Source organism: Phenylobacterium sp. (assembly GCF_030680185.1).
Taxonomy (GTDB): domain Bacteria; phylum Pseudomonadota; class Alphaproteobacteria; order Caulobacterales; family Caulobacteraceae; genus Phenylobacterium.
Window position 1 is genome coordinate 1 of the sequence record NZ_JAUXVZ010000053.1, and the last position, 112,824, is coordinate 112,824.

Here is a 112,824-nt window from a genome sequence, read left to right on the forward strand (position 1 = left end):
GGCCTGGAGCAAGCAGCACGACTTCGTCGCCTCCACCATCGTCGGCGCCACCCACGAAGACCAGCTCCCCGACATCCTGGCCGCCATGGACCTGACCCTGAGCGACGAGGTGATGAAGGCCATCGACAAGGTGTCGAAGGAAATCTTGTATCCGATGGGGTGAGGGGGCTGAGGTGAGCGCTGACCTGCGACCAGGCCTGCTCGAAGAGCGCGTGGGGGCGCTCTATCGCACGGATGCCGATGGCCGCCTCCTCGGCTCCAACGAATGGGACAGCCGGCCCGCGCCCCGGTTTCACCTGATGCGAACCGCCGCTGGCCCGATCTTGCGGGGCCGCGCGGACCTTCCGGCCGATCTCCTTCAGAGGCTTCAGGCCCTCTCTCTGCAGGAGCCGGCCGAGCAGGCCTTCACCCGGCTTCCGGCCCAGTATGACCAATACCTGGCGGCGTTGGCCGAGCAGGCGCCAGTCGAGAAGATATGGGCGGGGCCGGCCTATGTGCTGCCGCCGCAGCAGACGCCGGGCCTGGAGGTCGTGAACATCGACGCCGGCGCCCGTGATGTCCTGCGCGGGCGGTTCGACGACTGGCTTGAAGACGTCGCCCATCGGTGGCCCTTCGTCGCCGTGATCGCCGAGGGCGCCGCCGCCGCCATCTGCGCCAGTGTCCGCATCTCGCCCACGGTCCATTGCGCCGGGGTGGAGACCCATCCCGGCTTCCGGCGACGGGGCTATGCCCTGGCCGCCGTCACCGGCTGGGCGAGCGCGGTTCGCGCCTGTGGCGCGACGCCCTTCTACAGCACCTCATGGGACAACCTGGCGTCCCAGCGGGTCGCCCGGCGCCTGGGCGCGCAGCTGGTCGGCGTGGACTTTCACGTCACCTAAAGCCTGGACCTCGGCTCAGCCCCGGCGGAGCGCCTCGCCCCAGATGGCCAGATTGCAGGCGAACTGGCCGGGCTCTGTGGCCTCCAGCCTGATGGCGATTGGCACCATGCAGGGTCCGACATGCTCAGGGGTGGCGGTGTATTCAGTGGCCATGCCATCCAGGATCAAGGGGCGGATGATGTTCATGTCGGTGCGGTGCTTCATCTCCTCCACGAAGGGCGGAACATAGACGATGTTCTCCGGCACGCGGGGGCCGCCGAACTCTTCCGGCAGCAGCAGGAGCTCGACCAGCACGCCCTCCTCCACCAGCGCCTTGGCCTTCTCCGGTGAGTCCACATACGACCAGTCTGGGCCGATGGGCTGTCCCGGACTGGGCTCATAGCCAGCCTCTTGGAGCAGCTGACCGCCGTCGAACGCCTCGGCGGCGCCGCCCCCCGATGCGCCCCGGCCGAACCATCGGCGGAGGCTTGTCATGATACCGCTCACGGCTCTTCCCCCCATGCCGCTGGATCATAGCCGCCGCGCCAAGCGAGGCACGACCTAGCTTGCCTTCACTATGGTCAAGACGCACGCAAAAGCCAGCCGGCCGCCCAAGGGTAGGTGCGGCGCTAAGCTAAATATGGAGACCCTGGACTGCGATCTGACCGGCTTTCTCGCCGGCGTCGCCACCCGCCACATCCAGCCCAAGGACTTCCTGCGTCTGACGCCGGAAGACGCCCTGTTCGACCCGTGGCTCAGCCTTGGGGACGCCGGGGCGGAGGCGGTGGAAGGCTGGACGCGATCGGCCGGCTACGGACGGACGACGCTGCGGTCTCTCACCCTGACGGCGCAGCTCAAGCCGCCGAAGGCCTGAGGACGTCCACGTCCACCTGAGAACCGAAGGCGCCCAGGCAACTTCCAGACGGCGCAGCCGTTCTAGAGGTGAAGCTTATTCCCAGGAGCGCTTGATGCCCTCGATTCGGACCCTGTCCGCCGCCACCCTCGCCCTATCCCTGACCGTGGCGCCTGCGGCGCTGGCGCAAACCAGTTCCCAGGGCTCGACCCAGCAGCAGGAGCGCATCGGCGCGATCCTGGGCGCCCTGTTTGGTGACCGCCTCGGCGTCACCACTTCGGTCGAGTCGCAATGGGCCGTGGGGCAAACCCCGCTGCGGACGCAACAGAGCCAGTTCAACACCCGCGTGGACGCCGACATCCGCGCCCGCGCCCTGGACCAGGACACGGGCCTGCGCCTGAAGCGTGACTACGCCGCCCTGGTCGAGCTTGAGACCCGCTACGGCGCCGACCGGCGCTTCACGCCCCAGGAGCAGGCCGAACTCGCCGAACGCTATGGCGCCCTCACCCAGGCCCTGACCAATGGTCAGTACACCGATGGCGGCTACAACACGGCCATGGTGGCCGACGGTCGCACGGCGTTCGACCGCCGTGTGGACACCGCCGTCGCCGCGCGACGCCTGCCCCGCACCGAGGGGACCCGCCTGAAGTCCGACTATGCCCAGCTGGTCCAGATCGAGCAGGGCTATCTGCGCGACGGCCAGCTTACGGCCAATGAAAGGGCCGACCTGGAGGCCCGCCTCGACCAGCTGGACGCCCGCGTGGGCGATGTCAGCTATGGGAACGGCGCCGTTCAGACGCCGCGCGCGCGCCTCGACACCATCCTGCGCGCCCTGCCCAGTTCCGGATTGTCGGCCAGCGCCCAGGCCCAGCTCCGCGTCGAGCATGAGGACCTGAACCGCCTCGCCGCGGCCTATGAGCGTGTGAGCGCGACGGCCGAGGAACGCGCCTATCTGGACCGGCGGATCGGCCAGCTGGAAACCACCGCCCGCGTCCGGCGCTGAGCCCCGTAGACGCAACCCGTTCCATGCCCCTAACGTCGCCGGACAACGGCAGACGTTAGGGGAAACACGTGTTCAATCACATCATGGTCGGATCGAACGATATCGCGCGGTCCAAGGCCTTCTATGACGCCGTGCTGGCGACGTTGGGCGCCGGTCAGCCGATGGAGAACGCCGCGCCCACCGGGCACAAGCGGCTGTTCTACATCCACAATGGCTCGGTCTTCTGCGTCAGCGAGCCGATCAATGGCGAGCCGGCCAGCTTCGGCAATGGCGGCACCATCGGCTTCAAGTGCGACTCAGCCGAACAGGTGAAGACCTTCCACGACGTGGCCGTGGCCCATGGCGGGGTCTCCATCGAGGACCCGCCGGGCCTGCGCGATGGCGGCATGGGGGCGCTGCACCTGTCCTATGTGCGCGATCCCGACGGCAACAAGCTGTGCGCGCTCTATCGGCCGTAAGACCTCGACCGCCTGGCCGCGTCCCTCAGGGCGGGGCCAGGATGGCGACTGGCGCGCGGCTTAGAATTCTTCCCAGGACTCGTCTGGCCGGCTCGAGGCCGGCTTGGGCGCAGCCCCGCCACGCCCAACGGTGCGCAGGGCTGCGACCGGTCCTGACCGCGTCTGCGGCAGGGATTTCGTCGCCTGGTCGATCGGGTGGCCCGCGCCAATCTGAAAACGTGACACCGAGGACGCCAGGGTCTGGGCCTCCTGCGACAGGGCGTGCGATGCGGCGGTCGACTGCTCGACCATGGCCGCGTTCTGCTGTGTGACCTGATCCATCTGGTTGACCGCCGTATTGACCTCCTGAAGGCCAGTGGCCTGCTCCTGGGCCGAGGTGGCGATCTCCGACACCAGGTGATCGATCTCGGCCACCTGGACGACGATCCGCTGCAGGGCCTCACCGGTCTGGTCGACCAGCTTGACGCCGGTGTTGACCTGGTTGGTCGAGGACGAGATCAGCTGTTTGATCTCCTTGGCCGCGTCGGCCGAACGCTGGGCCAGGGCCCGCACCTCCTGGGCCACCACCGCAAAGCCGCGGCCGGCGTCGCCCGCCCGCGCGGCCTCGACCCCGGCGTTCAGGGCCAGCAGGTTGGTCTGGAAGGCGATTTCGTCGATCACGCCGATGATCTGACTGATCTCCTGAGCCGACTTCTCGATCGCGCCCATGGCGTCCACCGCGTCGCGGACGACCTGGCCGCCGGTCTCGGCGTCGCTCTTGGCCGCCTGAACCGTATCTGCGGCCTGGCGGGCGCCTGAGGCCGTGCGGTTGACCGTGGCGGTGATCTCATCCAGCGCCGCGGCGGTCTCTTCCAGGCTGGCGGCCTGCTGCTCGGTGCGACGCGACAGGTCATCGGCCGCCTGGCTGATCTCGCCGGAGCCGGAGCGGATGTTCGAGACATTGGCCACCACCGTGGTGATGGTTTCCCTCAACTGGCCGATGGCGGTGTTGAAGTCGTCCTTCAGCTTCTCATACTCGCCGGGGAAGGCCTGGGTCAGGCTGTAGGTCAGATCGCCCCGGGTCAGGTGGTCCAGCCCCTCGGCGAGGGCGCCGACGACGATGGCCTGCTCCCGCGCGGCGATGTCTGCGGCTTCCTGAGACTTGGCGCGCCGCGCATCGTCGTCGTCGCGCCGCCGCTCGGCCTCCGCGGCCTCTTCGCGGGCCCGTTCGGCGAGCAGGGTCTGCAGGTCCCCCACCGCCTTTCCCACGGTCCCGATCTCGTCGTGACGGTGGGCGCTGGTCAGATCGACATCGGTTCGCCCCGAGGCCAGGGCGCGCATCTCGCTGGCCAGCGTGCGGATCGGCCGGACGATGATGCCAAGCGAAGCAGCGATGAGACCCAGGCTGAACAGAAGGCTGAACACGAGGGCGCCGATCATCAAGGTCCGCGACAGGCGGGCGCCCTGATCGGCGCGCGCCTTCTCCTCGGCGGCCGAGGTTTCGATATCGTCGGACACCGCCTCCATCCGGCCTTCGAGGTCGGTGAAGGACTGCTTGAAGGACCCTAGCGCGGCGCGGGCGGCCTCCGGGTCCTGGGCGGCGAGCGCAACAATCTGCTGCGCCGAAAGGATGTAGGCCTCCAATGGCTGTTCCACCGCATCGAGGGATTCGCGGATGCGGCCGTCGCTGGCCAGGCTCCGGTTGGCGGCCATGGCCTGCTTGAAGGAGCCGACGTGTTCGGCGGTTTCGGCGCTGACACTGTCGAGATCGACGCCCGCCGACGGGTCGCCCGCGAGAATGGCCGAGAGCACATCGGCCCGCAGCGCGTCGTGCATCATATCGGCCTGCATGTGATTGCGCAGGATTTCAGCCGATCGGCTCGACCCGCCCAGGGCGTCGGTGAGGTCCGTCGTGGTCCAGAGGCCCAGGCCGGAATTGGCGCCGCTCAACACCAGAACGGCAAGCCCGGCGACGACCACTTTCGACCGAATAGTTTTCAGCACGCGCAATCCCCCTAGAGACGCCAAAAGGTACCGCGACCATGGTTAAGAAAGACTTCGCCTGAAACCTCGCGCCGAGGATCGACCAGGAACACCCGCTTAGGGTGTACTCTATATGAACCCGAAGACCTCAACTACGTTCAATTCACCAGAGGACAGGACTCCCGCCCGGACCGCGTGGAACGCCGCTTTATTGATTATTATTCTCAGCCGGTTTTCAACCGTAGATCGCGCAGACGTGGCGTCCCATCTAACCTGAACATGGACACTGTGTCGCAGGTCAATGACTGGACCTTAACTGCAACTTCAGCGCCTATCGGTATCGTTCCCTTCACAATACATGGGGGACATTCGATGACGTCAGCCAAGACAAAAGCCGCAACGGCGGCGATGTTGGCGGCCCTGGCGCTTTCGGCTTGCTGGGCCGGAGCCGCAGCGGCCCAATCGGAGCCCGCCTGGCGCAGCAGCATCGTCTATACGGCGGACGTGACGGGGGTTGTGGACGGCGCGGCCAGCCAGGCCGGTCGCTACCTGGACAATCTCGACGTCGTCGTGGACGGCGATCTGGCTCGGATCGCGGGGTGGCGGGACGCCCGAGTTCATGTGGCCATCCTGGCGAATGGCGGCGGCCGCCCCAATGATCTGGCAGGGACCCTGCAGGGCGTTGACAATATCGAGGTCGCCGACCCCGGCGTGAGGCTTTTCGAGGCCTGGATCGAGCAGAGTTTCGCCGACGGCCACGCCTCGGTCCTGGCCGGGCTCTATGACGTGAACAGCGAGTTCTATGCGACGGAGGCGTCCGGCCTGCTCATCGCCCCGGCCTTCGGCATCGGCTCCGAATTCGCCGCCACAGGGCGCAACGGTCCCTCCATCTTTCCCTCGACCGCCTTGGCGACACGAGTCCGGATCGGCGACCCGGACGGCCTCCATGTTCAGGCCGCAGCCGTGAACGCCAGGGCCAGCACCTTCGGTGATCCCGACGGGGTGGACACCGGCTTCGACGACGGCGTGCTCTGGCTGGCCGAGGGAGGCTGGACCGGCCCCGCCCGGCTGGCGCTCGGCGCCTGGCGCTATGACAAAAAGCAGGAGGATATTCGCGCGTTCGGACCAACGGGGGATCCACGCCTGGCCACGTCCCAGGGCGTCTATGTCCTGGGCGAAGCCGATATCCACCGGGGCGCGCACAGCGTGACGTCGGCCTTCGTCCGGTCTGGCCTGTCGGACGGCGATACGAGCGACTTCAAGGGCGGCTGGCAGGCGGGACTGCTGGTCCTGCGCCCCTTCGCCGCCCGCCCCGACAGCGCCTTCTCCGTGGGCGTCCACCAAGGCCTGCTGTCCGACAAGGCGCGCCTCAACGCCTGGGACGCCGGGATGGACCCGGCGACGCGGGAGGACGGTCTGGAGATCACCTATTCAGACACGGTCGGCCGATTCACCCTTCAACCGGATCTGCAGATCATCAGATATCCAGGGGGCGATCGCGCCGCCGACACGGTCATCGTCGCCGCCTTCCGGCTCATCATCCCCATCTTCGCAAACTAGACGCTCCGGCCGAGCGCATGCGCCTGCGTTCGAACCGGTCTTAGGCGCCAAGCCTAACCCGCCTCGCGCAGGACAGCAGCGGGGCGGCGCGAGAGGGCGGCGAAGGCGGCGAAGGCGCCGCCGATGACGCCGAGCGCCGTCGTGCCGCCGAGGATGCCGAGGATCACCGGCCAGTCGATGCTCCAGGTCGCGTTGAAGACCTGCGTCACCACCGGCCAGGCGCCGGCCGCGCCGAGGGCAGCGCCGGCCAGGCCTGCGATCACGCCCACCAGGCCGTATTCCACCAGATAGGCGGTGACGATCTGGGCTCGGGTTCCGCCCAGAACTTTCAAAGTCGCCGCCTCCCGGGCGCGGAAGCGGGCGCCAGCGGCGATGGCGCCCACCAGCACCAGGACGCCGGCCGCGCCGGCCACGGCGGCGGCCCCGCGGATGGCGAGCGCCAAGCGGTCGAACAGGGTGGCGGCCTGCTCCAGCTGGTCGCGAATGCTGATCACATTGACCCCTGAGAACGCGGCGGCGAGGCCTTGGGTGACGGCGGCCTCTTCGGCGCGGCTGGCCATGGCGATGGCCACGTGGCGGGGCTTGGCGCCCTCGATGGCGCCTGAGTTCAGGATGACGGCGAAGTTGGCGCCGAAGCCGCCCCAGTCCACCTTCCGCAACACCGCGATCTGGGCGTCGATCTCGCGGCCCAGGACCTGGAGGGTGACGGTGTCGCCGACCTTGAGCCCTGCGCCGCGAGCGGCGTCCTGCTCGAAGGCCACCAGGGGCGGGCCGGCATAGCCCGCGGGCCACCAGGCGCCGGCGGTGACCTCGGACACCTCTGGCGGGCCGTCGAGGGCCGACATGGTCAGGTCCTCGTCAAAAGCCCAGCGTTCGCCGCGGTCGATGGTCTCGATGTCCACCGGCTGGCCTTTCAGGCGGGTGATGCGGCCGGTGATCAGGGGCAGGCGTACGTAGCGGTCGGGGCCGGGGTCGTTCAGGGCCTGTTCGATCACCGCGTCGAAGGCGTCTGCCCGGTCGGGGGGGATTTCGGTGAAGACCAGCGAGGGCGCGGTGCGGGGCGCCACCTCGCTCACCTGGGCCAGCAGGCTCGACTGGATCAGCACGATGGCTGAGAGCAGGGCGACGCCGAGGCCGATGGCGGGTGTCGCGGTGCGGGCGGCCGAGCGGGGGCCGGCCAGATTGGCGAGGCCCAGGCGGACCGCGCCCCGTGCCAGGCGGCGTACGCGGCCTGCGCCCCAGGCTGCGGCCAAGCCCAGCAGGCTCAGCGCCAGGAAGGCGCCCGCCGCCCCACCGATCAGACCCGCGGCCGCCCAGCGGCTGGGCGCGGTGAGGATGGCGAGGCCCGCCAGGCCAAGGGCGGCGGCGACCGCCAGCACGGTCTCCAGCCCAAGCGTCGGGCGGCCCGCCATCTCCTTGCGGAACAGGGACGAGGGCGGCGTGGTCCGGGCCTGCGCCAGGGGCCAGAGGGAAAAGGCGCTCGCGGCCAGGAGCCCAAAGGCGCCGGCGCGGATCAGGGGCTGCGGATAGACGGCGAACAGGGCCGGGATCGGAAGTTGGTCGGCGGCGAGCGCGCCGATCACCAGCGGCGTCACCGCGCCGATCACCAGACCGATGGCCACGCCCAGCAGGGCCAGCACGCCGATCTGGATCAGATAGATGTCGCGGATCAGGGTCCCTTCGGCGCCCAGGGCCTTGAGCGTGGCGATGGAGGCCTTGCGACCCTCCAGATAGGACGAGACCGCCCCGCCGACGCCCAGGCCGCCGGCCACCAGGGAGGCCAGGCCGATAAAGCCCAGGAAGTATTCCAGCTGGTCGATCAGCCGTCCGGCGCCGGCGGCGGCCTCGGATCGGTCGCGGGCCTCGAACACCGCATCGGGAAAGGCTTCACGCACATCCTCGATCGCCGCCTTGGGGTCGGCGCTCGCGGGCAGAACGACCCGCACCGCCTCGCCGAACAGGCCGCCGGCGCCCAGCAGGCCTGCGGCCTCCACCGTCCCGACATCGGTCAGCACCCGAGGGCCCAGCGCAAAGCCGCGGCCGATCCGGTCCGGCTCGGAGATCAGCACCGCGCCGACCCGCAGAGTCGTCTGGCCGACGGTGAAGGTGTCGCCGAGGGTCAGGTCCAGCCGGTCGAGCAGGGCCTGCTCCACCGCCGCCCCGGCCACGCCGTCCGTCGGGGCCAGGGCCGCCTCCAGGCTGGCGGCGCCCTCCAGCTGAACCGCGCCCACCAGGGGATAGCCCTCGGCCACCCCGCGCACGTCCACCAGCCGCCGCTCGCCGCCAGGCGTCTGCGCCATGGCGTTGGCGCGGACGGAATAGACGCTGGGGCCCAGGTCGGCGAAGGCGGCGCGCTCCTCGTCGGTGAAGCGGCGTTGATCGACGCTGAACACCACATCGCCGCCCAGGATTTCCCGAGACTGGCTGGCCAGCCCCTGGCGGAAGGCCTCGGCCGTGGAGCCGGCCGCCGCGATGGCCGCCACCCCCAGGGCCAGGCAGGCGAGGAAGATGCGGAACCCCGCGACCCCGCTCCTCAGCTCCCGCCCGGCGAACCGTAGGGCGAGCCTCACGCGTGGGCCTCGTCGCCCACAGGGACAACCAGGCCGTCGGCCATACGCACGATGCGGTCGGCGCGGGCGGCCAGGGTCTCGTCATGGGTGACCAGCACCAGCGCCGCCTCGGCCTGCGCCAGCAGGTCAAACATCAGATCGGCGACCATGGCGCCGTTGGCCCCGTCCAGATTGCCGGTGGGCTCGTCGGCGAACAGGAGCTCGGGCCGCACGGCGAGCGCGCGAGCCAGCGCCACGCGCTGCTGCTCTCCGCCGGACAGCTGGTGCGGATAGTGGGTCAGCCGCGCCGCCAGTCCCACCCGGCCGAGCCAGGCGTCAGCTTCGGCCATGGCGTCGCGCCGCCCGGCCAGCTCCAGGGGGGCGGCGACATTCTCCCGGGCGGTCATGTTGGGCAGCAGGTGGAAGCTCTGGAAGACCAGCCCCACCCGGCCGCGACGCAGGCGGGCGCGGCCGTCCTCGTCCAGGGCGCCGAGATCCTGACCGAACAGGCGCACGGTTCCGCTGGTAGGCGTTTCCAGCCCCGCGGCCACCGAAATCAGCGACGACTTGCCCGAGCCCGACGGGCCGATGATGGCCACGGTCTCGCCCGGGGAAACCGTAAGGTCCACGCCCCGGAGAATCTTCACCGGACCCGCCGCGGAGGGCAGGCTGAGCGTCAGGGCCGAGAGGGTGAGCGGCGGCGGCGCAGGCGGGTTTTCGGTCATGAGGCTCCCGATGGCGGGCTTAAGCGTTTCCTGCCCGCCCGGCCGACCTATATGGGGGACCACAGCCATGACCGCACGCCGAACCTTGCTCTCCCGTCGAACCCTCCTGCTGGGCGCCCTGGCGCTTGGCGCCGCGTCGTGCGGGCGCGAGACTAATCCGCCCGCCCCGCAGGACGCGCCCGCAGGCGAGCCGCCGCCCCCACCCGGGGCCAGCGCGGACCTACCCGTGGTCGCCATTCTCGGGGACTCCATCACCGCGGGCTATGGCCTGCCGGCGAGCGAAGCCCTGCCCGCCCAGCTGGAGGCGGCCCTGGCGGCGGCCGGAACGCCGGTGCGGGTGCGGGCCGCTGGCGTGTCGGGCGACACCACCGCCGGCGCCCTGGCCCGGCTGGGCTTCAGCATCCAGAACGACACCGACCTGTGCGTCGTGGCCGTGGGCGGCAACGATCTTTTGCAGGGGATCGAGCCGGCGCGGATGCGCGCAAATCTGGAGGCCATCATCACCGGACTCCAGGCCCGCAACATCTCGGTCCTGCTGGCCGGCATGCAGGCGCCGCCCAGCTATGGCGCCTACGCGACCGACTTCGCCGCTGTGTTCACAGAGCTCGCCCGGACCTACGACATCCCCCTCTATCCCTTCCTGCTGGACGGCGTCGCCCTCGACCCCGCCCTGAACCAGGACGACGGCATCCACCCCAATGCGGCCGGCGTAAAGATCATCGCCCAGCGCCTGGCCCCGGCGGTCGCAGGGGCGTTGGCCGGGGGTTAGGGGCGGGGACTTCCGCCCGAGCTGACCCAACCCCTTTGTTCACTTTTTGTTCTTTACGCAACACGTGCCTCATGAGAAAGTCACGAAGTGGTGGTGGCGGGCCGAGCGGCGCGCTCTTGGCGTTCAACGAATTAGTGGGGCGACATGGTCAGATTTCAGCTGGCGCGCGATGGCGTGCTCAGGACAATCGACGCATTGAGCGATCAAGCCAGGCGGGAGATCGCCCGCACGCGCAGGGAGGCTCAAGCGGCCGCCGAGCGGGCGTTCCGTCGTACTCAGCAGAACGCGGCAGAGGCGACCGCTCGGTTGCAAAAGGAGGCTGCCCACGTCCAGGCGCAACTCGCTCAAGCCACTCAGCCGGCCGTGCGACGGCAGCAGTCCGGCGGGTCGCCACGGCCCACGGCCCAGTCTGTTCTGTCCCGCATAGAGGCTAATCTGGATGGCAACCCCACCGCGAAAGCGCTGGCGGGTCATCTGGTACAACAAGGCGCCATTCCGATCGGCCTCCTGCGAGGTGGCGCTAAGGCAATTGAAGGATTAGCCGACGCCGCCTTGTTCGTTGCCCGGGTTCAGAACCCTGTACTGGATAGATTATTGAGCCCTGCCGGTGAGACTGCAGGCGAGCAATTTGGCAGCGCCGTGGAGCGGGGCCTTGAGTACGTCGTGGAGGGAGCCAGGAATCCGCGGGTATTGATCGAGGATGCTCGGAGCTTCGGCCATCAGATGCGATTGGATTTGGATCCGAGTGCGACGCCCGTGGCGCCGACGTTCAAAGGAGAACTCCAACGTCGGCTCGACATTGGAATGAACCAGGGCGAGCTAGCTTTCGACGTGGGTTCGCTCGCTTTTGGCGGCCCGCTTGCCAAAAGCACCAAGGTCTTTGGGGCGGTTAGAGCTTCCCCTGTCGAGAAGTATCTGGCGCAGGGGTTCACGAAAGCCCAGGCCGCCCACTTGGCGAAGCCATACCCAAAGCAAAACATGGGCCACCACGCCGTCGCACGGCGGTGGGGGCTCCCCAAGATATTTTCCGAGAGCGAATTCAATATCCTGAGACCCATCGGCATAACGCGGGGGGACTTCTATGAGCGCCATTTTCAGGTTGACCCTCACTTCCATGGGACGAAGCTGCTCAACAGCGGTTGGAGCGGGAAGAAGCTTGGTTTGAAGCGGCATGGAGCCCTTGGCCGCATCTGGTACGGAACTCCGGAACCCCTAAAGGCGCGGGTGGGCGGACTTAGCGCGGCGGCGGGATCGACTATAGAGTCAGGTCAAGGCGAGGAGGACGTTCGGTGAAGATCAGGCCGTTTGCAGAGTTCGAAACGGAACTGCCCTATGATGGCGTCGAGGGCGACGAGAGTGTTGATTTCGAGGAGATTGTGCCGGCCGGCCAGAACATTGCCGAAGCCTGGGCGATAATCCTGAGGCCGCTCGGATATGAGGCCTCAGAGCCTATTCAGGACGATCATGGTTGGCGGCTTAACGTAAGGGACCGTCGATACACGTATGAGCTTTTTATCGCCCGTGTATTTGAGAACGAATGCCATCTCCACGCCAAGGAAGCGTTCGGACTTTTTAGAAGTAAGAATTTCCCCTCGTTTTTGACACAGCTGAACTCGGCGTTGAACGCCGATCCTCGCTTTAGGAACATAGGTTGGTCCGGCTCCCTCGATGACAGGACCACGACCGATACGCCCATAGTGGAATGAGCTGCCGGTCAAGCTGCCCAGCTTGCCAAGGCGCAGATTGGCCGCCCTACTGTCTCCATGAGCCAAGACAGCATCCGAGACCGATCCCGCCGCACCCTTGAGCGCGCCCAGGCCCGTTATGAGGCCGATCCCTCCCTGGCCAACACCGTCTGGTATGGGCGGGTGCTGGGGTTCCGCTACCGGATCGAGGAGGCCATCGCGGTGTTCAGCGAGGGCCTGGAGCGGTTTCCCGACTCCTTCGAACTGCTCCGCCAGCGGGGCCATCGCTATCTGTCGACGCGGCGGTTCGCTGAGGGCAAGGCCGACCTGGTCCGGGCCGCAGAGCTGATCGAGGGCATGGCCGAATGGATCGAACCCGACGGGCCGGACAACGAGTTGCCCGTGCCGCCCACCAGCATCCAGTTCAACACCTGGTACCACCTGGCGCTCGCCCACTATCTGCTGCGGGAGTGGGACGAGGCCGAGGCCGCCTATCGCCAGTGCCTCAACTGGGTGCGCCAGGACGACTATGACGGGCTGACCGCCTGCAATGACTGGCTCTACGTGACCCTGCGCCGCAGGGGCGACGAGGCCGCCGCCGAGGCGGTGCTGGCGGCCATTCCCGAAGGGTTGGCCGATGAGGCCTTCGTCGAGGGGCCGTCCTATTATCGGCGCCTGCGGATGTACCACGGCGAGCTCGCGCCCGAGGACCTGCTGAGCCCCGACAAGGGGTCCCAGGTGATCCACGACCTGGAGACCATCTACGCCACCCAGGGCTACGGCGTCGGCAATTGGTATCTCTACAATGGCGAGACCGACCGCGCCCGGGCGGTGTTCGAGCAGATTCTGCAGGGCCGCAGCCGCTTCGCCTTCGGCTACATCGCCGCCGAGCTTGACCTGCGCGAGATGGCTGGCGCCTGAGGCCTGGGCCAAGGATCGCCCGCCTTGACCCGGGCGGCCCATTTCGTATCTATTGAAGATACATGAAATGTGGCGCGCCATGACGAAAAGCCAAAGCCCCTTCGCCGACCCGGCCCTGGTCTCGACCTATGCCGACGATACGCCCCTCAAGGTCCCCGGCCTGGCTGACCTCCATCGCATGGCGATGCTGCTCCTCAGCGAACAGGGGCCGGACGCCGCCGACATTCTCGTGATCGGCGCCGGCGGAGGCCTGGAACTGAAGGCGATGGCGGAGGTCCGGCGCGACTGGACCTTCACCGGCGTCGATCCATCCCGCGCCATGCTGGACCTCGCCCGTCGCCACATCCAGCCCTTCGGCGACCGGATCACTTGGGTGGAGGGCGTGGCGGAAGATGCGCCTCCGGGCCCCTTTGATGGGGCGACCTGTCTGCTCACCCTTCATTTTCTTGAGGCGGCCGAGCGGCGGCGGACCCTGGCGGCCATCCACGATCGCCTGAAGCCGGGCGGCCGCCTGATCGTCGCCCATCACGCTGCGCCAGGCGGCGACGCCGAACGCTGGCTGGCGCGCTCAGCCGCCTTCGCCAACCGCGGCGCGCTCGACTGGGAGAAGGCCAGAGCCTCGGCCAAGGCGATGGCGGAGCGGCTGCCGCTCAGCTCGTGCGCAGACGAAGAGCGGCTGCTCCGGGAGGCGGGATTTATCGAGGTGACGCTCTTCTACGCCGCCTTCTCATTCCGCGGCTGGGTGGCGACGGCCGCGCCGGCCGCGAGGTCGCGGTCGTCGGAGGACAGGTAAGTCTCCGACACGCCCTCCTAAGCCAGGGGGATCAGCTTGGTCCGGATGAAATCGACGCGGCCACTCACGCCGTCGCGAAGCGTCAGGTTTCGGAAGAGCGACGAACGCCAAGCAGGGTGGCGGTGGACGCAGTGCGAGGAGCAGAATTCTCAGCTTTTCCCTGTTTCTTCATTTCGGCCGCGCCTCCAACTACGCCCGCGCCGCTCTACTCTGAGATAAGGCCCGGAGAATGCTTCACTTTTCGGCTCCCAGCTCTTGAGCATCCGAAATTCGCCGGCCGTGGAACAGGGAAATCAGTCCAGGCGAACAGCGATCGGGTCGCCTCATAACAGGGAGAGCTTCGCCTTGTCAGAACACCCTTGCGATTAGCGCGCCTGACGCTGGCGCCTGAGCGGCACGAGGATGTCGTCTATGAGCCGGGCGTGATCCAGGCGCAGCGCAGCGCGCGGACGGCTGAGCGAGACCGGCGGTCGATCATCACCATAGTTCATAGCCATCGACACGGAATTGGGGCTGGCAGCATGCTCGGCCTGAGTACGCCACGAGAGGTGCTCGGCGCCCTCGATGCGAGCTGCGATACCAACATGCGTCATCCGCTGCGTTGGGTCGATGCGCTCCAGAAGCGAGCCGCTGTAGGACATCGCGGTCCCGATGGCCGCGTGAATGTTTTCTTCGAGGATCACGGTTAATCCTCCCCGCCCCCATTGATCTTCCGAGGAGGACGCCGCCGGAACCCGGATCCCAATAGAACCTTGCTCATCCACCAAAACGGCGGCGCCGCGTTCCTGCATTACGACGAGAGCCGCTTCTTCGATCGTGGACGTCACCCCTTTCGCCCGATCGAAGAAGCGGCTCTCGCCGAACATCGCGCTTTGGTGGATCGCGTCAACGAAATCAGGGGACTCGATTTCGACGGGCCGCAGGATCGATTGTAACGGTCCACCGACAACGGCGACGCTTAGCGTCGTAGCCTCGGAGTAGCTGTTACGGCGCTCCCCCGGTACCATTGCGATCGCCTTCGCGATCAGTGCTTGCGGGTCCAGAGGTCCGACGGCGTTGGCCAGCTCGAAATCATGAAGGGCGCGGGTGATCCCGATCTGCAAGGCGCCAGCGTCGCGGAAACTTCCACGGAACAGACCGCCTTCCCATCCCTGGACCTCAGCAATGAACGCCGCCTGCTGTTCGCCGGGTGCAATCCCTTCTTGGACGAAGGCGATGACCGGCTTCCTTCCGCAGGCCTCCCGGTATTCTTCATGTGTCGCGGACAACCCCGAGGTTGGCTGCACGGCGCCGTATTCCTCCCCGAGCACCAGCACGACCACGTCGGAGTCTCTCAATCCCTGTAAGCAGGCCACCTGAGGGGAGTTTGGCTGTGCGCCGAAATCCTCGGCCATGATGGGTCGATGGCGAAGCGTTTCGATTGCCGCTTTGCCGGCTCCGCGCATGTCAGAGAACCCAGCGATAAGCGAGCTAAGAAAGACCTTCATCTAAGCGCTCCAATCCAGCTCCCGAGATCATTCCTAATCCGGATGGAGTGCTGCGGCTCCAATGTCATGCCGCCTCTCACACCTGGCTGAGAATTTTGGCAGCCATCGCCGCCTTATCCTGGGGCAAGAAGCGTCCGTAGTGCTTGGCGACCATGTCTGGTGTGTCTTGGATCGCGTAGCTCGCTTGTTCGTATGAGCCGGCTTTTTTGAGGATGTGGGTGGCGAGTACGTCGCGCACAGCGGCAGCGACCTGCCCGTGTGAGCCCCGCTCAAAAGACCCCGAGAAAATATGATTCTACTATTCCCGTAGAATTTATATTCTTTCCGTGCGGCGAGAGCCGTTCGGGATGAAAACGGGGTTTCCAGTGAGTTTGATCAGCACATTAACAGCCACCGCGGTCACGGCGGCCGCGCTCCAAGCCACCGGGGTGGAGCCAAGCGCCTCCCTGCGGCAGATCGAACTTCAGGAGGTGGTCATTACCGCGCGGCGGCGCGAAGAGCGCTTGCAGGATACGCCGATCAGCGTCTCTGCGGTGGCAGGCCAGGTTCTGACGCTTGAACGCCTGGATCGTGTGGCGGACTACTCCGCCAAAATCTCCAACTTCAACGCCCTGCAGCAAAATACCCGCGTCTCAACCTTGACCATCCGCGGGGTCGGCGGCAACGCCAACAGCGATGGTTCGGAGGCCGGCGTCGGCCTCATCGTCGACAATGTCTTCTTCACGCACCCTGGCTTCAGCTGGCTCGACTTCGTCGATCTCGCGAGCGTTGAAGTGGCCCGCGGGCCCCAGGGGACGCTGCTCGGTAAGAACACCACGATCGGGGCGGTGATCGTCACGACGCAACGCCCGAGCTTCACGCCGGAAGCCACGGTTTCGGCCACGATCGCCAACCATCAGCGCTATCAGCTGCGCGCGAACCTGTCTGGGCCACTGAGCGACCAAGCTGCCGGCCGACTGACCCTCTATGGCGACACCTCAGACGGCTGGATCACCAACAGGCCGACGGGCGACGGCTATCTCGACACCGGCCGCTGGGCTGTGCGGGGCCAACTGCTTTACGAGGGCGGCGCCCTTTCCAACCGTCTGATCGCCGAACAATACGCCACCCGCGAGTTCAACAACTTCTATCCGCCGGTGGGCGATCCCCTCACCTATGTGAACGGGGCGCCGCGCAACGGTTGGGCGCGCAGGCTCCAGTCGGCCTTCGGCTACAGTCCCAGCTACGATCTGGAAGACGCCAACCTCGACACCCAGGAAGAGCTGGTCTCGCGGACCACAGGGCTCTCCAACCAAGCCGACTGGCGGTTGGGCGAGCACACGATCACCTCCATCACGGCGTGGCGGAAGCTCTATTTCCGCCCCCGCAATGACGGGGACAATTCACCGTTTCCCATTTTCCACGCCGGCTATGATGTCGATGTCGATCAGTATTCTCAGGAGTTAAGGCTCGCCTCCGCGAGCGGCGGCGCCTTGGATTATCAGGCCGGCATCTTCCTGTTGCGACAGGACGTCACCAGCAATTTCCGGACGCTGTTCTACGCCGACGCGACCGCCTTCTTCCTGAGCCCCGCCCTGCCCGCCTTGATCCTCGACGGAGTCGAGGCGAGCCAACTGGGCAAGGCCAAGACCTTCAGCGGCGCGGTTTTTGGCCAGGCGACCTGGAGGCCGACGGAGCGTGCCGCCCTCACCCTCGGCGCGCGCTACACACAGGAGCGCAAGGCGGCGTCAAATGCCGCGACGTCCTTTGGCGGCGTCCCTCTGACCGGAACGCTCACCCCCCTTCAATCCTATCGGGTCGCGGTCGCCAGCCCCCCCTTTCTCGTTTCCGAGGAGAGCGAGGACGGGAGCGTGTCCTGGCTGATCAACCCGTCCTACAAGATCAGTCAGGATCTCCTCGCCTATGCCTCGATCGGCTACGGGGAGAAGTCCGGCGCCGCCAATCTAGGGGCCAAGCCCGGCGACCGGGTGATCATCGACCCTGAAAAATCCACCGACTTCGAACTCGGCCTGAAGACGACCTGGCTGGACGGCCGCGCGATCCTCAACGGCAACCTCTACTGGAATGACATTGAGGACTATCAGGCGACCCTGTCGGACACCCGAGGCGCCACCAGCCGCTCGTATCTGGCCAATGTGGGCAAGGTGCGGATGCGGGGGCTCGAACTGGAGGGGCAGCTCCAGGCGACGCCGGAACTCAACCTGTCCTTCAGCGCCGCCCTCAACGACGCGCGATACGTCTCCTACCCCAGCGCCCCTGTGCCGCAGGAATACGCCTATCCGGGTGGGCCGGGGTCGCTGGACCTTTCGGACACCCGCGTGCCAAACGCGCCACGCTTCACAGGTCAGGTCAGCGCCCGCTACGAGCAGCCCTTGATCCGTGGTGGGACGGTGTTCGCCTACGGCAACCAGACCTGGCGCAGCGACACCTTCACCCATGCGATCTCCGACCATGGCCGCCAGGACGCCTATGGCCTGACCAACATCGGCCTCGGCTATCGGACGATGGGCGACCGCTACGCCGTGCAGGTCTGGGCGCGAAATCTGTTCGACGAGCGCTATGCCGCGGCCTTCGGACAGGCCGGGGGATCAACCCCCTACATCGCCATCCTCGGCGAGCCGCGCACCTTTGGCGTGACGCTTACCGCCAAACCCTTCTGACCTGGCGGGGGCCCAGCGCCCTCGCCCCTGCGGAGGCTCACATGCCCGTCACCGCCCCTTCACCGCCCACCTGGCGCATTGCCGCCTTCGCATCCCTGGGCCTGCCCATGGCGGCGGCCGGGCTGCCTCTGGCTGCCTATCTCCCGCCTTTCTATGCGCAGGAACTGGGCCTCGGGCTTGGCTTGGTTGGCGCGATCTTCATGCTCAGCCGCATCTGGGACGCCGCAAGTGATCCGCTGATCGGAGTCCTGTCGGATCGGACCCGAAGCCGCTTTGGCCGTCGAAAGCCGTGGATCGCCGCGGGCGCTCCGATCTTCGCCTTGGCCATCGCGGCGATCTTCATGCCCGGCGCCTTCGGGGTCAGCCCGGGCGCGGCGTGGCTGGCCGTCTGGCTCGGCATTCTCTACCTCGGCTGGACGGCGGTGCAGATCCCCATGCTGGCCTGGGCGGGTGAGTTGGCCGGCCACTATCACGCACGTAGCCGCATCCAGACCTTTATCCAGGTCGCTCACGCGCTTGGCCTGCTACTCGTCCTCGTGCTGCCCGCGGGACTAGACGCCCTGGCCGCCCGCAACGGCGCGACGGCCTCCGGGGCGGCCAAGCTGGCGGCCATGGGCGGCTTCGTCCTGGTCCTGCTGGGGCCCACGCTCTTGGCTGCACTTCTGCTGAACCGGGAACCGCCGGCGCCGGCGACGCCCCTCGGCCGCCCCGTCCTGGCTCAGCTTCACTCAGCCCTTCGCGACCGGCTGATCCTCAAGGTGCTCGCCTCGGACTTCGCCGTAACCTTGGGACAGCTTATCCGCAGCTCGCTCTTCGTCTTCTTTGTCTCAGCCTATATGGGCCGCCCTGATCTCGCGGCGGGTCTCTTCCTGCTGCAGTTCGTCTTCGGCGTCTTCGCTGGTCCGATCTGGCTGAAGATCGGCTACCGCCTGGGCAAGCACCGCACCGCCGTCGCCGGCGAGCTGGCCCAGGTGGTCATCAACCTGCTGCTGATCCTGGTGACGCCCGAGACCCTGCCCCTGCTGCTGGGGCTGACCATCGCCCAGGGGCTCGCCCAGGGCTCAGGAAATCTGATGTTGCGGGCGATCGTCTCGGACATCGCCGACAAGCAGAAACTGGAGACCGGCGAGGACCGCGCCGGCCTGCTGTTCTCCGCATTCAGTCTGGCCGGCAAGGCCGCCACCGCTGTCGCCGTCGGCGTCGCCCTGCCGCTGGTCGGCGCCTTGGGCTTCAGGCCGGGTGCCGAGAACACCTTCGAAGCCCTGCTGGGATTGAAGCTTGTCTTCGCCATCGGACCGGCCATGGCCCACGCCGCCTCGGCCGCGCTGATCGCGCGCTTCCCACTCGACGAGACCCGCCACAGCGAGATCCGCGAGGCCCTGGCGCTGCGCGCCGTGGCTCAACCTGCCGAATAACCCTCGAACCCAAAGGAGAAACCCCCATGAGCGACATCAACACCCTGCCCAAACTGGCCATCCGCCCCGTCGGCGGAGCCATCGGCGCCAAGATCGCCAATATCTACCTCACCCCCGACCTGGACGACGCCTCCGTTCAGGCCGTCGAGGCTGCGTTGAGCGAGCACAAGGTTCTCTTCTTCCGAGGCCAGCATCACTTGGACGACGCAACTCAGGAGGCGTTCGCGGCCCGCTTGGGCAAGCCCGTGCCGCATCCTACCGTGCCGGTCCGCGACGGCTCTAGCTACCTGCTGGAGCTGGATTCGAGCCGCGGCGGGCGCGCCAACGCCTGGCACACGGACGTCACCTTCGTCGCCGCCTATCCGAAGGCCTCGATCCTTCGCGCCGTGGTTTCGCCCGACGCCGGCGGCGACACCGTCTGGGCCAATACAGCGGCGGCCTACGAGGCTCTGCCCGAGCCACTGAAACTCCTCGCTAACAGCCTCAGAGCCATCCACACCAACGCCTACGACTATGCCGCCACGCGATCCAACGTCCGCGAAGCCGACGTCGCCCGTCACCGGGAGGTCTTCGCCTCGACGGTCTATGAGACCGAACATCCGGTGGTTCGGGTCCACCCGGTCACGGGCGAGCGACACCTTCTTCTCGGGCAATTCGTGAAGAGCTTCGTGGACCTGTCCAGCAGCGACTCCCGGCGGTTGCTGGAGCTCTTCCAGGAACATGTGACCCGGTTGGAGAATACGGTCCGCTGGCGCTGGCAGGCTGGCGACGTCGCCATCTGGGACAACCGCGCGACCCAGCACTACGCCGTGAACGACTATGGCGACCGCCATCGCGTCATGCGTCGGGTCACCCTCGAAGGCGACGTGCCCGTCGGCGCCGATGGCCGCCCCAGCCGCCCCCTTTCCCCGCCCGCCGCCGCCGTGGCTGCGGAATGACATCAGCATCAGGAGAAACGTGATGAATGCGATCGTTCATCCTTCGGCACCCGCCGCCGAATTCCAGAACGGATTGACCTTCACCCCGGCCGGCCCCCTGCTGGGGGCCGAAGTCGGCGGGGTCGATCTGACCCGCCCGCTGGATCCGTATGTCGTGGCCGTCCTCCGCGGCGCACTAAACCGCCACAAGGTGCTGTTCTTCCACGACCAGGACATCACGCACGAAGACCACGTGCGCTTCGGGCGCTATTTCGGGGATCTGGAAGGCCATCCGGTGACCACCACCGTTCCAGGCTTTCCGGAAATCTTGCATATCGAGGCCGCAGATGGCCTGAAGATCACCGAAGAGACCTGGCATCTCGCCCGACCGGCCAACAAGTGGCACACCGATGTCACCTTCCGGGAGAAACCCTCCTTCGCGGGCATTCTCCGGGCACGAAAGCTGCCGCCCTCCGGCGGCGACACGATCTTCGCAGACACCGCGGCGGTCTATGCCGATCTCCCCACCGAGGTGAAGACGAGGATCGAGCGTCTGCGGGCCGAGCACGACATCATCCAGAGCTTTGGCTGGCGGGTGGACGAGACCAAGCGCGCTCAGTTGCGGGCGGAACATCCGCCGCAGTCGCACCCCGTGGTCCGCACTCATCCGGAGACGGGTGAGAAGCACCTGTTCGTAAATCACGTCTTCACAACGCGGATCCTCGGCATTTCAGAAGGCGAGAGCCGCGAGTTGCTGGCCTATCTGACCGACCGTGTGAAGGCGCCGGAGTATCAGGTGCGCTTCCGCTGGAGCCCCAACGCGGTCGTCCTCTGGGACAATCGGGCTACGCAACACTACGCCGTCCTGGACTACGTTCCTCACGAGCGCATCGTGGAACGGGTTACGGTGAGCGGGGAGGACATCCCCTTCTGAGCCCCACGCGCCCGGCCGCCTGCGACGGCCGGGCGCAGCCTGATGACTGGCTGGACGGCGTCTTTGCTACTATGTACCCCTTCGAACTAGGAATTTCGAACGGGCCTCACGGCAGGCCGTTGCGGCGGAACATAGATGATCTCCAAGAAGGCGCTCTACGCGATCCGCGCCCTCATGAGCCTGGCGCGGGTGGCGCCGGAGGCGATGAACACGGGCGAGATTGTGCTCGCCAATGATCTGCCACGAAAGTTCCTCGAAGCCATACTGCTGGATCTCAAGCGCGCCAGGATCACGGTCAGCGAGCGCGGTCGTGAGGGTGGCCATCGCCTCGCCCGCGCGCCGGGAGAGATCAATCTGGCCGATATCATCCGCGCCATCGATGGACCGCTGGCCATGCTGCCCTGCGCCTCGGTGACCAGCTATCGGCCATGCGACGACTGTCCCGACGTGGAGAACTGCCAGATCCGACGAGCGCTCGCCAAAGGTCGAGACGCATTGGCCGAGGTGCTGGAGAGCACCACGCTCGCCGACCTCGTTGAGCGGCCTGACATGGCGCCGGCCGGCGTCTTCGTCTGAGCGCCGGCCCTCTCCTGACTACCCCCCCGCCGGGAAAGTGGTGAAGCGCTCCGGCGCAAGACGGATCTGAGCGCCTCGGGCCACTCCGTCTGGCAGACGACCGCGGGCCCAGTCGATCTCCATCATCTGATCGCCGCGCATACACTCCAGCCGCGTGGCCGGGCCTCTGGCGATAACGCCGACCACCTCAGCCAGGAAGCCGCGGCCGTCGGCAGGATTGATCTCGACCTCGTGCGGACGAAAGAAGGCTTTCACCTCGCCGGCCGCGGCGTCGGCCAGCGGGAACCTGGCGTCATACAGATGAAGCTCACCATCGCTGACGAGGCCCCGCGCTTCGTTGGCGGCCCCTAGGAAGTCAAAGACAAACGGGGTGGCGGGCGAGGCGTAGATATCATTCGGCGCGCCCACCTGTTCGATCTTTCCGCTGTTGAGGATGGCGACCCGATCTGCCAGATCCATCGCTTCCTCCTGGTCGTGCGTGACGAAGATGGTGGTGACTCCCGTCTCGTCATGCACCCGTCGCAGCCAGTAGCGCAGCTCGCGTCTGACTTTGGCGTCCAGCGCACCGAACGGCTCGTCCAGCAGGAGCATGCGTGGCTCGATAGCGAGCGCCCGGGCCAGGGCGACCCGCTGTCGCTGACCGCCTGACAGCTGCGATGGGTAGCGGGCGCCATATCCTTCCAGCTGCACGAGGCTGAGCAACTCGTCGGTTCGCCGCTTGATGTCCTCGGCTGAAGGTCGGTCGCGACGGGGCCGGACACGAAGTCCGAAACCGATATTGGCCGCCACCGTCATGTGGCGGAAGAGCGCGTAGTGCTGGAAGACCATGCCGGCCTTCCGCTCGCGGGCGCTCAACGAGAGGAGATCGGCGCCGTCGAAGCTCACATCTCCGGTCGTCGGGCTGATGAGCCCCGCCAGGATACGGAGAAGGGTGGTCTTCCCCGAGCCTGAAGGCCCCAGAAGCGCCAGGAACTCTCGGTCACCGACCTCGAGGTCAAGGTTCTGCAGGGCATGGCCTTGGCCATAGGTCTTCGAAATGTCTTTGATGATCAGGGGCATGTGATTGTTCAGTGCCGTCGGCTGGCCGAAAGCTCGCCGGCGAAGCGCCATTCGAGTCCGGATTTGATGACAAGGGTGACGATCGCCAGTCCGGCGAGGATGGTGGCCGTCGCGAACGCCCCGACAAAGTTGTACTCGTTGTAGAGAATCTCGACGTGCAACGGCAGCGTATTGGTCTGACCTCGGATGTGTCCGGAAACCACCGAGACGGCGCCAAACTCACCCATGGCCCGCGCGTTACAAAGCAGGACGCCGTAAAGCAGCGCCCACTTGATATTGGGCAAGGTCACCATGAAGAAGGTGCGGAAGCCACCGGCCCCCAAGGTGATCGCAGCCTCCTCCTCATCGGCGCCCTGCTCCTGCATCAACGGGATGAGTTCCCGTGCGACGAAGGGCAAGGTGATGAACAGGGTCGCGAGGACAAGGCCAGGCACGGCGAACAGGATTTGAACATTCGCCGAGGTCATCGGCCCCGCCAGCCATCCGCTGGCGCCGAACAGCAGCACCCAGACCAGGCCAGAGATCACCGGAGACACCGAGAAGGGCAGATCGATCAGGGTGAGCAGCAAACCCTTCCCAGGGAAGTCAAACTTGGTCACCGCCCAGGCGGCCGCGACCCCGAACACCGCGTTAAGCGGCACGGCGATCGCCGCCACGAGCAGGGTCAGGCGGATGGCGGACCAGGTGTCGGAATGGGCGAAGATATCGAGATACTCCGCCGGCCCCCGTCGGAAGGCTTCGACGAAGACCATGCCCATGGGCAACAGGATGAGCACGGCGACATAGGCGACGCCAATGCCAAGCAGAATGGGCGACGGCCGCCCAATTGATTTCTCGCTCATCGGCCAGCCCCCGGGGTCGCCATCAGTCGCTGGAGGCCGTTGACCGCCAGCAGGATTAGGAACGAGAGGCTGAGCATCGCCAGCCCAACGGCTGCGGCGCCGGCATAGTCGTATTCCTCAAGGCGCACGACAATCAGCAGCGGCGCAATTTCGGTGCGCAGGGGCAGGTTGCCGGCGATGAAGATGACCGAACCGTACTCGCCAACAGCCCGGGCGAAGGCCAGGGACACCCCTGTGATCAGGGCGGGTCGGATGGCAGGCAGGACAACCATCCAGGTGCGCTGCCAGCTGTTGGCGCCGAGGGTGAACGCCGCTTCTTCAAGGCCTGCGTCCAGATCTTCAAGCACCGGCTGTACGGCCCGCACCACGAACGGAAAGCCGACGAAGGTCAGCGCAATCACCACCCCAAGGGGGGAATAGGCTGCGCGAATACCGAACTCCGCCAACCAGAGCCCAATCGGGCCATTGGGCGCGTAAAGCGCCGTCAGTGCGATGCCGGCGACGGCGGTTGGCAGGGCGAAGGGCAGATCGATGATGGCGTCGAGAAGCCGGCGGCCAGGAAACTGCATGCGGACCAACACCCAAGCCACGATCAACCCCATCACGGCATTGATCGCCGCGGCGATCGCCGAGGCCCCAAAGCTCAGCTTCAGCGCCGCCACGACCCGCGGAGAGGTGACCACGCCCCAGACCCCGGCCACGCCCAGTTCCCAGGGACGCAGAATGAGCGCGGTGAGCGGGATCAGGACGATCAGGCTCAGATAGATGACCGTGAAGCCGAGGGAGAGCCGAAAGCCCGGTAGCAGCCTGGTGCTGCGTCTCCGGGGGGGCGACGAGACGGCGATGCTCATCGGGCGGCCGGTTGGTAAATCTTGTCGAAAACCCCGCCCTCGGCGAAGTGCTTTGCCTGGGTCGCAGGCCAGCCGCCAAAGTCGGCGATCGTCACCAGCTCCAGTTGTCTGAACTTCTCGGCGTACCGGGCGGCGACCTCGGGGCTGCGCGGCCGATAGTGATGCTTCGCCGCCAGCTCCTGCGCCTTTGGCGCGTACAGGCCCTCAAGATAGGCCTGAGCGATGGCGCGGGTCCCGCGGCGGTCAACGACGGTGTCGACGATAGCCACGGGGGGCTCCGCCAGGACCGAGAGGCTCGGGGTGACGATCTCGACCATTCCTTCGCCAAGTTCCTCGATGGCCAGGAAGGCTTCATTCTCCCAAGCCAGCAGGACATCGCCGATGCCCCGCTGGACGAATGTCGTTGTTGAGCCGCGCGCGCCGGTATCCAGCACGGGCACATTTCGGAACAGCGCGCCGACAAAGCGTTCCGCCGCCGCCTCGTTCCCTTCGGCCTTCAAGGCATAGGCCCATGCCGCCAGGTAGTTCCAGCGGGCGCCGCCGGAAGTCTTCGGGTTGGGGGTGATGACCTCCACGCCTGGACGAACCAGGTCGGCCCAGTCACCGATCGCCTTTGGGTTACCCTTCCGAACAAGGAAGACGATGGTGGACGTATATGGGCAGCTATTCTCCGGCAGTCGGCTTTCCCAACCTGATTGGATCAAGCCCCGCTCGGCGATCGCATCAATGTCCGCCGCGAGCGCCAGCGTTACGACATCGGCGGCGAGGCCGTCGATCACCGAGCGCGCCTGCTTGCCTGAGCCACCATGCGACTGTTCCAGCGCCAGAGGCGGGTTGCCGGCCCCAGCCCAGTCGCTGGAGAACATCTCATTGTATTCCTTGTAGAACTCACGCGTCGGATCGTAGCTGACGTTGAGAAGGGTTTGGGCGCTGGCCTGGCTACCGCAGGCCGAAAGGGCCAGGGCGCTGCCTCCCAGCAGCAAGGCGCGGCGATCAATGGCGAAGCTCATGGTGTGGCTCTCCCTCGTGACGCCCGAAGCCAAGACGATTTAAACCTATCTGTCTAGTAGATTTAGTAGGGTTGGCTCTCATCGCCGCAGCGCCGCCAAAACCTAGGCGCCCAAAAAAGGGATTGATCATCCTTACCCTTTAATTCCTATTGGAATGACATACTATAGATTGCGGAGGCGAAATTGTTCGGGAGCCGCGCGCGCTATGCGCTGAGATCGTTGGTCTATCTCGCTCAACAGGCGCCCGCCGCTCGCAGCTCTCATTGTGTCGCGGCGGCGCTCGACGCCTCACCCAAGTTCATTGAATCGATCCTTACCGACCTGGCGCAGCGGGGCTTTCTGCAAAGCCGCCGGGGCCGGTATGGCGGCTACAAGCTGGCAAGCCCGGCAGCCGCCATCACGGTTCTGGAAATCCTTTCAGCGATAGGGGTCCGCATCGGAGGTCCCGATTGTTCATCGGATAACCCAGCGTGCCATGGCTGCGCCGCCGACGCGGTCTGCCCAGTCCGCGATCTCCTCCAGCGGAGCCGGGCCGAGGTCGAGGCGCTCTTGACCACCCAATCCTTGTTCGACCTCGCTGCGGGCGCAGCGTCATCCCCAAGCTGCGCCGAGCGCCCCTGAGCTTTTCCCGAAGCTAGACCAGAAAAACTATATATTCTTTCTCGATAGGTTTTGTAGGGTTAGTGGGAATTAAAGCTGGAGGGATTCATGAACCTGTATCGCTTGTCACTGTTCGCAGCCGCGGCCACCGCCCTGAGCGGGGCGCCCGCGGCCTATGCTCAGTCTCCTGCAGCGCCGGCTGTGGATGTCGATGAGATCACCGTCACGGCGCGTCGTCGGGTTGAACTGCTGCAGGATGTGCCCATCCCGGTCACTGTGCTGAGTTCAAGCATGGCGGCCGACACCGGGACCTACAATGTCACGCGCCTGAAGGAGGTCGTGCCGTCGGTTCAGTTCTATTCGACGAACCCGAGGAACTCCGCCATCAACATCCGCGGCCTGGGCTCGCCCTATGGGCTTATCAATGACGGTATCGAGCCGGGCGTCGGGCTTTACATTGATGGCGTCTTCCATGCCCGGCCCGCTGCAGCGACGCTCGACTTTGTCGATGTTGATCAGATTGAGGTGCTGCGGGGCCCGCAGGGTACGCTTTATGGCAAGAACACCACCGCCGGCGCCATCAATGTCACCAGCAAACGGCCACAGTTCACGCCCCGCGCCGACGTGGAGCTCAGCCTCGGTGATCTGAACTATCAACAGGTCAAGGCTTCCATCACCGGCCCGCTCAGCGAGCGGCTGGCTGGCCGCCTCTCGTTCTCGGGCACCCGGCGGGACGGCGTGCTCTACAACACCGCCACCCAGGATGATCTGAACGATCTGAACAACCTCGGCGTCAAAGGCCAGCTGCTCTTTGTCATCTCCGACTCGCTGGAAGTAACGCTCGCCGCCGACCACACCCGGCAGCGACCGGAGGGATATGCCCAGGTGGTCGCCGGGGTGGCGCCAACCCTTCGGGCGGCCAACCGTCGCTACGAAGGCATCGCCGCTGATCTCGGCTATGCACCCCCAAGCTTCAACGCCTTCGACAGGGTCACCGACGCCGACACCCCTCACCGCTCCTATCAGGACGTCGGCGGCGCCGCCCTGACCATCGACTGGGACGTGGGCCCCGGATCCCTCACCTCCATCACGGCCTGGCGCTATTGGGACTGGAATCCCTCGAACGATCGCGACTTCCTCGGGCTGCCCATCACCACAATCTCGGCCAACCCGTCGGAGCAAAGGCAGTTTTCACAGGAGCTGCGCTATTCAGGAGACCTGTCGGACCGTCTCAACTTCGTGCTCGGCGCCTTCGTGTTCAGCCAGACGATCGACTCGACCGGCAAGCAGGAGCAGGGCTCAGCCGCCGCCCGCTTCCTTCTGGCGCCGAGCGCCGCTGCAGCAACGCCGGGCTTGCTGGACGGCTACGGCCAAACCTCCGACATCTCGTCCACCTTCCTGAGCGCGGCCTTGTTCGGCCAGGTCGAGTGGGCGGTGACAGAGCGCCTTCGCCTGCTTCCAGGTCTCCGGATCAACTACGACCAGAAGGAAGTCGACTATCTCAGCACCATCTACGGCGGCCTGCAGACCACCGATGCGGCGTTGATCGCGCTCCAGCGCTCAATCCTGGCTCCCCAGACCTATTCGGCGAAGACAGACGACACCAACATCTCCGGCCAGCTCACCATCGCCTATGAGGTGTCCGATCGCGTCAACGCCTATGCGACCTATGCCACCAGCTTCAAGTCGGTGGGCCTGAATCTCGGTGGCGTGCCGAACAAAGCGGCCGGCGCCCCCGCCCTCGATGCAGCCACCGTCCGGCCAGAAGAGGTCACCCACTACGAAATTGGTCTGAAAACCCGGCCCTTGCCCGGGGTCACAGCGAATTTCAGCGCATATCAGACCGACGTGGACGACTTTCAGGCTCAAGTCGTGAACGCATCGGTCGGTGTTTTGCGGGGCTACCTGGCGAACGCCCAGAAGGTCCAGGTGCGTGGGGTGGAGTTTGATGGTCAGGCCCGGGTGGGCGACGGGCTTAGCCTGTACACTGCGGTGTCCTACACGGACGCGATCTATGCGTCCTTCACCGACGCGCCCCCCCCGCTGGAACTGACCGGCGGCCCGCAGGTGGTCGACATCTCGGGCTCGCGGCTGCCAGGGGTGTCCAAATGGGCCGGCTCCGTGGGCGGCGAGTACGCCCTGCCACTTAGCTTCGTCGGGCGCGAGGGCGAGGCGTTCGCGGGCGTCGATGTCAGCTACCGCTCGTCCTTCTCCTCAAGTCCGTCGCCGTCGCAGTACCTCAACATCGACGGCTACAGCCTGACGAATGCGCGCCTGGGCTTCCGCGCCGACGATGGATGGGCGGCCTTCGTCTGGGCCCGCAATGTTTTCGACGAGAACTACTACGAACTTCTGTCCGCCGCCCCCGGCGGATCGGGACTCGTCGTTGGGCTCCCGGGAGACGGGCGCACGTTCGGCGTGACCCTTCGCGGCAGCTTCTAGCGATCTTGGGACGGTTGGTGTTTGCGCTGACCGTCCCGCCATCTCCGCCAGCCCACATAGGAGCAGATCATGAGCTCACGTCCCACGGTCGCCATCATCGGCGCCGGTTTCAGTGGCCTGTTGACGGCGCTGCACCTGCTTGCCGATCCTGAAGGACCTCAGGTGCGGCTGGTCGAGAAGGCCGGCGCGTTCGCCCGCGGCACGGCATATTCCACGGGCAATGCGCGCCACATCCTGAACGTGCGCGTCGCCAATATGAGCGCCTTCCCGGCTGACCCGCAGCACTTCCAGCACTGGCTGGATCGCCGTCCGGGGTGGCAGGCCCGGGCCGGCTTCGTGACCCGCGGCTGCTATGGCGACTATCTGCAGGACATGTTGTGGCAGGCCGCGGAATCCCCCGCCGCCGCCGGACGGCTGCTGCTCGAGGCTGATGAAGTCACCGATCTGCGCCGCGAAGGCGCCGGATGGCGTCTGACCCTGGCCATGGGACGAGAGTTCAGCGCCGACGCCGTCGTCCTGGCCTTGGGGGTGACGCCCCCCGCCCTGCCGACCGGAGCCACTGAAGACCTCGAAGCCTGCTCCCGCTACATCGCTGATCCCTGGGGAGCGTCCAGCACCTTGCCTGAGGGCGACGGACCGGTCCTGCTTCTCGGTTCCGGTCTGACCATGATCGACGTAGCCCTGAGCCTCGAAGAGCAGGGCCGACGCATGGTGGCGATCTCCCGTCGAGGTCTCTCGCCTATGCCGCATGCCGAGGGCGACGTCACACCCGTTACGGCGGAATATGCCGGGTCTCCGGCGAAGGTGCTTCGCCAGGCGCAACGTCGTCGCGCAGATGGCGACTGGCGCCAGGTGATCGACGGCATGAGGCCGCACGTGGCTGGCCTCTGGCGGCAGTGGGGTCCCGCGGATCGTCGCCGTTTCCTGCGTCACCTGCGGCCCTGGTGGGAAGCCGGGCGGCATCGCATGGCGCCCTCGGTCGCGCGCGGGATCGATCAGATGATCGCGCGGGGTCAGCTGACAATCCACGCAGGCCGGACTATCGCCATTGATCCAGGATTTGAGCAGGTCCACGTCACTTGGCGGGCCAAGGGCGAGAAGTTGACCCGCAGGCGGGCGTTTGACGCCCTGATCAACTGCACTGGCCCGGGCGCCGATCTGCAGCGCAGCGGCTCCCCACTGATCCTGAGCCTGCTGGCCCAGGGCGTCATCCGCCCCGACCCCTGCCAGGTGGGCATTGACGTCGATTCTGAAGGTCGGGTGCTCGATCTGACCGACTTGCCGCTCGACCACCTCCGCGTCGTCGGCGCCCTAAGCCGCGCCGCCCGATGGGAAATCACCTCGGTTCCAGACATTCGAGTCCAGGCGGCGGCCACAGCTTACAGCTTGATTGCCGCCCTGCGCGAACCAGCACCAGCGCCGGCGATCGATCCTGCTTTCCGGGTGTCGCCCGTGACGGCCCGTCTGCATTGATCACGTCGCCCACCCGTTAGATCAGCCAATAGATCGCAAGCGACGAGGCAAGACCGACAACGATATTCATCGGAATGCCGATTTTAAGAAAGTCGGTGAACCGGTAGTCCGCCGCCGCATAGACAAGCGTGTTGGTCTGATAGCCGATCGGCGTCGCGAAACTGGCCGAAGCCGCCATCATGACGGCGACAATAAGTGGGCGAGGATCCAGTCCAAGCTCATGGCCCAGACCAATGACGATCGGCGTCATGAGCACGGCCACCGCGTTGTTGGTCACCGCCTCGGTCAGCAGGGAGGTCAGGGCGTACACCGTCAGGATAAGCAGCAGCATCGGCGCCAGCCCGAGCCAGGGCGCGACCCACCCCACGATCAGGTCGACACTGCCGGCGTTCTGAAAGCCGATCCCGATGGCCAGCATCGAGAAGATCAGGACCAGCAGACTGCCGTCAACGGAGGCCCAGGCCTCCCCCGGATCGATCGTGCGCGTGAGCAGGACGACCGCCACGCCGCAACCAGCCTTTCAGCGGAGCAGATGGCTCGGCTAGAGCGCGAGAGGGCCGCCATCAGCGAGGACTATAAGGAACTCGAGAGCGCCTACGGCAGGCCTAATCAACGCGCAATCGAACTTCTAAAGCGGGCCGGGAAACCCTGGCGCCAAGAAGGCGTGGCAGCCGCGGCTATCTGACGGGATCGTACGGCCCGCTACCAGCGTCTCTACGATCGCCGCAGGAGCGTGGTCCCCGAATCACTGCCCGGAACGGCTGGTGGCGCCGTGCATATGACGCTTCGGTCACACGGAGCGCCGCCGCCTTGGCCCAAAAAACACGCCCCTCTCCCCGCGCTTCCCCGAAAACCGCCTGGAGCGCTCCAACAAGTTGATTAGTAGTCACTATTTAAGTTGACCCCTAGGTCATAGTAATTTGGCCGCATGTTTGTGACGACGCCGTCACCGCGAGGGGTATTGACGGGCACAATTACTTTCGATCCCATGAACTCATGAACGCCACCGACCCCGCCCAGAACTACTCCGTTGAGTTCCGCTCTCCCGCAGCTCTGCGCCCGTACGCAAGGAATGCGCGCCGGCACTCGAAAGCGCAGGTCAAGCAGATCGCCGCGAGCATCCAGCGCTTTGGCTTCACCAACCCCGTACTGATTGGCGACGATGATGAGATCATCGCCGGCCACGGTCGGGTCGAAGCTGCCAAGGCGCTCGGCTTGGCGTCAGTGCCGACGGTGAGGCTTTCGCACCTGACGGCTGACGAGCGGCGCGCCTACCTTCTTGCGGACAATAAGCTGGCGTTGAACGCAGGCTGGGACACCGAGCTACTGGCGATCGAGCTTCAGGCCCTGATCGATCTCGATTTCGACGTCGCGCTCGCTGGTTTCAGCGTCGCAGAAATCGACTTCACGCTTGATGCGGCCCGCGATGGCGCGCCAGAGCGCACACGGCCGCCAGAGGACGAGATTGTTGTCGCCGCTGGCGCGCCTGTCACCCTGCCCGGCGACGTCTGGATCCTGGGGCGCCACAGGCTGGTGTGCGGCGATGCTCGCGATCCATCCGCCTATGCCGCGGTGATGCCTGGAGAGCGTGCCGGCATGTTATTCACAGACCCGCCCTACAACGTCCCCATCGATGGCCACGTCACCGGTCTGGGCAAGCAGCGCCATCGCGAGTTCGCCATGGCGAGCGGCGAGATGTCCAAGGCCGCCTTCACCACCTTCCTGATCGAGACGCTCGCCTGCTCCGCTGGGGTCTGTCGCAATGGAGCGATCGCCTTTGTCTGCATGGGCTGGCGTCATATGGGCGAGCTGCTGGATGCTGGCCAGGCGGTCTTCTCCGAGTTGAAGAACCTATGCGTCTGGAACAAGACCAACGGCGGCATGGGCACCTTCTATCGCTCCAAGCATGAGCTCATCTTCGTCTTCAAGGTCGGTGACGCGCCCCATATCAACAACTTCGGCTTGGGCGATGGCGGCCGGTACCGGACCAACGTCTGGGACTATCCAGGCGTCAGCAGTATGGGCGCCTCGCGCAAGGCTGCACTGGAGATGCACCCCACGGTGAAGCCCACCGCGCTGGTGGCCGACGCCATTCGCGACTGCTCAGCCCGCGGCGATATTGTTCTCGATGCCTTTGCCGGTTCCGGCACCACCCTGATCGCCGCTGAGACCTGCGGACGGCTGGCGCGCTTGATCGAGTTCGACCCGATCTACTGTGACACCATTGTCCGGCGGTTCGAAAACTACACCGGAAAGTCGGCGCGACTGCTGGGCGCCGATCAGTCGTTCGAAGACATCCGAACAATCCGCGCATCGAAGAGCGGCGATACCCCTCTGGCACAATCCGCGTTTCAAACCCCTGCCCGCCAGCAACCCCAACCAGTGTTCGCCGTAGCTCAAATCACGTCCCCGTCTGGAGTTGAGACATGACAGATGATGAGACCGAGGATCGTGGAGGCTACAAGCGTCCCCCGAAGCATGCGCAGTTCAAGCCTGGGCAATCCGGCAACCCGAAAGGGCGCCCGAGGAAAAGGGCGGTTTCCTCAGATGCCGACGCTGATCGAATCTTCCTGGAGGAGGCGCTGAAGCTGGTTCCAATCGTGGAGAATGGTAAGCGCAAGAAGGTCCCTGCGCTGCAGGCTATCTACAAGCGCTGCATTCAGCTTGCGATGCAGGGGGACCATCGGGCCATCAATAACTTCAACAAATCCCTCGCGAAAGCCGTAGCAAACCCCCTGGTCCAGCAGGCTTATCAGAAGGCGCCGGAGATACCGTCGGATCCAAATGAGGCCGCTCGTGTCTACCAGGACTTTATTGCCGGGCGCATACGCTAGTCGCCTTGTGCGTCAGCCAATACCAAGCGCTTCATATCTCAGAGGCCTGGCGGTTGGCGCGATAGGCGCAGGTCCATCGAAACGGGCTCCGTTAAACTGTCTGTATGAAAGTCGCCGGCTCGGAAGAGCCAGCGACTTGCTGGGCGCGCGCAGCGCCCGACATTATCCAGCCGCAGCGGCAGCCCCTCCCGGCTAGCGGGTCGGCCATCCTGCCGTGGCCGCCTCGATCCGGCTATAGGCCGCAACAAGGCAAGCTCGGTCCCGGCAGGCGAACAGCTCTTCTGAGAGGCGCGCGATTTCAGCCATCTCGTCGTCGGGAAAGAGCTGCTCGTGACGCGTGATCTTTGCGCCGAGGATCTCGTCGCGTCGCTGCAAATCCGGGTTCTCGCAGATCACGCGCTCTGCCCCTTCGGCATAGGCTGAGCAGTCCCCCCAGTCGCGGTTTGCCACATCCGGATGCTCATCTGTCTGGAGGCTGACGCGCAGACGATTTCCCGCGCCCAAGCCCAGCAGCCAGGTGCTGCGATCGAATCTCGACTTGGAGACCTCGAAGACGACCGCGTTCCTCACGCGGATGCCGGGGTTGAGGTCACTGAAAGCCTTGCTGTCGAACTCGCCCTCAGCGGCATAGGCCGCGGTCTTGCCGATATCCTTTTCGTAGACGACGCCGTTGGGCCCGATGAGACGCGGCTCAGGCAGCTGGAAAGCTCCCTTGGGTCGCTCAGAGATATTCTCGATCGTATAGTCGACCACCACCAGGACGCCGCCGTCGGCAGCCTGCTCGCGAACAACCGATGCGCCGACCGCGTCGCGCTCACTGACGCTCGAGATCGTAACGCGAAAATCACCGATCTCCACCGGCTGGCCGATGCTCAGGGCCGCAGGCGTTGTCCCTTGCAGGGCCGTCTCACTCATCCTCGCTTCAACTGAGGCGGGCTCTGACTGTGGCGGCGCCATCGTGCCCACGCCCGCCAGAACAACCAAGGCTGCAATGATCAGTCCGCCGGCACGCGGGCGCGTTGTCAGCTTGAGCTTTGGAATAGGCCGCACCAGGGCGATGACGCCCATGATCAAGGCGGCCAGAGCCACCAGGGCAATCAGTCCTAGAAGTGCTGTCATTTTTCCCTCTCGACAGATGCGCAGAGGGGTACGGGCGCTTGTCCTGTGTCACGCGTCCTGATTGGCTGCGGCTGCCACATGCTCTCGCCCCCTCGCTCTGGGGGCGGTCAGTTGAATGAAGCCGCCCCCGACTGGTGATCGGGGAGTTGGAAAGCCCTCGTCAGAGGAGCCGCGACAGTCTTTAGGCTTGCGCCCTGGACATACACTGCCGCCTCCCCGACCGCATGGTCGAGGAGTGCTGGTAACGGCCGCACACGAGCCGCTGACGAAGGGGTTTCCACGCCCCAGGGAGCCTGCTGGCTCGCCCGCCGGCACCATGGCTCGAACCGCCGGAGCGCTCAAGTTGAAGAGAGATTGTGGGCGTACTCTTTCAGGAGGCCGGCGCGCTTGGAGCAAAACCGCGGGCAGCACAGCGAAGAGCGCGCGTTGCAAATGGCGGTTTGCGCCCCTGCGCCAAAGGCTGGGAAATGCCTCCAGCTTCCATTCGACTTCGTCCGCAAAGGAAGCGTTCGTCCCCACCGCGCCGCTCCGGCGCTGAAGGAGACGATGATGAGCAAAAGCCGTAAAGCCACAGGGCCTGGGGTCCCGGCGCCCCAGGACATGCAAGCCGCGCCCGCGACGCCATGCGCCGAAGATCCCCAGGCATCACCGCCGCAGGCGCCGGCGGGCGAGATTCCCCCTGCCCCGCCCAGCCGCAGCACCAAGATTGATACGGTGATCCGTATGATGCGGCAGGCGGACGGCGTCGATGTCACAGCACTGAGCAAGGCCACCGGCTGGCAGGTTCACTCGGTGCGCGGCGCGATCGCCGGGCACATCAAGAAGAAGCTCGGACTGACGGTGACGACACAGAAGGTGGAGGGGCGCACCCTCTACCGGATCGAGGGCTGAGCATGGCGAGGCCCCATGCTCGCAAACGCGCGATCCTAAGCGCCACCCTTCAGACCGACCTCCAGCAGGTAGAGCAGGCCCGTCTGCCGGAGCTCAGGCAAATCTGGACGGAGCGGCTCGATGAGCCGCTCCCACCCCTGCGTAGTCCGGAGATCGTTCGGCGGATGCTGGCCTATCGCCTTCAAGCCGCCGTGGATGGCGGTCTCTCGACCGCCGCAAGGCGCAAGCTTGCCGCCATAGAAGCCCGCCGCACCGGCCCTGCGCCGAAGAAGCGGGCCGGCGCCCCCCTACGCCTGGGCGTGGGCGCCGTGCTCCGCCGCGAATGGCGGGGCATCCCCCATGAGGTTCAGGTGACAGCGTCCGGCTTTGCGCATCAGGGCAAGGCTTACCGCTCACTTTCGGAGGTGGCCCGCGCGATCACGGGCTCCCGCTGGAACGGGCCGCTCTTCTTCGGCCTGCGCGACAAGACCAGGGCCGCGGGGCGATGAGCCGCAAGTCGCTGCGTTGCGCCATCTACACCCGCAAGTCCTCCGAAGAGGGGCTCGAGCAGGGTTTCAACTCCCTCCACGCCCAGCGGGAGGCATGTGAAGCCTACATCCTCTCCCAAGTCGGCGAGGGCTGGGTCGCCTTGCCGGCCGTCTATGATGATGGCGGCTATTCCGGCGGAAGCATGGAGAGGCCAGCGCTGACCCGCCTGCTTGCCGACATCGCGGCGGGGAGGATCGACGTCGTGGTCGTTTACAAGGTCGACCGCCTCACCCGCTCGCTGTCGGACTTCGCGCGCATCGTGGAGATCTTCGACGAGCGGCAGGTCTCCTTCGTCTCGGTCACCCAGGCGTTCAACACCACCTCCAGCATGGGACGGCTGACCCTCAACGTACTGCTGTCCTTCGCCCAGTTCGAGCGCGAGGTCACTGGAGAGCGGATCCGGGACAAGATCGCCGCATCCAAGGCTAAGGGCCTCTGGATGGGTGGATCGGTGCCGCTCGGCTACGACCTGCCCACCGAGGACAAAAACCGGGTGCTGGTGGTCAACGAGGCCGAAGCCAAGACCGTTCGGCACATCTTTCAGCGCTACCTCGACCTGGGCTCCGTGCGCGAGCTGGCCGAGGATCTCCGGGTCAGTGGAGTTATTTCAAAGCGTCGGGTGACGCTGGCCGGCAAGGTGATCGGCGGTCTGCCCTTTCGGGATGGAGCCCTCTACTACCTCCTACGCAACCGGACCTATCGCGGCGAAATTCCGCATAAGGACAAGGTCTACCCGGGCCAACATCCGGCAATCGTTCCAGAGGACCTCTTTGCACAGGTCCAGGCGGGGCTTGAGGAGGGTAATCGTCGTCGAAGTCGATCGAGCGATGAGACTGTATCGGCCGCCCTGGCAGGGAAACTGTTCGACGATCGCGGCCATGCCATGAGCCCGCTGCGCGCTCGCCGCGGCGGACGGACCTATCGCTACTATGTCAGTCAGGCCGCCCTGCGCCGGGATCGAGGCGAGCCGGGATCGCTTCGCCGGGCGCCGGCCTACGCCGTCGAGGCCCTGGTCGCGCAGCAGCTGGCGGCACGAGGAGATGGTACTGAAATCAGCCGTGTCACGCTGTCGGCGAACTGGGTGGAGCTGCGGTTTCTTGGTTCTGCACCACATGACGCGGAGGCGGAAGGCGAGGTTTTTCGTCTGCCGGTGAACCTTGTCAGCCGCGGAGGCGCCAAGCAGATCGTCTCGGCCGACGGAGCTTCCGTCACGCCCGTGGAGCCTGACGAGGCTCTTCTGCGTGCTATCGCGCGCGCCCGGCGCTGGGAGGCGCAACTGATCTCCGGCGAGCGGGCCGGCGCCGACGACATCGCTGCGGCTGAGGGGATCCAGGGGAGCTTCGTGGCCAAGGTGTTGAAGCTTGCCTGGATGGCGCCGGATCTTGTTGAAGCCCTGCTCGATGGTTGTCGGCCGCGGAACGTAGCGCTCGGTGACCTGTTGCTACGCGGGCTGCCAACCGGATGGGAGGCGCAGCGAACGGCCCTAAGGATCGAGTGAAGTTCGGCCGGATTGCGCCATGAGCGGACGCTGCAACTCGGCCCGCAAACGGACCTTGGTCCGTCGGCCAAAACTCGGACGTGCGGCGGGGACGAACCCGCAATACGAACGACGTGCATGGTCGAGGCCAATCCCGAATTCAGCCCTCAGACCCGTGAACGCCCTTGCTGCGGCCGGGTCTGCCGACCTATGCCGGTTTGATGCCAAGCAGCCGTCGCCCAATCGGGGAATACACGTCGATCGCACAGTGGATCGACGGACAGAGCTCGAGCACGCCATTCTACGGGAATGACCCTTCCGAGATCGACTACGACCATATGGGCTTCGTAGGCATCGACCATCGGGTTCCGGTCCACGAGGTCGGCGCCCTGAAAGCGCAAAGCCTGGCCGCCGCTTGGCACCGGGCGCGCGAATATGTCTATGAGGCTTGCGAGATCGTGCGCGCGCCCGATGGACCTCCGCTCCTGGACCGGGAGGAAACCGACATGATCGTGGATCAGCTCGGCCCTCCTCCGCCCCACTGCTATCCGCTCTACTTCCTCGCCGTGCGTGACCGCCAGACCAATGTCGAGACGGTCGTCTACGTAGGCAAAACGTCATCGAACAAGAACCGCTTCGCGGGAGGCCACGGTGCGTTCACCAAGCTTCATCATCCGGACTACGAAGGCATGGACAAGCTCGCCTATCTCGGAACCGTCATGCTGATCGACACCAAAGGCGACTACCTGCCCCTCGAAGCGGTTCGCCCACTGGAGCGTGCAGAACAGATGCTGCGCGCCATCGAGGCGCAGCTCATCTACGAACTCGATCCGCCGCTCAATGTGCAAGCGCGCCAGCGAAACCTGAGCTCTCTGCCGATCGACATTCACATCCAGAACACCGTGTCGACCTTGCTCCGGGACTATTTCATCTTCCGAGCTGCCTGATCGCCACTCGCCATGGGCACCAACCGGCAGCAGGGAAAATCCTTCAACGAGGACTGAACGCGCCGCGTCAGCCGCGATCGTTCTGATCCTCGTGATGCACTATCCGTTTCCCTATCGCTTGCTGATCATCGCAGGCGGCCTGTACGTGATTGGCCGCCACCATGCGAATGTCAGGCGGATCGCCCAGCGAACGGAGCCGCGCATTGGACAGACCTCCAGCCGCTAATTATCGCGATCCACCCTTCTCGGCGGCATAGGGCGTCTGCACTGTAGCGGCCCCCCTTGGCGATATGCGCTGCGGCAAGGATTCGCCAGCAGCGGTCCTTAGCTCGCCGCCGTAATGCGGACATTGGCGGCACCAAGCCGGGTCAAACGGCAGACATCTGCGCCGGCAGGAGCGGCTTCCGAGCGCCTAGCAGACAACACCCCCGCTCAACGAGGGCATTATTGGATCTTGGTCCACGCCCATCACGTGTCTAAGCTTTCTAGAAACAAGTCTGGGGAAGGCATGGCTAGGAAGGCAAAGCTCGCCGGCGGGCCGAGCACAACGACTCTGTCGATGCAGCTGCTTCGCTCCGGCAAAACAGTGGATGACGCATTCAGAGCGAAGAGCGACTTCAACGAGGAGGCCACTAAGTCTGGCCGGCTCTTCACCGATCAGTCCGGTAGCTCTCCGCCTGGCTGGCTTGGACTTGTGAATGAGTTTACGGCCGATGGTGAGCTGAAGTTGGAGAACAGGAGCTGTTCTGCAGTCCTGTTCCTCGATGTCACACTGGACGGGGCGGGCGCTAAGACCCGCACCTTCGCGTTTGCGTTCGGCGGTGGCCATCACGCACTCGACCCTGACGCCTTCGAGCGAAACTTCGGCCTGAAGATCGCGGTCAACTCCATTGCCCGCAGCAACCTCAAAAGCATCGATCTGGCGACGCTCGAATCCACCTCGTTCCAAAAGCGCATCCAGGCGAGCCGCAAGGCGGATCTGCAAGGCTTTGGCATTGATGTGCAGCGCGACCTGCTACGCCTTGCGGGTGGTGTTCCTACGGACACTAGCTTCGCGAGTTCGCTTGCCGGGAAAGACGCGCTCACCTTCACCAGCAAGCTCGCCGCGCCCGACATCGAAGACAAATGCAAGCGCGCTCTCAAGCTGTTCGTGGCTAAGGACTATGAGAAGGACTTCAAGTTCATCGACCTGATCGTGCCCGTGAAGGATCGCGGCCTACTGGACGAACTTGATGATCTGGTTTTCGCGGAGATCAAAGGAATGGTCGCGGGCAATCCGTCCGACCTGCACCTCACCCTGCCGGAGATCATCGACCCAGAGGCGATGCACGACATCGGCTATTTCGGCGTAGGCTTTCATTCTGGTGCAAAGACCGGGTACGGCGAACTCGCTATCGAGGACTACATTGCCGAACTCGCTGGCGGCAGGCCAGGCGATATCGCCGACATGGCTGAGCTCAGGGCCAGCCATGAAATCAGGGTTGTTGCAGACGGGCAGGGCGATAAGGAGCGGCGCAGGCGGCTCTACGACTGCTTTGTTTACGAGACCGTCCACAAGAAGAAGACCTACGTCCTCTTCTCGGGCGAGTGGTACTGCATCGAGGACAAGTTCTTCGCCGAGGTCGAGAAGGATTACCAGGCACTGCTCTCCACGACGCCCATCCGGGCGTCGACGACGGCGAAGAACGAACAGAAGCTGATCGAGGAGATGGACGCAGACATGAATCTGCTGAACCTCGATAAGGTCAAGGCGTCGCCTGCTGGGGCGGCTGGTGCGAACCTTGAGCCTTGCGACTTCCTCTCGCGCAATAAGGAATTCATCCACCTAAAGGACGGCCACGGTTCTGCACCAATAAGTCACTTGTGGAACCAAGGGGTTGTCGCGGCCGAAAGCTTCGTTCGCGACCAGACCTTTCGCAAATCAATGCGGGATGCCGCGATCAAGCGGCAGAAGCTGAAGGGCAAAACCGGTTTCGAAGCGCTCCTGCCGGACGGCCGGTCAAAGCCAGTGCCGAGCGACTACAAGGTCGTCTACGGCATCATGCGCCATCCATATCAGCGCTCGAAAAAGATGGGCTTGCCATTCTTCAGCAAAGTCAGCCTGCGCGCAGCGGCGAGCCGTATCCAATTGATGGGCTACGCCGTCGAAGTGCATCTCATCGAGAAAGCGAAGTAGGCATCTACGGCTGTAAACGCATTTCGTTGACGGATGATGGTTCGCAAGGGGACACTCCGCAGAGGACGGGAGCGGACGCAGAAGGCGGGATAGCAGCGGGCCGAACTAAGCCCCATGGCGCTCCACAATATCTTTCGCCACCTCAAGGACTTCCTTAGGCGCCTTGGGGACCGCGGAGCCGCAGGCGGTCGAGCTTCAGGATCCGTTTGAGGTGCGCAAACAGCATCTCGACCTTCTTACGCTCTCGCCTTGAGGTGACGTAGGCGTCGGTCTTGGCGATCTCGCGGGCGAGTTCTCGTGCACCCTCGTAGATGGAGCGGGTCACCTTGCGGGCCGGCGTGTTGGGCGAGCAGCGGCTCTTCAGATCGCAGGCGTCGCAGTCAGCCTTGCTGGCGCGGTAGCGATAGGTGTCGTCCGGCGGCGCATTGGGCCTGGGCGTGCGGAAGGCGCGGCGGTTGCGCTTCAGCGTCTTGCCGGTCGGGCAGCGATAGGTATCTGCCGCCGGGTCGTAGATGAAGTCGCTGCGAGCGAAGGTCCCATCGTCGCGGCCCGACCTGTCGATGACCGGGATGTGCGGCGCGATCTGCTGCTTGTTGACCAGCCAGTCGAGCATCTCGGCCGAGCCATAGGCGGTGTCGGCGGCCAGCCGTCCAGGCTGTAGATAATGCCGCTCGCGCACCCGCTCGATCATCGTCCTGACCGCGCCGACTTCGGCCTGGCGGACCGCCGTACTGGCTTCGACGTCGACGATCACTGCGTGCTGGAGATCGATCAGGTAGTTGGTGGCGTAGGCGAAGTAGGCCGGCCCCTTGTCAGCGCCGGTCCAGCGTGAGGCCGGATCGGCCGGCGAGATGAACTTCGGAACGACCGGCGTGGCTGCTCCGAAGGCGGCGTCGTCCAGCACCGCCAAGTACTCGTCGATGGCGCGGCTAGTGGCTTCGGCAGGAAGTCCCTCAGCGCCCGGGACGCACCGTTGCCGGTTGGCGTCGGCCTTGATCAGGCTGGCGTCAGCGGCGAAGCCCTCGCCGCCGACCAGACCTTCTGACATGCAGCGCTCAACGACCGTCTCGAACAAATGGCGCAGCAGATCGCTGTCGCGGAAGCGGCCGTGGCGGGTCTTGGAGAAGGTCGAGTGGTCGGGCACGTCGCCGTCGAGACCGAGCCGGCAGAACCAGCGATAGGCGAGGTTGAGATGCACTTCCTCGCACAGCCGCCGCTCCGAGCGGATTTCAAAGCAGTAGCCGACGATCAGCATCCGGATCAGCAGCTCCGGATCGATCGAAGGCCTACCGATTGGGCTGTAGAACGGCGCCAGGTGGGCCCGCACGCCCTCCAAATCGACGAACCTATCGATCGCCCGCAGCATGTGGTCGGCTGGCACGTGGCGCTCGAGCGAGAACTCGTAGAACAGCGCCGCCTGGTCGACTCGACGATCACCCATCATGGCCATCCCTCCCGTCGTCAGGAGAGTGAATCAGGCCCGAGTCACCGCTTCAACCGGCCTTTTTCAACACAATCAGCCCAGTTCGGTCACTGGGCGGCGTGGTCGCGCTGGAAAGACGCATCCGCAGAGTGGACATTCCTGAGCAGCTCCGACATCCCGCCTCATCGCAAAGCCCTTAGGTCGAATCGAAGGCTCTCATCGCGCGGGACGAGTCTGGCTGCTTGCCAGCCGAGATTCGCATTGCTCTCTGTGGGGTCGACGTAGCCAAAGGCGTACTGCCTCCCCTGCAGGCGGAGAACAGAACAACCACTCGTGCGCTGGAAGCGCCACAACTAGGCGACAGAGAAGACGCTCAGCGGTTCCTCTTCCTGCCTAGGGCGCGGAAGTCACGGTACAATTTCTCAGAGCAGCCTCCCCATGAAAACCATGGGGAAATGGGTGGCGGTGAGAGAGGGATTCGAACCCTCGATAGAGTTTCCCCTATACACGCGTTCCAGGCGTGCGCCTTCAACCACTCGGCCACCTCACCACACCGGTCGGGGGCGGGCCCCCGGCGGAAGGGCGTCTATATAGCGAGGTGGGCGGCCGGGGCAAGCGGCCCTGTTCGTCGGGCCTGCGGCGTCCTATCTTTAGGGCCAAGAGCCATCCCTAGCCGTCCGAGGTCGCCATGTTGTTCCGCAAGCCCGCTGAGATGCCCACGGCGCAGACCGCCCTGCCCGGCCGCGATCAGCCGATCCCCACCGCCAAGACCCATTTCGTCAACGGCCAGCCCCTGCAGGGTCCCTATCCTGAAGGCATGGAGACGGCGGTCTTCGCCATGGGCTGCTTCTGGGGGGTCGAGCGCCTGTTCTGGCAGATCCCCGGCGTGCATGTGACGGCGGCCGGCTATGTGAACGGCTTCACCCCCAATCCCACCTATGAAGAGGTGTGCAGCGGCCGTACCGGCCACACAGAAGCGGTGCTGGTGGTCTATGACCCCCGCGTGGTGACCTATGAGCAGCTGCTCAAGGTGTTCTGGGAGGGCCACGATCCCACCCAGGGCATGCGCCAGGGGGGCGATGTGGGCACCCAGTATCGCTCGGGAATCTATGTGGCCAACGAGGCTCAGGCTTCGGCCGCCGCCGCCAGCAAGGGCCTCTACCAGCAGGCCCTGTCGGCCAAGGGCCTGGGACCCATCACCAGCGAGATCGTCGAAGCCGGACCCTTCTATTTCGCCGAGGACTATCACCAGCAGGATCTGGCCAAGAACCCGGGCGGCTATTGCGGCATCGGCGGCACGGGCGTGACCTGCCCGATCGGGACCGGCGTCGCGGCGTGACGCCGCAGGCCCTGGAGGCCGCGGCCCTCTCCCTGCCAGCGGCGACGCTGAGCGTGCAGTGGGGCGCCGAACGGGTGTTCAAGGTCGGCGGGCGGATGTTCGCCGTGGCCAGTCCCGACGGCGGCCTGTCGTTCAAGGCCACCGACATCGCCTATGAGGCCCTGATCGAAAGCGGCGCGGCCCGGCCGGCCCCCTACCTCGCCCGGGCGCGATGGGTGCGCTTCGACGACCTGACCGCGCTCGACACAGACGAGGTCACGGCCTGGCTGGCCACGGCCCACGCCCTGGTGAGCGCCAAGCTGACCCGCGCACAGCGCCGCGAGCTTGGCCTCGCCTGAGCCTGGCGCTGGCATTCCCCTTGGGAGTTCGGGCGCGCCTTTCTACAAAGGGTCAGATTCGCTCAACGACTCCTGGGTGGTGGCTGGCCGTGCCTGAGCTTAGAGACCCCGTCCCGTGGACGCCGCCTTGGCCCTCTTGGCTGAACCTGTCGTGGCTGGGGGGGCTTGAGCCCTGGGTGCGGCTGCTGACCCGGCTGGTGGTTGGCGCCTATCTGCTGGCGAGCGTCTGGGATGCGGTCACGACGCCCGCCATCCTGGCGGCCCTCACCGAGACGGTGGCCGCGCAGGGAGCGCCTGCGGCCGGCTTCGCCGTGCGGGTCGCCGTCTACGCGCAGATCGCATGCGGCCTGGCCTTTATCGTCGGCATGGTGACCCGCTGGGCTGGACTGGTCTGCGCTGTCCTGTTCGGCGTCACCGCGGCGTCTGTCTATGGCGCCGCCGGGCTGGAGGCCGCCATGCCCGCAGTCCTGCTGGTCCTGATCGGCCTGGACATGCTGGTGCGGGGGCCAGGCCCGCTCAACCTGCGCACCCTGCTGGTCAAGGCTCGCTGACAGCGCTCAGGCCGAGGGCGTGTCCTCGACGGCCTTGGTGGAACCGCCGCTCGGGGTCGGCGCGGTTTCCAGCAACGTGCGGATATCGGCGATGGCGTGGGCGGCGGCCGAGCTGCGCTGGCGCCAGATCAGCAGGGCCACGGCGCTGAGGGTCGCGATGATGAAGGCCGTCGAGCCGAAGATCCAGCTGGCCGCGGCCAGGGCGAAATAATAGCCGCGGACCCCGGCGTTGAACGCCGATAGCGCCGGGTTCAGCAGCCGCCCCGCCGCCGAGCCATAGACGCCGGCCAGCCCCACCGCCTCATCCGGCGCCGCCCCGATCACCGCGATGGTGTAGTTGAGCTGGCGGATCGCCCAGATGAAGTCCAGCAGCCCCCGGGCCAGGGTGACCAGCACCAGCGCCACCTGCACCTCGAACAGCAGGCGGGTCGAGGTTTCGATGACCATCAGGCTGGACGCGCTGCGGAAGGCCGACTCGCCGCCAAACAGCACCCCGGACGCGCCAGCGATCAGGATCAGGTTGGATGAGGCGAAGAAGGAGGCCGAGTTGATCGTGTGTCCAAGCAGTTGGCTGTCCATCAGCCGGCTCTCGCGCCGGGCCATGTTGCCCATCCACGCCGATCGGATCACCGCCATGTCGAGATTGATCATGTGGCGACGGCCCAGCGCCGCCTTGACCAGCGGCTCATAGGCCAGCCAGGCGACCGCGAAGATCGCGAGCGCCACGGTGTCCAGGGTGGAGAGCTGCAGGCCAAACATCGGCGGGTTGTCCCTAGTCCTCCAGAATGCGGCTGTGACGGCGGCTGTCGCGCAGCAGCAGCGAGGTGATCAGCGCCACCCCCATGATCGCCGACACGTAGATATAGAAGGCGCTTTCTACCCCTTGCCCCTTGAAGCCCAGGGCCACCGCTTCAGCCGTGCCGCCGAATACGGCGTTGGCCATGGCGTAGGGCAGCGCCACCCCGAGCGCCCGCACATGGGCGGGGAAGAGCTCGGCCTTGGTCACGGCGCTGACCGAGGTGTAGCCGGCGATGATCACGATCAGCACCACCATCAGGGCGAAGGCGATCAGCGGCTCGGTGACCCCGGCCATGGTGGTCATGATCGGATAGGTCAGCAGCATCCCGGCCCCGAAGGTGAAAGCCAGGTTGGTGCGCCGCCCCCACTTGTCCGACAGCCAGCCAAACAGGGGCAGGATGAACAGATAGACCACCAGGGCGGCGGCCGTGATGTTGGTCGCCGTCTCCTTGCTGAAGCCCGTGGTGTTGACCAGGAACTTCTGCATGTAGGTCGTATAGGCATAGAAGGCGAGCGACCCGCCGGCCGTCAGCAGGAAGATGGCCGTGGTCTCCCACGGGTGGTGGGTGAACAGCATCATGGTCCGCGCCCGCTCGGCGCCGGACGCCTGGGCGTTCTTGAACGAGGCGCTCTCCTCCAGGCCCCGGCGAATCCAGAACACCACCACCGCCAGCAGGGCGCCGATGACGAAGGGGATACGCCAGCCCCAGGACTCCAGCGCCTCGGTCGGCATGATCCGCTGCAGGAGCATCAGTATGCCCAAGGCCAGCAGCTGACCGGAAATCAGGGTGACGAACTGGAAGCTGGACCAGAAGCCTCGGCGCTGCTTGCCGGCCATTTCCGAGAGATAGGTGGCGCTGGCGCCGTATTCGCCGCCCACAGACAGGCCTTGCAGCAGACGGGCGAACAGCAGGATCGCAGGCGCCGCCACGCCGATCATCTCGTAATCCGGGATGATGGCGATCACCAGCGAGCCCGCGCACATCATGGCGACGGCCAGGGTCAGCGCCGCCTTGCGCCCGGCCCGATCGGCATAGAGGCCCATCAGCCACGCCCCGACTGGACGCGCCAGGAAGCCGATGGCGAAGACCGCCGCGGCCTGCAGAAGCTGCGAGGTGGGATCGCCCGAAGGGAAGAAATGCGGCGCGAAATAGAGGGCGAAGGACGAATAGGCGAACCAGTCGTACCATTCGACGAGGTTGCCCGCCGATCCGCCGGCGATGGCCTTGAATCGCTGGATGGGGGTGAGGCCAGGAACCAGAAGTCCGGGCGGCGCCTGTGAGTCTGCGCCTGTTTCCGTCGCCGTCATGTCCGCCGCCCCCCGGTGCGTCTTATCGTTCGCGCGATGCTAGGGAGGTCCGCACGCCAGCGGAAGCCCTCAATCGAGCCTCCGCCAGCGGCGATATGGAGCGCGGGCTAGATTCGACCCATCAGAACCAGGATCAGCACGATCACCAGGATCAGGCCGAGGCCGCCCGACGGGAAGTAGCCCCAGCTGCGGCTGTGGCCCCAGGTGGGCAGGGCGCCGATCAGCGCCAGAATGAGGATGATCAGAAGGATTGTGCCAAGCGACATGGTTGCTCTCCCAAGGCGCGAACCCCGTGGTCCGCCCAGCCTTGACCACAGAACGAGCTCTAAAGGCGCAGGTTCCGGCGGCGGACCTTCTGGGGCGCCCAGGGAGGGCGGGCGCCGGGCTTCTGCCTAGTCTGCAGCGTCGGCGCTATGGAGGTGGGCGTCGGCCTCCTTCACCCCCAGCGCATAGAGTCCCCCGATGAAGGCGCCCTTGATCCGGGGCAGCAGCAGAAGGGTGAGACCCGCCAGGGGCAGAAGGGTCGCGGGGATCACCACCCAGAGCGGCGCCTGCCAGATGAAGGGGAACAAGAGGATCGGGGCCACGATCAGATGGCCCACGATCAGGATGGTGAAATAGGCCGGCCCATCGTCGGCCGGATACTGGGCCAGGTCATGGCCGCAGGCCGTGCAGGCGGGCTCGACCTTCAGATAGCGCCAGAAGAGGAGGCCATCGCCACAGGCGGGACAGCGGCCCTTCAGGCCACGCTTCAGGGCGGTGATGAAGCTGGGACGCGGGGCCTGGGTCATGAGCTCCATATGAGCCCTCCGCCAGCCCAGGGAAAGAGCGGCGCGCCGTCGCACGGAATTGAGCCGCGCCGCGCGCGCCGGCTTACCTCTAGCGCTTGATGTCTTCGGCCGTGCTCTTCACCGCCGAGCCTGCGGCTTCCATGTCGCGGCCGACGCCGGCCACGGTGTTGCAGGCCGACACCATCAGGGTGGCCGCCGCGGCGGCCAGGATCAGCACCTTGCGCATCAGATTCAGGTCTCCGGAGCGCTGGACCCCCTGGCCCAGCTTGCGACGCGATCTAAGCGACGCCGCAGGCCGGGATCAATGGAAATGGGGCAGGCTCAGCCCGCGCTGTCGTCCTGCACCTCGGCGTCAGGGGCGTTCTTCTTGATCGACTCGATCATGTTCTTGGCGCTCGCCTTGGACGCATAGCCCTCGGACGAGAACATGACCTCGCCGTTGGAGGCGCGGAAGCGCACGCGGAACTCGCCCGCCTTGTCCTTGAAGATCTCGAATTTGTAGGCCATCGCGCCCTCCCAGGATGGAATTGTCGGAAACCCGACTTTGCCCGCTTGGCCCGCGCCGGACAACCGCTTGGCCCAGATCCCCGGCGCGAGCATGCTGGCGCCAAGGGGCCGTCGCTGGGGCGCGGCAGGCCCTAAGGATCGCGGCCCCACCGGAAGGAAACCATGGTCGATCTGACCCATCTGCCGGCCGATGCGCCCACGGACGCCATCGCCACAGTCCTCGACCGCGACGGCGCGCTCATTCTCGACAACGCCATGGCGCCGGACATGCTGACCACGCTCAGGGCCGAGCTTGCGCCCTTTGTCGAGGCCACGCCCGTTGGCGGGGACGGATTCACCGGCGTGCGCACCACCCGCACCGGCGCCCTGGTGGCCCGCGCCCCGGCCTGCCGCCCCCTGGTGACGCACCCGCAGATCCAGGCGCTGTGCGCCCATCTGCTTAAGCCCAACTGTGAGCGCTGGCGTCTGCACCTCACCCAGCTCATCCGCATCATGGAGGGCCAGGGCGCCCAGCCGATCCACCGCGACCGCTGGGCCTGGGGCGCGCACCTCAAGGGGATCGAACCCCAGCTCAACACCATCTGGGCGCTGACCGACTTCACCGCCGAAAATGGCGCCACCCAGGTGGTTCCGGGCTCGCAGACCTGGCCGGACGACCGGCGGCCGCAGGGCCATGAGATCACCCGGGCCGTCATGCAGGCCGGTTCGGTGCTGGTCTATACGGGCAGCGTCTTCCATGGCGGCGGCGCGCATCTGGGCGGCGAGGACCGCTGGGGGCTTAACATCACCTACGCGCTCGGCTGGCTACGGCAGGAGGAGAACCAGTACCTGTCCTGTCCGCCGGAGATCGCCCGCACCCTGCCCCAGGATCTCCAGGACCTGCTGGGCTATGCGCTGGGCGGCTACGCCCTGGGCTATTACACCCCGCCGCTGCCGCCGGGCGAGGGGCCGGAAATGGTCCCGCCCAGCTACGCCCTGCGCGGCGAAGGCGAGGCGGCCGCCTTCGGGACGGCGGAGGATCTGGCGGCCATCGGCGCGCAGGTGCGGGGTAGCTAGGGAACGAGGGCGTTTCGGCTTCGTTCGGCAAGGGACAACAGCCCCAAACCCGAAGGAGCCCCGCCATGGCGGACCTCGCCGAACTCGAAGCCAAGTTCTGGAAAGCCCTCAAGTCCGATCGCACCCTCATGCTCGGCCTGACCGACGTCGAAGAGGGCCACAGCCAGCCGATGACCGCCCAGATCGAGGGCGACCGGGGCGGTCCCATCTGGATCTTCAGCGCCAAGGGCGTGGATCTGGTGCAGGCCACAGGGACTGGCCATCGGGCCATGGCCCACTTCGCATCCAAGGACCATGAGCTGTTCGCGACCGTCCACGGCCGGCTGATCCCCGACAATGACCGCGACACCATCGAGCGCCTGTGGAACCCCTTCGTCGCCGCCTGGTACGAGGGCGGCAAGGACGATCCGAAGCTGCAACTGCTGCGGTTCGAGCCGGAGCGCGCGCAGATCTGGCTGAACGAACACAGCCTGTTCGCTGGCATCAAGGTCATGCTGGGCCGTGATCCCAAGCAGGACTACGCCGACAAGGTCGGGGAAGTCCGACTGAGCTAGGCGGGACGACCGAAGCGGCCCCTGGCGCGTCTAGGGGCCGCAGTTCCACAGGCCGTTGAAGACGCGGCTGGCGCCGTCGGCGCGCTGATAGGTGAGCGTGGCCGGGTTGGGCGGAGATTCCCCGCTGCCGATGGGCGCGCCCGTCACCTCGATGAGGACGGTCTTGCCCTGGCCGGCGAAGCTCGCGCCGCGCAACATGCCGTCAAAGCCGCCGGGCGCACCGACGCGCTCCACATAGTCGCCGACCTTGACCACGCCCTGGGCGGGGTCGGAGGACGCCACCACGCCTGTGGCGTGCAGCAGGATCTGGTCTCCCTCGCCGACAAAGGCGCAGGCCAGTTCCCCCGACAGCCCGGCCGCGTCGATCTCGGCGCTTGTCAGCCCGTTGAGCACAATGGGCGAACCATCGCCGCCCACCGTCTCGCCTGCCCCAGCGCTCGGGGGCGACGCCGGCGGCATGTTTTCCGGCGCCACAGGCGCGGTGGGGGCCGGCGCCTCTGGCGGCTGCGCCTCTCCGGCGGGATCCGAGCAGGCGGCGAGGGCCAAGGCGGCGAAAAGGGGCGCAAGGGCCACGCTGGCGTAGCGGGCCCCGCGGGCGGGGCGAGTGTTGGGAAGCTGGGTCATACCGGCAATGACGCGAGGGAATCGATCTGGTTCCCTGTTCCAGCGCCAGGACTTGACCCGCCGCGTCTGGCGCCCTCGGCTGGCGGGGCCTCACCGCCCAGGAGAAACAGCCATGCCGCGCAAGCCCAACGTCATCGTCATCCTGGCCGACGATCTCGGCTACGGGGATATCGGCTGCGACGGCGGGACGCTGATCCGCACGCCGCAGCTCGACCGGATGGCCGCCGAGGGCGTGCGGCTGACCGACTTCTACGCCTCGGCCAATGTCTGCACCCCGTCACGGGCCGGCCTGCTCACCGGCGGCTACGCCATCCGCCACGGCCTGGCGCGCGAGGTGATCCAGCCGGCTGACACCAACGGCCTACCCCCGGAAGCGCCGACCATTCCGCGCCTGCTGAAGCCCGACTACGCCACGGCTCTCATCGGCAAGTGGCACCTGGGGCACGTCTCGCCCCATTGGCCACCGCAGCGGTTCGGCTTCGACCGCTTCATGGGCCTGCCCTACAGCCACGATATGCGCCCGCTCACCCTCTATGACGGCGAGGGGCAGACGCCGATGAGCGAGTCCAAGGCCGACTTCGCCAAGCTGACCCAGCACTTCTTCGAGGAGACCACAGCCTTCGTCGAGGCCCATCGGGAGGAGCCCTTCTTCATCCTGCTGGCCCTGACCGCGCCGCACGTGCCCCTGCGCCCCAATCCCGACGATCCGATGGGCTCCCCGGCCGGCGACTATGGCGAGGTGGTCGAGGAGGTCGACGCCCAGGTGGGCCGCCTGCTGCGCAGGCTGGAAGACCTCGGCCTGGCCGAGGACACGATGGTGGTCTTCACCTCCGACAACGGCCCGTGGTTCGAGGGCTCCACCGGCCCCTTCCGCGACCGCAAGGGCGGGGCGGCCTGGGAGGGCGGCTATCGCGTGCCCTTCATCGCCTGGCGGCCGGGCACGATCCCCGCCGGCACGGTGTCCGACGCCCTGGCCAGCAATCTCGACCTGCTGCCGACCATCGCGGCCATGGCGGGCCTTGAGGCGCCGACCGAGGGAATCGACGGCGCCGATCTCTCAGGCGTCCTGCTGAGGGGCGAAGCCTCGCCGCACGACCAGGTGATCCTGTTCGACAACCTGCACGTGGCGGCCGTGCGTACGCCCCGCTGGAAATATGTGGTGCGGTCCTACTACCGGACCATGGACATCCCGCTGGACCAGCACCGCTACCCGCTGCTGTTCGACCTCAGCGTCGATCCCGGCGAGACCTATTCTTTGCTATCGCGCCACCCCGACGTCGCCGAAGACATGGCCCGCCGCGTCGCCGAAGCCCGCGCCAAGTACGCTCCCTTCGCCGAGGCAAGGCCCCCGGCGAAAGCGCCGGAGAGCGCGGCGACTTGGAAGGATTGAAAGCGAAGCTGCTGCGCTCGGATCAGAACCGGTGGGTGGCGAGACTGCGGGCGTCCTCCACCTGCGCTGCCTGATGCAGCTCGCCTGTCCGCGCTGTCTCCCGCCAGCGCCGCGCGTGTCGCAAAGCGACCTGAAGTGCCTCGTCCATCCTGTCCAGATCAGCGATCACCAGCGATGCCTGGCCGTCCCCCGGCGCCTGGGAGATCCATCGCCCGTCTGGTCCGACCAAGCCGGCTGGCGCCGCGTCGCTGTACTGCGCCGGCACGGAGAACCCGAGCCAGAAGGCTCCGCAGGCCGCATGTCCCTGGGCCTGGATCGCGAACATCGGGTCCCGTGAAAAGGTCGACAGCAGGACGAGGTCCGCCCCGGCCCGCGCGCACTCGACGAAGAGTTCGGGAAACTGGATTTCGATGCAAAGAAGGCAGGCGAGGCGGAAGCCGTCCACCTCGAAGACCAGTGGCCGCAGCCCGGGCGCATACCACTCCGTCACCTCCGAATAAGACAGCAGGCGCTTGTCATAGCGGCCTGCGATCTCACCCCGGTCGGAGATCACATAGAGGCTGTTGTGCGGCCGGTGTGGCGGCGTGAGCCGATGGGCGGCCCCGATGATGGTCCAGAGTGAGAGGTCCGCCGCCAGGGCGGCCGTCTCCTCCAACTCGGCCCGCAACGCCGGCCAGTCAATATCCCATCCGGTCAGCGCCTGTTTTCCCGGCCCGGAAGGGTAGCCAGACATGGCGCCTTCGGTGAACTGGATGAGCCGTGCGCCAGCGGCGGCGGCCTCGCGCATCTGCGCGCGAATCCGGGGACCGTTCACCCGCGCGTCGAACGCCACCTCCGTCTGGGCGATGGCGATGCGCAGGCGTCCCGACGGCGCGGACTGAGAGGCGGAGGACGTCGGGCGCGACAGGTCGGTCATTCCGGTTCGCCCCCTAGAACAGGCCTAATCGGCGTCCATCTTCAGCGCGGCGATGAAGGCTTCCTGCGGGATCTCGACCTTGCCGAACTGACGCATGCGCTTCTTGCCGGCCTTCTGCTTGTCCAGAAGCTTGCGCTTGCGGCTGGCGTCGCCGCCGTAGCACTTGGCCGTAACGTCCTTGCGCAGGGCGCGGATGGTCTCGCGGGCGATGATCCGGCCGCCGATGGCCGCCTGGATCGGGATCTGGAACATGTGCGGCGGGATCAGATCCTTCATCCGCTCGACCATGGCCCGGCCGCGCATCTCGGCGCGGTTGCGGTGGACCAGCATGGAGAGCGCGTCCACCGGCTCGGCGTTGACCAGGATCGACATCTTCACCAGGTCGCCCACCCGATACTCCTCGATCGAATAGTCGAAGGAGGCGTAGCCCTTGGAGATGGACTTCAGCCGATCGTAGAAGTCGAACACCACCTCGTTCAGGGGCAGGTCGTAGACCACGAGCGCCCGGGAGCCGACATAGGACAGCTCGCGCTGCTCGCCGCGGCGGTCCTGGCAGAGCTTGATGATCGAGCCCAGATGCTCGTCGGGCGTCAGGATGGTGGCCTTGATCCAGGGCTCGGCGATGGTGTCGATGCGCACGGGATCGGGCAGGTCGGCGGGATTATGGAGCTCCATCTCCTCGCCATTGGTCAGCTGCACGCGATAGACCACGCTGGGCGCGGTGGCGATCAGGTCGAGGTCGAACTCGCGGCTCAGCCGCTCCTGGATGATCTCCAGATGCAGCAGACCTAAGAACCCGCAGCGGAAGCCGAAGCCGAGCGCGGCGCTGGTCTCCATCTCATAGGAGAAGCTGGCGTCGTTCAGGCGCAGGCGGCCGATGGCCGCGCGCAGGTCCTCGAAGTCGTTGGCGTCCACCGGGAAGAGGCCGCAGAACACCACCGGCTGGGCCTCGCGGAACCCGGTCAGGGCTTGGGCGGTGGGGCGCTTTTCGTCGGTGATGGTGTCGCCGACGGCGGCGTCGGCGACCTCCTTGATCTGGGCGGTGATGAAGCCGATCTCGCCGGGGCCAAGCTCATCGGTCTCGGTCTGTTTCGGCAGGAAGACGCCGATCCGGTCCACCTGATAGGTGGAGCCGTTCTGCATCATCTTCACCTTCTGGCCGGCCTTCAGCGTGCCGTCGATGACCCGCACCAGCACGATGACGCCCAGATAGGCGTCATACCAGGCGTCGACCAGCAGGGCCTTCAGCGGCGCCTCCCGGTCGCCCTTGGGCGCCGGCAGGCGGGTGACGATGGCCTCCAGCAGGTCACTGATGCCGACCCCGGTCTTGGCCGAGCAGAGGATGGCGTCGCTGGCGTCGATGCCGATGACGTCCTCGATCTGCTCGCGCACCCGCTCGGGCTCGGACGCCGGCAGGTCGATCTTGTTCAGGACCGGCACGATCTCGTGGTTGTTGTCGATGGCCTGGTAGACATTGGCCAGGGTCTGGGCCTCGACGCCCTGGCTTGAGTCCACCACCAGGATCGAGCCCTCGCAGGCGGCCAGCGAGCGGCTGACCTCATAGGCGAAGTCCACGTGGCCGGGGGTGTCCATCAGGTTCAGGACATAGGTCTCCCCGTCCTTGGCCTTGTAGTTCAGGCGCACGGTCTGGGCCTTGATGGTGATGCCGCGCTCGCGCTCGATCTCCATGGAGTCGAGCACCTGCTCTTTCATCTCACGCTGGGTGAGGCCGCCGGTCTCCTGGATGAGCCGGTCGGACAGGGTGGATTTGCCGTGGTCGATGTGAGCCACGATGGAAAAGTTGCGGATGCGCGAGAGCGGGGTCGACATGCGACGGGCTCTAGCACACCTGTGAAATTCCGCGAGGGGTCGAAGGGCCTCAGTCGCCCATGCCAAGCGTCTGGGCCCGGACGCTGACGCGGGCCACCACGTGTTCCTGATAGGCCGGCCGGGCGCAGAGGCGGCCGTACCAGGTTTCCATAGCCGGCAGGTCGGGCCGCTGCAGGGCCTCCGGGATACGGAACCAGCGATGGACGATGACGCCCAGGGCGAGGTCGGCGACGCTGAATTGGTCGCCCATGACGAAGGCCTTGTCCTTCAGCTGGTTGTCGAGGACAGCGAAGGTCTCCGCCGCCGTGGCGATGGTCTTCGTCATTTCGGCGGGGTCGGGGATGGGGCGGCGATAGGCGGTGCGGACCGGGCCGATCACGCGCCCCAGGGCGGCGGACCAGTCCATCCAGGCTTGCGCCTGCCAGCGCGCCGCCTCGTCGGCGGGCCAAAGCCCAGCCTCGGGGCAGGTGGTGGCCAGCCAGCGGATGATGGTGTTGGATTCCCACAGGCTGAAGCCGTCGTCGCGGGTGATGGCCGGGATGCGGCCGTGCGGGCTGAGCGCGCGGTAGGCGGGGTCATCCGTGCCCCCGAAACGTCCGCCCCAGTCGAGCCGCTTGCAGCTCAGGGCCGTCTCGCCGAGCGCCCACATGACCCGCGCCGTCGCCGATGAATCCGCCCGACCCCACACCGTCAGCATGCCGCTCTCTCCTCGTCGCCGCGCGAGCATAGGCGCCGCCTGCGACGGGGCCTTGTCGGCCTGGACCGACATGCGCCGACAAGCCGCCGTCCTGTCGCGCTGCGCGAAGAGGCTGGACGGAACCCGCAAAGCGAATGAATTTCGCCGAACCCTGGGGAGAAGCTTGGAAAATGAACGGCTTGCGGGACTCGATCGCCTACTTTTTCAATTCCAACGCCCTGAACCCCCACGGCATCTGCCTGATGTGGCGGCCTGAGCTGATCTGGACCCACGCCATCTCCGACATCCTCATCGGCGTGGCCTACTTCTCCATCCCGCTGGCCCTGGGGGTCTTCCTCTGGCATCGCCGCGATGTGAAGTTCAGCTGGGCGATCTGGATGTTCGTCGGCTTCATCATGCTGTGCGGCGTCACTCACTTCATGATGGTCTGGACCCTCTGGAATCCCGACTACGGGATCGAGGCCCTGATCAAGGCCAGCACGGCGGCGGTCTCGATCGTCACCGCCTTCGCCCTTTGGCCGCTTCTGCCACGGGTCATCGCCCTGCCCTCCCCCACCGAGCTTGAGCGCCGCATCGCCGAGCGCGACGCCGCGCTCGCCGACCTGCGGGCGGCGATGGACACCATGGTCGAGATGCGCGAGCACGAGGCCCGCCAGAAGCTGCTGCTGGACGAGCTGAACCACCGGGTGAAGAACACGCTGGCCTCGGTCCAGTCGATCGCGGTCCAGACCCTCAGTCGCGAGGCCGAGCCCGAGGCGGCCAGGGCCACCTTCGTCGAGCGGCTGATGGCGCTCTCCTCCACCCACAACCTGCTGGTCAAGCGCAGCTGGGAGGGCGCCTCGTTCCAGGATCTGGTCCAGGCCAGCCTCGACCATTATGGCCAGCCGTTCGCGCTGGAGGGGCCGGACCTGACCATGGCCCCCAACACCGCCGTCAGCCTCGGCATGGCCCTGCATGAACTGGCCACCAATGCGCTGAAATATGGCGCGTGGTCCAACGGGGGCCGGGTGGAGATCTCGACACGGGTCGATGTGGCCGCCGCCGCGATGAGGATCGTCTGGCGCGAGCGGGGCGGACCGGCGGTCGAGGCCCCCGGCCGGCGAGGCTTCGGTTCGCGCCTCCTGGAACAGGGGGTCGCCGGCGAGCTCGGCGGCGAGGTCAGCCTGGACTTCGGCGGCGAAGGCCTGACCTGCACCATCCAGACCCCCATCGGCCGCGCCCTCTATCCCGACGGATGGGTCTTCCCGACCGCCGCCCTGGCCTGAACCCCTTCAGCCGGTCTTCTGCGTCAAATCGCACCGTGGGGACGGTTCGACGAACGCCGTTAAGGATTGCCTATGGGGCGGCGGGTTAGGCCTCCGCGGGGAGGCTCAGCCGTCAAATGTACGCCGTCATCACCTGCCTGCGCGACGAGCATGATCTCTGGCTCGTCCTGATCGCAGCGGCGATCTGCATCGCCTCGGCCCTGGCCGGCTTCGCCAGCTATCACCGGGCTGTCGCGGCGCGCCGTCCAGCCGCCTGGATGATCGGGCCGGGGTTCGTGGCCGGCATGGGCGTGTGGGCCACTCATTTCATGGCCATGCTGGCCTATCAGCCGATGCTGGACATCGGTTACCGCCTCGACCTCACCCTGGCCTCGATGGTCGCCCCAGTGCTTGGCATGACCGCCGCCTTCATCCTCGTTCGCGGCCGGTCCAATCTGGCTGTGGCCCTGGGGGGCGGCGTGATCGCCGGGGCGTCGGTGGCCGTCATGCACTTCATGGGGGTCGCCGCCGTTCGTGTGCCCGCCGTCATGACCTGGGACTACGGCCTGGCGGGAATCGCCTGCGTCATCAGCATCACAGGGGCGAGCCTGGCCTTCTTCATCGATGAGGGACGAGCCCGCAGCCGGCACGCCGCCCCCCTCCTGGTGGCCGCGACCATCTGCAGTCTCCACTTTACGGCCATGGGCGCGGTGATCCTGCGCCCAGACGCCAGCCTGGTCCTGGATGGCGACCTGATCAGCCGTCAGGCCCTGGCCCTGGCCACCGGCGGCGCCGTGCTCCTGATCCTGAGCGCAGCCATCGCCATCCAGTTGGTGGAGCGCCTGACCCAGAGGGCGACCCTCGGGGCCCTGGCCGGCGCCCTGGACAGCGCGCCCTCGGCGCTGGCCTTTTTCAACACCGCCCAGCGGCTGACCTTCTGGAACGCCCCTTACGCCCAGGTGCTCGAGCTCTATGGCGTGAGGCCTCACGAGGGCCTGTCGCTCACACGGCTGGGTCAGCGCCTGGCGGCGTCAGAACCCCTTCAGAAGCGGCTCAAGGGCGCCGGCCTCTCCCGGTCGGCTCTGGATGATATCGTCGCCCAGGGCGTCTTTCCCACCCCTGACGGTCGCGTGTTTCGCATCGAGGTCGGCGACACGCCCGACGGCGGGTTCGTCCTGGTGATGCATGATGTCACCGAACAGACCCAGGCCGCCGAGGCCCTGGCGCGCGCCCGGGACGCGGCCGAGGCCGCCAGCCGGGCCAAGAGCGACTTCCTCGCCAATATGAGCCACGAGGTCCGCACGCCGCTCAACGGGGTGCTGGGCATGGCCCAGGTGATGGATCGCCATCCCCTCAGCGAGGATCAGCGCGAACGGTTGTCGATCATCCGCGAGTCGGGCGCGACCCTTCTGACCCTTCTGGACGACGTCCTGGACATCGCCAAGATCGAGGCCGGTCGGCTGGACCTGGAAACCCAGGACTTCGATCTCGCGGCCCGGGTCCAGGCCGCCTGCGCCCCCTTCCTCCCGGACGCCGACGTCAAGGGCGTGGCCTTCAGCGTCGAGATCGCCCCGGCGCTTCAAGGCCTCTGGCGCGGCGACGGCGCACGGATCGCGCAGATGATCAGCGCCCTGGCCTCCAACGGTCTGAAATTCACCGAGCGCGGCGAGGTCCGGGTCCGCCTTGAACCATCGCCGGGCGACGCCGGAATTGTCATTTCCGTTCAGGACACCGGCATCGGCATGGCCGCAGACCAGCTGGATCGCCTGTTCGACGCCTTCGCCCAGGCCGACGCCTCGGCGACCCGACGCTACGGGGGCGCGGGGCTTGGCCTGTCCATGGCCCATCACCTGGCCGGCCTGATGGGGGGCGACCTGCGGGCCGTCAGCCAGATCGGCGAGGGCTCGACCTTCACCCTCACCGTCCCCCTGGCCCGCAGCGAGACGCCCCCTGCCGAGGCTGCGATCGAACCGCTTCCGTTGCGCATTCTGGCCGCCGAGGACAATCCGACCAACCGGCAGGTGCTCGGCGCGCTGCTCGCGCCTTTGGGCGCCGAACTGGTGCTGGTGGAGGACGGTCGCGCAGCGGTGGAAGCCTTTAGGCTGGGCGGGTTCGACCTGGTGCTGATGGACATTCAGATGCCGCAGATGAACGGCGTCGAAGCGACGCGCGCCATCCGAACGCTGGAGCATGAACAGGGCCTGCGGCGCACGCCGATCCTGGCGGTTACGGCCAATGTCATGACCGACCAGCTTCAGGAGTACAGCCTGGCGGGGATGGACGGCGCCGTGGCCAAGCCCTTGCGGGTCGAGGTTCTGCTCGAAGCGGTGATGACCGTCCTGGACGCCTCTGAGACCGAAGGCGCCCTTTCGGCGGCATGAACCTGGGCGCCTTGGAGCCCTGGCTCCTGGCATTGCGTTTCCGGTGGGCCTTGGCGTCCAGGGCGTGCCACCATCGACGCCCGGCCGGAGATTCTTGATGTTCAGATCCCTTAGCGTCCTCGTGCTCGCCGCCCTGGTGAGCGGCCTCCTGGCCGGCGCGGCGATCCATGCGGTGGAAACGCCGGTTCTTGTCGCCAGCGCCGAGACGGTTCAGTCCGTCGGCGTGCTGTGGTTGAACGCCCTGCGCATGACCATCGTGCCCCTTGTCTTCTCCCTGCTGGTGACCGGGGTGGCTTCGGCCGCCGACGCCGCAGCGACCGGACGCCTGGCCGGACGGGCCTTCATGATCTTCGCCGCCGTCCTGCTGGTCGCCGCCCTCTATGGCGCCGGCGCCATCAGCGGCCTGCTGGCGCTCTGGCCCGTGGATCCCGCCAGCGGCGCAGCCCTGACCGGCGCAGTCCAGGGCGACTCTGTGCCGGCGGCGACGACCGGCTTTCGCGAATGGCTGCCGACGCTCGCGCCCGCCAACCCAATCCGCGCGGCCGCCGATGACGCCATCCTGCAGATCGTGGTCTTTGGCCTGGTCTTCGGCTTCGCCGCCACCCGCCTGCGCCCCGACCTGCGCATGCCGCTCATCGGCTTCTTCCAGGCTGTGGCCGAGACCATGATCGTCATCGTCCGCTGGGTGCTTGTCGCCGCCCCGATCGGCGTCTTCGCCCTGGCCCTTGGGATCGGCCTGCGCACCGGCCTCGACGCCGCCGGCGCGCTCACCCAGTACGTGCTCATGGTCTCGGCCGTGACCATCGGCGCGCTCATCCTGCCCTATGGGCTGGTGGCGGTGTTGCGGGGACACGACTTCGCCCGCTTCGCGCGGGCCTGCGCGCCGGTCCAGGCGCTGGCCTTCAGCACCCAAAGCTCGCTGGCCTGCCTGCCGGCCATGGTGGAGCGCACCCGCGATGAACTGGGCGCCTCGACCCAGGTGACCGGCGTGGTGCTGCCCCTGGCGGTGGCCGTCTTCCGCATGACCAGCCCCGTGGCCAATCTGGCGGTCGCCTTCTTCATCATCCACCTCTACGGCCTGGAGCCCAGCGCCGGCCAGATTGCGGCGGCCATCGCCGTGGCCCTGGCGGTGAGCGTCGGCGCCGTGGGCCTGCCGGGGCAGATCTCGTTCTTCGCCAGCATGGCCCCCATCTGCCTGGCCCTTGGCGCGCCGCTGGAGATCCTGGCCATCCTGCTGGCCGTCGAGGTGATCCCCGACATCTTCCGCACCGTGGGCAACATCACCGCCGACATGGCCGTGGCCGCTGTCGTGCGCCCGCCGGAGGAGCCCGAACCCGCGCCACAGGCGGCCTAGGCGCGCATCCCGATCGGGGGCTGGCGCGTATCCGATGCGAACCCGCAAGGAGCCGCGCTTGTCCCTCTGGCAGATCCTGATCCTGAACGCCCTGGTGCTGCTGGCCGCCTATGGCCTGCTGTGGGGGATCGCCCTGCGGCTTCGCGATGTGAGCTTCATCGACGCCTGGTGGCCGACCGGCATGGCGCTGCTCGCCTGGACCAGCCTTGTGTTCAGCGGCGGCTCAGGGCTGCACGGCTGGCTGCTGGCCCTGATCGCGACAGCCTGGGCGGCGCGGCTGGGGGGACACCTGTTCCGCCGCTGGCGCGGCCACGGCGCCGACCGCCGCTATGAAGAGATGATTTCCGACGGTCGGGAGAAACACGGCTGGGGCTTTCCGGTCGCCGCAGCCATCCTGGTCTTCGCCCCGCAGGCGCCGCTGCAGTATATCGTCGCCCTGCCGGTCCAGCTCGGCCAGATCGAGACGCCGGCCCAGTTCGGCCTGCTGGCCATAGCGGGTACGGCGCTGGCCCTGTTCGGCCTGGCCTTCGAGGCCATTGGCGATGCGCAACTGGCCAGGTTCAAGGACGACCCGGCCAACAAGGGCAAGGTGCTGGACACCGGCCTCTGGCGCTATACGCGCCACCCAAACTACTTCGGCGACGCCTGCCTCTGGTGGGGCCTCTATCTGATCGCCGCCGAGACGGGCCTGGGCGCCTGGTCGATCCTCGGCCCCATCCTCATCACCCTGTTGCTCACCAAGGGCAGCGGCGCGCCGACGGTGGAAAAGGGTATGGAGAATCGCCGACCCGAATACGCCGCCTATATCCGCCGGACCTCGGGCTTCATCCCCTGGCCGCCGCGCAAGGCCTGACGCCCCTTCATTGCCACAGCCGCCGCGAGCCGGTTAGCTGCCCCCCAACAAGAAGACACAGGGAGGCTTGAGGCTCATGGCGCAGGATCTGGGACGAACAGTGGGCCGGGTCCTCGTGGGCCTCGCCCTCGCCGGCTGGACCACTGGTGCGGCCGCCGAACCTGCGCGGACCAGCCATCCGGTGGCGGGCCTTGAAGCCCCGGCGGAAATCCTGATCGACCGATGGGGCGTCTCTCACATCTACGCCCAGAGCGTCCGCGACGCGTTTTTCCTCCAGGGCTACAATGTCGCCCGCGACCGGCTGTGGCAGATCGACCTGTGGCGCAAGCGGGGTCTGGGCCTGCTGGCCAAGGACTTCGGCCCCGACTTCGCCGCCCAGGACCGGGCCGCCAGGCTCTTCCTCTATCGCGGCGACATGGCCGCCGAGTGGGCCGCCTATGGCCCCAAGGCCCAGGGCTACGCCCAGGCCTTCACCGCCGGGATCAACGCCTATGTCGGCGAGGTCCGGTCCGGCGCGCGGCCCCTGCCCGAAGAATTCCAGGTCACCGCGACCACGCCTGACCTCTGGCGGCCCGAAGAGGTGGTGCGCATCCGCAGCCACGGCCTGACCCGCAACGCCGCCGCCGAGGTCGAGCGCGCGCAGATCACCTGTGCGGCGGGTCTGGAGGCCAACGCCCTGAACCGGAAGCTGGAGCCCGCCCATCAGCTCTCGATTCCCGAAGGCCTCGATCCCTGCACGATCCCGGCAGGCGTCCTGGCTGACTACCGGCTGGCCACCCAGGGCGTCGAGTTCAGCTCCGAGCGTGTGGTCGCCATCGCCGAGGACATCCCCGCCGACGCCATCGGCTCCAACAACTGGACCGTCGCCCCCTCCCGCACGGCGACCGGGCGGCCGATCCTGGCCAACGACCCGCACCGGGCCCACGGCGTGCCGTCCCTGCGCTACATCGTCCACATGGAGGCCCCGGGTTTCTCGGCCATCGGCGCGGGCGAGCCGGCCCTGCCCGGCGTCTCCATCGGCCATAACGGGACCATCGCCTTTGGCCTGACCATCTTCCCGGCCGACCAGGAGGATCTCTACGTCTATGAGACCCATCCGGACGATCCGAACCGCTATCGCTACGGCGACGGCTGGGCGGAGATGGAGGTGGTCACCGAGACGGTGGAGGTCAAAGGCCAGGCCTCGCGCACCGTCGATCTGAAGTTCACCCGCCACGGTCCGGTGGTGTTCGCCGATCCCGAGCAGCGCCGCGCCTATGCGGTGCGCAGCGTCTGGAGCGATCCGGGCACCTCGGCCTATTTCGGCTCGTCCGACTACATGACCGCGCAGAACTGGGATGAGTTTTCCGGCGCCATGAGCCGGTTCGGAACCCCCAGCGAGAACCAGGTCTATGCCGACACCGCCGGCAATATCGGCTGGATCGCCGCGGGCCGCGTGCCGGTGCGCCAGGGGTGGGACGGGCTGATGCCGGTGCCCGGCGACGGCCGCTATGAATGGGCGGGCTATATGGCCGCCAGCGACCTGCCCAGCCGCTACAATCCCGAGACCGGCTGGCTGGCCTCGGCCAATCAGTTCAACCTGCCCGCCGACTATCCGGCCGAGCGCCAGGTCAGCTTCGAGTGGAGCAATCGCGCGCGGATGGCGCGCATCGCCCAGGTGCTGGAGGCCGACAGCGATCTGACCCTGGCTGAGGCCATGGCGCTGCAGACCGATCCGACCAATGTCACGGCCGCGCCCCTCATCCCCCTGCTGAACGACATCCCTGCGCCTGCGCCGGACCTGGCCGCCACCATCGCCCTCTTGCAGGCTTGGGACGGCCGGACCGACGCCGACAGCGCCGCGGCCGCCCTCTATGAGGTCTGGCTCTTCAAGCATCTGGGCCGCGCCACGGTGCGCGCCGCGGCGCCCGCCGAGGTCCAGGCCCTGATCGGCAACGGCGACCAACCGGCGATCAGCGACTACCTGGCCGCCGCCGCGCCGGCCGAGCGGGCGCCGATCCTGGCGGCCAGCCTGACGGCGGCGATGAAGGAGGTGAGCACGAAGCTGGGCCCCGATCCCTCGGCCTGGGCCTGGGGCGACCTGCATCACGCACGCTTCGAGCACGCCCTTGCGCCCTTGATGAAGGCGGACGCCGCCGAGCGTCTGGCCGTCGGCCCGGCGCCCATGGCCGGAACCATGCTGAGCCCGCTGGCGGCCACCTGGCGGGCGAGCGACTATCGGGTGGTGTCAGGCGCCTCGTTCCGCATGGTCCTGGATGTGGGCGCCTGGGACAACAGCGTGGCGATCAACACGCCTGGTCAGTCGGGCGATCCGGCCAGCCCGCACTATCGCGACCTCTTTCCCCTGTGGGTGAAGGGCGAGTACGTGCCGCTGCTCTATAGCCGGCCGGCCATCGAGGCGGCGACGGAGACGGTGCTGACCCTGACGCCGGCGCCGTAGAGCCGTCTAAAGCGGCAGGTGGGCGATGACCTTTGGCGTCAGATAGGCGTCGATGCCCTCCATGCCGCCCTCGCGGCCATAGCCGCTCTCCTTGACGCCGCCGAAGGGCGCCTCGGGGCCGCCGACGGCGAAGGTGTTGAGGCCGACCATGCCGGCCTCAAGGTTGCGGCCGAGCCAGGCGGCGGTCTCCTGCGAGCGGGTAAAGGCGTAGGCCGCCAGGCCGTAGGCTGTGCCATTGGCCCTCGCCATCGCCTCGTCCCGGTCGGTGAAGGGCGACAGGATGGCGATGGGGCCGAAAGGCTCCTCGTGCAGGATCGCGGCGGTCTCGGGCGCGTCGGTCAGGACCGTGGGGCGATAGAAGTAGCCGCGATTGCCCAGCCGCTCGCCGCCGGTCCGCACCTGGGCGCCGGCCTCGACAGCGCCGATGACGGCCGCCTCCACCGCCGCCAGCCGGCGGTCATGGGCCAGCGGCCCCATCTCGGTGCGCGGGTCCAGGCCGTCGCCCACCACCAGCTTCTCGGCGCCGGCCACGAAGGCCTCGACCACTTGGTCGTAGATCGGCGCCTCCACATAGAAGCGGGTCGGCGAGATGCAGACCTGGCCAGCGTTGCGGAACTTGCCCTGGACCAGGGTCTGGGCGACCTCGATGGGGTCCATGTCGGCGAAGACCATCACCGGCGCATGGCCGCCGAGCTCCATGGTGCAGGGCTTCATGTGCCCCGCAGCCTGCTGCGCCAACAGCTTGCCGACCGGGACCGAGCCGGTGAACGAGACTTTGCGGATGATCGGCGAGGCGATCAGGTGTGCGGAGATCTCTGCGGGCCGCCCGAAGACCAGGTTGAGCACCCCGGCGGGAAGGCCGGCATCGGCCAGGGCCTGGGCAAGCGCAATGCAGCCGCCCGGCGCATCCTCCGGACCCTTCAGGATCATCGAACAGCCGGCCGCCAGCGCGCTGCCGATCTTGCCCGCCGCCTGGGAGGCCGGGAAGTTCCACGGGGTGAAGGCCGCGACGGGGCCGACGGGGTGGCGGGTCACGGTCCACATGAGCCCCGGCTGATTGGCGGGAATCACCCGGCCATAGGCCCGGCGGCCCTCTTCAGCCGCCCACTCGAAGTGGCGGGCGCAGCCCTCGATCTCCATCCGCGCCTGGGCGAGCGGCTTGCCCTGTTCGCGGGTCAGGTCGCGGGCGATGGGGTCCAGGCGTTGGCGGATCAGGGCCGCGGCGCCCCGCAGCACCTCGGACCTGTGCAGCGGGGTGGTCTGGCGCCAGGTTTCGAAGCCGGTCTGGGCTGCGGCCAGGGCCTCGTCCAGATCCGTCGCTGTCGCCACCGCATGGCGACTGACGACGCTTTCGTCGGCCGGGTTCAGAACCTCCAGCCATTCGCCGCCGCCGCCCGGACGCCAGCTTCCGCCGATGAACAGCGGTCGGTCGCAGACCTGGGTCTGAGTGGCGACGCTCACCGAGCCGGTTCCTTGGCCTTGGCTTCAGCCGCCGCCTCTGCCGCCTTCTCGGCCTGGTACTCGTTCACCGCCTTGCGCTTGAACGGGTTCTCCTTGTGGATCGGGAAGTCGATCTTCAGCTCGCCGCGGACGATCTTCTTGCGCAGGTGCTTGGCCCCGTGGACGCTGAAGCCGGCCAGGTGATCGCCGGCCACGATCCGGGTGTAGCGCGACGGATTTTCCTCCGACACGAACTGCGGCAGCGGCTCGACCACCACGTCATAGTCGACGGCGAAGAACAGCGGCATGGAGAAGCGCTCCTTGCCGGTGTTCACCACCCGGTGCTGGGTGGCCTTGAACCGGCCATTGGTCCAGCCCTCCAGCAGGTCGCCGATATTGACGATGAAGGCGCCCTCGACCGGGGGCGCTGAAACCCATTCATCGGCGGCGTTCATCACCTGCAGGCCCGGCCCGCCGGTGTGCAGGATGGTGAAGCACTCGAAGTCCGAATGCGCCCCGATGCCCAGATGGTCGTTGTCCATGGGCCGGTCATTGGGCGGATAGTGCAGCAGCCGCAGCTGGGACGGCGTCTTTTTTGTCCGCTCAAGGAAGAATTCGGGATCGAGGTCGAGCCGCAGGGCGAAGGCCTCGAACAGCCGATCGCCCACCTGACGCACGGCGTCATAATAGGCCATCACCTCGTCGCGGAATCCGGGGATCCAGTCGGGCCACTGGTTGGGCACCAGCATCAAGTTGCCGGCCTTGAAGTCGGGATCGTCCTCTTCGATCTCGATGGCCAGGTCAAAGGCCGCATGCAGGCGCGGCTTGGTCAGATAGTCGTGCTCGGGGCTGGGCTCCACCAGGCGGTAGAGCTCGGGGTCGCCATCGTCGTCCTCATCGGAGATCGGGACCCAGCCGCGGGTGCCCGGCGAATGGCGGATATGCACCGTCTCGCGCTGCTCCAGCGGCGAATAGTGGAACTGGCGGGACAGCTCATAGGTGCGGTCGATCAGCGCCTGCGGCACCCCGTGGTTCTTGATGTAGAAAAAGCCCACCGTCTCGCAGGCCCGCCCGATCTCGGCCACCGTGGCGGCCTTGGCCTCGGGATCACCGCCGGCCAGGGCCGCGATGTCGATCACGGGGATTTCGGAAAAGGCGAGAAGCTTGGCTCCCATCTCGCCGACGGCTGGGGTCTGATCGCCGGTGCTCATCTGAAGGCTCCATGGCAGAGCGCGCAGGCTTCGGCGCCTGCGCCGCCGACAGGAGCTTGTCGAAGAATCCGGCGGCGTGCGCGGCGCCGACGGCCGAACGGGCCAGATTCCCGCCCCAGTAATACGAACTGTTCAAATCGTAGTCGGCGCGCCCAGGGCCGGCGCCCATCGTCCAAGCATTTCCCGACGCCTCATCGGCAGCCCGCGCCATCGCTTGCCACGACCGGGCCAGAGGTATCGGCTCAAGACGGCCAGGCGGGGCGGCCACGAGGGAGACGACCATGGGCGTGATGGATCGACGAGGCGGAAAAGCGCCCACAGGCCAGGGACTTATCGGACGGCGGGGCCTGCTCCTGGGGGCCGGCGCCACGGGCCTGGCCCTGGCGGCGGGGTGCTCCGGGGCGGGTGGCGGCGGCGGCCGCAGCCTTCGGGTCTCGTCCTATGGGGGCAATTTCGAGCTGGCCCTTCGGGAGCACATCTATCCCCTGTTCACCGAGGCTACGGACATCCGGGTGGACTCCATGCCTCAACCCGCCGGCCTGCAGTTCCTGCTGCAGCTGATCGAGGCCAACAAGGCCGGCCAGACCCCCATGGACCTGTGCATCAGCGCCCCGGTGGACGTCATGCGTGGCAATGCGGCGGGCCTCTGGCGGGCCTATGACGCGGCACAGATCCCCAACCTTTCGAACCTGCCCGACTCCTATGTGACCCGAACGCCGGACGGGGTGGCCGCCGTCGGCGCGGTCGGCTGGTTCTTCACCATGGTCACCAATCCGCAGATCATAACCCCGACCCCGACGAGTTGGACCGAGCTGTGGGCGCCGGGGCGTCGCAACGCCTGGGGTCTGGCCGGGACCGGGGCCGGACCGATGTACGAGGTCACCGCAGCGACCTATTTCGATGGCCCGGAGATGCTCAACACCGAGGCGGGCATCCGCGCCTGCGTCGAGAAGATGGCCGGCCTGAAAGCCAATACCCGCCTGTGGTGGGAGAGCGAGGGCACCATGCAGACCGCGCTGGAGAACGGCGAGGTGCAGGGCGGGGTCTATTTCGCCGATGTGGCCGAGACCCTGATCCAGAGCGGCGCCGCCCTGCAGGTGGTCTTCCCCCAGGAAGGTCCTGTGATCGATTTCGGCAGCTGGTGCCAACCCTCGGCCTCGACCAAGACCGCCGAGGCCCACGAGTTCATCAACTTCATGCTGACCCCAGAGGCGCAGAACCTGATCGCCTCGCGCATGAACGCCCCGCCCCTGATCCGTCCCGAACTGCTGACCCTGGACGATACCGTCCGGGCCAAGGTGACAAGCCCGACGACGCCCATCGCCACCAATCTGGAGGCCCGGCGGCTGCACATGGACCTGATGGTTCAGGAATTCAGCCAGATGCTGGCGAGCTAGGGGGCGGCGATGTTCGGACTGGAGCTGCGCGACCTCACCAAGGCCTATGGCGAGCATCTGGCCGCCGACCATGTCAGCCTCTCCATTCCGCACGGGGAGTTCGTCTGTTTCCTCGGCCCCTCGGGCTGCGGCAAGACCACCGTCCTGCGAATGATTGCCGGCCTGGAGACGCCCACCTCCGGCGCCATCCTGCTAAACGGCAAGGCGATCACCGAACAGCCCGCCAACAGCCGCCAGTTCGGCATGGTCTTCCAGTCCCTGGCCCTGTTTCCGCACCTGAACGTCGGCGAGAACATCGCCTTCGCCCTGCGCCTGCGCGGGGTAGATCCCCGACGGCGCAAGGAACGGGTAGCCGAACTGCTTGAGCTGGTCCGGCTGCCTGGCCTGCAGACCCGCGCCATCAGCCAGCTGTCCGGCGGGCAGCGCCAGCGGGTGGCCATCGCCCGGGCGCTCGCCCAGGAGCCGCCGGTCTTCCTGCTGGACGAACCCTTCTCGGCCCTGGACGCCAAGCTGCGCGAGGAGATGCAAAACGAGCTGCGCGCCCTGCAGCAGCGGCTGAAGATCACCACCATCCTGGTCACCCACGACCAGCGTGAGGCCATGACCATGGCCGACACCATTGTGGTGATGGGCGAGGGCCAGATTCAGCAGCACGGCCCGCCGGTCTCCATCTACAAGCACCCGGCCAACCGCTTCGTCGCCGACTTTATCGGGGCCAGCAACCTGCTGCCGGTCAAGATTCTGGATGGGCAGACGGTGACCTATGGGACCACGCCTCTGCGGGTCGGCGCCACCTGCGGCCTCGGCGGCGCGCCGGCCACCCTGGCCATCCGGCCCGAGGACGTGGTGATCACCCGTGCGGCCGGCGGCGGCTGCAACGAAGTCGCGGGCGTCATCAGCCAGGTGCGCGACATGGGCGCCTATGTGGAGTTCCGCGTCGCCTGCGAGGGCCTGGACATCCTCGGCGTCGCCGCCCCGCGGGACTGGATCGGCGCGGGCCTGGGCGAGCGCGCCCATGTGCGCCTGCCCGTCGAGCGCTGCCAGGTCCTGGCGACATGACCGCCGCCGATATCGGGCTTACGGCGCCGACCGGCGATCTGCAGGCCAAGCCGCGATGGATCCTGGCTGGCCTGCTCACCGGCCCGGCCCTTTACATCCTGATCATGGCCATCGTGCCGGCCTTCCTCATGGTGCAGCTCAGCCTGGCCCACCGGGAGGTCGGCGGCCTGTGGTCGCCGGGCTTCGAACTGACCCAGTACAGACAGCTGGCGACGCCGCTGTTCGCCAGGATCATGGGTTTTTCCCTGCTGTTGGCCCTGACCGGGGCTGCGATCTGCGTCAGCCTGGCCTTTCCGGCCGCCTATTTCATCACCCGCATGCGCCGCCGCGCCCAGGTGGCCTGGCTGGTCTTCCTGCTGGGGTCGCTGTCGCTCTCCGAAGTGTTGATCGTCTTCGCCTTCCAGGTGCTCCTGTCCACCAGCGGGACCTTGGCCGGCGCCTTGACCGCGGTGGGGCTGCTGGCGCCGGGGGGCTCCCTCTATCCCAACTTTCCGGCTGTGCTGACCTGCCTGGTCTATCTGCTGCTGCCCTATGTGATCCTGTTCTTCTATCCGGCCCTGTCGCAGCTGGATCCCGAGGTGGAGCAGGCCGCCGCCACCATGGGCGCCTCGCGGGTGTCGACCTTCGCCCGCGTCGTTCTGCCGATGATGCGGAGGCAGATCCTGACTGGCGTGCTGCTGGTGGTGATCTTCACCTTCGGCGCCTATCTGACCCCGCTGGTGCTCGGCCGCCCGCCCCAGTGGACCATCGCCATCCACATCAACAACGCCGCCATGGGCGCCGGAAACCTGCCGCTCGCCGCCGCCTACGCCGTGGCGGTGGTCGCCTTCATGGTGGCGCTGCTGGTCGTAACGCGGCTCCTGTCGCGCCGCCGGGAGGCCGAGGCATGAACCCGGATCCGGCAACGATCCTGCGCAGGGGTTTCCTAGGCCTCCTGGCCCTCTTCCTGGCGGCGCCCCTGATCGTGGTGCTGTCGGTCTCCTTCAACGCCACCCGACGGATGAGCTTCCCGCCCACCGAGTTCAGCCTGCGCTGGTACGGCGAATTCTTCGGCGACCATGCCTGGATGGCGTCGCTCGAGCGGTCGCTGACCATTGCAGGCCTGGCGGCGCTGGTGTCCGTGATGGTGGCGCTACCGATCACCTATGCGATCTGGCGTTATCAGGCGAAGGCGGCAGCCGTCCTGGCCGGGATCGGCGGCGCCCTGTTCCTGATCCCCGGGGTGGTCGCGGCCCTGATGCTGTCGGCCTTCTGGGGCGTCACCGGGCACGTGGGCCGGCTGGAGAATGTGGTGCTCAGCCACGCCATCGTCCTGCTGGGCATTCCGCTCTCCCTGCTGATGGTCGGCTTTCGCACCATCGACCAGGCCCAGGTGGAGGCCGCCTACACCATGGGGGCCCGGGATTCCGACGCCTTCCGCATGGTCGTGCGGCCAGCCATGACGCCCTATATCCTCTGCGCCTTGGTTTTCGTCTTTGTACTGAGCATCAATGAATATCTGATCGCCTATATGGTGGCCGGCTTCACGGTCCAGACCCTGCCGATCAAGATTTTCGCCAATATGCGGCAGGGCTATGAGCCCACCATGTGCGTGGCCGCGGTGATCTTCATGGTGATGGGCTTCTCGGCCTTCGCCCTTATGTCCAAGGTCGCCGATCTGCCCCGCCTGATGGGCCGCACACGTCCCCTGGAGGATTGAAAGCCATGAGCGCCAAGGTCCCGCCCGAAGTCACCGGCGTCTGGCGGCGCGAGCTGATCACTGCGCCGGGCGGCTATCGCGACGACAGCACCCGGGTGTTCTGGGTGCAGGCCGACAGCTGGTACGGGGATATCCGCCTGAGGATCGACATCCCCCGCAGGGCCGGCGCTACGGGCTTCGCCGACTTCAGCGACGCCGAGCTGATCGAACTGGCCAAGGCCCAGGGCTTCGCTGGCCAGCTGACGGTGACGCCCGAGATGTGCGCCTGGCGGCGCGATCTCGATTACCAGCCGCCCGGCCCCATCCCTGACGAGGGGACCTGGCGGATTGAGGGCGACATCCTCATCGAGGGCGGAATCCACGCCGAGTACGAGGAGATCTGGCGGCTCGAGCCCCAGAGCCAGGGCCTGCGGGCCGCCTTTGGCCTCGGCGAGGCTCAGGGCCTGCTGGTCATCGCCGGCGACCACTTCCTGATGATGCAGGCGCGCAAGGCCCCCCTCCCGGCCGGGGACTCGCTGCCTGCATTGGTCGAGTCGGCGTTGGCCGCAGGCGACCGGGCCAGAGCCGTCGCCCTGCTGGACATGCCCATCTGCTATGGCCGCATCGGCCGGGACTGGCGGGTAGTCCATTCCACCCTGCCCTGGCTTGAGGACCGGCCCCTCTGGGCACGACCGCCGCATTTCGATTCCGAGGCCGGCCAGCTTCTGGACGGCGGTCCGACCCCCTGGACCCTCCTGGAGGTCCATGATCCTGACGAGGAACTGCCCGGCCTGTTCGCCCTGGCCACGGTCGCCGGTTCATCGCTATGAAGACGCCCCCGCCCGCCCGCCCGTCCATTCGCCAGGTCCGCCTTGTGTCCAACGCCCCGCGAAAAGCCGCCAACGCCGTAGCGGGCTCGCAGCTCGCCCGCATCGGGGTGAGCCTGCCTGGGCCTCTGCTGGCGCAGGTGGATGACATGGTCGCCGAGCGCGGCCTGCCGGGACGCTCGCAGCTGATCGCCGAACTGATCCGCCACGAGGTGGCAGATGTGGATCGCGACAGCGGCGAAGAGGTGCGCGCCGGCACCATCACCCTGATCTACCGCGCTGACAGCGGCCGGGTGCGCCACGCCCTGGCCCGGGTCCAGAGCGACTTCGTCAAGGAGGTGATCTCCTCCCAGCATGTCTTTCTGGAGGACGATCAGTCCCTGGAGGTGCTGCTGGTCCAGGGCTCCGGCGAGCGCCTTCAGCAGCTTTGCGACCGCCTTCGCGGGGTCCGCGCCGTTCAGCAGTTGAAGCTGGTGACCACCACCTCGCTGCTGCCGCCGCTTCACGCCCATGGCGGCGTCGAAGACGACGAGAGCGCCGCCCCGCGCCGCGCCGTTCGCTAAGGCGCCAGTTCGCCCCGCGCCCGCCGGGCCTTCAGATAGGCGAAGGTCAGGGCCGTCTGGGCGAACAGATGCTCGCCTGAGACCAGTCGGCCATATCGCGCCGGCCGTTCGGGGCTGATGAAGCGGGGATCGGGCTCGACCACTGTGTCGAAGTCGCAGGTGGCGAAGAAGGGGAAGCTGTAGCGCTCCTGCGCCACCTTGCGCACCCGGTGGCTGGTGGCGGTGAACACGCCATTGGTCCAGGCCTCCAGCATGTCGCCGATATTGATCACATAGCAGCCTGGCCTCGGTGGGGCGTCGATCCACTGGCCCGCGCCATTGCGCACCTCCAGCCCCGGCGCCGTGCCCCGCAGGATGGTGAAGAACTCATAGTCGGTGTGGGCGCCGATCCCCTCCCGATCCTCGGCTGTGGGATCATAGGGATAGTGGATCATCCGCAACTGGCTGGGCGGGCGCCGCCGGTGAGGTTCGAAGTGGTCCTCCGGCAGGTCCAGCGCCAGGGCGAAGCCGCGGAACAGCCGCCGGGCCAACTCGGAAACCGCCGCGTAATAGGCGCTTGCCGCCTCGCGAAAGCCCGGCTGGTCCGGCCAGAGGTTGGCGCCCAGCATCGGCGCCTCGGCCGCGGCGCCCGGCAGGTCGAGATTGAGGTCGTAGGCCTCCTTGCGATCGATGGTCCCGCCGGGAAACACCTCCTCGCCCTCCGGCACATAGCCGCTGTGGTTCTCCGACTTCCCGATATAGCTCGCCATCTTGGCGTCCATCGGCTGGGCGAAGAAGGTCTTGGCCGCAGCCAGGACGTCTTCGAAGAGCCGTTCGTCCAAGCCGTGACCGGACACGTACAAAAACCCCACCTCGCGGGCGGCGGCGCCCATCTGCTCGGCGACGGCGCGGCGCATGGCCAGGTCCGGAGACCCCAAGCCCGTGATGTCGATCACCGGAATGCTGTCGAAGTCCGCGTCCATTCCCGCCTCCTGCCCGCCGACTGGCTTCCCGAGCGTGATTACGTTCTTTGAATTTCGTAATACCGTCGGAGGCGCAAGCCTGACCTTGAACTCCCCGGTCGACTGCCCGAGAAAGTGGCGCCGAAGGCAATCGGCGCCTGGGATTCAGGCGTCAGCGCGCCCGTAAAATCCCTCCGGTTCAAGGTCATTGGAATATTACGAATTCTTCTGAATGTAATACTGAAAGGGACGCGCCACGGCGGCGTGACCACGGATGGAAGGGGAGTCCGAATGAAGTGGGTCAACGGATTACGCGCCTTGGCGATTGCGGCCGCAGGCAGCCTGGCGCTGGCGGCTTGCGGCCAGAACGCCGAGGAAACGGCCAAGGGGCCGGACGCGGTGCAAGAATACACCATCGGCTGGACCATCTATGCCGGCTGGATGCCCTGGCCCTATGCCGAACAGGCCGGCATCGTGAAGAAGTGGTCGGACAAGTACGGCGTCAACATCAAGCTCGTTCAGGTGAACGACTATGTGGAATCCCTGAACCAGTACACGGCCGGCACCCTGGACGGGGTGACCTCGACCAATATGGACGCCCTGACCATTCCCGCCGCCGCGGGCAAGGACACCACGGTGGTGATCGTCGGCGACTATTCCAACGGCAATGACGGCATCATCCTGAAGAACGGCTCGACCCTGGCCGACATCCGCGGCCGCTCGGTCAACCTCGTGGAGAACTCGGTTTCGCACTATCTGCTGGCCCGCGGGCTGGAGAGCGCGGGCCTGGCCATGACCGACGTCTCGGTGGTCAACACGTCGGACGCCGACATGGTGGCGGCCTTCACCGCCCCGCAGACCACGGCCGTCGTGCCCTGGAACCCGCAGCTCGCCGAGATCAAGAAGCAACCCGGCGCGGTGGAAGTGTTCAACTCCACGGAAATCCCCGGCGAGATCCTCGACATGATGATCGTCTCCACCGAGGTGCTGGCGGCCAATCCGAACCTCGGCAAGGCCCTGGCCGGCATCTGGTACGAGACCATGGCCCTGATGAGCGCCGACACGCCCGAAGGCCAGGCCGCCCGCGAGGCCATGGCCCAGATCTCGGGCACCGACCTCGCCGGCTATGAAGGTCAGCTTGAAACCACCTTCATGTACTACACGCCCCAGGCGGCGCTGGCGGCCATGACGGGACCGGAAATCGTGGCGGCCAATGACAAGGTCCGTCAGTTCAGCTTCCAGGCCGGCCTGTTCGGTCAGGGCGCTCGCTCGGTGGACGATATCGGCATCGGCTTCCCCGGAGACAGGATCCTGGGCAATGCTGACAACGTCACGCTGCGCTTCGATCCGACCTATACCCAGATGGCGGTGGACGGCGCCCTCTAGGCCGGACCACCCTTAAGAGCCTTGCGTAACCGCGTACCCCTGATCGAGGTGACCGCCCTATGCGCCGATTGCTGAATGCTAGGCCGCGTGGCGGCGGTCGCCTCCTTCTGGGCCTGCTGCCCATCGCGATCCTGGTCCTGCTGTATCTGGTGGCCTCCGAGGCCCGGCATGCGGAAAATCCCCGCGACAAGATCCTGCCGACCCCGGCCGCCATGGCGCAGTCCATGGAGATCATGGCGCTGCAGAAGGATCCCCGCACCGGCGAGATTCCCCTGGTGGCTGACACCCGGGCCAGCCTGACCCGACTGGGGATCGCCGTCGGCGCTGCGGCCGCCACCACCCTGGTCCTCGGCCTTTCGATCGGCCTGTTGCCCTATGCGCGAGCGGGACTGGGCCCCCTGGTGGCCACCATATCGGTGATCCCACCGATCGCCGTCCTGCCCATATTGTTCATCGTCTTCGGCCTCGGCGAGACCGCCAAGATCGTGCTGATCTTCGTCGGCATCACGCCCTTCATGGTTCGCGACCTCGCCTCCCACGTGGCCGCCATCCCCGAGGAACAGATCGTCAAGGCCCAGACTCTCGGCGCCTCCACCTGGCTGGTGGCCCTGCAGGTCGCCCTGCCCCAGGCCATGCCGCGGCTGATCGACAGCGTACGCTTCTCGCTGGGCCCGGCCTGGGTGTTCCTGATCTCGGCCGAAGCCATCGCCTCGAATGTCGGCCTCGGCTACCGCATCTTCCTCGTTCGTCGTTACCTGGCCATGGACATCATCCTGCCCTACGTCGCCTGGATCTCGCTGCTGGCGGTGATCATCGATCTGGCCCTGCTGACGTGGAGCCGCACGGCCTTCCGCTGGGCGCACGCGCCGGGGGGCCGCCGATGACCCCGGCCCTGTCGTTCCGCAACGTCTGGGTCGAGTACGGCGACCATGTGGTGCTGGAAAAGGTCAGCCTGGACGTCGCGCCTGGCGCCTTCGTCTCCATCGTCGGGCCCTCCGGCGCCGGCAAGAGCACTTTTCTGCGCCTGGCGCTGGGTCAGGAGGCGCCCAGCCGTGGGGAGATCCTGCTGGACGGGGCGCCCATTCCGGCCGAGCCCGGCCCCGACCGCGGCGTGGTCTTCCAGCGCTATTCGGTCTTTCCGCACATGACCGTGCTGCAGAACGTGATGTTCGGCGCCCGCTGCGACCAGGCGCCCTTCACCGGCCTGCTCACCGGCGCGGCGCGCCGCCAGGCCAAGGCCGAAGCTGAGGCGATCCTGCAGCAGGTGGGTCTTTCGGCCTCGCTCAAGGCCTTCCCGAGGGCGTTGTCAGGCGGCATGCAGCAGCGCCTGGCCATCGCTCAGGCCCTGATCACCAAGCCGCGCATCCTGTTGTTGGACGAGCCCTTCGGCGCGCTGGATCCGGGCGTGCGCCTGGACATGCACGAGTTGATCACCGGCCTCTGGCGCGAGCACGGCCTGACCATCCTGATGGTCACCCACGACATCAAGGAGGCCTTCAAGCTGGGCACCCGGGTGATCGCCGTGGACAAGCGCCGGCATGATCCCCACGCGCCGCACCGCTATGGCTCGACGGCGGTCTACGACTTCCCGCTGGACGACAAGCTGAAGACCGCGATCCCCAGGGAGATCGCGGCCCTGGCCGGCGCGGCGGAAGCCTGAGTCAGGCCAGGCTGGCGATATAGGCGCGCCAGCCGCCCAGATGGGTGATGTCCGTGGCGCCGGTCAGGGCCCGGGGCTCGGCGACAAAGCCCTTCACGGTCGTCCCGTCCTCCAGGCTCACCGTGCCGATGGCGAGCGGCGCCGGCACCTCGGCGGTGAAGCTGCCGAAGCCCGCCAGGTCCAGTTCGTACACCTCGACCTCGATGGCCGCGCCCTCGTCCTCGCCCACATGGATCAGGGCCGGCTTCGGCGGCGTGGTCTCGGCCATGGCGTAGAGCCTGTAGGCCGGCGCCGTGCGGGTGCGGGCCACCAGCCGCGCGTCGCGGGAGGTCAGCTGCCAGTGCAGCGGCATGCCGGCCAGGTGGGCGCCGACGACACTCAGTTTGACGGTCTGCGGCTTGCCGGTGATGTCGAGCTCAGGGGCGGCGGGCATGGGACGGATCTCCTCATAGCGACGGGCGAGGTCGAGCAGGGCGGCGTCGGCCCAGGCCGGACCGATCAGGGTGACGCCAAAGCCGGTGCCATTGTCCCGGTAGCCGGCGGGCACGGCGATGGCGCTCATGTCGAGCAGGTTCACGAAGTTGGTATAGAGGCCAAGATTGGCGTTCAGCGCGAAGGGCTCGGCCAGCACCTCGCTGATCCGGTAGATGGTCGGCGCCGTCGGCAGCAGCAGGACGTCGATGGTCTCCCACAGGGCCTGGGCTGCGCGGGCGTGGTCCTGCAGCGCGTAAAGGCCCTTGAAAGTCTCCAGGCCCGAGACGCCGAAGCCGGTCTGGACAATGGCCCGCACCACGGGGTGGACGGCGGCCGACCGGGTGCGCAGCAGGTCCTCGATGGCGGCGGTGCGCTCGGCCACCCACGGCCCGGCATAGAGCAGCTGGGCGGCCTCCAGCAGGGGGGCGATATCCACCTCCACCAGGGTCGCCCCGGTGGCCGCCAGGCGGGCGATGGCCTGGTCGTAGAACCGTTCCGACGCCGCATCGCCCAGATAGTTGAGCTGATCCAGACGCGGCACGCCCATCCGGTAGGCGGCGCCCAGGGCCGGCGCGGGCGGACCGGGCTGGCGTGAATATGGATCGGTGGGGTCAAACCCCGCGGCCACGGAGTCCACCAGGGCAGCATCAGCGGCGGTCGCGGTGAAGACGGTGATGCAGTCCAGGGACCGGCAGGCCGGGACCAGACCCGAGGTACTCCAGCTTCCCTTGGTGGGTTTCAGCCCCACCAGGCCGTTGAAGGCGGCCGGCACCCGGCCAGACCCTGCGGTGTCGGTGCCCAGCGCAAAGGCCACGAGGCCAGCCCCCACCGCCACGGCGCTGCCTGAACTGGAGCCGCCGCTCACATAGTCGCGGTTGAACACGCAGCCCGGAATTCCATAGGGCGTGCGGCTGCCCACCAAGCCGGTGGCGAACTGGTCGAGATTGGTCTTGCCCATCATCACCGCCCCGGCCGCCTGCAGGCGGGCGACCACGGTGGCGGTCTCCTCCGGGGCATAGGCATAGGCGGGGCAGGCCGCGGTGGTGGGCAGGCCGGCGACGTCGATATTGTCCTTCACCGCAAAGGGGACGCCAGCCAGGGGAAGGTCCTCGCCGGCGGTGATCCGCGCATCGACCGCCCGGGCGGCGGCCAGCACGTCCTCAGGCCTAGGACGTTCGATCCAGGCCTGGGGCTGGACGGCGTCATAGGCGGCGATCCGCGCCAGGCTATCGCGGACGACCTGCTCGGCGGTCTGGCGGCCTGACCGGACCTCGGCGGCGATGGCGGCGACAGACAGGCGGTCCATAGGCGGGCTCCGGCTCAGGCGGGTTCGATGGCGATCATCGGCGCGCCGGGCGCGATGGCCTGGCGTTCCTGGGCGTAGACCTGGCGGACAACCCCGGCGCTGGGGCTGGCCACGTCGCACTCGGTCTTCATGGCCTCGATGATGGCAATGATGGCGCCCTTCTCGACCCGGTCGCCGGGCTGGACCAGCATCTTCCAGACGCTGCCGCCCAGGGGCGCTTCGACCAGCTCGGCGCCGTCAGGGACTACGATTTCCGGCGCCTCGGCCACATCGTCGGCGGCGCTGGCCAGGGCCTCGACCCGGGCGAACTCGCCCCGGCGTTCCCACTCGGCGCGCTCGGCGTCGAAGGCGGCCTCGCGGGTGGTCTGGAAGGCCTCGATGCTGCCGGCGTTGTCAGCCAGGAAGCGGCGGTAGTCCGACAGGCGGAAGGTCTCCTGGTCGATGCGGATTTCCCGCCGCCCCAGCGGGAAGTCGCGACGCCACTCGGTCAGCTCCTCGTGGCTGACCGGGAAAAACCGGATCTGGTCGAAGAAGCGCAACAGCCAGGGCTTGCCCTCGGTGAAGGCGTTTGTCTGGCGATAGGTGTTCCACACCTGGATGGTGCGGCCAAACAGCTGATAGCCGCCCGGGCCCTCCATCCCATAGACGCACATATAGGCCCCGCCGATGCCCACCACATTGGGCGGCGTCCAGGTGCGGGCGGGGTTGTACTTGGTGGTCACCAGCCGGTGGCGGGGATCGATGGGGGTCGCCACCGGGGCGCCCAGATAGACGTCGCCCAGACCCATCACCAGATAGCGGGCGTCGAAGACGATGCGGTGGACATCGTCCTCGCTGGCGAGGCCGTTGATCCGCCGGATGAACTCGATGTTGTCCGGGCACCAGGGGGCGTCGTCCCGCACCGAGGCCATGTACTTGTCGATGGTCTCGTAGATGGCCGGGTCCTTCCACGAGAGCGGCAGGTGGACCACGCGGGAGGGGATTTCGAAATCGTCGAGACCGCCCAGCCGGTCCTCGGCGTCGGTCAGCGCGCGCAACAGCTCGGCCTGCGACAGGACGCGGCTGTCATAGTGAACCTGCAGCGACCGGATGCCCGGCGTGATGTCGATGACGCCGGGCAGAGCCATGGCCTTGAGCTCCAGCATCAGGGCGTGGATTCGCAGGCGCAGCTCGAGATCCAGGACGATGGGGCCGTACTCCACCAGCAGGTGGCGGTCCCCCTGGCGGCGATAGACGGCGCGGGGCCGGTGGCCTTCGGCCTCCATGACGCCGAGGATCGGGCTGTCGCTGGAGAGCACGGCGGGCGCAGGCGCCTGCGGCATGGCCGGCGGCGGGGCGCCGACGATCAGGGCGTCCTGCGCCTTCTCCGCCGCCACGGCCGCATCGTCGCTGACCACCTGGAAGGTCACCGTATCGCCCGGCGCCAGCTGGCCGACCTTCCACAGATCGGCCTGAATGATCACGAAGGGGCAGACAAACCCCCCCAGCGATGGCCCATCCGGCCCCAGGATGATCGGCATGTCGCCGGTGAAGTCCACCGCGCCGATGGCGTAGGCGTTGTCGTGGATGTTGGAGGGGTGCAGCCCCGCCTCACCCCCGTCGCGGCGCGCCCATTGCGGCTTCGGGCCGATCAGCCGCACGCCGGTGCGGTTGGAGTTGTAGTGCGCCTTCCACTGGGCGCTGGCGATCATCGCCACGTCGTCCTGGGTGAAGAAGTCCGGCGCGCCGTGGGGACCGGCCAGCACGCGCAGGCTCCAGGTCTTGGACAGCGACGGCCGCTGGTCCGGCTCCAGCAAGGCCCGCGGCGGCCCGACCAGGCCATCGCCGACCCGCAGGACGTCGCCGGCGGCCAGGGTGCGACCGGCATGGCCGCCGAACCCGCCCAGGGTGAAGCTCGACCGGCTGCCCAGATAGGCCGGCACGTCGATGCCGCCGCGGATCAGGAGATAGGCCCGGAGCCCCGCCCCCTTGACCCGTCCGAGCTTCAGGGTCTGGCCCGCGGCGATCTGGAACGGGACGTAGGGCTCGATCGGCGCCCCGTCGAGACTCGCCTCCAGAGCCGCGCCAGCCAGGCAGACCGAGGCGGTGCGGTTGAACAAGAGCGTGGGGCCAAGGGCGGTGATCTCCAGCCCCGCGGCGGTCTCCATATTGCCCAGCAGGCGGTTGCCCAGGCGGAAGGCCAGCGCGTCCATCGGACCCGAGGGCGGCACGCCCACGTCCCAATAGCCCTGCCGCCCGGGATAGTCCTGCACGGTGGTCGCCGGTCCACCGCTCAGCACACGGATCGTCTGCGGCTGGAAAGCGATGTCGGCCAGCGCCCGGGTCGAGACCTGGCCAGAAACAAAGGCCTCGCTGCGGGCCACCTGGCGCAGCCATTCCAGATTGGTCTCCAGCCCCGCCAGGCGCGTGTCATCCAGCGCCGTCTGCAGGGCCGCCACCGCCTGGTCGCGATCCGGCGCGGTGACGATCAGCTTGGCCAGCAGAGGATCGTAGAAGGCGCTGACCTCGGTCCCGTCCACCACCCAGGAGTCGGCGCGAACATCGTCGGGGAAGCGAACCTCGGTCAGGACGCCGGAGCTTGGCCGGTAGTCCTGGCCCGGGTCTTCGGCATAGAGCCTGGCCTGGATCGAAGCGCCGCGGGGGGCGGCTTCGAAGCCGCCCAGGAAACCATAGTCGCCGGCCGCGCCGCGGATCATCCAGGCCACCAGGTCGACGCCAGTGACCTGCTCGGTCACCCCATGCTCGACCTGCAGCCGGGTGTTCACCTCCAGGAAGAAGAAGTCGTCGCGCTCGGCGTCATAGAGAAACTCCACCGTGCCGGCCGAACGGTAACGGGCCGCCGAGGTCAGCCGCACGGCGGCTTCGATCAGGGCGGCGCGAGTGGCGGCCGGCAGGTGCGGGGCGGGCGTCTCCTCGATGACCTTCTGGTTGCGCCGCTGTAGCGAACAGTCCCGCTCGCCCAGAGCGACCACATTCCCCTGGCCATCGCCGAAGACCTGCACCTCGATGTGCCGGGCCTGGCGCACATAGCGCTCCAGGAAGACCCCGCCGTCCGAGAAGTTGCTGCCGGCCAGGCGGGTGACCGCAGCAAAGGCCTCGGCCACGGCGGCCTCGTCCTCGCAGACCCGCATGCCGATGCCGCCGCCGCCGGCGGTGGCCTTCAGGATCACTGGGAAGCCGATCGCCTTCGCCGCCTCGCTGGCAACGCTGGCGTCGGTCAGCAGATCGGTGCCTGGCGCGAGCGGCACGCCCTGGGCCTGGGCCAGGTCGCGGGCCGTGTGCTTCAGGCCAAAGGCGCGGATATTGTCCGGCGTCGGACCGATGAAGGCGATGCCGGCCGCCTCGCAGGCCTCGGCGAAGGCCACGTTCTCGCTGAGAAACCCATAGCCGGGATGGATGGCCTGGGCGCCCGTCGCCCGGGCCGCGGCCAGGATGGCCTCGACGTCAAGATAGGACTGGGCCGCCGGCGCCGGGCCGATCCGCACCGCCTCGTCGGCCTGGCTGACATGGAGCGAGCCGGCGTCGGCGTCGGAGAACACCGCCACCGAAGCCACGCCCATGTCCTTGAGCGTGCGCAGGATGCGGCAGGCGATGGCGCCGCGGTTGGCGACGAGTACCTTGGTGAACACTGAACTGGCCCTGCTCAGGCGGCGATGATCATGCGCACCGGCGTCGGATTGAAGCCGTTGCAGGGGTTGTTGATCTGCGGGCAGTTGGAGACCACCGCCACCAGATCCATCTCGGCGCGGATATCCACATAGAGACCCGGCGCCGAGATGCCGTCGACGATGCCGAGCGCCCCGTCAGACTCCACCGGCACGTTCATGAACCAGTTGATGTTCGAGACCATGTCGCGCTTGCCCCGCCGATGGCGGGCGTTGGCCTGCAGGAAGTTCTCGACGCAGGCGTGCTGGCCCTTGGTGTGGTGGCCATAGCGCAGGGTGTTGCTCTCGCAGGAGCAGGCCCCACCGATGGTGTCGTGATAGGCCACCGAGGTGCCCAGCACCGTCGCCATCGGGTTTCCCTCGTTGGACAGCAGCACTGAACCGGTCCGTAGGAAGATGTTGCCTTGAGCTGCGATGGTGTCCTGGGCGCTGTAGCGCTCGGCGTCGTCGGCAAGCGCATACATCAGGAAGTCCACGGCCTGGTTCCCCTCCAGGTCGATGATCCGCAGCACCTCGCCCTTGCGCACCACGTGATCCCAAGGGGCCAGGGCGGGCACGATCTCGTCGTGCAAGACGGGGCCAGGCAGTCCGGCCAGGGCTTGATCGGTCATGGCGGCGCCCCTCTAGCGACGGAAATAGTCTTCGACGTTCAGGAAGGCCCGCAGGCCCTCCGGCGTCGCGTTTCGGATGGGATCGTCCACGGCCGTCACCAGGCCGCGCCAGGCGCTGACCCGCAGCGGCGTGACGCTGTAGTCGGGCCGGGGGTCGCGAACGTGGGGGCAGTTGGCGAGCACCACGATCACGTCCATCTCGGCGCGCAAGGTCAGGGCGCGACCGGGGGGATAGGGACCCACCTGCGTCTCCACGGCGCCTTCGGGATCGATCTTCACCCCCTTGAACCAGTTGATGCAGGGGTGGATGTCCTTGCGGCCCAGACCAAACTTGGCGAGCGCCAGGGAGAAGCGGTCGCGGGCGTTGGGGTGGGGTCCCCAGTTGTCGCCGGCGCCATAGAGTCGCGCATTGGAGGCCGCATTGGACGCCCCGCAGAAGGCGTCGTGGGTCTCGGCGCCGTCCTCCAGCAGGCTCATCATCACCCGGCCCATGTCCGAGAGCAGCAGGCGGCCCTGGCCCAGATAGGCGTTCCACTGGACCTTGACGGTGTCGGCGACATTCAGCCGCTCGACGGGGTTCTCGGCGTTGAACAGCAGCATGGAGGCGCAGGCGTCTCCGGCCAGGTCCACGAGGCGCAGCCGCGCGCCGCGGTTCAGCCGCTTGGCGGCGTAGCCCCCGGCCCCGATCGTCTCTTCCCAGAGCATGTCTTGAGCCGCCACGCCGTTCGGGAGGTCGGTCGCCGCGCTCGGTGGCAAGGTCGGCATGGCCTCGACACGCGTAGCGCCTTGGGCGCGAGCATGGGCCTGGGCGCTTTTGGGATCGGCGGTGGACGAGGCGTTCATGCCGCGCCTCCGGCCTGGGCGGTCTTGCCCCCGCGACCGTGGGCGTGCAGCGGCGGCAGCAGGGCGCGGGTGGTGACGAGGCGGATCTGATGCACCCCGCGGATCCGGCGCAGTTCGTCACAAAGCATATGCAAGCGCTCCGAAGGCCCCTGGACCAGCAGCACCTCCAGGGACTGGTCGTCCTCCAGGAAGACGTGCTGGGAGGAGATGACCTCTTTCAGGAAAGACCCCTGCGCCTGGGCCAACGCCTGACGCACCCGGCCGCTCTCGGCCCGATAGATCAGGGTGATGGTGCCAGCCAGGATGGCGCCATCGCGGCCTTCGCTGTGCTCGGCCAGTTCGTGGCGAATCAGCTCGGCGATCATCTGCGAACGGCTGGGCAGGTCGCGCTCGGCCACCATCGCGTCGAGCTGGGCCAGGAGTTCGGCCGGCAGGCTGACGCTGAGGCGGGCGAGCTGGGAAATCGGTTCCACGGTCATGGGGCGATCTTGGCTCCGTTATTACGTTGGTCAATTTTCGTAATACCGAATGACGCGTCGGTCCAGGCCCCGCCTGAGACTTGGGCGCCCGACCCACTGAGGCGCCTATCGCGCGGGCGCCGGGCCAGACGGCCTCCCTGCGCCCAAGGAAGGCCGCCCACGGCCCTTGCCCAGCCGCCCTCTGGCGACCAGTCGGGCGAGAGTGATTGGCGCAGACCGATAACCTCCCTAACCTGCGCCGAACCGCCGCCTTAGCGCGGCACAGTTTCAAGAGAGTCGCATGACCGATTCGCCGCCGAGCCCCGTCGCCGAGGCGCCCGCCAAACGCACCCTGCTTCAACGCTGGTGGTTTGATGTCGTCCTGTGGAAGCGGATCCTGCTGGCCCTGGTCCTCGGCGTGATCGCCGGTCTGCTGCTCGGGGAACAGGCCAACGCCATCAAATGGATCGGCGATCTGTTCGTGCGGCTGATCCGCATGATCGTCGTGCCCCTGGTCTTCGTCTCCATCGTCGCCGGCGTGGCGGGCATGGGCGACCCCAAGCGGCTGGGCTCCATCGGCGCCAAGACCATCTTCCTCTACCTGCTGACCACCGCCATCGCCGTTGGCGTCGGCATGGTCATGGGCGCCGTGTTCGGTCCCGGTAAAGGCGTCACCTTCGAAGGCGTCACGCCCGAGGCGGTCGGCACAGCCCCGCCGGTCAGCGAACAGCTGCTCGGCATCGTGCCCCTGAACCCCATCCAGGCCCTGGCCAATGGCGATATCCTGGCGGTGATCTTCTTCTCATTCCTGGTGGGCGCAGCGATCCTGGCCGTCGGCGAAAAGGCCGACCCGATCCGCAAGCTGTTCGACTCTGGCGTGGATATCGTCCTCTACATCACCCGCCTGGTGATGGAGGTCGCCCCCTTCGGCGTCTTCGCCCTCATGGCCTGGGTGATGGGCACGGCGGGTCTGAGCGTCTTCTACAACATCTTCCTGCTGGCCGCGGCCCTGCTGGTCGGGTGCATCCTGCACATACTGGTCGTGCACGGGGGCATGCTGCGGCTGCTGGCCGGCCTGCCAATCTGGCCCTTCTTCCGCGATATTCCCGACGCGGTGATGGTGGCCTTCTCCACCTCGTCCAGCGCCGCGACCCTGCCGGTCTCCATGCGGGTGGCCGAGAAGAACCTCGGCGTCAGCCATACGGTGGCCTCCACCGCCCTGCCGCTGGGCACCACCGTCTCCATGGATGGCACGGCCCTCTATATCGGCCTGCTGGCCATGTTCACCGCCCAGGCGTTCGGCATCGAGCTGACGCTCACCCAGTACTTCCTGGCGGGCCTGACCACGATCCTGGTCTCCGTGGGCACAGCGCCCATTCCGTCGGCCTCGCTGTTCATGCTGGCCGCGGTGCTGACCACCATGGGCGTCTCGCCCGAGCAGACCGCCCTGGTCGTCGGCTTCGTCCTGCCCTTCGACCGCCTGCTCGACATGACCCGGACGGTCGCCAACAACACCTCCGACCTCGCCGTGGCGGTCACCGTCGCCAAGTGGGAGGGCGAACTGGACGAGGAGTCCTACCGCGCCAAGCCCGTCGAATGAGGCTTTACGCGCGCCAGGGCTTGCGGGCGGCGGGAGCATGGACGAACTAGAGCGTCATGCTGTCGCTCACGCCTGAACTCTTCCTGCTCGTCACCGGCGTGCTCCTGTTGACCACGGTCCTGGCCGGCACCTTGTCCAGCCGGTTCGGGGTCCCGGCCCTGATCGGCTTTCTGGCGCTGGGCATGCTGGCGGGTTCCGACGGACCCGGCGGCATCGGCTTCGCCGACTATCAGGTGGCCCAGACCATCGGCGTGGCCTGCCTGATCTTCATCCTCTTCTCCGGGGGGCTCGACACCCCCTGGAAGGCGGTCCGGCCCGTCCTGACGCCCGCCCTGGTCCTGGCCACGGTGGGGGTGGTGATCAGCGCCGGCATCGTCAGCCTGACGGCCATCCTGCTGCTGGACTTCAGCCTCCTGCAGGGCTTCCTGCTGGGCAGCGTGGTGGCCTCCACCGACGCCGCCGCCGTCTTCGCAGTCCTGCGCAACCAGGAGACCAAGATCCGCGAGGACGTGCTGGCCCTGATCGAGTTGGAGAGCGGCTCCAACGATCCCATGGCCATCTTCCTGGTCGGGGTCGCCCTGGCCCTGATCGCCGTGCCCTCGACGCCGCTGCTGACCTTCGTGCCGGACTTCCTGCTGCAGATGATCCTCGGCGCCGCCATCGGCCTGGCCATCGGCTACGGGTTCACCATTATCCTCACCCGCGCCAAGCTTCGCCAGGGCGGTCTCTTCCTGGTGGTTTCGGTGGCCGCGGCCCTCCTGGCCTTCGGCCTGGCCGGCGTGCTGACGGGAAGTGGGTTCCTCGCCGCCTATGTGGCCGGCGTCCTGGCCGGCAACCGCGACTATCCTGGCCGCCGCGCGGTGTCGCAATTTCAGGATGGCCTGGCGTGGCTGGCCCAGGTGGTGATGTTCCTGACCCTGGGCCTGGTGGTCTTCCCCCACCAGTTGCCCGGTGTCGCCCTCGACGGTCTGGCCATCACGGCCGTCCTGATGCTGGTGGCGCGGCCGGCCAGCGTCTTCATCAGCCTCGCCCCCTTCCGCCAGTTCGACTGGCGGACCAAGCTGTTCGTCTCATGGGCCGGCCTGCGCGGCGCGGTGCCCATCGTCCTGGCCACCTTCGGCATCGTGGCTGGAGTCGACGACGCCCAGGCGATGTTCAACATCGTCTTCTTCGTCGTTCTGGCCTCCAGCGTGATCCAGGGACCGACCATCGGCATGCTGGCCACACGGCTTGGCCTGGATCGCAAGACGCCCCCCAAGACGCCTCCAAAGGCCCCGCCCGCAGCCGCCCCGGCGGCCAAGGTCGAGGAGACGGCGGCATGAGCCGCCGCCGCGATCTCGCCGACCTGATCGCGCGAGCCCAGAACATCGTCGTCTTTACCGGCGCCGGCATCTCCACGGAGTCCGGAATCCCGGACTTCCGCAGCCCCGGCGGGGTGTGGAGCAAGATGAAGCCCATCTATTTCCAGGAGTTCGTGGCCAGCGAGGAAACCCGCCGCGAAGCCTGGACCCGCGCCTTCGCCGGCCGCGCCGGCTGGACCGGCCGCGAGCCGAACGCCGGCCACCATGCCGTGGCCCGCCTGGTGGCCAGGGGGAAGGTCAGCGCCGTCATCACGCAGAATGTCGATAATCTGCACCAGGCCTCGGGCGTGCCGGCCGAACGGATCATCGAGCTGCACGGCAACGCCAGCTACGCCGCCTGCCTGGCCTGTGGCCTCCGGCACGAACTGGCGCAGCTGAAGCACGAGTTCGAAGCCACCGGCGACATCCACACCTGCTACGAGTGCGGCGAGCTGGTGAAGACCGCCACCATCTCCTTCGGTCAGGCCATGCCTGAGGCGCCGATGAAGCGCGCCACGGCGGCGGCTCTGTCCTGCGACCTCTTCCTGGTGCTGGGCTCGTCGCTGGTGGTCTATCCGGCGGCGGAGTTTCCTCTGCTCGCCAAGCGCCGCGGCGCGGCCCTGGCCATCGTCAACCGCGAGCCGACCGACCAGGACGAGGCGGCCGACCTCGTCGTCCATGACGAGATCGGACCGACCCTCAGCGAGATCGTCCCCGTCGACAGCTAAGCCGGCTCAGACCGCGGCGCTGGGCCGGCCCTTCACCCGCTCGAACCATGCCGGCAGCCATTTGGCGTCGGCCGGCAGAGGCTGGCCGACCTGGTTTCCGAAGGCCAGGAAGCAGAACAGCAGGATGTCGGCCAGGCTGAAGCGATCGCCGCAGACGAAGTCGCGCCCCTCCATCAGCCCATCGAGCCAGAGGATCTTGTCCTTGGCGATCGCCTTCAGATCCTCGGCCGCCTCGGCCCGCACCAGGCGGAAGCGGCTCTCGAACAGCGGGCGGCCCTCGGCGGCGCGGAAACCGCTGGTCAGGGGCTCGACGATGTTGAGGTCGATCCGGCGGGTCCACGTGCGGGTCTCGGCCCGCTGCTCCGGCGTCGCGCCGATCAGCACCGGCTGGGGGGCGATCTCCTCCAGATATTCGCAGATGGCGGTGATCTCGCAGACGACGGTCCCATCATCCAGCTCCAGCGCCGGCATCTGGCCGGCCACATTGACCTTCTGGGCGTAAGGCGGCTGACGGTTCTCCCCCTTCATCAGGTCCACCTGCTGTTGCGGGATATCCAGGCCCTTCTCGGCCATGAACATGCGCACCACGTGCGGATTGGGCCCGACGGAATTGTAGAACTTCATGACGGCGTCTCCCTCGCTCTCGTTGGCGCGGAGTTGACGGGATTCACCTCGGGTCAGGTCAAGCCTGTTCGGGGCAGGGGGTCGCCGGATCATCGTCGGCGCAGGCCTCGTCCATGCGCGCATAGTGATCGCCCCGGTCGATGGCCTCCAGGGTCGGCGCAGGCTCGGGCCGGGCCCGCGTGGTGACCTCGCCGCCCTCGGTGAGGGTGCGGTGGACTGGGCATTTCTCGGCGATCTCGAGGATCTTGGCGGTCTGATCGGCGTCGAGCTCGCCTTCGAGGCCAATCTCGCGGACGAACCGGTCCTTGGTCGTCGCCGTGCGCGCCTCATGGGTGACCTCGACGCTGATCTTGGCGAGCGGCCAGCCCTTGCGGTCGGCATAGAGCCGGCAGGTCATGGCCGTGCAGGCGCCGAGCGCCGCGCCCAGCAGGTCGTAAGGACTTGGCCCCGAATCCAGGCCGCCCACATCGACGGGCTCGTCGGCCAGGAACCGTATCGGGCCGGCCTGGACGGCCACCTGGAACTTGCCGAGCCCCGTCTCCTCCACCCTCACCGCTTCGCGCGAGACCTCCGCAGCAGGTTCCGGCGCGGTGAGATAGCGGGCCGCCCAGGCGGCGATGACGGCGGCGGCATAGTCGGAGTCCGCCGTAGCGCTCAGCAGGTGGTCGGCGTCGTCCAGGGAGATGAAGCTCTTGGGGTGGCGGGCGGCCACGAAGATCTCGGTGGCGTTGTCGATGCCCACCACCTCGTCCCGCGGCGCATGCAGGATCAGCAGGGCGCGCTTGAGGTGGGCGATCCGCTGGGTCTGGTCCTGCTCGGCCAGGTCGGCGATGAAGCCTGCGCCCAGTTCGAACTTGCGGCCGGCGATCTCCACGGGAACCGGCCCCTCGATCTCGCCCGACGCCTCTGCGCCTTCGATATGGCGCAGCACGTGCTCGGCCGAGGCCGGCGCATTGACCACGGCCACGGCGCGCACGGTGGGGCATTGGCCAGCGGCGGCCAGGACTGCCGCGCCGCCGAAGCTGTGGCCGACCAGCACCTGCACCTCATGGCCCGCGGCGTTCATCGCCTCGACGGCGCTCACCACATCGGCGACGTCGCTGGACAGGCCAGCGCCAAAATCCCCCTCGCTCTCGCCCAGGCCGGTGAAGTCGAAGCGCAGCACGCCGAAGCCCTTGTCCGCCAGGGCGCGACTGATCCGGACCGCGGCGTGCGAGCGCTTGTCGCAGGTGAAGCAGTGGGCGAACACCACATAGGCCCGCGGCGGCGAGACGCCCGTCTCCAGCACCCCCGAGAGACGACGCCCGGCTGCATTCTCGAAATCGAATCTCGCACCGGGCATGGGGTCTCCTTTGCGCGCGAATCCGGCGCTTCATGGGCGATCGACGGCGGCCCGCCGGGAGCTTGGCCAGATGACCAAGATCTGACGGTCGTTCCGCCGCCGGACGTTCTCTAGCCGCCGAGCTGGTCCACCAGATACTCGGCCGAGGACACGCGGAATTCGCCGGGCTCCTCGATGTTCAACGACTTCACCACGCCATCCTCGACGATCATGGAATAGCGCTGCGAGCGTTCGCCCATGCCGAACTTGGCGGCGTCCATGGTGAGACCCACCGCGCGGGTGAAGTCGCCGCTGCCGTCGGCCAGCATCATGATGTCGTCGCCCACGGACTGGGACTCGCCCCACGCCTTCATGACGAAGGCGTCGTTGACCGACAGGCAGGCGATCACGTCGACGCCCTGGCCCTTGAGCGTCTCGGCCTTATCCACATAGCCCGGCAGGTGGCGCGCCGAGCAGGTGGGGGTGAAGGCGCCGGGCACGGCGAACAGGGCGACCTTCTTGCCCTTGAACACATCGTCGACGGAGACCGGCTTGGGGCCGTCCAGGGTGGCTTGGGTGAGGGTGACTGCGGGCAGCTTGTCGCCGACTTTGATGGTCATGGCCGTGCTCCTGAAAGATCGCCGGAATGGGCGCTGGCTCAGCACATAACGCTTTGACCGATCCCTTCAACCTCGGGGGCGGCCAATGCGTCTTGAAAGCGCCGCGTTACACCTCAAACTATAGGTCATGGCCCATATTGACCCCGACGCCGGCCCGCACGGCGGCTACCTCTCCGGACAGCTGCTGATCGCCATGCCTGGCATTGGTGATCCAAGGTTCGAGCGCGCCGTCGTGCTGGTCTGCGCCCACGATGACGAACACGCCATGGGCCTGACCGTCAATCGGCCGGTGGACGGCCTGATGCTGGCCGATCTTCTGGAGCGCCTGGAGATCGAAGCGGCCTCGAAATCCGCGCCCGGTCTCGATGAGCCTATCCTGATCGGGGGCCCGGTGGAGCGCGAGCGGGGTTTTGTCCTTCATACGTCGGACTATCACAGCGAAAGCAGCCTTCCGGTCGGCGAGGGCCTGGCCCTGACCGCCACCCGCGAAGTGCTGGAGGTCCTGGCGCTCGGTCAGGGTCCCCGCCGCAGCGTCATGGCGCTCGGCTATGCCGGCTGGGGCGCCGGCCAGCTGGAGCAGGAGTTGCGCGACAATGTCTGGCTGACCTGTTCGGCTGACGAAGTCCTGCTGTTCGGCGACGACCACGACCACAAATGGTCCCAGGCCCTGGCCAAGCTGGGGGTGGATCCGGGCCTGCTGTCGGCCGCGGCGGGTCAGGCCTAAGCCTAGCCGCGCGCCTTCACCGGCGCGGCGCCGTCCACATAGCTTTCATTGAGATAGACCTCGGCCTCCTGCGCCGAGAGTGCCGGCGCATAGCCGAAGCCCTGGCCGTAGTCGCAACCCAGCGCCAGCAGCTGGCGGGCCATGCCGGCGTTCTCCACGCCCTCGGCGACGACCTCCAGATCCAGATCCTGGCCGAGCTTGACCACGGACGAGACGATCTTGGCCGAGCCGGCGTCGGTGGCCATGGTGCGCACGAAATAGCGGTCGATCTTCAGCGTGTCGAAGGGCAGCCGGGTCAGATAGGACAGCGACGAGAAGCCGGTGCCGAAATCGTCCAGGGCCAGGGCGGCGCCGGCCTGACGCAGGCTGCGCAGGATGACCGCGGCCCGGTCGGGATCGCGCATGACGTCGCTTTCGGTGACCTCCAGCTTCAGGGCGCCCGGCGGCAGGCCGGTGTCGCGCAGAATCTGGATGACGTCGGGAATGAGGTCGGGACGGTCGATCTCGCCGGTGGACAGGTTCACCGCCACGGTCAGCTCGCCTGAGGCCCTGTGGGTGTTGCGCCAGGTGGCCAGCTGGCCAGCGGCTTCCCGCATCATGTGGGCGCCGAGCGCGCTCATCAGCCCCATCTCTTCGCAGAGCGGCAGGAACTGGTCGGGCGCCAGCAGGCCGCGCCGCGGATGGCGCCAGCGCACCAGGGCCTCGAAGCCCGAGAGCGCGCCGGTCGAAAGGCGTACGATCGGCTGGTAGTACGGCATCAGCTCGCCACGCCCGATGGCGCCGCGCAAATCCCCCTCCAGGGCCAGGCGCGACAGGCCGTCGCTCTCCAGGCTTCGGCCATAGGCCGCCGCCCCGCCCCGGCCGCCTGTCTTGGCCGCCTCGACAGCGAGCTCGGCCCGGCGCAGCAGTTCGGCCGCCTCGGGCGCCTCATCGCCGCCCTTGGCCCGCACAGCACCCACCGACAGCGTCGGATGGATATCGAAGCCCGCCACCCGAAGGGGCCGCTCGAGGGCATGACGAAGAATCTCGCTGGTGGGCACGTCGCCCACCGGCGCCAGCACCCCGAATTCATCTTCACCGACGCGGGACAGCAGCACGCCAGGTCGGAAGGCCGCAGCCAGGCGCGAGCCCAGGGCCGCCAGCACCAGGTCGGCGCGCTCATGCCCCAGGGCCTCGTTCAGCCGGCGCAGGCGATCGAGATCGGCCACCACCAGCTCATAGTCGCCGGGGTGCTGCAGATGCTCCCGGGCGCGCAGGATGAAGCTCTTGCGGTCTAGCAGGCCAGTGAGATTGTCGAGGTCCGAGGCGGCGAACTTGGTCTCGGCGGCGACGACGCCTGCGGCGCGGACGCCTTCCTCAAGCCAGACGCCCCGCCAGATGCAGACCCCGCCGCCGCGCATGCGCAGGCGTACGGCGATCTCCGAGCCCGGCTCCTGCACCCGCAGGACGTCGTCCGCGCGGGCCCGATCCTGCGGCAGGGCCAGGGCGCGCATGGCCGCCGACGAGCACTCTGGGGCCAGGGGGCCGAGGCCAAGGGCGCGCGAAGCTCCGGTGAAGCGAAGCTGATCGCGCTCCGGCTCCCAATGCCACAGGGCCACATCGGCCGCGCCCAGCGCTTCCAGTGTGGTGGTGGCGTCCCAGATCCAACGGTCGCTCGGCATGGCCTCTCGAGGCCGGCGATCACCGGCTAAACAGAAACAGCGTCCCCCGACCGGTCGCGCCCACTGCGTGGGGAGACCTGTCCGAACAGGACATGATCTCGCCAAACGCCGTTAATTTTCAGATAAGCCTTGGCGAACCCTTCCTCCTGGAAGCCCGCCTTGGCGAGCAATCGGCGCGAAGCCTCGTTGTGTGGCAGGCAGGCCGCCTCCAGGCGATGGAGCCCCAGCGTGTCGAAGGCGAAGCCATTGAGAGCCCGGGCCGCCGACAGGGTCAGGCCTCGCCGGGCATAGGCATGACCGCACCAGTAGCCCACCGTCCCCATCTGGGCGACGCCCCGTCGGATGTTGGACAGGGTGATCCCGCCGCTCAGCGCGCCGTCGGATTCCTGAAAGACGAAGAAGCTAAAGGCCACGCCAGCCTCGCGATCGCGGGCATAGGCCGACAGGCGGCGACGAAAGGCCACACGGGTCAGGTCATCGGCCGGCCAGGTGGGCTCCCAGGGCTGGAGAAAGGCCCGTGACGCCGCCCGAAGCTCGCGCCACTCCGCATAGTCGGTCGCCCGCGGCGGGCGCAGCAGCACGCCGTCCCCCGCCACCCGCAATCCGCCTTCAGAGGCGATCCAGTCCAACAAAGCCATTCTGGAATTGCGGCCATGAAATGGCGGCCCGTCAAGCGGGGCCGGCCAAGAAGACGCGCGAATTGGGTCAGGCCCGGGCGAACAGGGCCCTGGTGAAGGCCTCGGCCGCCGGGCCGGCCTGGCGCGGTCCCAGCACCGAGACCGCCGCGCGGCCGCTGGCGCACATGGCCGCGCCAAGCCGCGCGAGATCGGCCGGGGTCACCGCTTCGATGCCCGCGGCGATCTCGGAGGGTGGAATGAGCCGATCGAACAGCAGGAGTTGGGCGGCGGTCTGTTCGGCCCGAGCCAGGGGCGACTCTCGCATCATGAACATGGCGCCCTTGAGCTGGGCCTTAGCGCGGGCCAGTTCGGCCTCGCCCACGCTCTCACCGAGGCCCGCGATCTCGCCGGCCGCCACCTTGGCCAGCTCGACGGCGTCCTTGGCGGCGCACCCGGCGAAGACGCCAAGCACCCCCTGGTCGGCATAGGTCTCGCTATAGGCGTCCACGGCATAGGCCAGGCCGCGCTTTTCCCGGGCTTCCTGGAACAGGCGCGAAGCCATGCCGCCGCCGAGGATTTCGGCGAACAGGCGCAGGGCGAAGTAGTCGGGATCGCCCACGCCGACGCTCGGCAGCAGGAAGACCAGATTGGCCTGCTCCAGCGCCTTGACGCTGACCGCCTGACCGCCGGTGAAGAAGGCCGGCGGCGCGATCGAGGGGCCGGCGGCCGGAGACCTGGCGGCGCCGAAGTCCCGCTCGGCCAGGGCCAGCAGGGCGGCTTCGTCCACGGCGCCGGCGGCGCTGACCACCAGGAACTGGGGGTCATAGAGGCTGGCGCGCCAGTCCGACAGGCTGGCTGGATCGGCGCTGGCGATCGAGCCAGTCGTGCCCAGGATCGAGCGGCCCAGGGGCTGATCGGCATAGGCGGCGGCCTGCGCCATTTCGAACACCAGATCGTCGGGCGTGTCGGCCGCCTCGGCGATTTCCTGGCCGACCACCTGCTTTTCCCGGGCGAGGTCGCCTGCGTCCATGCGCGGCGCCAGGACCAGATCGGCCAGCACCGCCGAACCCAGGTCCAACCCGCCGGCCAGGCAACGCACCTGGAAGCTGGTGCGCTCATAGCCGGTGGCGGCGTTGATCTGCCCGCCCTGGGCCTCGATGGCCTCGACGATCTCCATGGCCGACCGGTCGCCGGCGCCCTTGAAGACCATGTGCTCCAACAGGTGCGACCAGCCCGATCGGGCCGCATCTTCATACCGCGCGCCCCGGCCGGCCACGACACAGAGGGCCGTCGTCTCAAGTCCCGGGATCGGGTCACAGACGACCCGCACGCCATTGGTCAGGCGATGGACCGACGCCAAGCCCTAGCTCTCGGCGAAGGCGCGGACGCAGGCCTTGATGGCCTCGGCGTCGGCGGGCAGCCGGTCGAACCGCTCGGGCCGCGCCGCCAGGCTCTGGGTCCAGCGCGGCAGGTCCGGCGTCACCGATGTGGCCGCAGCGACTGCCTCGGGGAACTTGGCCGCATGGGCGGTGGACAGCACGATGATAGGGCCGGGCAGATCCCGGGCTTGGCGCAGGGCGGCGACGCCCACGGCGGTATGCGGATCGATCAGTTCGCCGGTCTCGTTCAGCGTTGCCAGCATGGTGCGGGCGGTCTCGTCCTCGCTCACGGCGACGCCGGTGAACAGCTCGCCCATGAAGGTCTGGGCCGCCGGCGGGATGTCGATATGACCCGCCTCGCCAAAGGCGGTGAAGGCGCGCGCGGTCTCCACAGCCTCACGGCGCACGGCCTCGAAATAGAGCCGCTCGAAGTTGGAGGCCGACTGGATGTCCATGGCCGGGCTCTGGGTGGCCATCACCTCGCCGCGGGCATAGCGGCCGTCGGTGAAGGCGCGGGCCAGAATGTCGTTGGAATTGGTCGCCACCACGATGCGCTCGATGGGCAGGCCCATCTGGCGCGCGACGAAGCCGGCGAAGGCGTCGCCGAAATTGCCCGAAGGCACGCAATACGAGATGGCCCGCTCCGGGGCGCCCACGGCGACTGCGGTGGTGAAGTAGTAGACGCTCTGGGCCACGATCCGGGCGAAGTTGATCGAGTTGACGCCGGTGAGATCGACGGCCTGGCGCAGGCTCTGGTCCTGGAAGGCCGCCTTCACGATGGCCTGGCAGTCGTCGAAGGTGCCCTGGACGGCGACGCAGCGGACATTGTCCTCGGTCGCCGTGGTCATGAACCGGCGCTGGACCTCCGAGATCCGGCCCTCGGGGAACAGGGCGCAGACCCGCACATGGGCCCGGCCGCGGAAGGCCTCGACGGCCGCGCCGCCGGTGTCGCCCGAGGTGGCGCAGAGGATGGTCTGCACCCGGTTCTGACCCGCCAGGACGTGCTCATAGAGGCGGGCCAGCAGCTGCATGGCCACGTCCTTGAAGGCCAGGCTCGGCCCATGGAACAGTTCGGCCAGGAAGGCGTCCGGGGCGATCTGCACCAGGGGCACGACGGCGGCGTGGGCGAAGGTGGCGTAGGCCTCCTCGCACATGGCGTTCACCGCATCGCGGGAGATTTCCTCACCGGCGAAGCGCGCCAGAACCTCGGCGGCCACATGGGCGTAGGGCTTTCCGCGGAAGGCGGCGATCTCGGCTTGCGTAAAGCTCGGCCAGGTCTCGGGCACATAGAGCCCGCCGTCGGGGGCGAGCCCGGCCAGGACCGCGTCTACGAAGCCGACCGCCGGGGCCTGGCCCCGGGTGGAGACATACCGCATCAACTCTTCCATCTACGCCAGAGCATGGCGGCATAGACGGCGATAAGGGCGCCCGCAAGGCCGAACCAGGTCAGGGCGTATTCCAGATGGCGGTTGGCGATCTCGCCGGGAAGCGGCGTCGGGTCCAGGTCCGGGAAGTCGGGATTGCTGGAGGTCTCGGCCAGCAGGAAGACCGGGGCCGGCGCTTCGGCGCCCAGGGCCTTGGCCATGGCCGGCACGTCGCTGCCGTACCACAGGTTCTGGGCCGGTTGGTTGTCCGGGGTGACGAAGTTGGGGGCGTCGGGCTCCCGGAGCAGACCGACCACCTCGACCGGCGTCGCGCCGCGCTGTGGGGTCACCGGCGGGCGGGCCGCGACGGTGTCGGGCACGAAGCCCCGATCCACCAGCACGCTGCGATAGGCGCCGCCCTCAACCGGGCAGGCGGAGAACAGCCTCTGGCCAGCCTGGCCGTTCTTGAGGCCGTAGAGCTGCAGAAAGGGGGCGGTGTCGAGCCCTGGGCAGATGAGGCGCACCCGGTAGAAGCCCACATCCTGCCCCTGCCCTGCCCGGGCCAGGATTTCGCCGGCCGGGACCGGCTCGGCGGTGGAGCGGGCCTCGATCTGGGCCAGCAGGTCGGACTTCCAGCCCAGTCGTTGAAGCTGCCAGGTCCCCAGGGCGATCAGGATGGCCAGGGCGACCAGAACCACCAGGGTCAGGCCGATGGGCAGGCGGCGCGTGGCGGCGGTCTCAGTCATCGGATCGGGCTTGGGACGCCCGGTTGGCGATCTGGGCGGCGAGCATCACGCCCTTCATGGGGCGCAGCAGGCCCACCGAGACGATCACCGTCAGCGGCAGCCAGAGCAGAAGGTGAAGCCAGATCGGCGGCGTGAAGGCCAGCTCCACATAGAGGGCGGCGAACGCGATGATGAAGCCGGCGATGAGAATGACGAAGACCGCCGGACCATCGCCCGAATCGGCCTTCGCCAGGTCATAGCCGCAGGCCTCGCACCGGGGCGCGACCTTCAGGAAGCCGTCGAAGAGGTGGCCCTCTCCGCAGTTCGGGCACCGACCAGCGAGACCCGAGAGAAGCGGATTGGGCCGCGTCATCGGCTAGTGCCCGCCAGCCCCGCCAAACACCACGTAGATGAAGGCGAACAGGAAGAGCCAGACCACGTCGACGAAGTGCCAGTACCAGGCGGCCGCCTCGAAGCCGAAATGCTTCTCCGGGGTGAAGCCGCCGCGCATCAGCCGCATCAGGCAGATCAGCAGGAAGATGGTGCCAACCAGAACGTGGAAGCCATGGAAGCCCGTGGCCATGAAGAAGGACGAGCCATAGAGCCCCGAGTTCATCGCGTTCTCGGAGAAGAAATAGTCGTGCGAGAGGATGTGGTGATACTCGTAGAACTGCACCAGGCTGAAGATCACGCCCAGGATCACCGTCAGGATCAGCGCATATTTGGCGCCCTTGCGGTCGCCCTGCTGCAGCGCGTGGTGCGCCCAGGTAACCGTGGTGCCCGAGAGCAGCAGGGTCAGGGTGTTGACCAGGGGCAGGTTCCAGGCCGGCACGGTCTGGATCCCGGCCGGCGGCCATGTGGCCCAGGCCTGGCGGACTTCCTCGATGCTGGAAAGGGTGCGGTGCTCATGGAAGAGCGCCATTTCGAAGAAGATCCAGAACCAGGCGACGAAGAACATCACTTCGGAGGCGATGAACAGGATCATGCCGTATCGAAGGCCGATGGAGACCACCGGGGTATGATCGCCGGCGTTGGCTTCCTTGGTGACGTCGATCCACCAGGCGGTCGCCACCAGCATGATCAGGACAAAGCCCGCGGCGAACAGCCACCAGGTGCCCGCGGGCAGGCCAAAGAGGCCTTTCCACCAGGTCACCAGGCCCACGGCCATGATCGTGGCGCCCAGCGAGGCCAACAAGGGCCACGGGCTGGGATTCACCAGGTGGTAGTCGTGCTTGACGCCTGCTTGGGCCATCTCGGTCCTAACCCCTCATAATCGCGTACCGTCGGCCCGGCTGCTCTCCGCCGACGGGTGGTCTGAATGGTGCTATAGCCCCGCCCCTTGCGATCCGCCAAGAGCCGAAGCGGCCAGGTCCGTAGGGGCGTGCGTACGCGCCTCCGCCTGGGCGTCCTCGCTGGACGGATAGAAGGTGTAGGACAGGGTGATTTCGGCCTTGTTCCGGGTCTCGAAGTCCTCGGCGTATTCGGGATCGACGAAGTAGACCATCGGGAATTTGATGGTCTCGCCAGGGGCGATCGTCTGGTCCGAAAAGCAGAAGCATTCCAGCTTGCGGAAGTAGGCGCCGGCGGCCTCCGGCACGACGTTGTAGACCGCCCGGCCGGTGACCGGCGCATCGCCGTTGTTGGTGACGTCGAAGAAGGCCAGGCCCGTCTCGCCGATCTTCAGGGTCTGCGAGACCTGCTCGGACCGGAAGGTCCAGGGCAGGTTGCGGACATTGGTGTCGAACCGGATGTTCAGGGTCCGATCCAGTACGCGGGTGGGCGCCGCCTCAGCCCGGCTGACGGTCCCGTCAAAGCCCGTGATCTGACAGAAGGCGCGATAGAGCGGCACCGAGGCGTAGGCCAGGCCGACCATGCCGGCGAACACGCCGACGCAGATCAGGCCCAGCCGGGCGTTGCGGCGATTGCGGTCGGGGTTCGGTTCAGAGGGGGCGGTCAAGGATATTGGCTCCCAATCGAACGACGGTGACGAGGAAGACGAGAATAGCGAAGCTCACCAGGCCCAGGGCGAGGGCGATGTTGCGTCCCCGTTTGGCCTTGTGGACGTCCTGGGCCGGGACCGGCGCCTGGTCCGGCGCTTCTGGCGGGCTCTGAGGTTCGCTCATCATGCCGCTCCAGGAATCAGGTTCATGAAGGCCGGTGCGCCGATCAGCGCCTCGACCAGCAGGGTCGCGAACATGAGACTGAGATAGAGGATCGAAAAGGCGAACAGGTTGCGGGCGTCCTTCGCCCCGGCGCGGACGTCATAGAGGCGGCCGTCCACACGAGGGTCGGGGCTGTCGCCGGCTTTGCTGCGCAGCACCCGCCAGGCGAGGATCAGGAACACCGCGCCGCCCAGGCCGGCCACCGCCAGATAGGCGGACCCGCCCAGGCCGGTGAAGGCCGGAACCAGGCAGAGGGGGACGAACAGCAGGCTGTAGATGAAGATCTGCCGCCGGGTGGAGGCCGAGCCTGCGACCACGGGCATCATCGGCACGCCGGCCTTCTCGTAGTCTTCGCTGGTGTAGAGCGACAGGGCCCAGAAGTGCGGCGGGGTCCACATGAAGATGATGGCGCACAGCAGCCAGGCGTTGAGCGGGGTTTCGCCCGCCGCGGCCGCCCAGCCGATCACCGGCGGCAGGGCGCCGGCCAGGCCACCGATGACGATGTTCTGGGCGGTCGAGCGCTTGAGCCACATCGTATAGACGACGGCGTAGAAGAAAATGGTGAAGGCCAGCAGGCCCGCGGCGAGCCAGTTGACCGCCACGCCCATGAACATCACCGACAGCAGCGACAGCACCACGCCCATGGAGAGGGCTTCGGCGCCCTGCACGCGCCCCGCCGGCACGGGCCGACCGCGGGTGCGCCGCATGAGGGCGTCGATGTCGGCGTCGTACCACATGTTGAGGGCGGCCGAGGCGCCGGCCCCGATGGCGATGCAAAGGATCGCGACGGCGCCCAGCAGGGGGTGAATGGGCGCGCCGGCGCAGATCAGGCCCGTGGCGCCGGTGAACACCACCAGGGACATCACCCGCGGCTTGAGCAGCTGCACATAGTCCTGCCAACGGGCGGGCTGGGCGGTCACGGGGATGGCGGGCGTCATGGTCGCCAAGACATACTCCTAATCAGGCCCGCGACAACGAAGAAGGGCGCGGTTCGGCTGTGACCGATCCGCGCCCCTGTCTCGTCCGGGCCGTCCGGTCAGTGGTGGCTGTCGCCCTTGATGACCGGCGGTTCGTTGAACTGGTGGAACGGCGGCGGCGAAGGCAGCGTCCATTCCAGGGTCGTGGCGCCTTCGCCCCACGGATTGGCTTCGGCCTTACGGCGAACGATGGCGGCTTCCAGCAGGATCAGCAGGAAGACCACGACGCCGACCGCAGTGATCGCGTAGCCCACCGACGAGATGTGGTTCCAGTAGGTGTAGGCCTCCGGATAATCCACATAGCGGCGGGGCATGCCCTGCAGGCCCAGGAAGTGCTGCGGGAAGAAGATCAGGTTCACGCCCACGAACGTGATCCAGAAGTGCAGCACGCCGGCCCACTCGCGGTACTTCACGCCGAAGATTTTCTCGAACCAGTAGTAGAAGCCCGCGAAGATGGCGAACACCGCGCCCAGGCTGAGCACGTAGTGGAAGTGGGCCACGACGTAATAGGTGTCGTGCAGGCTGTAGTCGATGCCGGCATTGGCCAGGACCACGCCGGTGACGCCGCCCACGGTGAACAGGAAGATGAAGCCGATCGCCCAGAGCATCGGGGTGCGGAACTCGAGCGAGCCTCCCCACATCGTCGCGATCCAGGAGCAGATCTTGAGGCCCGGCGGCACCGCGATGACCATCGTCGCGGCCACGAAGTAGGCGCGCAGATTGATGTTCATGCCGACGGTGTACATGTGGTGGGCCCACACGACGAAGCCGACGAAGCCGATGGCCACCATGGCGTAGGCCATGGCGAGATAACCAAAGACCGGCTTGCGCGAGAAGGTCGACACGATGTGGCTGATGATGCCGAAGCCCGGCAGGATCAGGATGTACACCTCGGGGTGACCGAAGAACCAGAACAGGTGCTGGAACATCACCGGGTCGCCGCCGCCGGCGGCGTTGAAGAAGCTGGTGCCGAAGTTACGGTCGGTCAGCAGCATGGTGATGGCGCCCGCCAGAACCGGCAGGGACAGCAGCAGCAGGAAGGCGGTGATCAGCACCGACCAGGCGAACAGCGGCATCCGATGCAGGGTCATGCCCGGCGCGCGCATGTTGAAGATGGTGGTGATGAAGTTGATCGCGCCCAGGATCGAGCTGGCGCCCGCCACGTGCAGCGACAGGATGGCCAGGTCCATGGACGGGCCAGTGTGGCCGAGCGTCGAGAGCGGCGGATAGATGGTCCAGCCGCCGCCGAAGCCGCGGCCCGGGCCGCCATCGACGAACATGGACAACAGCAGCAGCACCCAGGCGGCCACCAGCAGCCAGAACGAGATGTTGTTCATCCGCGGGAAGGCCATGTCCGGCGCGCCGATCATGATCGGAACGAACCAGTTGCCGAACCCGCCGATCATGGCCGGCATGACCATGAAGAAGATCATGACCAGGGCGTGGGCCGTGACGACCACGTTGTAGCCGTGGTGGTTGGCGTCGATCCAGCCGAGCTGGTCGAGCCAGGAGCCCTGAACAAAGATTTGCACGCCCGGCTCGGCCAGTTCCCAGCGGATCAGGCCGGAAAGGGCGCCGCCCACGATGCCCGCCATGATGGCGAACAGCAGGTACAGGGTGCCGATGTCCTTATGGTTGGTGGACAGGAACCAGCGGGTGAAAAAGCCCGGCTTGTGGTCGTGGTCGTCGTGACCGTGTGCGGCGGCGTGAGCCATCTTACTCTACCCCTGGGTCAGTTCGCGGCCGCTGCGGCAGCAGGCGCAGCGGTCTCTTGCGGCGCAACGGCCGCCTCATCGGATTCACCTTCGACAGCCGCGGCGTCGACGCCGGCCTCGTCGATGGTGGGCGCAGTGGCCTCGGCCTCGGTGGTGGCGGCCAGGCCTGCGGGGTTGCCGCCCTTGCTGGCGACCCAGGCGTCGAACTCGGCCTGGCTCACGACCCGGATCTCGATGGGCATGAAGGCGTGGTCCACGCCGCACAGCTCCGAGCACTGGCCGTAATAGACGCCTTCCTTCTCGGCGGTGAACCAGGTCTCGTTCACGCGGCCGGGGATGGCGTCGGTCTTCAGACCAAAGGCCGGGAGGGCGAAGGAGTGGATGACGTCGGCGGCGGTGACCAGCACCCGCACCGTCTTGCCCACCGGAACCACCATCGGCTGATTGGCGGCCAGCAGATAGGGCACGCCAGCGGCTTCGGCCTCATCCCGGGGCAGCATGTTGGAGATGAATTCGCCGACCTCGTGGTCGGGATACTCGTAGCCCCAGTACCACTGGTAGCCGACGGCCTTCACCGTCAGGTCCGGGCGAGGCATGTCGTTATAATTGAAGAGCAGCCGGAACGAGAAAATGGCGATGAAGACCAGGATCAGCACCGGCACCAGGGTCCAGATGACCTCGATGGTGGTGTTGTGGCTGAACTTGGCCGGCACCGGATTGGAGCGGGCGTTGTAACGCACGATCACCCAGACCAGCAGGCCTGCCACGAACAGGGTGATGATCGTGATGATCGGCATCAGAATGACGTCATGGAAGAAGATCGCGTCATGCTTCAGCGGCGCGGCGGCCGGCTGTAGCGCAATCCCCTTAGGCGTAGGCTGACCCATCAGGTCCTGGGCCAGCGCCTGGACACCCCAGAACGCCGTCATGGCGACCGCGACGGCGCCTGCCGCCCACGTCCGCATCCCCTGCAAGCTCGACTTCATGTCCCCTCGGTCTCTTTGGCCGGGCCGACCTCCCGCCGAATGCGTGGTCGCCGCCCCCCGACTGAAACGAGGCTTCTGCGGCGAAAGACGTTCGCCACTAGGCCCTCAGCGGGCGTGCATACGCGCTCTCCCCAGGCTTGCCAAGGCGCAACGCGGTCCTCGGTGCTCGTCCAGGGCGAACGTGAGCGAGGCCATATGACGCATCCCGCCCCGCCCAAGTTTGCATCGCGCGGGCGCCTGACCGTGACGCGGAGCCTTGGAGTCCCTATGTCTTGGGATCTGCTCGTTTTCGAGGTCGCCCATGAACGCCCACACCCCCGCGCCATCCATCCTGGACTCCTGCGGCGTCGCCCCCGAGCGCGCCCGCGAAATCCTGGGCGAGGCTCTGGCCGGCGCCGATGACGGCGAGATCTTCGCCGAGCGGTCGGAGAGCGAATCGTTCCTTTTCGACGATGGGCGGCTGAAATCGGCGGCCTACGATTCGACCGAAGGCTTCGGCCTGCGCGTCGTGGCCGGCGAGACCGCGGGCTACGCCCACTCCTCCGAAATTTCCGAGGCGGCCCTGCGTCGGGCCGGTCAATCGGCGGCACTCGCCAAGCGGGGTTATCAGGGCGTGGCCGCCGAAGGCCCGCGCTCGACCAATAGCCGCCTCTATGGGGAAGACGATCCCCTGGCCTCGCCCGATTTCGCCGCCAAGGTCGCTCTTCTTCAGGAGATCGACGCCTGGGCCCGGGCCCGTGACCCGCGCGTGGTGCAGGTCATGGCCAGCCTCAGCGGCGAGCGGCGGATCGTCGAGATCCTGCGGGCTGACGGCCGGCTGATCCGCGACGTCCGCCCCCTGTCGCGCATCAATATCCAGGTCACCGTCGAGAAGGACGGCCGACGCGAGGTGGGCTTTTCCGGCGCCGGCGGCCGCGCCGGCTTCGAAGGCTGGATCAGCCCCGAAGCCTGGCATGAGCAGGGCGAGGAGGCGTTGCGCCAGGCCCTGGTCAATCTGGAGGCTGTCGCCTGCCCGGCCGGTGAAATGGACGTGGTGCTGGGCCCCGGCTGGAACGGCGTGCTGCTGCACGAGGCCGTCGGCCACGGGCTGGAGGGCGACTTCAACCGCAAGGGCACCTCGGCCTTCTCGGGCAAGATCGGCCAGCGGGTGGCCGCCCCCGGCGTCACTGTGTTCGACGACGGCGCCCTGGCCGGCCGGCGGGGCTCGCTGACGGTGGACGACGAAGGCACGCCGACCGAGCGCACCGTGCTGATCGAGGACGGCATCCTCGTGGGCTACATGCACGACCGCATGAGCGCCCGGCTGATGGGCCACGCCGCCACCGGCAATGGCCGCCGCCAGTCCTACGCCCACCTGCCCATGCCGCGGATGACCAACACCGCCATGGAGGGCGGCTCGATCCCCCGCGAGGAGATGATCGCCTCGACGAAGCGCGGTCTCTATTGCGCCAACTTCGGCGGCGGCCAGGTGGACATCACCAATGGCAAGTTCGTCTTCCAGTGCACCGAGGCCTATCTGATCGAGGACGGCAGGATCACCTCGCCGGTCAAGGGCGCGACCCTGATCGGGGACGGCCCCTCGGCGCTCACCCGGGTGACCATGATCGGCGACGACTTCGGCTTCGATCCCGGCGTCGGCGTCTGTGGCAAGTCGGGCCAGAGCGTGCCGGTGGGCGTCGGTCAGCCCTCCCTGAAGATCACCGGCCTGACCGTGGGCGGCACCAGCCTCTAAGGTCCCAGAACGGCGATTGGCGAACCTGTCAGGGATTTAACTGGTCCTGACTGTCACGGCTGAGTCATCTGGCCTCCGGAGGAGAGACCCAGATGATCACCCGCGCCCTCGCCGCGTTCGCCGCGGCCTGTCCGCTGGCCTTGCCGGGCCAGGCCCTGGCCCAGACGCCAGAGCCCCTGGCCGAGGCCGCCCTTGCCGCCGCGGAGGGCCCCGGCGCGATCAGCTATCCTCCAGCCTTCTTCGCCGCCGCCAGACCGACCACGGCGCTGGAGATGATCGAGCGGCTGCCGGGCTTCGTTCTCGACGGCGGCGACAATGTGCGCGGCTTCGAAGGCGCAGCGGGCAATGTGCTGATCGACGGCCGGCGGCCGGCGTCAAAGTCCGACGATCTCGAAGAGATTCTCCGCCGCATTCCCGCCTCGCAGGTCGCCCGTATCGACCTGATCCGCGGCGGAGCGCCAGGCATCGACATGCAGGGCAAGTCGGTGCTGGCCAACCTGATCCGCACAGAGACCAGCGCCGTCCAGGGCCTGGTCGCCCTGGCCGGGCGCCATGTCTATGACGGGCGCAATCTCCTTGGCCTGCGGATCGAAGGATCGGGCCGCATGGGCCAGACCGCCTGGGAGGCGGGCTTTGTCGGCGGCCAGGGTCCCGACGATGGCGCCGGCGACGGTCCCCGGATCCGCACCGACGGGACCGGCCTGCCCCTGATCGCCAGCTTCGTCGACAGCGAGGGCACGGGCACGAACGGCGCGCTGACCGGCGCGGTGGAACGGCCCCTGGGCGGCGGCCAGTTTCGAGCCAATGGCCGGCTGTTTGTCGATCACTTCACCTATGACGAGCTCAATCTCGGGCCGGTCACGCGGGAAGTCAGCCGCGAGGTTTTCGACCTGACCGAGACCGAGCTGGGGGCGAGCTTCACACGGCCCCTGGGACCGCGCACCAGTCTTGAGGTGATCGGCCTGCGCCAGACCGCCGATGAGACCATCGAGTCGCAGTTCGACGATCCCACCTATCGCGGCCGCTTCGACCTGGAGAGCCAGACCACCGAGACCATCGGCCGCGGCGTCCTGCGCTGGCGCCAGACCGAAGCCCTGTCCTGGGAGATCGGCGCCGAAGGGGCGATCAACACCCTGGAAAGCGCCACGGCCTTCGCCGAAAACGGCGTCCCCGTGGCCTTGCCGGCAGCCAATGTGGAGGTGGAGGAGCGCCGCGGCGAGGCCTTCGCCAAGCTGGCCTGGCGGGCCAGCCCGCGGTTGACCCTGGATGGCGGGCTGCGGTTCGAGGCCTCGGACATCTCGTCCGAAGGCGACGTCGAGCTGGAAAAATCCCTGCAGTTCGCCAAGCCGCAGCTCAGCCTGACCTGGGCGCAGGACGAACACACCCAACTGCGGTTCCGGGTCGAGCGGACGGTGGGCCAGCTGGACTTCGACGACTTCGTCGCCTCGTCCTCGCTCAATACCGGGGTGCTCCTGGCCGGCAATCCCGATCTCGATCCCGCCCAGGAATGGATCGTCGAGGCTGCGGTGGAGCGGCGATTCTGGACCGGGGGCGCTCTGGTGGTCACCCTGCGCCGCGCCGAGATCATCGACGTGGCCGACCGGGCGCCGGTGCGCCTGGACGGCGGCAAGATCTATGACGCCCCGGCCAATATCGGCTCAGGCGTGCGCGAGGAGCTGGCCCTGACCCTGACCCTGCCCTTCGACCGGCTCGGTCTGAAGGGCGCCCAGCTGCGGGGCGAAGGAACCTGGCGCAACTCCGAGGTCGAGGATCCCACCACCGGGGAGTCCCGGGAAATCTCGGGTCTGCGGCCGGTGGAGTGGGAGGCCCACTTCACCCAGGACCTGCCGTCCATGTCCTCCACCTGGGGGATCGATGTGTTCGGCGGCTGGCGCGAGACCTACTACCGCTATGACGAGGTTTCGACGACCAAGCTGCGTCCGTTCGTCGTGCCCTATGTGGAGTGGAAGCCGCGGGCCGACATCGTCCTGCGGTTCGAAATTCCCAATGTCACCGAGCGGGGCCTGCGCCGTACGCGCACGGTCTATGCCGGCCCCCGCGACAGCGCCGACATCGCCTATGTGGACGACCGGCATATTGATTTCGGCCGCATGTACCGGGTCCGCATCAGCAAGACGCTGGGCGGCTGAGGGCGCGGCGGCGGCCTGAGCGGGCCGCCGCTTCACCACATTAGGCGTTGCGGTCGTCGCGCAGGGTCTGCGGGTTCACCGCCTGCCGTTCGCCGTCCAGGGTCGGCGCGATCGGCTCGGGCGAGAGACCGCCGCCGGCGCTGACCCCATGCGCCCAACCCTTGATGAAGAAGCTGAGCACGATGAACACGACGCCCGCGCCCAGGCCCCAGTAGCCGAGCATTCGGAACACCTCGACCGAGCTTTGCAGCGCTGCGGCCGGATCCAGCACCTGGCCGCCGACCGTTTCGGTGCCGGCCAGGCCGGCGATCCAGCCGCCCACATACTGGGCGATGGCGCTCGACAGGAACCAGACCGCCATCATGAACGACACCACCGACGCCAGCGAGAGCTTGGTGATCTCCGATAGGCCCACGGGAGACAGGAAGAGCTCGCCGGTGGTGTGCAGCAGATAGAGCAGGCCCAGCACCATCAGGGGCACGCGGAAGCTGGCGTCGGCGAGACCTGCGCTCCACACCACCACCATGAAGCCAAGGCCGGCCTGCAGCAGGCCAAGACCGAACTTCATGGTCGGATCGGGATCCATGCCGCGCCGGCCGAGGAAGGCCCAGAGGGCGGCGAAGATCGGCGCGAAGATCAGGATGAAGCCGGCGTTGAACGACTGCACCTGGGCTGCGGCGATGCCGGAGTTGATCCAGCCCCACCAGCTGCCAGTGTCGACGCCAGCAGCCGCCAGTTGTTCGGGGGTGCCCATCGGCATGCCCAGGAAGGTCGTCGCCTGGTTGGTGATGGCGAGATCCACATTGCGCGCCGCAAACAGGTTCAGCGAGGTGCCGGCCTGTTCGAACAGGGTCCAGAACACCACGGCGCCGAAGATCAGCACGGTGGCCAGCATCATCCGCTGGCGTTCGATCTTGGTCTGGCAGACCCGCAGGATCACATAGGCGATGATGACCAGCGAGGCGATGATCGCCAGGCTGAGCACCCATCCCACCACCGCGTTGCGCTGCACCAGCCACCAGACGACGCCGATGCAAGGGATGGTGGCCAGGTAGATCAGCCATTCGCGGTTCAGGGGCCCAAGGATCGGGGCCTTGAGCTTCTCGGGCTCCGGCGGCTCCCCATGGCCCTCCAGCAGCGGCTTGCCGAGGACGAAGACGACCCAGCCCAGGGCCATGCCGATGCCCGCCAGACCGAAGCCATAGCCCCAGCCGAAATGCTGGCCGAGCAGACCGCAGAGCACCGAGGCCCAGAAGGCGCCGAGATTGATCCCGTAGTAATAGAGGGTGAAGCCGGAATCCCGCCGGGGGTCCCCCTGCGGATAGAGCTGCCCGACGATGGTCGAGATGTTCGGCTTGAGGAAGCCCACCCCCAGGATGATCAGCGAGACGGCGAGATAGAAGATGTTGACCCCCACGGGGTCGGCCGTCTGAGCCATCTGGTAGCTGCCCGCCGGCAGGACCTGCGGCAGGGGCGCGGTGGCGGGCAGGTCGATGATCTGTAGCCCGCCGCCTGGGGCGGGGCCGAAGGCGTAGGGCTCGCCCTCCACCACCAGCCGGACCTGGCGGCCATCCATCCGGCCCTCTGCGGCGACCTCATAGGTCTGGCCGGCATAGGTCAGAACCTCGCGGGTGGGTTCGCCCTCGACCGCCATGGCCAGGTGGCCGGCCACCAGCAGCAGGGCGCCGAAGGCCACGGCCTTGCGGGTGCCCAGATAGCGGTCGGCCAGGATGCCCCCGATCAGGGGCAGCAGATAGACCAGCGAGGTGTAGGAGCCGTATTGGGCGTTGGCGACGTCGTCGTCGAACAGCAGGTGCTGGGTCAGGTAGAAGATCAGGATCGCCCGCATGCCGTAGTAGGAGAACCGCTCCCACATCTCGGCGAAGAACAGGACGATGAGACCCCGCGGATGGTTGCGCATCAGCTGGAGCAGCACCGGCAGTCCGGTGAGCAGCGTGATGAGCACGCCGAGCACGATGACGATGTTCATGAATCGACTTCCGCCTGATCTGCGTTGAGCCGGCCCCGCAGGCCTGCGCCGAGGTTCATTCGACCCGGGTGGCCCCGGAAAGCGGGGAGAAGATCACGCAGACTGCGCCAAGACAAGCAAGGCTCGTCCAACGTCACCGCCGATCGGCGCGATGGGGAGCCAACCAGCCGCATCAGGCGTTCCCCCTGAGTTCGAAGGAGAAGACCCCATGAGCGACGCCGGATCCAACCACGCCATCGAAATCGTCCCCGCCGCCGGGCGCATGCGGGTGGCGTTCGAAGACCACATCATCGCCGACAGTGACGATGTGCTGATCCTGCACGAGGGCCGGCTGGCGCCTGTGGCCTACTTCCCCAAGGACGATATCGAGATGGGCTATTTCGCGCGGACCGACCGCTCGACGCACTGTCCGTTCAAGGGAGACGCGGCCTATTACACGGTGACGGTCGTCGGCGAGGTTCTGGAGAACGTCGCCTGGACCTACGAGGACCCCCTGCCCGGCGCCACGCGCATCGATGGTCGCGTGGCCTTCTATGCCGACCGGATGAAGATCTATGCGGTGGGCGACGACGTCGCGCCCAACGATCATCACCGCGACGTGGACGCCGTCGTCCAGCACACCGACTCCGGCGGCGGCCAGAGCCAGAAGGACCACTGGGCGCCGAATGTCGAGACGCCCAAGGACTGACCCCCTCGCCTCAGAAGGCCAGGGTCTCGTAGGCCTTGGAGAGGTCGCCCTGCCAGGCGCCGCGATAGAGGTCGAGCATCCGCTCGGCCGGGGTCTTGCCGCTCGCGGCGATCTCGTCCAGGTCCGCCAGGTAGCCGGTCTCATCGACCAGCCCGCCGCTCAGGCGGTTGCGGGCCTTGAGCCCCTGGCGGGCGATGGCGAGGACGTCCTTGGCCACGTCCTGCACGGTCCGGCCGTCGATCTGCGCCTTCAGCCCTACCCTGGCCACCTGGCTGCGCAGGTCTTCGTGATGCTCGACAGACCACCCCTTGCAGAGGTCCCAGGCCGCATCGAGGGCGGGCTGGTCGTAGAGCAGGCCTGTCCACAGGGCCGGCAGAGCACATAGGCGGCTCCAGGGGCCAGCGTCGGCGCCGCGCATCTCCAGGTAATATTTGAGCCGCACCTCGGGGAAGATGGTGGTGACGTGGTCGGCCCAGTCCTTGATGGTCGGCCGCTCTCCGGGCAACTCGGGCAGCCGGCCCTCCATGAACTCGCGGAACGAGCGCCCGGCCACGTCGATGTAACGGCCCTCGCGCTTCACGAAGTACATCGGCACGTCGAGCGCATAGTTGGCGTAGGTCTCGAAACCGAAGCCATCCCTGAACACGAAGTCCAGCATGCCGGTGCGGTCGGGATCCACATCGGTCCAGACATTGGCCCGGGCCGACAGGAAGCCGTTGGGCTTGCCCTCGGTGAAGGGAGAATTGGCGAACAGGGCCGTGGCGATCGGCTGCAGGGCCAGGCTGGTCCGGAACTTCTTGACCATGTCGGCCTCGGACCCGAAGTCCAGGTTCACCTGCACGGTGCAGGTGCGGAACATCATGTCCAGGCCCATGCCGCCGACCTTCGGCATGTAGTTCCGCATGATCTTGTAGCGGCCCTTGGGCATCACCGGGATCTGGTCCCGCGTCCAGGTGGGCGTGAAGCCAAGGCCCAGGAACCCCAGGCCAAGTTCGTCGGCGACCGTCTTGACCTCGGAGAGGTGGCCGCCGGTCTCGTCGCAGATCTCGTGCAGGTCGCCGAGCGGCGCGCCCGAAAGTTCGAACTGGCCGCCGGGCTCCAGGCTGACATTGGCGCCGTTGCGCTCAAGGCCGATCAGGGTCTCGCCCTCGAACACGCCTTGCCAGCCAAACCGCATCAGGCCGGTCAGCAGGGCATGGATGCCGTTAGGCCCCTCGTAGGGGACCGGCGAATGGTCTGCGAGATAGAAGGGAAACTTCTCGTGCTCGGCGCCGATGCGCCAATCGGCCTTGGCTTTGGAGCCGTCGGCGAACCAGGCCACCAGGTCTTCGAACACCAAAGGACGCTGGTCGCAAATGACGTCGGCCATGTCTCTCTCCCCAGCCCGACAATATTCTCGCCACGGCCAAGGCCCGATAGCGGCGGCGATCTTTACGCCGTTCGCTGAAGTGGGCGCAACGACGGCGAAGCGCAATGGCCCCTATCGCGGCGTGACGCAATCACCCCAGTCGCCACAGACGCTTTGCCACAGGGTCAGCGCGCTGATGGCGGCGGTGTCGGCCCGCAGGATTCTTGGGCCAAGCGTGGCGGCGATCGCCTGGTCGAGCCCCCGCAGCCGGGCGCGTTCGGTCGGTGAAAAACCGCCTTCGGGGCCGATCAGGACGGCCCAGGGACCTGCGGGCTGGTCCTTCAGGGCCTGCAGCGCCGGGGGCGCGTCGCCAGCTTCATCGCAGAACAGCAGCCGTCGTGAAGGCTCCCAGGCATCCAACAGGTCGGCCAGTCGCGCCGGCGCTTCGATCTCCGGCAGGTCGATTCGGCCGGTCTGTTCGGCGGCCTCGACGGCGATGGCGTTGAGCCGCGGCAGGCGGATGTGATCGGGATTGGTCCGCTCGGTCACCACCAGGCGCACCCGCCGCACGCCGAGTTCGCAGGCCTTTTCAATGATCGTCTCCAGCCGCGCCCGCTTCACCGTGGCGACGATGAGATCGAGGTCGGGACCAAGGGTCTGCCCCCGGGTCTGGTCCTGCACCTCCAGGATCGCGCCACGTTTGCCGCTCTCGATGACCACCGCGCGCCATTCCCCCTGGCGGCCATTGAACACCAGCAGGGGATCGCCCGCGGCCCGGCGCATGACGGCGACCACATAGCGGCTCTGGTCGGGATTGAGGCCAAGCCTGGCGCCCGGCGCAAGATCGTGGGTGACGAACAGACGGATCATGAAGCGCCTTCTAGCGGGGGACGCCCCCGGCCGCATAGATCATGGCGTGACCCCCGGCGGCCAGCGTAGGGTTCGCCCATGAGCAAGTCCGACAAGACCGCCAAATCCGACGAGTCCTATGACGAGGCCCTGCCGCGCCTGCAACTCGCCCTGGTGAAGATGCAGCAGCAGGCCATGGCCAACGGCGAAAAGGTGCTGGTCATCCTCGAGGGCCGCGACGCCGCGGGCAAGGACGGAACAATCCAGCGGATCACCGAACACATGTCGGTCCGCGCCACCCGGGTGGTCGCCCTGCCAAAGCCGTCCGACGTGGAGCTCAGCCAATGGTATTTCCAGCGGTTCGTCAGCCATCTGCCGGCCGGCGGCCAGTTCGTGATCTTCAACCGCTCCTGGTACAATCGCGCCGGCGTCGAGCGGGTCATGGGCTTTTCCACCCCGGCCGACCAGGAGGACTTCCTACGGGAGGTTCCCCTGTTCGAAGAGATGCTGGTCGGATCGGGCATCCGCCTGGTGAAGATCTGGATGGACGTCACCAAGCCCGAACAGGCCGAGCGTCTGGCCGAACGCAAGGACGATCCGCTGAAGGTGCTGAAGTCGAGCCCGCTGGACGCCTTCGCCCAGCCGCGCTGGGACGACTACTCCGCAGCCCGTGACGAGATGCTGCGGCGCACCGACACGGTGCTGGCGCCCTGGGTCTGCGTGAAGGCCGATCACAAGAAGACCGCTCGACTCAACGTCATCCGCCATCTGGTGAACACGCTCGCGCCGGCCGACATCGCCAAGAGCGTGGAAGCGCCCGATCCCGATGTGCTCTTCCGTTTCGAGATCTCGGCGCTCACCGATGGTCGGCTTTGCGACTGACAGTTTTTTGTTGGCCTGCGCGCTCTCGGGACGGCTAGATTGCGCCTCAACACCTTTGGCGTGGAGCCCTCGCGTTCGTGTCCCAATCCGGTGAGAGCAAACCCACGGGTCACGGGAGCGATCGCGTCGCCTTTCTGCAGGCCGGCGGCGAAACCGGCGCTCTGATCGCGCAGCGGGACTGGTCGAAAAGCCCCATAGGTCCGATCGAAGATTGGCCGCAGAGCCTGCTGACGGCGCTCAGCATCGTCCTGCACTCCCCCACCCCAATCGTCATGCTCTGGGGGCCACAGGGCGTCATGCTCTACAACGACGCCTATTCGGTGTTCGCCGGCGCCCGCCATCCCGAGCTTCTGGGCAGCAATGTCCTGGAGGGCTGGCCCGAGGTCGCCGACTTCAACGCCCACGTCATGGAGGTGGGCCTGGCGGGCGGGTCGCTGTCCTACAGCAACCAGGAACTGGTGCTATACCGCCACGGCCGGGCCGAGAACGTGGTGATGAACCTCGACTATTCGCCGGTCTTCGACGAGGCCGGGGCGCCGGCTGGCGTCATCGCCGTCGTCGTGGAGACCACCGAACAGGTCCGCGCCGAAACCGCCCTCAAGGCTGAGCGCGACCGCGCCCGCAGCGTGCTGGAGGGCATGACCGACGGCTTCATGCTGCTGGCCCACGACTTCACCATCCTGGAGATCAACGCCGAGGGCGTCCGGGTGGACGGTCGCCCGCGGGAAGCGTTCATTGGCCAAAATCACTGGGAGGTGTGGCCAGACACCTACGAGATGACGCTGGGGCGGATCTACCGCCAGGCCATGAGCGAACGCACGGCCTTCGCCATCGAGAATCGCTACGTCTTCCCCGACGGGCGGGCGACCTGGCTCGATGTCCGCGGCAATCCTGTCGATGAGGGACTGGCCGTCTTCTTCCGCGATATCACCGAGCGCAAGCTGGCCGAAGAGCACCTGCGGCTGATGGTGCATGAGCTGAACCACAGGGTGAAGAACTCCCTGGCGACGGTGCAGGCCATTTCCGCCCAGACCCTGCGTGGCCGCGAGGTGCCTGTCGAGGTGCGTGAGGCTCTGACCTCGCGTCTGCTGGCCCTGGCCAAGGCCCACGACGTGCTGACCGACGCCCGGTGGGCCGGCGCCCGCCTGGAGGAGATCGCCGCGCAGGCCGCAGAACCCTATGGCGTCGAACGGTTCCGGATCGAGGGGCCGGGGGTGATCCTGCCGCCCCGCGCCGCCATCGCCATGGCCCTGGCCTTCCACGAACTGGCCACCAACGCCGCCAAGTATGGCGCGCTGAGCAACGAGTCCGGCGAAATCCAGCTGGGCTGGCGGCTGGAAGAGGCGGCTGACCCACCTAAGCTTCAGCTGAGTTGGCGCGAGCGCGGTGGCCCGCCGGTCATTCCGCCCACGCGAAAGGGCTTCGGCTCAAGGCTGATCCAACGCGGCCTGGCCGCCGAGTTTGTCGGTGAGGTGCGGATGGACTTCCCGCCCTCGGGCCTGGTCTGCGAGATGGAGGTCGCGCTGCCGCCGCCGGGGGCTGACGCCTGGGCCGACTGGCCCGAGCGCTGACCTGGCCGGCCAGCTTGCCCCCTGCCCCTCCGTCTCCTGAACACCTCAGCGCCGCCCAGGCCCGCCGCATCGCCCTGGGGGCGCAAGGCTTTGGGCGCGCTCGACCAATAGCCCCTGGACGCCGCCATCTGGTCGACGCCATGGCCCGGCTGGGCGTGGTTCAGATCGACTCGGTCAATGTGGTCTCCCGCACCCACTACCTGCCCTTCTTTTCTCGGCTCGGGGCTTATCCGCGGGAGGCTCTGGAAGGGCTGGCCTGGGGCAAGCGGCCGCAGTTCTTCGAATACTGGGCGCACGAGGCCTCCCTCCTGCCCCTGACAACCCAGCCTCTGCTGCGCTGGCGCATGGAGGACGCCCGGGAAGGGGTCGGCGTGTGGAAGGGGGTCGCCAGATTCCTGAGGGACCACCCGGCCCTGATGGAGCGCGCCCTGACGGCGGTGGCTGACCGCGGCCCGCTGTCGGCCTCGGAGCTCGAGCTGGGGGTCAAGGGCGCCGGCGGCTGGTGGGGTTGGAGCGAGGCCAAGCGGGCGGCTGAATGCCTGTTCTGGACCGGGCGCCTCACCACAGCCACGCGGCGGGCGACCTTCGAGCGGGTCTATGGCCTGCCCCATGAGGTCCTGCCGGCCGATATCCATGAGGCGCCTTCACCCACCCGCGAAGAGGCCCAACGGGGCCTGCTGAAGATCGCCGCCCAGGCGCAGGGGGTGGCCACCGAACGGGACCTGCGGGACTATTTCCGCATGGGGCCGGCCGAGACCCGGGCGCGGATCGCCGAGCTCGTGGA

Annotated in this window: 103 protein-coding genes, 1 tRNA gene and 2 pseudogenes (1 of these 106 only partly in view); 56 read left to right on the plus strand and 50 right to left on the minus strand. The window is 67.3% G+C overall.

Translation table 11 applies throughout. The features are described 5' to 3' along the window. On the plus strand, nt 1-163 hold a 163-nt coding region (locus Q8L83_RS18650; RefSeq protein ID WP_370868392.1), incomplete at its 5' end, for an aldo/keto reductase. Between the two features lie 10 nt (nt 164-173). Continuing rightward, nucleotides 174-878 carry a GNAT family N-acetyltransferase gene (locus Q8L83_RS12130; protein WP_305287273.1) on the plus strand — a complete coding sequence of 235 codons (705 nt, stop codon included), beginning with the start codon at nt 174-176 and terminating at the stop codon, nt 876-878. A gap of 15 nt (nt 879-893) precedes the next feature. On the opposite strand, the gene Q8L83_RS12135 is transcribed toward Q8L83_RS12130, so the two are convergent. Then, the gene (locus Q8L83_RS12135) at nt 894-1,352 is read right to left on the minus strand and encodes a hypothetical protein (protein ID WP_305287275.1); all 459 of its coding nucleotides are present in this window, start codon (nt 1,350-1,352) and stop codon (nt 894-896) included. A 145-nt stretch (nt 1,353-1,497) separates the two neighbouring features. Between Q8L83_RS12135 and Q8L83_RS12140 the strand changes: the two genes are divergently transcribed. The 3 genes from Q8L83_RS12140 (at nt 1,498) to Q8L83_RS12150 (ending at nt 3,171) form a co-directional block, all read left to right on the plus strand. Further along, nucleotides 1,498-1,731 (plus strand): hypothetical protein, encoded by a 234-nt coding sequence (locus tag Q8L83_RS12140; protein ID WP_305287277.1) that lies wholly within the window; start codon nt 1,498-1,500, stop codon nt 1,729-1,731. A 94-nt stretch (nt 1,732-1,825) separates the two neighbouring features. Beyond that, on the plus strand, nt 1,826-2,713 hold the full coding sequence (locus tag Q8L83_RS12145; protein WP_305287279.1) for a hypothetical protein: 888 nt from the start codon (nt 1,826-1,828) through the stop codon (nt 2,711-2,713). Nucleotides 2,714-2,781: 68 nt separating this feature from the next. Continuing rightward, nucleotides 2,782-3,171, plus strand: a complete 390-nt coding sequence (locus Q8L83_RS12150; protein ID WP_305287281.1) for a VOC family protein — start codon at nt 2,782-2,784, stop codon at nt 3,169-3,171. 60 nt (nt 3,172-3,231) lie between these two features. Here Q8L83_RS12150 and Q8L83_RS12155 read toward each other — a convergent pair whose 3' ends face one another. Continuing rightward, complete coding sequence (locus tag Q8L83_RS12155) at nt 3,232-5,154, minus strand: methyl-accepting chemotaxis protein (protein WP_305287283.1); 1,923 nt, start codon at nt 5,152-5,154, stop codon at nt 3,232-3,234. A gap of 351 nt (nt 5,155-5,505) precedes the next feature. Here Q8L83_RS12155 and Q8L83_RS12160 point away from each other — a divergent pair, with 351 nt between their 5' ends. Continuing rightward, nucleotides 5,506-6,693 (plus strand): carbohydrate porin, encoded by a 1,188-nt coding sequence (locus Q8L83_RS12160; protein ID WP_305287285.1) that lies wholly within the window; start codon nt 5,506-5,508, stop codon nt 6,691-6,693. Nucleotides 6,694-6,746: 53 nt separating this feature from the next. Here Q8L83_RS12160 and Q8L83_RS12165 read toward each other — a convergent pair whose 3' ends face one another. After that, the gene (locus Q8L83_RS12165) at nt 6,747-9,263 is read right to left on the minus strand and encodes an ABC transporter permease (protein ID WP_305287287.1); all 2,517 of its coding nucleotides are present in this window, start codon (nt 9,261-9,263) and stop codon (nt 6,747-6,749) included. Beyond that, the gene (locus Q8L83_RS12170) at nt 9,260-9,967 is read right to left on the minus strand and encodes an ABC transporter ATP-binding protein (protein WP_305287288.1); all 708 of its coding nucleotides are present in this window, start codon (nt 9,965-9,967) and stop codon (nt 9,260-9,262) included. The genes Q8L83_RS12165 and Q8L83_RS12170 overlap by 4 nt, the downstream gene beginning before the upstream one ends. A gap of 67 nt (nt 9,968-10,034) precedes the next feature. On the opposite strand from Q8L83_RS12170, the gene Q8L83_RS12175 reads away from it, so the two are divergent. The 5 genes from Q8L83_RS12175 (at nt 10,035) to Q8L83_RS12195 (ending at nt 14,135) form a co-directional block, all read left to right on the plus strand. Then, complete coding sequence (locus Q8L83_RS12175) at nt 10,035-10,736, plus strand: arylesterase (protein ID WP_305287290.1); 702 nt, start codon at nt 10,035-10,037, stop codon at nt 10,734-10,736. A gap of 144 nt (nt 10,737-10,880) precedes the next feature. Beyond that, nucleotides 10,881-12,029: a hypothetical protein gene (locus Q8L83_RS12180; RefSeq protein WP_305287291.1), complete on the plus strand. Its 1,149-nt coding sequence runs from the start codon at nt 10,881-10,883 to the stop codon at nt 12,027-12,029. Continuing rightward, nucleotides 12,026-12,442: a hypothetical protein gene (locus tag Q8L83_RS12185; protein WP_305287293.1), complete on the plus strand. Its 417-nt coding sequence runs from the start codon at nt 12,026-12,028 to the stop codon at nt 12,440-12,442. Before Q8L83_RS12180 ends, Q8L83_RS12185 begins: the two co-directional genes overlap by 4 nt. 57 nt (nt 12,443-12,499) lie before the next feature. Next, nucleotides 12,500-13,342, plus strand: a complete 843-nt coding sequence (locus tag Q8L83_RS12190) for a M48 family metallopeptidase (protein ID WP_305287295.1) — start codon at nt 12,500-12,502, stop codon at nt 13,340-13,342. A gap of 79 nt (nt 13,343-13,421) precedes the next feature. Further along, nucleotides 13,422-14,135 carry a class I SAM-dependent methyltransferase gene (locus Q8L83_RS12195; protein WP_305287297.1) on the plus strand — a complete coding sequence of 238 codons (714 nt, stop codon included), beginning with the start codon at nt 13,422-13,424 and terminating at the stop codon, nt 14,133-14,135. 365 nt (nt 14,136-14,500) lie between these two features. On the opposite strand, the gene Q8L83_RS12200 is transcribed toward Q8L83_RS12195, so the two are convergent. Both Q8L83_RS12200 and Q8L83_RS12205 read right to left on the minus strand, forming a co-directional pair. Next, nucleotides 14,501-15,622 (minus strand): DUF4062 domain-containing protein, encoded by a 1,122-nt coding sequence (locus Q8L83_RS12200; RefSeq protein WP_305287299.1) that lies wholly within the window; start codon nt 15,620-15,622, stop codon nt 14,501-14,503. 76 nt (nt 15,623-15,698) lie between these two features. Further along, nucleotides 15,699-15,860, minus strand: a pseudogene (locus Q8L83_RS12205) (hypothetical protein); the annotation flags it as partial. 127 nt (nt 15,861-15,987) lie between these two features. Between Q8L83_RS12205 and Q8L83_RS12210 the strand changes: the two are divergent. From Q8L83_RS12210 to Q8L83_RS12230, 5 genes are all read left to right on the plus strand, one after another. After that, the gene (locus tag Q8L83_RS12210) at nt 15,988-18,282 is read left to right on the plus strand and encodes a TonB-dependent receptor (protein ID WP_305287301.1); all 2,295 of its coding nucleotides are present in this window, start codon (nt 15,988-15,990) and stop codon (nt 18,280-18,282) included. 41 nt (nt 18,283-18,323) lie between these two features. Continuing rightward, entirely contained in the window at nt 18,324-19,697 is a 1,374-nt protein-coding gene (locus Q8L83_RS12215; RefSeq protein ID WP_305287303.1) for an MFS transporter, read from the plus strand. 26 nt (nt 19,698-19,723) lie between these two features. Then, the gene (locus tag Q8L83_RS12220) at nt 19,724-20,635 is read left to right on the plus strand and encodes a TauD/TfdA family dioxygenase (RefSeq protein ID WP_305287304.1); all 912 of its coding nucleotides are present in this window, start codon (nt 19,724-19,726) and stop codon (nt 20,633-20,635) included. A gap of 22 nt (nt 20,636-20,657) precedes the next feature. Next, nucleotides 20,658-21,548: a TauD/TfdA family dioxygenase gene (locus Q8L83_RS12225; protein WP_305287306.1), complete on the plus strand. Its 891-nt coding sequence runs from the start codon at nt 20,658-20,660 to the stop codon at nt 21,546-21,548. Nucleotides 21,549-21,683: 135 nt separating this feature from the next. Further along, a complete protein-coding gene (locus Q8L83_RS12230; RefSeq protein ID WP_305287308.1) occupies nt 21,684-22,124 on the plus strand; it encodes an Rrf2 family transcriptional regulator in 441 nt (146 codons plus the stop codon). 18 nt (nt 22,125-22,142) lie between these two features. Here Q8L83_RS12230 and Q8L83_RS12235 read toward each other — a convergent pair whose 3' ends face one another. The 4 genes from Q8L83_RS12235 to Q8L83_RS12250 are packed head-to-tail and all read right to left on the minus strand — an operon-like array spanning nt 22,143 to nt 25,886. Continuing rightward, a complete protein-coding gene (locus Q8L83_RS12235) occupies nt 22,143-23,183 on the minus strand; it encodes a sulfate/molybdate ABC transporter ATP-binding protein (RefSeq protein ID WP_305287310.1) in 1,041 nt (346 codons plus the stop codon). Between the two features lie 8 nt (nt 23,184-23,191). After that, entirely contained in the window at nt 23,192-24,025 is an 834-nt protein-coding gene (cysW, locus tag Q8L83_RS12240) for a sulfate ABC transporter permease subunit CysW (RefSeq protein ID WP_305287312.1), read from the minus strand. After that, nucleotides 24,022-24,876 carry a sulfate ABC transporter permease subunit CysT gene (gene cysT, locus Q8L83_RS12245; protein WP_305287314.1) on the minus strand — a complete coding sequence of 285 codons (855 nt, stop codon included), beginning with the start codon at nt 24,874-24,876 and terminating at the stop codon, nt 24,022-24,024. Before cysT ends, cysW begins: the two co-directional genes overlap by 4 nt. Next, nucleotides 24,873-25,886 carry a sulfate ABC transporter substrate-binding protein gene (locus tag Q8L83_RS12250; protein WP_305287316.1) on the minus strand — a complete coding sequence of 338 codons (1,014 nt, stop codon included), beginning with the start codon at nt 25,884-25,886 and terminating at the stop codon, nt 24,873-24,875. Before Q8L83_RS12250 ends, cysT begins: the two co-directional genes overlap by 4 nt. A gap of 183 nt (nt 25,887-26,069) precedes the next feature. On the opposite strand from Q8L83_RS12250, the gene Q8L83_RS12255 reads away from it, so the two are divergent. From Q8L83_RS12255 to Q8L83_RS12265, 3 genes are all read left to right on the plus strand, one after another. After that, entirely contained in the window at nt 26,070-26,507 is a 438-nt protein-coding gene (locus Q8L83_RS12255) for an Rrf2 family transcriptional regulator (protein ID WP_305287318.1), read from the plus strand. Nucleotides 26,508-26,594: 87 nt separating this feature from the next. Next, nucleotides 26,595-28,928 carry a TonB-dependent receptor gene (locus Q8L83_RS12260; protein WP_305287320.1) on the plus strand — a complete coding sequence of 778 codons (2,334 nt, stop codon included), beginning with the start codon at nt 26,595-26,597 and terminating at the stop codon, nt 28,926-28,928. Between the two features lie 69 nt (nt 28,929-28,997). Further along, nucleotides 28,998-30,401: an FAD/NAD(P)-binding protein gene (locus Q8L83_RS12265; RefSeq protein WP_305287322.1), complete on the plus strand. Its 1,404-nt coding sequence runs from the start codon at nt 28,998-29,000 to the stop codon at nt 30,399-30,401. Between the two features lie 16 nt (nt 30,402-30,417). Here Q8L83_RS12265 and Q8L83_RS12270 read toward each other — a convergent pair whose 3' ends face one another. Beyond that, on the minus strand, nt 30,418-30,906 hold the full coding sequence (locus tag Q8L83_RS12270) for an SLC13 family permease (RefSeq protein ID WP_305287324.1): 489 nt from the start codon (nt 30,904-30,906) through the stop codon (nt 30,418-30,420). A 491-nt stretch (nt 30,907-31,397) separates the two neighbouring features. Here Q8L83_RS12270 and Q8L83_RS12275 point away from each other — a divergent pair, with 491 nt between their 5' ends. Together Q8L83_RS12275 and Q8L83_RS12280 are read left to right on the plus strand one after the other, a co-directional pair. Further along, complete coding sequence (locus Q8L83_RS12275) at nt 31,398-32,831, plus strand: DNA methyltransferase (RefSeq protein WP_305287326.1); 1,434 nt, start codon at nt 31,398-31,400, stop codon at nt 32,829-32,831. Further along, a complete protein-coding gene (locus Q8L83_RS12280; RefSeq protein WP_305287328.1) occupies nt 32,828-33,235 on the plus strand; it encodes a DUF5681 domain-containing protein in 408 nt (135 codons plus the stop codon). Before Q8L83_RS12275 ends, Q8L83_RS12280 begins: the two co-directional genes overlap by 4 nt. Nucleotides 33,236-33,427: 192 nt before the next feature. Here Q8L83_RS12280 and Q8L83_RS12285 read toward each other — a convergent pair whose 3' ends face one another. Further along, nucleotides 33,428-34,354, minus strand: a complete 927-nt coding sequence (locus tag Q8L83_RS12285; protein ID WP_305287330.1) for a DUF4352 domain-containing protein — start codon at nt 34,352-34,354, stop codon at nt 33,428-33,430. Between the two features lie 387 nt (nt 34,355-34,741). Here Q8L83_RS12285 and Q8L83_RS12290 point away from each other — a divergent pair, with 387 nt between their 5' ends. The 5 genes from Q8L83_RS12290 to Q8L83_RS12310 all read left to right on the plus strand — a co-directional run bounded on the left by Q8L83_RS12290 (nt 34,742) and on the right by Q8L83_RS12310 (nt 40,373). Further along, entirely contained in the window at nt 34,742-35,245 is a 504-nt protein-coding gene (locus Q8L83_RS12290; protein ID WP_305287332.1) for a DUF3489 domain-containing protein, read from the plus strand. Between the two features lie 2 nt (nt 35,246-35,247). After that, on the plus strand, nt 35,248-35,733 hold the full coding sequence (locus Q8L83_RS12295) for a DUF2924 domain-containing protein (protein WP_305287333.1): 486 nt from the start codon (nt 35,248-35,250) through the stop codon (nt 35,731-35,733). Next, nucleotides 35,730-37,271 (plus strand): recombinase family protein, encoded by a 1,542-nt coding sequence (locus tag Q8L83_RS12300; RefSeq protein WP_305287335.1) that lies wholly within the window; start codon nt 35,730-35,732, stop codon nt 37,269-37,271. The genes Q8L83_RS12295 and Q8L83_RS12300 overlap by 4 nt, the downstream gene beginning before the upstream one ends. 164 nt (nt 37,272-37,435) lie before the next feature. After that, nucleotides 37,436-38,197, plus strand: a complete 762-nt coding sequence (locus tag Q8L83_RS12305; RefSeq protein WP_305287337.1) for a hypothetical protein — start codon at nt 37,436-37,438, stop codon at nt 38,195-38,197. Nucleotides 38,198-38,756: 559 nt separating this feature from the next. Further along, the gene (locus Q8L83_RS12310; protein ID WP_305287339.1) at nt 38,757-40,373 is read left to right on the plus strand and encodes a DUF6119 family protein; all 1,617 of its coding nucleotides are present in this window, start codon (nt 38,757-38,759) and stop codon (nt 40,371-40,373) included. A gap of 157 nt (nt 40,374-40,530) precedes the next feature. On the opposite strand, the pseudogene Q8L83_RS12315 reads toward Q8L83_RS12310, so the two are convergent. Together Q8L83_RS12315 and Q8L83_RS12320 are read right to left on the minus strand one after the other, a co-directional pair. Then, nucleotides 40,531-41,817 (minus strand): annotated as a pseudogene (locus Q8L83_RS12315) (IS1182 family transposase); the annotation flags it as partial. Nucleotides 41,818-42,256: 439 nt separating this feature from the next. After that, nucleotides 42,257-42,346: transfer RNA gene (locus Q8L83_RS12320), tRNA-Ser, on the minus strand. 138 nt (nt 42,347-42,484) lie between these two features. Here Q8L83_RS12320 and msrA point away from each other — a divergent pair. The 3 genes from msrA to Q8L83_RS12335 all read left to right on the plus strand — a co-directional run bounded on the left by msrA (nt 42,485) and on the right by Q8L83_RS12335 (nt 44,024). Continuing rightward, nucleotides 42,485-43,135, plus strand: a complete 651-nt coding sequence (gene msrA, locus Q8L83_RS12325) for a peptide-methionine (S)-S-oxide reductase MsrA (RefSeq protein ID WP_305287341.1) — start codon at nt 42,485-42,487, stop codon at nt 43,133-43,135. After that, nucleotides 43,132-43,473 carry an MmcQ/YjbR family DNA-binding protein gene (locus Q8L83_RS12330; protein WP_305287343.1) on the plus strand — a complete coding sequence of 114 codons (342 nt, stop codon included), beginning with the start codon at nt 43,132-43,134 and terminating at the stop codon, nt 43,471-43,473. The genes msrA and Q8L83_RS12330 overlap by 4 nt, the downstream gene beginning before the upstream one ends. 176 nt (nt 43,474-43,649) lie before the next feature. Then, complete coding sequence (locus Q8L83_RS12335) at nt 43,650-44,024, plus strand: DoxX family protein (RefSeq protein ID WP_305287344.1); 375 nt, start codon at nt 43,650-43,652, stop codon at nt 44,022-44,024. A gap of 6 nt (nt 44,025-44,030) precedes the next feature. Here Q8L83_RS12335 and Q8L83_RS12340 read toward each other — a convergent pair whose 3' ends face one another. The 6 genes from Q8L83_RS12340 to Q8L83_RS12365 form a co-directional block, all read right to left on the minus strand. Further along, on the minus strand, nt 44,031-44,783 hold the full coding sequence (locus tag Q8L83_RS12340) for a DUF599 domain-containing protein (RefSeq protein WP_305287346.1): 753 nt from the start codon (nt 44,781-44,783) through the stop codon (nt 44,031-44,033). A 13-nt stretch (nt 44,784-44,796) separates the two neighbouring features. Further along, nucleotides 44,797-46,131 carry an MFS transporter gene (locus Q8L83_RS12345; RefSeq protein ID WP_305287348.1) on the minus strand — a complete coding sequence of 445 codons (1,335 nt, stop codon included), beginning with the start codon at nt 46,129-46,131 and terminating at the stop codon, nt 44,797-44,799. A 107-nt stretch (nt 46,132-46,238) separates the two neighbouring features. Continuing rightward, on the minus strand, nt 46,239-46,397 hold the full coding sequence (locus tag Q8L83_RS12350) for a DUF3309 family protein (RefSeq protein WP_305287350.1): 159 nt from the start codon (nt 46,395-46,397) through the stop codon (nt 46,239-46,241). A gap of 126 nt (nt 46,398-46,523) precedes the next feature. Then, complete coding sequence (locus Q8L83_RS12355) at nt 46,524-46,931, minus strand: DUF983 domain-containing protein (protein ID WP_305287352.1); 408 nt, start codon at nt 46,929-46,931, stop codon at nt 46,524-46,526. A gap of 79 nt (nt 46,932-47,010) precedes the next feature. Beyond that, nucleotides 47,011-47,148 (minus strand): entericidin A/B family lipoprotein, encoded by a 138-nt coding sequence (locus Q8L83_RS12360; protein ID WP_300574669.1) that lies wholly within the window; start codon nt 47,146-47,148, stop codon nt 47,011-47,013. A 95-nt stretch (nt 47,149-47,243) separates the two neighbouring features. After that, a complete protein-coding gene (locus tag Q8L83_RS12365) occupies nt 47,244-47,429 on the minus strand; it encodes a YegP family protein (protein WP_305287355.1) in 186 nt (61 codons plus the stop codon). Nucleotides 47,430-47,591: 162 nt separating this feature from the next. Here Q8L83_RS12365 and Q8L83_RS12370 point away from each other — a divergent pair, with 162 nt between their 5' ends. Both Q8L83_RS12370 and Q8L83_RS12375 read left to right on the plus strand, forming a co-directional pair. Continuing rightward, nucleotides 47,592-48,485: a phytanoyl-CoA dioxygenase family protein gene (locus tag Q8L83_RS12370; RefSeq protein ID WP_305287357.1), complete on the plus strand. Its 894-nt coding sequence runs from the start codon at nt 47,592-47,594 to the stop codon at nt 48,483-48,485. Nucleotides 48,486-48,550: 65 nt separating this feature from the next. Then, nucleotides 48,551-49,039, plus strand: coding sequence for a pyridoxamine 5'-phosphate oxidase family protein (locus tag Q8L83_RS12375; RefSeq protein WP_305287358.1), 489 nt, complete (start codon nt 48,551-48,553; stop codon nt 49,037-49,039). Between the two features lie 30 nt (nt 49,040-49,069). Here Q8L83_RS12375 and Q8L83_RS12380 read toward each other — a convergent pair whose 3' ends face one another. Beyond that, the gene (locus Q8L83_RS12380) at nt 49,070-49,663 is read right to left on the minus strand and encodes a hypothetical protein (RefSeq protein ID WP_305287360.1); all 594 of its coding nucleotides are present in this window, start codon (nt 49,661-49,663) and stop codon (nt 49,070-49,072) included. 112 nt (nt 49,664-49,775) lie between these two features. Between Q8L83_RS12380 and Q8L83_RS12385 the strand changes: the two genes are divergently transcribed. After that, entirely contained in the window at nt 49,776-51,053 is a 1,278-nt protein-coding gene (locus Q8L83_RS12385) for a sulfatase (protein WP_305287362.1), read from the plus strand. Between the two features lie 22 nt (nt 51,054-51,075). Here the strand turns inward: Q8L83_RS12385 and Q8L83_RS12390 are convergent, their stop codons facing one another. Genes Q8L83_RS12390 through Q8L83_RS12400 form a run of 3 tightly spaced genes read right to left on the minus strand, consistent with a single transcriptional unit; the run spans nt 51,076 to nt 54,496 of the window. Beyond that, on the minus strand, nt 51,076-51,969 hold the full coding sequence (locus Q8L83_RS12390; RefSeq protein WP_305287364.1) for a carbon-nitrogen hydrolase family protein: 894 nt from the start codon (nt 51,967-51,969) through the stop codon (nt 51,076-51,078). A 24-nt stretch (nt 51,970-51,993) separates the two neighbouring features. Then, the gene (gene lepA, locus Q8L83_RS12395) at nt 51,994-53,799 is read right to left on the minus strand and encodes a translation elongation factor 4 (protein WP_305287366.1); all 1,806 of its coding nucleotides are present in this window, start codon (nt 53,797-53,799) and stop codon (nt 51,994-51,996) included. 49 nt (nt 53,800-53,848) lie between these two features. Beyond that, complete coding sequence (locus Q8L83_RS12400; RefSeq protein WP_305287368.1) at nt 53,849-54,496, minus strand: glutathione S-transferase family protein; 648 nt, start codon at nt 54,494-54,496, stop codon at nt 53,849-53,851. Between the two features lie 170 nt (nt 54,497-54,666). On the opposite strand from Q8L83_RS12400, the gene Q8L83_RS12405 reads away from it, so the two are divergent. The 5 genes from Q8L83_RS12405 to Q8L83_RS12425 all read left to right on the plus strand — a co-directional run bounded on the left by Q8L83_RS12405 (nt 54,667) and on the right by Q8L83_RS12425 (nt 62,768). Further along, on the plus strand, nt 54,667-55,761 hold the full coding sequence (locus Q8L83_RS12405) for a sensor histidine kinase (RefSeq protein ID WP_305287369.1): 1,095 nt from the start codon (nt 54,667-54,669) through the stop codon (nt 55,759-55,761). 116 nt (nt 55,762-55,877) lie between these two features. After that, a complete protein-coding gene (locus tag Q8L83_RS12410; RefSeq protein WP_305287371.1) occupies nt 55,878-58,121 on the plus strand; it encodes an ATP-binding protein in 2,244 nt (747 codons plus the stop codon). A gap of 97 nt (nt 58,122-58,218) precedes the next feature. After that, entirely contained in the window at nt 58,219-59,475 is a 1,257-nt protein-coding gene (locus tag Q8L83_RS12415; RefSeq protein WP_305287373.1) for a dicarboxylate/amino acid:cation symporter, read from the plus strand. Nucleotides 59,476-59,533: 58 nt separating this feature from the next. Further along, nucleotides 59,534-60,328 (plus strand): DUF1295 domain-containing protein, encoded by a 795-nt coding sequence (locus Q8L83_RS12420; RefSeq protein ID WP_305287375.1) that lies wholly within the window; start codon nt 59,534-59,536, stop codon nt 60,326-60,328. Between the two features lie 76 nt (nt 60,329-60,404). Beyond that, a complete protein-coding gene (locus Q8L83_RS12425; RefSeq protein ID WP_305287377.1) occupies nt 60,405-62,768 on the plus strand; it encodes a penicillin acylase family protein in 2,364 nt (787 codons plus the stop codon). A 6-nt stretch (nt 62,769-62,774) separates the two neighbouring features. On the opposite strand, the gene Q8L83_RS12430 is transcribed toward Q8L83_RS12425, so the two are convergent. Continuing rightward, a complete protein-coding gene (locus tag Q8L83_RS12430) occupies nt 62,775-64,229 on the minus strand; it encodes an NAD-dependent succinate-semialdehyde dehydrogenase (RefSeq protein ID WP_305287379.1) in 1,455 nt (484 codons plus the stop codon). Further along, the gene (locus tag Q8L83_RS12435; RefSeq protein ID WP_305287380.1) at nt 64,226-65,419 is read right to left on the minus strand and encodes an isopenicillin N synthase family oxygenase; all 1,194 of its coding nucleotides are present in this window, start codon (nt 65,417-65,419) and stop codon (nt 64,226-64,228) included. The genes Q8L83_RS12430 and Q8L83_RS12435 overlap by 4 nt, the downstream gene beginning before the upstream one ends. Nucleotides 65,420-65,700: 281 nt before the next feature. Between Q8L83_RS12435 and Q8L83_RS12440 the strand changes: the two genes are divergently transcribed. Genes Q8L83_RS12440 through Q8L83_RS12465 form a run of 6 tightly spaced genes read left to right on the plus strand, consistent with a single transcriptional unit; the run spans nt 65,701 to nt 70,943 of the window. Further along, a complete protein-coding gene (locus tag Q8L83_RS12440; RefSeq protein WP_305287382.1) occupies nt 65,701-66,816 on the plus strand; it encodes an extracellular solute-binding protein in 1,116 nt (371 codons plus the stop codon). 9 nt (nt 66,817-66,825) lie between these two features. Then, a complete protein-coding gene (locus Q8L83_RS12445) occupies nt 66,826-67,875 on the plus strand; it encodes an ABC transporter ATP-binding protein (RefSeq protein ID WP_305287384.1) in 1,050 nt (349 codons plus the stop codon). Further along, complete coding sequence (locus tag Q8L83_RS12450) at nt 67,872-68,765, plus strand: ABC transporter permease (RefSeq protein WP_305287386.1); 894 nt, start codon at nt 67,872-67,874, stop codon at nt 68,763-68,765. Before Q8L83_RS12445 ends, Q8L83_RS12450 begins: the two co-directional genes overlap by 4 nt. Continuing rightward, nucleotides 68,762-69,574, plus strand: a complete 813-nt coding sequence (locus tag Q8L83_RS12455) for an ABC transporter permease (RefSeq protein WP_305287388.1) — start codon at nt 68,762-68,764, stop codon at nt 69,572-69,574. Before Q8L83_RS12450 ends, Q8L83_RS12455 begins: the two co-directional genes overlap by 4 nt. Before the next feature lie 5 nt (nt 69,575-69,579). Further along, nucleotides 69,580-70,383: a hypothetical protein gene (locus Q8L83_RS12460; RefSeq protein WP_305287390.1), complete on the plus strand. Its 804-nt coding sequence runs from the start codon at nt 69,580-69,582 to the stop codon at nt 70,381-70,383. Next, on the plus strand, nt 70,380-70,943 hold the full coding sequence (locus Q8L83_RS12465) for a CopG family ribbon-helix-helix protein (RefSeq protein WP_305287392.1): 564 nt from the start codon (nt 70,380-70,382) through the stop codon (nt 70,941-70,943). Before Q8L83_RS12460 ends, Q8L83_RS12465 begins: the two co-directional genes overlap by 4 nt. Here the strand turns inward: Q8L83_RS12465 and Q8L83_RS12470 are convergent. After that, on the minus strand, nt 70,940-71,905 hold the full coding sequence (locus tag Q8L83_RS12470; RefSeq protein ID WP_305287395.1) for an isopenicillin N synthase family oxygenase: 966 nt from the start codon (nt 71,903-71,905) through the stop codon (nt 70,940-70,942). The two genes, Q8L83_RS12465 and Q8L83_RS12470, sit on opposite strands and share 4 nt — an antisense overlap. Before the next feature lie 270 nt (nt 71,906-72,175). On the opposite strand from Q8L83_RS12470, the gene Q8L83_RS12475 reads away from it, so the two are divergent. Genes Q8L83_RS12475 through Q8L83_RS12485 form a run of 3 tightly spaced genes read left to right on the plus strand, consistent with a single transcriptional unit; the run spans nt 72,176 to nt 74,930 of the window. Next, nucleotides 72,176-73,270, plus strand: a complete 1,095-nt coding sequence (locus tag Q8L83_RS12475; protein WP_305287397.1) for a putative urea ABC transporter substrate-binding protein — start codon at nt 72,176-72,178, stop codon at nt 73,268-73,270. Between the two features lie 59 nt (nt 73,271-73,329). Continuing rightward, on the plus strand, nt 73,330-74,154 hold the full coding sequence (locus tag Q8L83_RS12480; RefSeq protein WP_305287399.1) for an ABC transporter permease: 825 nt from the start codon (nt 73,330-73,332) through the stop codon (nt 74,152-74,154). Further along, nucleotides 74,151-74,930: an ABC transporter ATP-binding protein gene (locus tag Q8L83_RS12485; RefSeq protein WP_305287401.1), complete on the plus strand. Its 780-nt coding sequence runs from the start codon at nt 74,151-74,153 to the stop codon at nt 74,928-74,930. The genes Q8L83_RS12480 and Q8L83_RS12485 overlap by 4 nt, the downstream gene beginning before the upstream one ends. Nucleotide 74,931: 1 nt before the next feature. Here Q8L83_RS12485 and atzF read toward each other — a convergent pair whose 3' ends face one another. Genes atzF through Q8L83_RS12510 form a run of 5 tightly spaced genes read right to left on the minus strand, consistent with a single transcriptional unit; the run spans nt 74,932 to nt 82,308 of the window. Then, nucleotides 74,932-76,710, minus strand: a complete 1,779-nt coding sequence (gene atzF / locus Q8L83_RS12490) for an allophanate hydrolase (protein ID WP_305287403.1) — start codon at nt 76,708-76,710, stop codon at nt 74,932-74,934. Between the two features lie 14 nt (nt 76,711-76,724). Beyond that, on the minus strand, nt 76,725-80,339 hold the full coding sequence (uca, locus tag Q8L83_RS12495) for an urea carboxylase (RefSeq protein WP_305287405.1): 3,615 nt from the start codon (nt 80,337-80,339) through the stop codon (nt 76,725-76,727). Between the two features lie 14 nt (nt 80,340-80,353). Further along, on the minus strand, nt 80,354-80,986 hold the full coding sequence (locus Q8L83_RS12500) for an urea amidolyase associated protein UAAP2 (RefSeq protein ID WP_305287407.1): 633 nt from the start codon (nt 80,984-80,986) through the stop codon (nt 80,354-80,356). 12 nt (nt 80,987-80,998) lie between these two features. Then, a complete protein-coding gene (locus Q8L83_RS12505; RefSeq protein ID WP_305287409.1) occupies nt 80,999-81,829 on the minus strand; it encodes an urea amidolyase associated protein UAAP1 in 831 nt (276 codons plus the stop codon). Further along, nucleotides 81,826-82,308, minus strand: coding sequence for a CopG family ribbon-helix-helix protein (locus Q8L83_RS12510; protein WP_305287410.1), 483 nt, complete (start codon nt 82,306-82,308; stop codon nt 81,826-81,828). The genes Q8L83_RS12505 and Q8L83_RS12510 overlap by 4 nt, the downstream gene beginning before the upstream one ends. Before the next feature lie 280 nt (nt 82,309-82,588). Between Q8L83_RS12510 and Q8L83_RS12515 the strand changes: the two genes are divergently transcribed. The 3 genes from Q8L83_RS12515 to Q8L83_RS12525 are packed head-to-tail and all read left to right on the plus strand — an operon-like array spanning nt 82,589 to nt 85,955. Next, entirely contained in the window at nt 82,589-83,887 is a 1,299-nt protein-coding gene (locus Q8L83_RS12515; RefSeq protein ID WP_305287411.1) for a dicarboxylate/amino acid:cation symporter, read from the plus strand. Between the two features lie 56 nt (nt 83,888-83,943). After that, a complete protein-coding gene (locus Q8L83_RS12520) occupies nt 83,944-85,209 on the plus strand; it encodes a potassium/proton antiporter (protein ID WP_305287412.1) in 1,266 nt (421 codons plus the stop codon). After that, on the plus strand, nt 85,206-85,955 hold the full coding sequence (locus Q8L83_RS12525) for a Sir2 family NAD-dependent protein deacetylase (protein WP_305287413.1): 750 nt from the start codon (nt 85,206-85,208) through the stop codon (nt 85,953-85,955). Before Q8L83_RS12520 ends, Q8L83_RS12525 begins: the two co-directional genes overlap by 4 nt. Before the next feature lie 6 nt (nt 85,956-85,961). On the opposite strand, the gene Q8L83_RS12530 is transcribed toward Q8L83_RS12525, so the two are convergent. The 3 genes from Q8L83_RS12530 to Q8L83_RS12540 form a co-directional block, all read right to left on the minus strand. Then, entirely contained in the window at nt 85,962-86,579 is a 618-nt protein-coding gene (locus tag Q8L83_RS12530; protein ID WP_305287414.1) for a glutathione S-transferase family protein, read from the minus strand. 58 nt (nt 86,580-86,637) lie between these two features. Then, on the minus strand, nt 86,638-87,921 hold the full coding sequence (locus Q8L83_RS12535) for a bifunctional alpha/beta hydrolase/OsmC family protein (protein ID WP_305287416.1): 1,284 nt from the start codon (nt 87,919-87,921) through the stop codon (nt 86,638-86,640). A gap of 110 nt (nt 87,922-88,031) precedes the next feature. Beyond that, a complete protein-coding gene (locus Q8L83_RS12540) occupies nt 88,032-88,520 on the minus strand; it encodes a peroxiredoxin (protein ID WP_305287418.1) in 489 nt (162 codons plus the stop codon). A 127-nt stretch (nt 88,521-88,647) separates the two neighbouring features. Between Q8L83_RS12540 and Q8L83_RS12545 the strand changes: the two genes are divergently transcribed. Further along, nucleotides 88,648-89,244, plus strand: a complete 597-nt coding sequence (locus tag Q8L83_RS12545; protein WP_305287420.1) for a YqgE/AlgH family protein — start codon at nt 88,648-88,650, stop codon at nt 89,242-89,244. A gap of 2 nt (nt 89,245-89,246) precedes the next feature. Here the strand turns inward: Q8L83_RS12545 and Q8L83_RS12550 are convergent, their stop codons facing one another. The 12 genes from Q8L83_RS12550 to coxB form a co-directional block, all read right to left on the minus strand. Beyond that, nucleotides 89,247-90,905 carry a bifunctional diguanylate cyclase/phosphodiesterase gene (locus Q8L83_RS12550; RefSeq protein WP_305287422.1) on the minus strand — a complete coding sequence of 553 codons (1,659 nt, stop codon included), beginning with the start codon at nt 90,903-90,905 and terminating at the stop codon, nt 89,247-89,249. Between the two features lie 26 nt (nt 90,906-90,931). Continuing rightward, a complete protein-coding gene (locus Q8L83_RS12555) occupies nt 90,932-91,543 on the minus strand; it encodes a GNAT family N-acetyltransferase (RefSeq protein ID WP_305287424.1) in 612 nt (203 codons plus the stop codon). 67 nt (nt 91,544-91,610) lie between these two features. Continuing rightward, nucleotides 91,611-92,882 (minus strand): pitrilysin family protein, encoded by a 1,272-nt coding sequence (locus Q8L83_RS12560; RefSeq protein WP_305287426.1) that lies wholly within the window; start codon nt 92,880-92,882, stop codon nt 91,611-91,613. Nucleotides 92,883-92,885: 3 nt separating this feature from the next. Further along, nucleotides 92,886-94,277, minus strand: coding sequence for a threonine synthase (thrC, locus tag Q8L83_RS12565; RefSeq protein WP_305287428.1), 1,392 nt, complete (start codon nt 94,275-94,277; stop codon nt 92,886-92,888). Further along, a complete protein-coding gene (locus Q8L83_RS12570) occupies nt 94,277-95,011 on the minus strand; it encodes an SURF1 family protein (RefSeq protein ID WP_305287429.1) in 735 nt (244 codons plus the stop codon). The genes thrC and Q8L83_RS12570 overlap by 1 nt, the downstream gene beginning before the upstream one ends. Further along, nucleotides 95,004-95,363, minus strand: coding sequence for a DUF983 domain-containing protein (locus tag Q8L83_RS12575; protein ID WP_305287431.1), 360 nt, complete (start codon nt 95,361-95,363; stop codon nt 95,004-95,006). The genes Q8L83_RS12570 and Q8L83_RS12575 overlap by 8 nt, the downstream gene beginning before the upstream one ends. Before the next feature lie 3 nt (nt 95,364-95,366). Next, nucleotides 95,367-96,242 carry a cytochrome c oxidase subunit 3 gene (locus tag Q8L83_RS12580; protein ID WP_305287433.1) on the minus strand — a complete coding sequence of 292 codons (876 nt, stop codon included), beginning with the start codon at nt 96,240-96,242 and terminating at the stop codon, nt 95,367-95,369. Nucleotides 96,243-96,314: 72 nt separating this feature from the next. Then, nucleotides 96,315-96,953 (minus strand): cytochrome c oxidase assembly protein, encoded by a 639-nt coding sequence (locus Q8L83_RS12585; protein ID WP_370868393.1) that lies wholly within the window; start codon nt 96,951-96,953, stop codon nt 96,315-96,317. Then, nucleotides 96,931-97,113: a hypothetical protein gene (locus Q8L83_RS12590; RefSeq protein ID WP_305287436.1), complete on the minus strand. Its 183-nt coding sequence runs from the start codon at nt 97,111-97,113 to the stop codon at nt 96,931-96,933. Before Q8L83_RS12590 ends, Q8L83_RS12585 begins: the two co-directional genes overlap by 23 nt. Beyond that, a complete protein-coding gene (gene cyoE / locus Q8L83_RS12595) occupies nt 97,113-98,090 on the minus strand; it encodes a heme o synthase (RefSeq protein ID WP_305287680.1) in 978 nt (325 codons plus the stop codon). Before cyoE ends, Q8L83_RS12590 begins: the two co-directional genes overlap by 1 nt. Before the next feature lie 98 nt (nt 98,091-98,188). Beyond that, nucleotides 98,189-99,844, minus strand: coding sequence for a cytochrome c oxidase subunit I (gene ctaD / locus Q8L83_RS12600; RefSeq protein ID WP_305287439.1), 1,656 nt, complete (start codon nt 99,842-99,844; stop codon nt 98,189-98,191). A 17-nt stretch (nt 99,845-99,861) separates the two neighbouring features. After that, entirely contained in the window at nt 99,862-100,830 is a 969-nt protein-coding gene (gene coxB, locus Q8L83_RS12605; RefSeq protein WP_305287441.1) for a cytochrome c oxidase subunit II, read from the minus strand. Nucleotides 100,831-101,131: 301 nt separating this feature from the next. Here coxB and tldD point away from each other — a divergent pair, with 301 nt between their 5' ends. Beyond that, the gene (gene tldD / locus Q8L83_RS12610) at nt 101,132-102,562 is read left to right on the plus strand and encodes a metalloprotease TldD (protein WP_305287443.1); all 1,431 of its coding nucleotides are present in this window, start codon (nt 101,132-101,134) and stop codon (nt 102,560-102,562) included. 92 nt (nt 102,563-102,654) lie between these two features. Then, nucleotides 102,655-104,712 (plus strand): TonB-dependent siderophore receptor, encoded by a 2,058-nt coding sequence (locus Q8L83_RS12615; protein WP_305287445.1) that lies wholly within the window; start codon nt 102,655-102,657, stop codon nt 104,710-104,712. A gap of 40 nt (nt 104,713-104,752) precedes the next feature. Here the strand turns inward: Q8L83_RS12615 and Q8L83_RS12620 are convergent, their stop codons facing one another. Next, entirely contained in the window at nt 104,753-106,702 is a 1,950-nt protein-coding gene (locus Q8L83_RS12620) for a peptide MFS transporter (protein WP_305287447.1), read from the minus strand. 208 nt (nt 106,703-106,910) lie between these two features. On the opposite strand from Q8L83_RS12620, the gene Q8L83_RS12625 reads away from it, so the two are divergent. Then, nucleotides 106,911-107,390, plus strand: a complete 480-nt coding sequence (locus Q8L83_RS12625) for a DUF427 domain-containing protein (protein WP_305287449.1) — start codon at nt 106,911-106,913, stop codon at nt 107,388-107,390. 10 nt (nt 107,391-107,400) lie between these two features. Here Q8L83_RS12625 and Q8L83_RS12630 read toward each other — a convergent pair whose 3' ends face one another. Together Q8L83_RS12630 and Q8L83_RS12635 are read right to left on the minus strand one after the other, a co-directional pair. Further along, nucleotides 107,401-108,759: a glutamate--cysteine ligase gene (locus tag Q8L83_RS12630; protein WP_305287451.1), complete on the minus strand. Its 1,359-nt coding sequence runs from the start codon at nt 108,757-108,759 to the stop codon at nt 107,401-107,403. Nucleotides 108,760-108,870: 111 nt separating this feature from the next. Further along, nucleotides 108,871-109,608, minus strand: a complete 738-nt coding sequence (locus Q8L83_RS12635) for a 16S rRNA (uracil(1498)-N(3))-methyltransferase (protein WP_305287453.1) — start codon at nt 109,606-109,608, stop codon at nt 108,871-108,873. A gap of 78 nt (nt 109,609-109,686) precedes the next feature. Here Q8L83_RS12635 and ppk2 point away from each other — a divergent pair, with 78 nt between their 5' ends. The 3 genes from ppk2 to Q8L83_RS12650 form a co-directional block, all read left to right on the plus strand. Then, complete coding sequence (ppk2, locus tag Q8L83_RS12640) at nt 109,687-110,469, plus strand: polyphosphate kinase 2 (protein WP_305287455.1); 783 nt, start codon at nt 109,687-109,689, stop codon at nt 110,467-110,469. 77 nt (nt 110,470-110,546) lie between these two features. Next, complete coding sequence (locus Q8L83_RS12645) at nt 110,547-112,040, plus strand: sensor histidine kinase (RefSeq protein ID WP_305287457.1); 1,494 nt, start codon at nt 110,547-110,549, stop codon at nt 112,038-112,040. Nucleotides 112,041-112,180: 140 nt separating this feature from the next. Continuing rightward, nucleotides 112,181-112,824 carry the 5' portion of a winged helix-turn-helix domain-containing protein gene (locus tag Q8L83_RS12650; protein WP_305287459.1) on the plus strand. 451 nt of this gene lie beyond the right edge of the window, so 644 of the gene's 1,095 nt are visible here — the first part of the coding sequence; its start codon is at nt 112,181-112,183; the stop codon falls past the right edge of the window.

Coding starts and splice junctions, on each gene's coding strand:
- Q8L83_RS12370 (WP_305287357.1), top strand. CDS start 47,592: ATGGTCGATCTGACCCATCTGCCGGCCGATGCGCCCACGGACGCCATC.
- Q8L83_RS12575 (WP_305287431.1), bottom strand. CDS start 95,363: ATGACGCGGCCCAATCCGCTTCTCTCGGGTCTCGCTGGTCGGTGCCCG.
- Q8L83_RS12440 (WP_305287382.1), top strand. CDS start 65,701: ATGGGCGTGATGGATCGACGAGGCGGAAAAGCGCCCACAGGCCAGGGA.
- Q8L83_RS12160 (WP_305287285.1), top strand. CDS start 5,506: ATGACGTCAGCCAAGACAAAAGCCGCAACGGCGGCGATGTTGGCGGCC.
- Q8L83_RS12390 (WP_305287364.1), bottom strand. CDS start 51,969: ATGACCGACCTGTCGCGCCCGACGTCCTCCGCCTCTCAGTCCGCGCCG.
- Q8L83_RS12570 (WP_305287429.1), bottom strand. CDS start 95,011: ATGACTGAGACCGCCGCCACGCGCCGCCTGCCCATCGGCCTGACCCTG.
- Q8L83_RS12300 (WP_305287335.1), top strand. CDS start 35,730: ATGAGCCGCAAGTCGCTGCGTTGCGCCATCTACACCCGCAAGTCCTCC.
- Q8L83_RS12475 (WP_305287397.1), top strand. CDS start 72,176: ATGAAGTGGGTCAACGGATTACGCGCCTTGGCGATTGCGGCCGCAGGC.
- Q8L83_RS12180 (WP_305287291.1), top strand. CDS start 10,881: ATGGTCAGATTTCAGCTGGCGCGCGATGGCGTGCTCAGGACAATCGAC.
- Q8L83_RS12415 (WP_305287373.1), top strand. CDS start 58,219: ATGTTCAGATCCCTTAGCGTCCTCGTGCTCGCCGCCCTGGTGAGCGGC.
- Q8L83_RS12515 (WP_305287411.1), top strand. CDS start 82,589: ATGACCGATTCGCCGCCGAGCCCCGTCGCCGAGGCGCCCGCCAAACGC.
- cysW (WP_305287312.1), bottom strand. CDS start 24,025: ATGAGCGAGAAATCAATTGGGCGGCCGTCGCCCATTCTGCTTGGCATT.
- Q8L83_RS12445 (WP_305287384.1), top strand. CDS start 66,826: ATGTTCGGACTGGAGCTGCGCGACCTCACCAAGGCCTATGGCGAGCAT.
- lepA (WP_305287366.1), bottom strand. CDS start 53,799: ATGTCGACCCCGCTCTCGCGCATCCGCAACTTTTCCATCGTGGCTCAC.
- Q8L83_RS12615 (WP_305287445.1), top strand. CDS start 102,655: ATGATCACCCGCGCCCTCGCCGCGTTCGCCGCGGCCTGTCCGCTGGCC.
- Q8L83_RS12540 (WP_305287418.1), bottom strand. CDS start 88,520: ATGACCATCAAAGTCGGCGACAAGCTGCCCGCAGTCACCCTCACCCAA.
- Q8L83_RS12530 (WP_305287414.1), bottom strand. CDS start 86,579: ATGAAGTTCTACAATTCCGTCGGGCCCAATCCGCACGTGGTGCGCATG.
- Q8L83_RS12520 (WP_305287412.1), top strand. CDS start 83,944: ATGCTGTCGCTCACGCCTGAACTCTTCCTGCTCGTCACCGGCGTGCTC.
- Q8L83_RS12190 (WP_305287295.1), top strand. CDS start 12,500: ATGAGCCAAGACAGCATCCGAGACCGATCCCGCCGCACCCTTGAGCGC.
- Q8L83_RS12525 (WP_305287413.1), top strand. CDS start 85,206: ATGAGCCGCCGCCGCGATCTCGCCGACCTGATCGCGCGAGCCCAGAAC.
- Q8L83_RS12350 (WP_305287350.1), bottom strand. CDS start 46,397: ATGTCGCTTGGCACAATCCTTCTGATCATCCTCATTCTGGCGCTGATC.
- Q8L83_RS12510 (WP_305287410.1), bottom strand. CDS start 82,308: ATGACCGTGGAACCGATTTCCCAGCTCGCCCGCCTCAGCGTCAGCCTG.
- Q8L83_RS12460 (WP_305287390.1), top strand. CDS start 69,580: ATGAGCGCCAAGGTCCCGCCCGAAGTCACCGGCGTCTGGCGGCGCGAG.
- Q8L83_RS12505 (WP_305287409.1), bottom strand. CDS start 81,829: ATGAACGCCTCGTCCACCGCCGATCCCAAAAGCGCCCAGGCCCATGCT.
- Q8L83_RS12550 (WP_305287422.1), bottom strand. CDS start 90,905: ATGCCGAGCGACCGTTGGATCTGGGACGCCACCACCACACTGGAAGCG.
- Q8L83_RS12635 (WP_305287453.1), bottom strand. CDS start 109,608: ATGATCCGTCTGTTCGTCACCCACGATCTTGCGCCGGGCGCCAGGCTT.
- cyoE (WP_305287680.1), bottom strand. CDS start 98,090: ATGACGCCCGCCATCCCCGTGACCGCCCAGCCCGCCCGTTGGCAGGAC.
- Q8L83_RS12500 (WP_305287407.1), bottom strand. CDS start 80,986: ATGACCGATCAAGCCCTGGCCGGACTGCCTGGCCCCGTCTTGCACGAC.
- Q8L83_RS12170 (WP_305287288.1), bottom strand. CDS start 9,967: ATGACCGAAAACCCGCCTGCGCCGCCGCCGCTCACCCTCTCGGCCCTG.
- Q8L83_RS12365 (WP_305287355.1), bottom strand. CDS start 47,429: ATGGCCTACAAATTCGAGATCTTCAAGGACAAGGCGGGCGAGTTCCGC.
- msrA (WP_305287341.1), top strand. CDS start 42,485: ATGTTGTTCCGCAAGCCCGCTGAGATGCCCACGGCGCAGACCGCCCTG.
- Q8L83_RS12470 (WP_305287395.1), bottom strand. CDS start 71,905: ATGGACGCGGACTTCGACAGCATTCCGGTGATCGACATCACGGGCTTG.
- Q8L83_RS12345 (WP_305287348.1), bottom strand. CDS start 46,131: ATGACGGCGACGGAAACAGGCGCAGACTCACAGGCGCCGCCCGGACTT.
- Q8L83_RS12215 (WP_305287303.1), top strand. CDS start 18,324: ATGCCCGTCACCGCCCCTTCACCGCCCACCTGGCGCATTGCCGCCTTC.
- Q8L83_RS12295 (WP_305287333.1), top strand. CDS start 35,248: ATGGCGAGGCCCCATGCTCGCAAACGCGCGATCCTAAGCGCCACCCTT.
- Q8L83_RS12135 (WP_305287275.1), bottom strand. CDS start 1,352: ATGACAAGCCTCCGCCGATGGTTCGGCCGGGGCGCATCGGGGGGCGGC.
- Q8L83_RS12630 (WP_305287451.1), bottom strand. CDS start 108,759: ATGGCCGACGTCATTTGCGACCAGCGTCCTTTGGTGTTCGAAGACCTG.
- Q8L83_RS12140 (WP_305287277.1), top strand. CDS start 1,498: ATGGAGACCCTGGACTGCGATCTGACCGGCTTTCTCGCCGGCGTCGCC.
- Q8L83_RS12250 (WP_305287316.1), bottom strand. CDS start 25,886: ATGAGCTTCGCCATTGATCGCCGCGCCTTGCTGCTGGGAGGCAGCGCC.
- Q8L83_RS12535 (WP_305287416.1), bottom strand. CDS start 87,921: ATGCCCGGTGCGAGATTCGATTTCGAGAATGCAGCCGGGCGTCGTCTC.
- Q8L83_RS12375 (WP_305287358.1), top strand. CDS start 48,551: ATGGCGGACCTCGCCGAACTCGAAGCCAAGTTCTGGAAAGCCCTCAAG.
- Q8L83_RS12425 (WP_305287377.1), top strand. CDS start 60,405: ATGGCGCAGGATCTGGGACGAACAGTGGGCCGGGTCCTCGTGGGCCTC.
- Q8L83_RS12230 (WP_305287308.1), top strand. CDS start 21,684: ATGATCTCCAAGAAGGCGCTCTACGCGATCCGCGCCCTCATGAGCCTG.
- Q8L83_RS12555 (WP_305287424.1), bottom strand. CDS start 91,543: ATGGCTTTGTTGGACTGGATCGCCTCTGAAGGCGGATTGCGGGTGGCG.
- Q8L83_RS12480 (WP_305287399.1), top strand. CDS start 73,330: ATGCGCCGATTGCTGAATGCTAGGCCGCGTGGCGGCGGTCGCCTCCTT.
- atzF (WP_305287403.1), bottom strand. CDS start 76,710: ATGGACCGCCTGTCTGTCGCCGCCATCGCCGCCGAGGTCCGGTCAGGC.
- Q8L83_RS12340 (WP_305287346.1), bottom strand. CDS start 44,783: ATGTTTGGCCTGCAGCTCTCCACCCTGGACACCGTGGCGCTCGCGATC.
- thrC (WP_305287428.1), bottom strand. CDS start 94,277: ATGCGGTATGTCTCCACCCGGGGCCAGGCCCCGGCGGTCGGCTTCGTA.
- Q8L83_RS12285 (WP_305287330.1), bottom strand. CDS start 34,354: ATGACAGCACTTCTAGGACTGATTGCCCTGGTGGCTCTGGCCGCCTTG.
- Q8L83_RS12620 (WP_305287447.1), bottom strand. CDS start 106,702: ATGAACATCGTCATCGTGCTCGGCGTGCTCATCACGCTGCTCACCGGA.
- Q8L83_RS12435 (WP_305287380.1), bottom strand. CDS start 65,419: ATGAGCACCGGCGATCAGACCCCAGCCGTCGGCGAGATGGGAGCCAAG.
- Q8L83_RS12385 (WP_305287362.1), top strand. CDS start 49,776: ATGCCGCGCAAGCCCAACGTCATCGTCATCCTGGCCGACGATCTCGGC.
- Q8L83_RS12405 (WP_305287369.1), top strand. CDS start 54,667: ATGAACGGCTTGCGGGACTCGATCGCCTACTTTTTCAATTCCAACGCC.
- Q8L83_RS12545 (WP_305287420.1), top strand. CDS start 88,648: ATGGCCCATATTGACCCCGACGCCGGCCCGCACGGCGGCTACCTCTCC.
- Q8L83_RS12195 (WP_305287297.1), top strand. CDS start 13,422: ATGACGAAAAGCCAAAGCCCCTTCGCCGACCCGGCCCTGGTCTCGACC.
- Q8L83_RS12455 (WP_305287388.1), top strand. CDS start 68,762: ATGAACCCGGATCCGGCAACGATCCTGCGCAGGGGTTTCCTAGGCCTC.
- cysT (WP_305287314.1), bottom strand. CDS start 24,876: ATGAGCATCGCCGTCTCGTCGCCCCCCCGGAGACGCAGCACCAGGCTG.
- Q8L83_RS12275 (WP_305287326.1), top strand. CDS start 31,398: ATGAACGCCACCGACCCCGCCCAGAACTACTCCGTTGAGTTCCGCTCT.
- Q8L83_RS12310 (WP_305287339.1), top strand. CDS start 38,757: ATGCAGCTGCTTCGCTCCGGCAAAACAGTGGATGACGCATTCAGAGCG.
- Q8L83_RS12410 (WP_305287371.1), top strand. CDS start 55,878: ATGTACGCCGTCATCACCTGCCTGCGCGACGAGCATGATCTCTGGCTC.
- ppk2 (WP_305287455.1), top strand. CDS start 109,687: ATGAGCAAGTCCGACAAGACCGCCAAATCCGACGAGTCCTATGACGAG.
- ctaD (WP_305287439.1), bottom strand. CDS start 99,844: ATGGCTCACGCCGCCGCACACGGTCACGACGACCACGACCACAAGCCG.
- Q8L83_RS12625 (WP_305287449.1), top strand. CDS start 106,911: ATGAGCGACGCCGGATCCAACCACGCCATCGAAATCGTCCCCGCCGCC.
- Q8L83_RS12265 (WP_305287322.1), top strand. CDS start 28,998: ATGAGCTCACGTCCCACGGTCGCCATCATCGGCGCCGGTTTCAGTGGC.
- Q8L83_RS12450 (WP_305287386.1), top strand. CDS start 67,872: ATGACCGCCGCCGATATCGGGCTTACGGCGCCGACCGGCGATCTGCAG.
- Q8L83_RS12260 (WP_305287320.1), top strand. CDS start 26,595: ATGAACCTGTATCGCTTGTCACTGTTCGCAGCCGCGGCCACCGCCCTG.
- Q8L83_RS12225 (WP_305287306.1), top strand. CDS start 20,658: ATGAATGCGATCGTTCATCCTTCGGCACCCGCCGCCGAATTCCAGAAC.
- Q8L83_RS12400 (WP_305287368.1), bottom strand. CDS start 54,496: ATGCTGACGGTGTGGGGTCGGGCGGATTCATCGGCGACGGCGCGGGTC.
- Q8L83_RS12590 (WP_305287436.1), bottom strand. CDS start 97,113: ATGAGCGAACCTCAGAGCCCGCCAGAAGCGCCGGACCAGGCGCCGGTC.
- Q8L83_RS12380 (WP_305287360.1), bottom strand. CDS start 49,663: ATGACCCAGCTTCCCAACACTCGCCCCGCCCGCGGGGCCCGCTACGCC.
- coxB (WP_305287441.1), bottom strand. CDS start 100,830: ATGAAGTCGAGCTTGCAGGGGATGCGGACGTGGGCGGCAGGCGCCGTC.
- Q8L83_RS12465 (WP_305287392.1), top strand. CDS start 70,380: ATGAAGACGCCCCCGCCCGCCCGCCCGTCCATTCGCCAGGTCCGCCTT.
- Q8L83_RS12485 (WP_305287401.1), top strand. CDS start 74,151: ATGACCCCGGCCCTGTCGTTCCGCAACGTCTGGGTCGAGTACGGCGAC.
- Q8L83_RS12145 (WP_305287279.1), top strand. CDS start 1,826: ATGCCCTCGATTCGGACCCTGTCCGCCGCCACCCTCGCCCTATCCCTG.
- tldD (WP_305287443.1), top strand. CDS start 101,132: ATGAACGCCCACACCCCCGCGCCATCCATCCTGGACTCCTGCGGCGTC.
- Q8L83_RS12200 (WP_305287299.1), bottom strand. CDS start 15,622: ATGAAGGTCTTTCTTAGCTCGCTTATCGCTGGGTTCTCTGACATGCGC.
- Q8L83_RS12220 (WP_305287304.1), top strand. CDS start 19,724: ATGAGCGACATCAACACCCTGCCCAAACTGGCCATCCGCCCCGTCGGC.
- Q8L83_RS12175 (WP_305287290.1), top strand. CDS start 10,035: ATGACCGCACGCCGAACCTTGCTCTCCCGTCGAACCCTCCTGCTGGGC.
- Q8L83_RS12235 (WP_305287310.1), bottom strand. CDS start 23,183: ATGCCCCTGATCATCAAAGACATTTCGAAGACCTATGGCCAAGGCCAT.
- Q8L83_RS12360 (WP_300574669.1), bottom strand. CDS start 47,148: ATGCGCAAGGTGCTGATCCTGGCCGCCGCGGCGGCCACCCTGATGGTG.
- Q8L83_RS12280 (WP_305287328.1), top strand. CDS start 32,828: ATGACAGATGATGAGACCGAGGATCGTGGAGGCTACAAGCGTCCCCCG.
- Q8L83_RS12355 (WP_305287352.1), bottom strand. CDS start 46,931: ATGGAGCTCATGACCCAGGCCCCGCGTCCCAGCTTCATCACCGCCCTG.
- Q8L83_RS12580 (WP_305287433.1), bottom strand. CDS start 96,242: ATGGCCCAAGCAGGCGTCAAGCACGACTACCACCTGGTGAATCCCAGC.